The sequence below is a fragment of the Asticcacaulis taihuensis genome, assembly GCF_900100255.1.
Classification (GTDB): domain Bacteria; phylum Pseudomonadota; class Alphaproteobacteria; order Caulobacterales; family Caulobacteraceae; genus Asticcacaulis; species Asticcacaulis taihuensis.
Window position 1 is genome coordinate 966,096 of sequence record NZ_FMTS01000001.1, and the last position, 115,343, is coordinate 1,081,438.

The window sequence follows — 115,343 nt, forward strand, 5'->3', positions numbered from 1 at the left end:
CGACGCCGTGACGAAATACGATTCCGACCCGTTCAAGCGCCTGGCCCTGTTCAATGAAGAATTCGCGCAATGGGTCCATATCGTCGATCTCGACGGCGCCAAGGCCGGCTCCCCGCAACAACATGAACTGATCGGTCAACTGGCCAAGGCTTCGCGCGCTAAGATCCAGACTGGCGGCGGCGTACGTACCCGCGAACACGTCCAAACCCTGCTTGACCAGGGCGTTTCGGCCGTCGTGGTCGGCTCGGCGGCAGTAAAAAATCCGGAAGAGGTGCGCGGCTGGCTGCGCGATTTCGGCAAGGACCGCATTACGCTGGCGCTCGATGTGCTCCCAACGAAAGATGGCGATTTCGATGCCGCCCTGCATGGCTGGGTCGAAGGTTCCGGCATTTCGCTGTGGGACGTGCTCGACTATTATCCCTTCGGCGTGGCCCAGCGCATTCTGGTTACTGATGTATCGCGCGACGGGATGCTGATGGGCCCGAACATGGACCTGATGAAGGCCCTGCGCAAAAAGCGCCCCGATCTCGAAATACAGGCCTCCGGCGGCGTGAAATCCGTGGAAGACCTTTATGATTTGAAGGCCCTGGGTGTCCATGGCGCCATTGTCGGCAAAGCCATCTACGAAGGTATCATCGACTTAAAGGCTGCTCTAAATGTTGGCTAGACGCATTATCCCCTGCCTCGATGTCAAGGACGGCAAGGTCGTCAAGGGCGTGCAGTTTGTCGGCCATGAAATCCTCGGTGACGCCGTCGACATGGCCCTGCGTTATCGTGACGAAGGCGCCGATGAACTGGTGCTGTATGACATAACCGCCTCCGCTGAAGGCCGCACAGTTGATTACAACTGGGTGCGTGATATCGCCCGTGCGCTCGATATTCCGTTCTGCGTGGCGGGTGGCATCCGTTCAGCCGAACAGGCGGTGATGTGCCTGAACAGCGGCGCCGACAAGGTGTCGATCAATTCGCCCGCCCTGGAGCGTCCGGACCTGATCAACGAACTGGCCGAAATGGCCGGCTCGCAGTGCGTGGTCGTCGGCATCGACAGCCGCGAAATGGACAACGATTACTATGTCCACCAGTATTCCGGCGATCCGGACAAAATTCGTCAGGTGGGTCGCCGCACGCTTGACTGGGTCGTCGAAGCGAAGACCCGCGGTGCTGGCGAAATCGTTCTTAACTGCATGAATCAGGACGGCGTGCGTAAGGGCTATGATATCAAACAGTTACGGCTGGTTCGTGATCTGATAGATATACCGCTGGTGGCGTCCGGCGGCGCCGGTGCGCCCGAGCATTTCGAGGCCGTCTTCGAGCAGGCCGATGTGTCCGGAGCGCTTGCCGCCAGCGTGTTCCACAAGAAAATCATTGCCATACCGGACCTGAAGCGTGATCTTCGCGCCGCCGGAATTGCCGTACGGATCTGATATGCCCGAAGCCCACAAACTGCCCAATCCGCTCACCGTCGCCGATATCGACCAAATCGACTTCGCCAAGGGCGGCGGCCTCGTGCCTGCTGTAGTGCAGGACGCTGACACCCTCCAGGTGCTTCTGCTCGGCTATATGAACGTCGAAGCCCTGAAAGCCACCCTGCAGGGCGGGCTCGTCACCTTCTGGTCGCGCTCGAAGAACCGCCTGTGGAAGAAGGGCGAGACCTCCGGCGACACGCTAGAACTCGACCGCATCCTGACCGATTGCGACGAGGACGCCCTGCTCGTCTATGCCCGTCCGAACGGACCGACCTGCCACACGAAAACGACCTCCTGCTTCGGCCACGAAGACGCGCCCGGCATCGGCTTCATGGGCCACCTGGCGCATGTGGTGCAGGACCGCGCCAAGGCGCCGCCGGCCGACAGCTACACCGCCCGCCTGATGCACAAAGGCGTGGCCAAGATTGCCCAGAAGGTTGGCGAGGAAGGTCTGGAAACAGCACTTGCCGGACGCGCCGGCGATCTTGATGAACTGCACAATGAAGCCGCCGACCTGCTTTATCACCTGTCGGTGCTGCTGATGGCGCGCGACACCAAGCTTGAAAACGTTTTGGATATCCTGCGGGAGCGTCACAAAGGCTGATTTACAGATCACGCCTTTTGTGATCATTTACGGCGTGTAATCGGGGCTACGCCTTTATGGCCAAACATCATATTCTTGTCGGCGCCAACGCCATGTTCTCGCCGCGCGGCCGTATTAACCGCCTGCAATTCGTGCTGAACTTCTGGGCCTGCCAGGTATTGATCTTCGTCATCTGGTTCGGTATCGCCATTTTGCCGGATGCCCTGAGCGACGAATGGGCCGCCAGACTGGACCAGCCGCTGAACTGGCTGACCATGGTGCTGACGGTCCTTCTTTATTTTGCCCTTTTCTGTCTGTGCGCCACACGCCTGCATGATGTCGGCCTGTCGGCCTGGCTGGGCCTGATCCTGTTCGCCGGTTTTATCCCTGGCCTGATCAGCAGCATCGGCAGCGACGCCATCGAAGCCGCCGGCCTGACCGATATGGTCAACTTCATCGCCTTTCTCGGCAATCTGGCAGTCCTGATACTGGGCATTGCCCTGTCGGTCTGGCCTGGGCAGCCAGAGGAAAACATCTATGGTCCTTCGCCGGACCAAACCTAAAACCGCAATAATCAGGGGGGCTGACATGCAAAAACCAAAATTTTTTATACCCATCCAGCAATGGCTTTCGCCTAAGGGGCGGATCAGTCGTCTGCAATACTTCGTTTACGGCCTGATCCTGGCTGCCGTCTTCATGGGCGTTTTCCTCGGCCTTATCATCGGTGACGAACTTAAAATCGACGAGGAAGGGCATGTCGCCACTCTCTTTGATTTCGGTATTAATGCCGCTCTGCAACTGGCACTGATCTACACTCTTTTCTGTCTGGCCTCCAAAAGGCTTCATGACCTGAGTTGGCCGGCCTGGCTGGCCTTATTGCTCATCATCGACATCCCGGTCGATCTGGCGGCTGACCTGGCGCGGCTCTATATGACCCTGCCGGAAGGTGCGGAAACAACGGTCAAAATCATCGACGGCCTGGTTAAGATTGCCAGTCTGGGCATAGGCTTGAATTTGACGTTTCGTCCCGGTGACAAAGGGGCGAACAAGCATGGCCCTGATCCCCTTCGGCCGCCGCCTGCGCCGATCGATGTTTTTTAATCCTGCAAATTGCGGCCGATAGCGCGGCGGATCATCAGGCGCTGGTCCGGCGCCATATCGCCCAGAATGCCACGCATCTCCGGTGGCAGGTGCCCGCCTGCCTCCCCGCTGAAAACCAGATGATCGAACATCGCCTGCCATGCTTTGTTCTGGTCCGCCGGCAAGTCGCGCAGGCCCAGCATGGCCAGCATCAGCACCAGCATCGGCGCGCCCATTTCCGCGCCCGCCGTATTCCACCAGTAATTGACCTGAACATTCAGGTCCTCGCTGGAAGAGACATGATGCCACCACATATAGGGCACATAGAGACCATCCCCCGGCTCCAGGTTGGCGACCATAGCGTTGGCCAGCGCTTCGCGGAAACGCGGATGGGCGTCAAAATCCGGTTTTTCCAGCGACGCCATCGAGGTCGGCACGCCTGAAATCGTTGCTTCCAGTGGCCCCATATAGAGGTTCTTCGTCTGGTCAGGCGGAAACAGCACAAAGCGCTTACGTCCGGCCACCATGCAGACCAGGTTGTAGTTGATATCGAAATGGGTCTGGGTCACGGCGCGATTGCCAACCCAGATGCGCGGCTCCGCCCCCGGTATATTCAATGGATTCTCTGCCTTGAAACGCGGCATGTAATCCTTCAGCGGCGCCGACTGGATATAGATGCGCTCCGCGCCCGCCTGCCCCCTCAGCTCATTCAGGCGGTCAAGCGTCATTTTCAGGGGAATGGCCGCGCGCTGGAAATTGAAGCCGGCAGAACCCTCATCATAGAAATATTTGCCGTCGCCGCCCGGCGCCTGGCGAAAGGTTTCGGCGAGCCTGCCGGCATCGCACGCCTTCAGGTAGTCGATCATTTCTCCCGGCGATCGTCGTGCCCGTTCCACGGCCGGCCACGCACTGACCAATCCCTTGAGGATAACCGGCACATCACGCCCGGCCAGGTGTGCCGCCACCTCATCGGGACCAATATCGTGCCTGATTTCGACGGATGGAAAATCCATTAAGCCTCCGGAAGATGCGCAGGTGTAGAATAAACGCGGATCAGCGACAACCACTTTACAGGTCGTTCTGCCGGGCATAGCCTGCCCCGTACGCCGGGAATCCGCCATGATCCAATTCCTCCTTTCGCCAAAGGGCCGCATCAGCGGCACGCAATTCTTCTCTGGTATCGCCATCGCCATGCTGGTCATGGTGGTTATAGGCTTTGCGCTCGGCACTGTGCCTTCGCTTGACGGGCCGATAATCCTGAGCCTCTGCTGGCTCTTGCTCGCCTGGCCGCTCGTGTGCCTGCTGGTCAAGCGGCTGCATGATACCGGACGCGGGGCACGGTGGCTGTGGGGACTGGCACCGCAGGCCATCCTGGCCGTTCTTTCGCTCGCTATGGGCGGTTTCATCCCCGTCATCATGCTGTGGCTGATGACCCTGCTTGGCGTACTGGCCAATCTTGCCTGCTGGAGCCTGCTGTTCTTCCTGGCCCTGAAACCGGGCGATGAAGGCGAAAATGCCTATGGCCCTGATCCTCATCTCAAGGACCAGGCGGCGTGACCCGTTTACCGCAGGCGGGGATAATTGCCGCCGCCTGATTGCTCGCCTGATTGCCCTCTGGCGCGTTTCACGTCATGGTTACTGCCAATAATTTGTCTGCCCGCCGTCTAAAGGCATATGCGTTACCGGCTACTATAAATCCGAAGGTCTCCTCCCGTGTCCTGGTTGTTTAATCTGCTGAGCGGACTGGTCGCCGTACTGATATCGGCGGCGCTTCTGCACTTTGGCGGCTCGGCCGGAGCCCCGCCACATGACCCGCCTTCCGCGGCGGCGCCCAATAATACCGGACTGCCGGATAGCACGCCCGCAAAAGACGACGCTTCCCGTCAAAGCTGATTCGGCGCAAACGTGACAAAAAGCTTTGCGAAAAGCGTAAGTTGACGTAGCTTTCTCCTGCCGGGAGAACCCGCCTCTCTCCTGGAAATGCGCCGCATGGCTGAAGAAGATCGGTTCATGTAAAACTGGCCTCAGGATACTGTGAATGAAACCACCCCGCTCCCCGCTTCCCCCCTCCGAGCCGAAAACCATTTTCGGCCGTTCCAAATTGCGGCCGCTTTTCGATGAGCCGGAAGCCGTGGCCGGACCGGCGGAGCTTGTGGCGAAAAGCTCCGAGGCTGGAGAGGTGGGAGAGATGAACGATATTCTCGAAGCGCCCTTCGATAACCCGACGCATGTGGCGACCGATACCCGTCCTGAACCTATTCCGGAGGCCAGCCCGGAAGCCATGCCAGCGCCAGAGCCGGAATTAAGCGCCGAAGACAAACCCACGCCGGAACCGGCACCTATCAGAGCCATTCTGGATATTCCCGAACTCAGGGCCGAACTGAAACCGCCCCCCGAAACCACGCCGCCGGTCAGGATGCACAAGACACCCGCGCAATCCAGCCGTTCCGTCAGCGCACAGAAGGTCAAGCCGGAAAGCGTGGCCCGAAAAGCGGCGCCTTCGTCCATTCTGCTGTGGGGGCTGGCCACCTTCGCCAGCCTGCTGTGGGCCTGCGGCCTGGCCGCCTTCGCCCTGGGCGCCCAGACCGACCTGGCGGCCCTGGCCTATGAACCTTTCAAGATCGTTGTGCTGGTTTTCCTGGCCCTCTTCCCCACCGGCCTGATCTTCGCCACTGCCTTTGCCCTGCGCAATGCCGCCATCCTGTCGCGCCAGGCCGACCGCGCCGCGCAACTGGCCGATACCCTGATGGCGCCGGCTGCTTCCGCCGCCGCCCAAACCGGTGATCTGGTGGCCGCCCTGCGTGAACAGGTCGATCATGCCGTTCGCGCCGTCCGTCTCGCCCATGCCGATGTCACCGAACTGAGCGCGCAACTGAAGGCCGAAACCGACCGCCTGACCGAGGCCGCGACCAATGCCCGCGCGGCGGCACAAAACGTTACCCAATCCCTGGCCCATGAACGCGAATCCATGGGCGCGCTCAGCCAGTCGCTGAGCGTACAGTCGAGCGGCATTATCGAAGCCGTTGACCGTCAGGCGCGCATGGTGGCCGATGCCTCCGACCTGGCCCAGACGCAGTTGCGCGAAGCCGAGGCCAGCCTGGCCGCTTCCACCAGCGCCGTGGTCACGGCCTCGGCCGATGTGGCCGATATCGCCCGCACCGCCGCCGAAGACCTCGATCGCCAGACCGTGCGCCTGGAAACCGCCGGTTCAGGCGTCGTCGACCAGGTGCGCAGTGTCGAGGAGGGGCTGTCCCAGCAACGCGCCGAACTGGTTTCGGCTGCCCTTTCCCTGCGTGCCGATCAGGAGGATTTCGCCGTCCATATCGAAAACCAACGCGCCCAACTGACCGAGGCGCTTTCGATCACCCGTGTCGCCACGATCGATCTGGGCGAAACCTCGGCACGCGGCATCGACGTGCTGCGCGATATTGTTGTTTCGGCCCAGGAGCATTTCCAGGCCGTTCAGGGTGCCGCCGAGAACGAGCGCACGGCCTTCGAGACCCGCATCCACGCCACCCTCTCCAATATCTCGCTGATGGCGGCCGACGCCCGTGACGATCTGGTCGAGGAGACCCGCAAGGCGCTGGAACAGCTCAACACCTCGGCCGAAGACGCCAAACGCGCCGCCGATCAGGCGTCGCAAACTGCGCAGATGCGTGTGGATCGGCTCAATGAATCGATCTTCGAGGCCAGCAAGAAGGCCGACGAGGTCTTTGATACGCGCTTCGCCGCCGCTCGTCGCCTGATCGAGGAATCGGCTGACCTGATCGGTGAGGCCGGTGACCAGACGGCACAAAAACTGGATGCCAGCTTCGCCCACACCCGCCAGACCATTGCCGAGGTCAATGAGGCGCTGAACGACCTGGCCACCGGCGCCGACCAGTTGCCCACCATTGCCCAGGCGCGCATCGTCGAAATTCGTCAGAGTGTCGAAGACGGCATCAATGCCATGCTGGAAGCCGCCCGCAAGGCGTCACAGGAAACCGAGGCTGTCGACAATGCCTTCCAGGAACGGGTCAAGCGCAATTACGACATGCTGACCGAGGCCGTGCGTTTGATGGGCGTCATATCCGGCGATCAGTCCCAGAGCAACGAACCGGTCGCACGCGAACGCGATTTTGGTCGCCCGGCCGCGCCCCGCAGATCACCCGAACCACCTGCCCCGGCACCAGCGCCTGCCCCAGTGCAACCTTCCGTTACCCGCGCGCGTCTCCTGCCGTTGAGTGTGCCGGCGTCGGAACGGGCGGCGGCCGCGCCTGCGCCGCAACGTGAAGCCCGCCCGGCCCGCGCCGTTCAGGATGGCTGGTCCTGGCGTGAACTGCTCGGCGGTATGGAAGGCCGCGACAAGACGCCGGAGCCAGCGGCAACCGCACCCCAGGCAGCGGTAGAACCCCCGCCCGATCCGGAATTCGACAGCCTGGATGATGTGATGGTCGCCGAGGTCAGCGCCATGGGAATAGATGCCGCGGCACTGCTCGGCCGCGCCCGGATCGAAGAAGTCATCGGCGCCATTATGGCCGAGGACAATGAAGGGGCTCGCCTAGTCGTCCGCCGTGTCGCCCCCGCCGCTATCCGCCGCCTCAGTCGGCGGCTGCTGGCCGATGCGCCCCTGCGGCAACAGGCCAATGATTTCGCCACCGCCTATGACCAGCAGATCAATATGGGCTTGCTTGCCAAGGATGCGATCCGAGAACTGAACGAGGTTCTGGGCAGCGATTCCGGCCGTGCCTATCTGCTGCTTGATGCCGCGCTCAGCGATTTGATATGAGACTTGTTCTCCGCGAAGAGACCTTCCCGATCGCCGGGCGGTTCACCATTGCGCGCGGCTCGAAGACCGAAGCGCAAGTCCTCTATGTCGAACTGGAAGACCAGGGCTGTGTCGGCCGCGGCGAGGCCGTGCCCTATGCCCGTTATGGCGAAAGTATCGCGCAATCCGTGGCCGATATCGAGGCTGTGCGCAGTCGTATTGAGGCCGGTTTAAGTTTCAGCGACCTGCATGACCTTCTCCCGGCCGGCGCGGCGCGCAATGTCATAGATTGCGCCCTGTGGGATCTGAACGCCAAACTGACCGGCATTCCGGCCTGGCGCGCCGCCGGTCTGAAACGCCTCGATCCGCTGAAAACCGCCTATACCTTAAGCCTCGACACGCCCGAAGCCATGGGAGTGCAGGCCGCCGCCAATGCCCGCCGTCCCCTGCTCAAGCTCAAGATCGGCGGGCCGGACGATCTCGACCGCATCGAGGCGGTACGGGCCAACGCGCCGAAATCGCGCCTTATCGTCGATGGCAATGAGGGTTTGAATTTCGATGACCTTGTGCGCATGGCGCCGGAGATGCAGAAGCTAGATGTCAAACTGATCGAACAGCCACTGAAAGTTTCGGAAGACGAGCAGTTGCTGGGCTATTCATCTCCCGTGCCCTTGTGCGCCGATGAGAGCCTGCATACCCGCGCCGAACTGGACCGCTGCGCGCGGCTCTACAGCCATATCAATATCAAGCTCGACAAGACCGGCGGTCTGACCGAGGCCCTGGCGCTCAAAACCGCGGCCATCGAGGCCGGGCTTGGCCTCATGGTCGGCTGCATGGTGGCGACCTCACTTTCGATGGCCCCGGCCATGCTGGTGGCGCAAGGGGCCGAATTCGTCGATCTCGACGGCCCGCTTCTGCTGGCGCGCGACCGAGAGCACGGGCTGGAGATAACCGGCTCCATCCTGCATCCGCCCAGGCCGGAATTGTGGGGCTAATCCCTCACCGCCATCAGCCGCGCCCGCTGGCTGTAAAGCCACGCGGCGGCACATAATCCCAACCCGGCCACGCCCGCCATTACGCCGTAACCTTTAGCGGCAAAGGCCACGTAAATGGCACCGGAAACGATCGTGCCCAGCCCCATCATGACACCATTGGCATAGGCGGCATTGACCGTCTGGCCCAGGCTTTCATAGCCTTTCGGGCTCAGGCGCTGCACCAGTTCCAGACCGGCTAGATAGGTTGCGGCGAACGACAGGGCGTGCAGGCATTGCAACGGATAAAGCGCCCACAACGGCGGCGAAAAGGCCATCAGCCCCCAGCGCGCCACCGCGAAAATCCCGGCGACGACCAGCATCCGCCACGGACCAGCCTTTCGCCTGATCCCCTCGCCCCGCCACATGAAGACCACCTCAGCCACCACACCGACCGCCCACAGATAGCCGCAGGTGCTTGATGAGAAACCGCGTTCCTTCCAGATGATGGTCGAAAAGGCGTAGTAGAAACTGTGCGACGCCTGCAGGCAGCCGATAGCCGCCAGCAGCCACAGGAAGCCTTCATCGCGCATCAGGACTTTCAGACGCGCGAATCCGTCCCCAGCAGACTCCAGCGGCGCATGTCCGGGGCGTTCAAGACCGGCCAGCAGATAACGGCCGCCCAGCGCTGTCAGAATGGCCGCCACCACCAGCCAGACAAGGATCAGGTCTGTCGGCCAGATCACCAGCAGGAAACCCAGAACGATATTGGTGACGATAAATGAACTGGAGCCGACCGCGCGCGGAATGGCGTAGGCGAAATTTTCCAGCCGTGACAATTGCATGGTCATGGCATCATTGAGCGGTGCCAGGCTGGTCATGCAACTGAACGCCAGGGTGTAGAGCGCCAGATAAAGCGGAAAGCGCAGTCCCGGCAGCCATCCGCCCGTCGCCATCAGGGCGTAGAACAGCGCCCCCAAACAGGCCAGCCACACCAGCGGTGTGCGGTAGAGCCTGAAACCGTCGGCCCACAGGCCACTGACCGGCCCGGTCAGCGCTCGCAGCAGCAAAGGCGCGGCCAGTATGATGCCAATCTGCCCGGCCGTCATGCCATGAGTCTTCAGCCACAGCGGCATGAAAGGCAGGGACGCGCCAGTGCCGGCATAGGCCAGGGCGTAGAATATGGCCTGCCGGCGCAGTGTCGTCAGAGGGAAAGGGGTTGTGAGCGCGGGCATTTTACGTCTTAGTGATATCCAACAATTTGCCCATTTAAACTCAAGATTATGACTGACTCTGTGATTCCCAAGAAAAGCGCGCCGGTGCGCGGCCTTTATCCTGATATCGAGCCCTATGACAGCGGTCATATGCCGACCGGCGGCAAACACAAGATATATTATGAGCAGAGCGGCAATCCCCAGGGCCTGCCGGTCGTGGTGGTGCATGGCGGTCCCGGCGGCGGCACCTCGCCCAACCTGCGCGGCTACTTCAATCCGGACGGCTACCGCATTATCCTGTTCGATCAGCGCGGCTGCGGAAAATCGACGCCGCACGCTTCGGAAGACATTTCGCTCGAAGACAACACCACCTGGCATCTGGTCGCCGACATGGAAGCCCTGCGCCAGAAGCTGGGCATCGAGAAATGGGTCGTCTTCGGCGGTTCCTGGGGCTCAACCCTCTCTCTCGCCTATGCCCTCACCCATCCGGAACGTGTCAGCGGCCTGATCCTGCGCGGCATCTTCCTGGTGCGCAAATCGGAACTGGACTGGTTCTATCAGGAAGGCGCCAGCCATCTCTATCCGGATATATGGGAAAAATTCGTCGCGCCCATCCCCGAGGGCGAACGCGGTGACCTGCTCTCCGCCTATATCAAGCGGCTGAATGGCCCGGATCGCGCCGAAAGCGTGCGCTGCGCCCTGGCCTGGAGCGGCTGGGAAGGCGACACCCTCTCCATCGACGGGCCGTCCGAAGTGGCGTCGAAATTCTCCGATCCGGCCTTCGCGCTCGCCTTTGCGCGGATCGAAAGCTGGTATTTCAAAAATGGCGGTTTTTTCGAGAATGAGAACTGGGTGCTGGAGAATATCGGTCGCATCCGCCATATCCCCGGCTGGATCGTACAGGGCCGCTACGATGTGGTGACGCCTATGGCCACCGCCTGGGACCTGAAAAAAGCCTGGCCCGAAGCCCGCTTCAACCTGGTGAAAAAGGCCGGTCACTCGTCGAGTGACCCTGGTATCCTCGAAGGTCTGGTGGCGGCCGCCGATGAGGCTTTGGTCGCTTTAAGCTAAGGAACGACCGGCGTTGTCCGGCCGGTCATGGCGCCGTTGGCCGTGGGGTCGGCGGCGGCCGGTTTGTTGTTATTATCCGCGCCGGGTTTGTCATGCGATCCTGACGGCGCGATCAGGATAACGGCGATCACCAGACCGATAATCACGAACAGCACGATCGCCACCCACAGCGAGCGTCGGCTTTCCGTTTTCGTGACTGGAGGTTCGTTCGTCGTCATGAGTGCAGGATAGAGCGCACGGCATAAGAAATCAGCGTGGAGTGAAGTAAGACACCCCACCACCATCTTCGCTTCGCTTTATGGTCCCCCCTCCCCGACAAGCGGGGAGGAACAAGAACAAAGGCGCTTCACCTGCTCCTCCCCGCTTGTCGGGGAGGGGGACCGCACGAGCCCGCGCAGCGGCGAGATGTGGTAGTGGGGTTTCTGACTTGTTAAAGCGGTGCTTTGGTCAACGCCTATTCAAACCTTTGAAAAATAGACGCCTGCCTCGGCAGTTCCTGATAACGGTGGACCTTGACGCCCAGCACCAGGCCGAAGCCGGTCATCACCATCAGCATGGCAGAGCCGCCATAGGAGACCAGTGGCATGGGCACGCCGACCACCGGGAACAGGCCCATGACCATGGCGCCATTGATCAGCACATAGAGCGCGAAGGTGGCCGTGGCCCCTGCCGCCGCCAGCCGCCCGAAGTGCGAGTGCGACAGCGAGGCCATGCGCAGGGCCATCAGGATGATCAGGGCATAGAGCAGGAAGATAACGAAGCCACCCGCAAAGCCCAGTTCCTCGCAGACCGCCGCCATGATGAAGTCCGTGTGCTTTTCCGGCAAAAAGTTGAGCTGGCTTTGCGAGCCGAGGCCCAGCCCCTTGCCCAGCAGGCCGCCGGAGCCCATGGCGATTTTCGATTGCAGGATATGGTAACCGTCACCGGACGGATCGCCTTCGGGATTGAGGAAGGTCAGGATGCGTTTCTTCTGGTAATCATGCAGCACGTACTGGAAGGCCAGCGGTACGGTAATCACCGCGCCCACGGCCGCCGCCGCGATGATCTTCCAGTTCAGGCCGGCCAGGATCATCACCGACGCGCCGGTCAGTGAGATCAGCACGGCGGTGCCGAGATCGGGCTGGTGCATGACGAGCGTTGCCGGCACGCCGATCATGGCGGCGGGGATCAGCAGCTTCCAGGAGAGATTAGCGTCCTTGGCCGAGCATTCGTGATAAAAGCGCGCCAGGGCGAGCACAATGGCCAGTTTCATGAATTCGGACGGCTGGAAAGAAAGCGGCCCCAGGCTAAGCCAGCGCTGGGCCCCCATGCGCACATCACCCACCGCCTCGACCGCGATCAGCAGCAGCAGCGAGCCCCCGTAAAACCAGTAGGCCCCCATCAGCCAGATGCGCAGGTCGACCAGTGCCAAAGCGCACATCATCACCAGGCAGACGCAGAAGAAGATCAGTTGCTTATAGGCCCACGGATCCCACTTCATGCCGCCGACGCTATAAAGCAGCAGGATGCCGATGCCGGTCAGACAGCATAGAAGTCCGACGAACAGCCAGTCGATCTGGGCGATCTTGCTTTCATAACGATCGCGTTGTCCGGGACGTGAGAGGGCGGAATCGACCATGGAATGACCTAAGTGCTTGTCGGCAAGGTATCGGGTGGCGGGGGAGCTGCGCCAGCATCGTCTTCAGGCAGCGGCACATCGCTGAGGGGTTTGTCGACCAGGTCCGCCGGGTTGACCCCGATAATGCGTTTCTGGATTTCAGGGTCTTTCAGCAAGGCCATGCGCATGATTTCGCGCGCCTTGGGTGCGGCCGACGAAGACCCCCAGCCACCGTGCTGCACGATAACGCTCATCGCGTATTTGGGCGCATCGGCCGGGGCGAAGGCCACGAACCAGGCGTGGTCGCGCTTTTCCCATTCCAGATGCAGGGTCGCCCGCGAACCGGATTTGATGGTATGCGATTGCGCCGTGCCGGTCTTGCCCGCCATCATGATCGGCCCCAGGTCGAGCTTGGCAAAGCCCGCGGCCGTACCGCTGGTCACCACATCAGCCATGGCGGCCCGGACGAAGGCAATGTGATTCGGATCGGCGGCCAGGTCTTCAAATTCGGTTTCTTTATAGGGCTTCCCCCCCACGGACTTGACCAGGCGCGGCAGGACGGCCTTGCGCCCATTCGCCAGCCGTGACACCGCCACGCAGTTTTGCAGGGCATTCACATTGGTAAAGCCCTGCCCGATGCCCATGGAAGGTGTTTCGCCCGGCTGCCATTTAGGATCCTTGGGACGCCAGGGCTTGCTGCCATCGAAATAGGCCCGTTTCCAGGCCGTATCGGGAACAACCCCCGCCTTTTGCCCTTCTATGCCGATATCGAAAATCTGCCCCAGGCCGAATTTCCGCGCCAGGGCAGCGATCTTATCCGGCCCCACCGACAGGGCGCACTGATAGAAATAGACATCGCACGAGGTGACGATAGCGCCGTGCAGGTCCAGCGTGCCGTGATGCGAGTCACAGTGGAAAACGTGATTGCCGAACGGAAACACACCATTGCAGGTGTGGGTCGTCTTGGGATCGTAGCCGTTTTCGAGTGCCGCCAACGCCACCAGGGTCTTGAAGGTCGAACCCGGCGGATAGGTGCCGGACAGCGCCTTGTCGAGCAGGGGCACGCGATCATAATCGTGCAGAAGCTTGTAGGCGTCGCTGGAAATACCCGAAACGAACAGGTTGGGATCGAAACCGGGGCTTGAGGTCATGCACAGGACCTCGCCGGTATGGATATCCATCATGACGCAGGAACCGGAATCCTGGCCGAAGACCTCGATGGCGCGCTGCTGGATATCCGCATCGAGCGTCAGGACGATGTCCTTGCCGGGAACGGGTTCGATCGAGCCTTCGTCGTCCTGAGCCACCACCTTGCCGCGTGCATCGACCTCGACCTTTTTGCCGCCGGCCACGCCGCGCAGGTCCTTGTCGAAGGCCCGTTCGATGCCGGTCTTGCCGATGCGGAAACTGGGGTGGTGCAGGAGGTTAAAATCGGTTTCCGAGGCGTTCTTTTCGTTGTCGAGATCCTTCTGGTTCACCTTCGAGACATAGCCGACGACATGCGAGAAGGCACCGCCGTAATAATAGGCGCGCATTTCATCCATATCGGCCACGACGCCGGGAATATCGTTGGCGTAAAGACTGACCTTGGAGAAATCCTCCCAGCTCAGGTCGCCGGCGATAATGGTCGGCACCGAGCGCTGGTTCTGATTAATGTCGCGCAAAATACGGCGGCGGCTGGCAAGGGTCTGCGGCAGGACGTAGGAGACCTGATCGAGCGTGTCGTCAATGTTCTTGACCTCGTTGGTCTCGATCATGACACGGAAGGACGGCCGATTGCCGGCTATCAGCTTGCCGTTGCGGTCATAGATATTGCCGCGCGGTGGCGTTATCAACCGGAAATTGTACTGATTGGCGGCCGACAGCTTCTTGTACTTGCCGCCCTGTACGATCTGTAAGTGCGCCAGCCGACCGGTGAGCGCAAACATGCCGAACGCCACCAGCCCGCCCATCAGGAAGATGCGCCGGGTGAACATGCCCTGGCGTTCATTTACATCGGTAAAGACAAGTGAAGGTTCAGCCATCTTTCACCCCGCTCACATGAACCGGACGTCGGAATGGAGGTACTTTTCCAGCAGGATCAGTACGAACGGAAACATCAATGTGGTGGCGAATGCCTGCTCGACCACGCCCCACAGGCGGGCCACCGCACCGGTATCGATAAAGGTCAGCAGGACGCACAGGCTGAAAAAGATGAATTCCGTCAGGAGGAACAGACCGAACAGTACAATCCATTCCTGGCCGATCAGGTAGGTCCGCGCAAGGGCCAGCACGCCATAAACCAGCACGAGGCTGAACGTCCAGAAGCCGAGCGGCGCCCCCCAGAAGAAGTCGAGAAAGAAACCAAGCCCACCCAGGACAAAGGGGGCGATGTAAGAGGGCCGGATCAGCGGCCAGGCGAAGGCCAGGATGAAGGGCGACACCGGCTCAGGCAAATAGAAGCCAAAAGGCTGGAAGGCCGTGGCGAGGACAATGGTCAGGGCCACGCTCATCAGGGCCGGTGCCAGAATCCAGTCCCAGGGCGTAATAACCTTGGAAGCCATGCTGGCCCGGACGCCGCGATTGATCACCGTGCCGCCGAACGGACGCTTTCTGGGCCCCAACATGCCCGGCATCTTCATCAGTTTTGTCCTGAGGGATCGGCCGCCGGCGTCGAGGGCGGCACATAGGGTTTCAATTCCGGCGTTACTGGCGCGGCTGCGGAGGAAGCCGCCGGCCGGGAAGCGGCTGCAGACGACGAGGCGGTCGCTGCCGGCTTAGGAATGACCGGTTTCGGCTTCGGTTTCGCTACGACCGATGTAGCGGCAGCGCTGGTAGTCGCCCCGATCACCGGCTTTACAGTCGTGGCGCTGCTGGCTGCGGCGGAGGACGACGTGGCCGTTGCCGAAGAGGACGCGGACTGCACCGCCGGCAGGGCGGGCGGCGGCAGCACATCACTGACCGGCGGCGCGCGCAGGATGGTATCGGCATTGGGCAATTGCGAGAAGTCCTTGAACAGCAGCACCTTCACGAAATCGATCGCCGAGCGGTTGGAATAGAGCCGGACGCGCCAGACGTTATCGACGCCCTTGACCGCCTCGCCGACCGGCAGACCGCGCGGGAAGACCCCGCCATCGCCCGATGACAGGATCTGGTCACCGACCTTGACACTGTCCTTGCCGCGAACAAAATCGAGCTTGGGATAGCCGCCGCCGTCACCGCTCATCATGGCGCGGGCGTCGGACCGCAGGATCATCACCGGCACATGGCTTGTCACGTCGGTCACCATCAGGACGCGGCTGACATCGGGCGACACGCCGACTACACGGCCCACAAGCCCCTGATCGGTAATGACCGGATTGCCAAAGGAAATCTTCTTGTTGGAGCCGGCATCGATCAGGCGGTTATTGGCGAAAGGGCCGCGCGATACGGCGACCGAGCGCGCCGTCACCGTCTCGACCGGCGGCTCCGTGCGCAGGTTGAGCAGGCGTTCATAACGGGTATTGATGTCTTTTTCTTCGATATACAGGTCGCGGTACTGCGTCAGCTCGGCGACCTTCATCTTGAGCTTGCGGTTTTCGCGGATGGCGAAGAAATAATCATCGAACCAGTTGGTGCCGTCGCCGATCTTGTGAACCGGATAGGCCAGAACCTTATCTGGGAAGCCGGCCACGGTGTCGAAACCGGCGCGGTTGGCATAACCAGAGGAATCGACCTCTTCGCGGCGGTCTCCCAGGAACAGCAGGGCCGCTACGACGCACACCAGCGCGACCACACCCATGACTGCCCAGGTCATAGGCAGTTTCAGATGTTCGAAGTGTCCCGTCTTGTCCCCGTAGGCCACGCTACAAAATTCCTTAAAGCCGAAGCGGCAATATATTTATCAAGAGATCGCCGCCAAATTATGACGCTGTCCTCAAGACATGGTGGCGTCAAGGATGCCCTTCATCCAGCGCGGATGTTCAAGCACGCGGCCGCAGCCGATAGCCACGCAGGACAGCGGGTCTTCGGCGACGGAGACCGGCAGGCCGGTCTGGTCGCGGATTTCGATATCCAGGCCGCGCAGCAAAGCGCCGCCGCCGGTCAGCATGATGCCCTTGTCGGCGATATCGGCCGCCAGTTCCGGCGGGGTGGCTTCCAGGGCCACCTTCACGGCGTCGATGATCTGCGCCACCGGTTCGGCCAGGGCTTCCGCCGCCTGGCGCTCCGAGATACGCACTTCGCGCGGCACGCCCTGCATCAGGTCGCGGCCCTTGACATCGATCGCCAGGCCCTCGCCGTCATGCGGTACGCGGGCGGTACCGATGTCCTTCTTTATGCGCTCGGCGGTGGTTTCGCCGATCAGCAGGTTGTGATTTCGGCGCATGAAGTTGGTGATCGCCTCGTCCATCTTGTCGCCGCCGACGCGGACAGACTTGGAATAGACGATACCCGACAGGGAAAGCACGGCCACTTCCGTGGTGCCGCCGCCGATATCGACGACCATCGAACCGGTCGGCTCGTGGATCGGCAGGCCGGCGCCGATGGCGGCGGCCATGGGCTCATCGAGCAGGCCGACGCGGCGAGCCGAGGCATTGAGGCAGGAATCGTTGATCGCGCGGCGTTCCACCGCCGTGGCGCCCGAAGGCACGCAGACGATAACCTTGGGATTCACGAAACCCTTGCGATTATGCACCTTGCGGATGAAATACTTGATCATTTCCTCGGCGACTTCGAAGTCGGCGATGACGCCATCGCGCATCGGGCGAATGGCTTCCATGTGGCCCGGCGTACGGCCCAGCATCTGCTTGGCTTCGATCCCGACGGCGTGAACCAGCTTGCGACCACCGACATTACGCAGCGCCACGACCGACGGCTCGTTAAGCACGATCCCGCGGCCCTTCATGTAGATCAGCGTATTGGCCGTGCCAAGGTCGATGGCGATGTCGTTGGAAAATCCGCCGAAGAAGGACTTGAGCATTGAGATAAACTACCTTGGTTCTTTAAGTTGGCTCTTGGCGAGGCCGGTTTTTACAGTGGGGCGAACCCCGTAAGGTGTAAGGAAGGCATTTTGGGGGCAATCCGTGCAGCGGCTGTGGAACAAGGCCAGATTGCCTTGAATCATCAGGTTTTCACTCCCGGAAAATTCTCACTTGCCCTTATTGGAATCATATTTCAAGGGGGTTGAAAAAAAAGATAGTTTCACCCTACAAGCGAAATAGTTAACCATCTGTTTTCAATGAAAAACCTGTATGGAAACAGCCGCGCGATCACATAAAATGTCATCTGGTTCGCTTCAGGAATTTGCGCCCTGCCGGCCTGCGCCATTTTCCAGCGCATACGTATATAAAAACGACTCTTTCCCGCCATTCAGTCCGTGGCCTGCTGGCGGTTCTTGGCCGCCTCATACACCTTGCGCGCCACCAGCATGAGGCCGAGCCAGGCGATTGCAATAACAGCCATCAGAAGCGCCATCTTCCAGTCGCCGCCCTTCACAGATGCGAAGGACGATCCAAACATGGCCACCAAAGCGGTCTTCGGAATAATGCCGAGCGCGCACCCGGTAATAAAGGGCAGGAATGGTGCCCGCGAGGTGCCAAAGGCCATATTGACAACGATGAAGGGCGCCGAGGGAATATTGCGGACGATGAAGGAAGCCGAAAAGGCATTGCGGCCGATATATTCCGACAGGCGGCCGACATGGTTGCCGCCCAGCCGCTTCATGACGCCGGCGCCGGCGAACCGCCCCATGTAGAAGGTCATGACCGCCGAAAGCACCGTGGCAATCCAGCTATAAAACCCGCCCCACCAGGGGCCGAAGGCCACCACGCAGGCGGCGATCAGCACGAACTGCGGCGCGCCGAACAGGGCGGACACGCAGAAGACCACAATGACAATGACCACGGCCATCGGTGAATTGCGGTACTGCTCCATCCACATTTCGAGGCTCTTGAGAATTTCCTGGCCCCACGCCGATTTGCCGATCAGGAAAACCGCCACGACCAGGGCGAGCAGGACCAGGCTGCCCCACAGGGCGCGCACGGCCTTGGCGTCCATATGAAGGAACAGACCTGTAACGCGTCGCCATAAATGTTGTAGTCGAGTGTGCATTGCACGCTGTATGTCTGCAAAGCTATGCTTCGGGCAAGTAAATAAGCTGCAAAACCGCGTTTTTAGAAACAGTTGAAACCGGTTCGGCGGCCAAAGCCCTACAGTTCTCAAAATTCAGACAAAACCCGGAAAGAAATTCTCTAATGATGGATGATGACAGTTGGACAAATGAACGCGTGCGAGTAAAGAGGGGCCTGCATTTTTCCCTCGGTTCCGCTTCCGGGAACCGCCTTCCACCTGTGAGCACCCCCATGGCCGATTTCTCCGAATCCGATACGCTGAAGCGCGTGAAACCCTCCCCGACCCTCGCCGTCACCGCCAAGGCGCGTGAACTGGCCCGCCAGGGCAAGAAGGTGATTTCGCTGGGCGCCGGCGAACCGGACTTCGACACCCCTGAAAACATCTGCGACGCCGCCATCAAGGCGATCAAGCGTGGCGAAACCCGTTATACCGACGTCGACGGCATTCCGGAATTGAAGGCCGCCATCGTGGCCAAGTTCAAGCGTGAAAACGGCCTGGACTACAAGACCACCCAGGTTTCGGTGTCGCCCGGCGGCAAGCCGGTCATCTATAACGCCTTCATGGCCTCTCTGAATGCTGGCGACGAAGTGATCGTGCCCGCGCCCTACTGGGTCTCCTACCCCGACATGGTACTGCTGGCCGGCGGCACCCCCGTCTTCGCGGTGGCAGGCATGGAAACCGGTTTCAAGCTGACGCCGGAAACCCTGGAAGCCGCCATCACGCCGAAGACCAAGTGGCTGATCCTCAATTCGCCCTCCAACCCGACCGGCGCCGTCTATACCGCCGCTGACCTGAAGGCCCTGGGCGAGGTGCTGAAGCGTCATCCGCAGGTCTGGATTCTGACCGACGACATGTACGAGCACCTGCTGTTCGACGGTATGGAATATGCCACAATCGCTCAGGTCGTGCCGGAACTCTATGACCGCACCCTGACCATGAACGGCGTCTCGAAAGCCTATTCGATGACCGGCTGGCGCATCGGTTACTGCGCCGGCCCAGAGCCGCTGATCAAGGCGATGTCGAAGATCATCTCGCAATCGACCTCCAATCCGTGCTCGATCGCCCAGTGGGCGGCCGTCGAGGCGCTGAACGGGACGCAGGACTTTATCGCCCCGCGCGCGGCCGCCTTCCAGAAGCGCCGTGACCTCGTCGTCGCCATGCTGAACAATGCGAAGGGCATCACCTGCCCGAATCCGGAAGGCGCCTTCTACGTCTATCCGTCGATCGCCGGTTGTATCGGCAAGACCGCGCCTTCCGGCAAGGTCATCACCAGCGATGAAGATTTCGCCGGTGAACTGCTTCAAACCGAGGAAGTGGCCGTGGTTCATGGCGCCGCTTTCGGCCTGTCGCCCTTCTTCCGCATCTCCTACGCCACGTCGGAAGCCGTACTCACCGAAGCCTGCTCGCGGATTCAACGTTTCTGTGCCAGCCTGAAATAGGCTGGCCTGAATTGAAAACCCGAAGGCGCGGCTGGATATCCGGCCGCGCCTTTTCTGTTTATACCGTATAAGATGTGTGCAAGCCGGCGCAAAATAAACTTGCGCTTGCCCTGCCCAGAAAAACAAGGCAAGCAAGGCGCAAATGACGGGTTTCTGGCAGATAACATGGCTGATTCCGCCGGGACTGCTGCTGGGCGCCCTGGCCGCTTCGGCATTTGTCAGCGCCCTGCTCAGCATCCTGGTGATGAAGGGCGGTCCGGTCGATCTTCCGCGCGAACGCGGCGCCCATTCCGATCCCACCCCCACCAGCGGCGGCCTGGCTATTATGGCGGCCTCGGCCCTGGTCATCGGCCTCACCATCAGTTTTTATGGCCATGCCATTCCGGGAAGCTGGCGCGATGGTCTGATTCTCTTCGGTTTCGCCAGCCTGATGGGCATTTGCGGCGCGGTTGACGATGTCGCCGACCTGCCGGCGAGCTGGCGGCTGGCCTTCCAGATTGGCCTGTGCCTGGTTTTTGCGTACTTTTATCGGGTGACGGCGCTTGATTTCGGTCCCGGTGTGATTGTGCAGGTGCCGCCCGTGATCGGCCTTTTGGGTAGTGCCACCTGGCTGATCCTGACGCTCAACACGATCAATTTCATGGACGGCTCCAATGGTCTGGCGATCGGCGCCCAGACCATCGCCATGCTGGTCTTCGCCGGCCTGATCCTGCTGATGGCCCCTTTAAGCCTCTTCGGCGCCTATCTCGGTGTGGTGCTGCTGATCTGCGTATGCGTGGCCGGCGCGCATCTCGGCTTTGCCCCGTTCAACCTGCCGCCAGGTAAGCCGCAAAAGGCCAAAGCCTTCCAGGGCGACGCCGGTTCGATGTTTGCCGGCGCGCTGATCGGCGGGGCGACACTTGTTGTCAAGGCTTACGGCGTGGGATCGGTGTGGTTCGGCGGCTTCCTGCTGGCGCCCTTGCTGGTCGATGTGGTCCTGACCCTGATCGTACGGACACGCAAGGGGCAAAACGTCCTCAAGCCGCACAAGGAGCACCTGTACCAGATCTGGCTCCAACGCCGCGACAGTTCTCACTGGCGGCTGGCCCTTCGCGTCTGGGCGCTATGCCTGTTTTCCAGTCTGGTTGGTGTCGGCGCGCGTCTGATAGACCGCATCTATCACACCGACATCCGCTTTCTGGTGCTTGTGGCGCTGATCGCCGTCTATACAGTCGGCTGGCTGGTCCTGCGCAAACAATTACTTATGCGTCCGCTGTTAAATAAAGCGCCATAAGCAGGTCATCGAGATAGGGCCTGCCATCGCCCTGCCAGACCCTGCCCCTCAGCCGTCCTTCGAAGACAAAGCCCATCGACTGGTAAAGTTCGATCGCCCGCCGGTTATCCTCGCGGCAGTACAGCTCGATGATGCGGAATTTAGGATTGGCCTTCGCAGACGCGATCAGATGCACGAACAGAGCCCGCCCGATGCCGCGCCCCTGGGCAGCGGGGTCAACCGCCACGGTCAGGTTGGTCAGGCAGTGGCCCAGTTGGCGGGTTTCAGATGGCCAGGCGTGGATTTCCGCCAGTATGCGGCCATCATCGGCTTGCGCCACCAGCGAAAGGCCGATGCGCAGGCTGTTTTCGAGATTGTGCCGTATGTAGCCATTCGTAATCTCATCCTCGCGGCGCAGAAGCCCACCGCCCTGACGAGCCGCCGCGCGATAGACCGCGCGAATGCCCGCTTCATCGGCCAGGGTGGAGGCGCGAATGCTATAACTCATCGGTGTCTTCCGGCCGTTTGCGATTGGATTTGACGGTGGAGCGAATGGCCTTGCCCTCCAGGCGTCGCCGCACCGCCCCCTTGGTCGGTTTGGTGGCGATACGCGGCGGCGGTGGCGGCGCGGCGGCCTTCTGCACCAGTTCGACGAAGCGCGCCAGGGCCGCCTTGCGGTTCATCTCCTGGGTGCGGTGCGTCTGGACAAACAGCACCAGTTCGCCCTCCTGCGTCACCCGCCGGCCGCCAAGCTTTGTCAGCCTCTGCTTGACGTCATATGGCAGGGTCCAGTTATTGGTGATCGAGAAGCGCAGTTCGACGGCGGTGGCCACCTTGTTGACATTCTGCCCACCAGCGCCCGACGACCGCACGAAGCTTTCGTGCAGTTCCTCGTCAGGCACGGAAAGGCGGGGCGTGATAAAAACCATGCCGTCTTGTGGGCGAAAATACCGACAGCTTCAAGAGTTTCCCCGCCTGTTTCTTACAAGCATTCAATCAGCCGGATGAATACCGGCGCGCAACTTCAGGTCCAGGCCCAGCAAAATCGCGTTGCCATCCAGCAGGGGCGCAGTCGGCAGCCCCGCCGCCGCCAGTTGATCGGCGGTCCAGTTGTTGCACACACGGAGAATAGAGAAATGCTCCCGGCTGACAAAGAAGACGTCATCCGCCGACAAGGCGGCCACGACCGGGGCGCCATTTTCCACCACGAAAGATGCCTCCATATGGCGCACCATGGCTTCAAAGCCTTCAGGTGTCAGCACGGCACGCGAGGCGATGTTTTCAACGAAGGCCTGGTCGGGTCGCGCGGAGACGCCAAAAATACGAATGACAGACGGATTACCAGGCCTGAACAGGGCTCGCAGGCCGTCAAGCGCGCGACCGACAGACAGCCCCTGCGCAGTAAAGAAGCCGGCATCTCCCCATCCATAGACCAGCCATTTGCCTTCCCTGACATCCGCGCCCGATTGCCTGGCGGCATCGGCGAGGAGCCCGCCCCTGGACATGACCGCCCCGGCCGGCAGGGCGATATCCGTGTGGAAACCATTGTTGACGATATAGATGGGTACAGCATCTGTTCGCGCCGGATAAAGCGCGCCGTCTCCGCCCTTCAGGGTCAGGAGGGCCGCAAACAGATAGAGAAACACCAACAGGCATACGCTCTTACACCACGGATGTTTGATAGAAAAAGCCATGTCATTCCCCCTTTGAACGGAAGAACACCATGACTTTTGAACATTGTCCAATCAAATTATCACGAAACCGTGATCGATGATGCTAACCCTGAAGCGATGCCTTGATCATCCACAGGTGCTTTTCATGCGCCGTCAGCCGCGTGGTGCAGAGATCGGCGGTCGAAACATCGCCGGCATCCTCGGACGCTTTCACCGCCGCTTTCAGCGTGGCGACGACCGTGGCGTGATCCTTGGCGAGGTCTTTCAGCATGTCCTGAGCCGAAGCCGCCGGATCGCCATCCTTGATCGAGGTCAGGTTGCCGAAGGCGTCGGACCCCATCGGCGCGGTCTGCCCCAAGGCACGGATACGCTCGGCAATCTCGTCGATCGATGTCCAGATCTCGTTATATTGCTCTTCCAGCAGCAGGTGCAGGCCGCGGAAATTCGGACCGACCACATTCCAGTGATACCCGTGGGTCTTCTGGTAAATCGTGAAGGTATCAGCCAGAACCTTGGACAGTTCCAGACCCACTTTTTTGCTGTTATCAACGCCGGCTTCGCTCATGATTTATCTCCTCAGATAGGGCTTTGATGTGATGGCTCACATATGAGAATACCGCCATAAAGATACAATGAGGGAAAGGCGTCTAGTCGTATTTTCCCCAGAAAGCATATTTCACTGGCCTCTGGCAAAAGTGGAATTGTCATAAAACGTGATAGCCCGTATACGCAAACAGGTTGCAATATGCGGCGATCGGACTATTTTATGCATACCTTATGCTGAAAATGAGCATAAGTCATCTGGAGAGAAACGATGGCCGACACGGCTGCCCATCTGGAATTCACACCGGCGATCGAAGCCGAGACCGCGGATATCTATGCCCGTCTGAAGGATAAGGTCTCGCCGCTTGAGTGGCAGTTGCAGGCCCCGCTGATCCACGCGATCAACCGCCTCAAGGCTGAAATGAATGCGGTCATCCTGGCGCACAACTACATGACGCCGGATATTTTCCATGGCGTGGGTGATTATGTCGGTGACAGTCTCGGCCTTGCGCGCGAAGCCGCCAAATCCTCGGCCGATATCATCGTCCAGGGCGGTGTTCACTTCATGGCCGAGACTTCCAAGATCCTGGCGCCGCAAAAGACCGTGCTGATCCCCGACCTGCGGGCCGGCTGCTCACTGGCCTCTTCGATCACCGGCGAGCAGGTGCGCCTGATAAAGCAGAAATATCCCGGCCTGCCGGTCGTCACCTATGTCAACACCACGGCCGATGTGAAGGCCGAAACCGACATCTGCTGCACTTCGGCCAATGCCGTGCAGGTCGTCGAGCATATCGCCGCCGAGTGGGGCGTCGATACGGTCATCATGCTGCCGGACCAGTTCCTGGCGAGGAATGTGGCGCGCCAGACGCACATCAAGATCATCGCCTGGGCCGGCGCCTGTGAAGTCCATGAGCGCTTTGATGCGCAGGATATCGCCGATGTCCGCGCCGCCCATCCCGGCGTCGTCGTGCTGGCGCATCCGGAATGCCCGCCGGAGGTTATCGCCGCCTCGGATTTCACAGGCTCGACCACGGCCATGGCCGATTACGTTACGCACAACAAGCCGAAGCAGGTGGTGCTGATCACCGAATGCTCTATGGCCGATAATGTCACCGCCGAGGCGCCAGGCGTCGAATTCCTGCGCCCCTGCAACCTGTGCCCGCATATGAAGCGCATCACACTGCAGGGTATCTATGACAGCCTGCGCTATCACCAGTACGAGGTGACCGTCGATCCCGAATTGATCCCGCGCGCGGCGCTGGCCGTTCAGCGCATGATCGACATGCCGCCGCTGAAAACACCCGCCCGCTATGACATGGTCAAGGCCAGGCACCACGTCGATGTCGAGATGATCAGTTAGGGCGTAATGATATGAGTGCTGCTTTTCAGTTCCTCCCCTCTTGGAGGGGAGGTGCCGAGCAAGCGAAGCGCGTCAAGGCGGAGGGGTAAAGACCAAATACGCTAATGCCGGTATTTACCCCTCCACCGCTACGCGGTCCCCCTCCCCTCCAAGAGGGGAGGATTTAGATTTATCACCGACTTTACGCCCCATCATAAAGGCGCTTAAATGCCTACTGAAACCTATATCCATAACGGTCCGCTGGTCATCGGTGCCGGACTGGCCGGCCTGAGCGTGGCGCTAAATACCGCCCCCCGTAAGACACTGGTGCTGGCGCCCGTGGCGCTTGGTGTGGCCTGTTCGTCGGCCTGGGCGCAGGGCGGAATTGCCGCCGCCCTTTCTCCTGAAGACTCCCCAAAAGCCCACGCGCTCGACACCATCAATGCCGGCGCAGGCATCGTGGATGAACTGGCCGCCAAAACCCTGACCGAAGCCGGCCCGCAAACCGTACATCGCCTGAAAGCGATGGGCGCGCCCTTCGATCACAAGACGGACGGCTCCTTCGTACTCAACCGCGAAGCCGCCCACGGCCTGGCCCGCGTAGCCCGCGTCGGTGGCGATCTCGCTGGCAAGGCCATACTCGAGGCCGTCGTACACCGGGCGCTCAATGCCTCGCATATCGACATCTGGGAACGCGCCCACGCGCTCGGCCTGATCAAGTCAGCGAACGGCGTGGTGATCGGCGCCCTGGTGCAGCACACCGACAGGCTGGTTGAGGTCTTCGCACCGGTCGTGATCCTGGCCAGCGGCGGCTCCGGCGGCCTGTTCGCCGTCACCACCAATCCGGCCAACCTGCGCGGCGAAGGCATCGCCATGGCGGCACTGGCCGGCGCCGAAATCGCCGATCCGGAATTCGTCCAGTTCCACCCGACCGCCCTGAAATTCGGCCTCGACCCGGCGCCTTTGGCCACCGAAGCTCTACGCGGCGAAGGCGCCACCCTGATCGACCAGAACGGCCATCGTTTCGTTTTCGATGACCACCCGGACGGCGAACTGGCCCCGCGCGATATCGTCGCCCGCGCCGTTCACAAGGCAGACCAAAGCGGCGGCGCCTTCCTTGATGCGCGTACGGCTATCGGCGAACACTTCCCGGCCGAGTTCCCGACCGTATTTGCCTCGTGCATGAGCCAAGGCGTCGATCCGCGCATTCAGCCGATGCCGGTGGCCCCCGCCGCGCACTATCATATGGGCGGCATCAAAACCGATATCTTTGGCCAGACCACACTGCCCGGCCTTTTTGCTGTTGGCGAATGCGCCTGCACCGGCGTTCATGGCGCCAATCGCCTGGCCTCGAACAGCCTGCTCGAAGCCGCCGCCTTTGGTGAGCGTGTCGGCAAGGCAGCCATTGCCGGACTGGGCGGTGATTTCACGCCGGATACGGCTCATGCCCTTGTCCCTGTCCTGCCACCAAGTCTGACTGAATCCGATCTGAAAGCCTTGCGTGACGGTATGGCGCGGGATGCCGGCGTGGTACGCAATGAGGCTGGCCTAATCCGGTTGCTCGACCTGATCACTGACCTCGACAAACGCGCCCACGGCGCCCTGGCTCTGGTCAGCGCGCGCCTGATTGCAACTTGCGCCTTGCATCGGCGCGAGAGTCGCGGTTCTCATTACCGCAGCGACTATCCGCAAACCGAAGCGGTCGGCGCACGGACCTTCACAAACTGGGCCAAAGTCCAGAATAAGACACATGGGGAGTTGAGTACATGTACCTCACCGGATTGCCTGACCTCCTGATCGAGCCGATCATCCGCGACGCCCTGAAGGAAGACTTAGGATTAGCCGGCGATGTTACGGCCTCGGCGGTCATACCGCCCAAGGCACGCTTCAAGGCCGAATTCCGCGCGCGCGGCGCCGGCATTTCCGCCGGCATAGACTGCGCGCGCCTGGCCATGAGCCTGATGGACCCGCAGGTCCGCTTCGAGACCGTGTTACCTGATGGCAGCGCCGTGAAAAAAGGTGATGTCATCGCCCGCATCGAAGGCAATGCCCGCGCCATTCTGGCCGGTGAGCGGGTGGCACTCAACCTGCTTTGCCACCTTTCCGGCGTCGCCTCGCTGACCGCGAAATACGTTGCCGCCATAGACGGCCTGAAAAGCCGTATCGTCTGCACCCGCAAGACCACGCCTGGCCTGCGCGGCCTGCAAAAGCACGCGGTGAAATGTGGCGGCGGCTACAGCCATCGCTACGGCCTGGATGACGCCATCCTGATCAAGGACAACCATATCGCCATCTGCGGCGGCGTCGGCCCGGCCATGGAGCGCGCCAAGGCCAGTGTCGGCCACACCATGAAGATCGAGATCGAAGTCGACAGCATCGCCCAGCTCAAACAGGCCCTGCCCTATGGCCCGGATGTATTGCTGCTCGATAATTTCTCACTCGACATGTATGCCGAGGCGGTAAAGCTGGCGGGCGGCAAAGCCATCCTGGAAGCCTCCGGCGGCGTCAATATGGAAACGGTACGCCAGATCGCCGAAACCGGCGTGGATGTCATTTCGGTGGGCGCCCTCACCCATTCGGTGCCGAATTTCGACATCGGCCTGGATGCTGTGTAACATCAGCCGTATTGGCGTTTCAGCCAGCCTGCGATCTTGTCGGTAATCACCACAACCGGCCCGGTAATCAGAAACAGCACGACAATGCCGGTGATGCCGCTGATGAGTTCCTGCCGCGTCAGGGCCGGATCGAGGAACGGATACGGCACTTCATGCACGAAGGCCCAGCGGATATAGACAAAGACGAGATAGACCGCCGGCGGCAGCAGCCACCACAGCAGGGTCTTGAAGCGTGCCTTGCCATTGGCGCTGGCCAGCCACCAGGCGGCCATCAGGCCCGGCGTGATGTAGTGCAGGATCACGTCACAGGCCAGAAACAGCCCTTGCGGCGACCACAGCGGCGACAAGATGAAATGATAGACAATACCCACCACCACCATGAGCGTGGTGATCGCACCGCCCGTGCTGCGCCGGTGAAAATAGGCCATCATGCTTGCCGGCAGCAACTGCGCCGCATGGCTGATAACGGCGGCGATATTGGACAGAATGGTAAAAAACGAAAAATAGAACAGGATCGACAATCCGAAATTGCGGCCCGCCGCCATAGAGGCCGGAATTGTCAGGGCGAATTGCAGCAAAAGCCCGATGAGTCCAGCCAGCAGTCCACCACCTGCGATAATCCGCGCCAGTTTCTTCATGCCACCTCCGACCGGCCCACCTCCGACCGATATGAGTTTAGCGGTATTTTCTGCGTTTAGATACCGCCCTTGACGAAGGAAAGTTTTGACACCCACTGGCTGAGCGGCTTGTCCACCACGGCATCGAACAGGAAGGCTACGGTAACGGCCGCCAAAACGCCGGCTCCCCACAATACCCATTGCATCGGTGCATTCAGTGCGAAATGCGCGATCAGTTTCGGACTGATCCCAAACCACACGGCCCCGACCAGAGAATGGGTCAGGAAGAGCGCGAAAGAGGCGCGGCCCATCCGGTGAGTGACGATATTCTCGTGAAAGGTGACGCCACCCGAAACCGCCAGAACACTCCCAAGCAGGACAAGAATAAGACTGTCGATCGCAGCATTGCGCGGCAGGAGGCACAGGCCGCTGATGGCCGCGAATGCACCGGCAAGACTGATCCAGAAAACCGTTTTCGACACCCTGAACCCGGCCGTCATGCGCTCGATCAGATTGCCGAGCAGGAACAGCGGAATGGCGCGCAGAAGCGCCCAGCTAAAGGGTAAATCGACAAAAGCGTGGTGCGCAAGCGTTAATGCCAGGCCATGCGCGGCTAGGAGAACAACGACCGACAGGCCGATCATTACCGCCAGGCCGCGTTTGTAGAGATAGGGAATATAGAGGCTAAACAAGGCGTAGCACACCAGCAGGACCGACAGGGTCCAGGTCGGGGTGTTCCACGATTCCGCGTGCATCATGCCCCAGCCGTGAACCAAGAAGGCCTGGGCAAAGAAATCTGCGGCGCCATACTTTTCGGCATGGTTGGGAGCAAAACCGACCGCCGTGGAGGCCATGACAAAAGCGCCGAACGCCAGCAAGACCAGGATATGCGACGGCCATAAACGTGCGAAACGACGCAGAAAAAAGTGCGTGCGGCGCATGTGCGAGGTTACCAGCCTCTGACCATAGGCGCGCGACAGGATATAGCCGGAGAGGAACAGGAAAAAGTCCGTCGCCAGCCACCCCTGCTTAAAGATCGGGAACAGGGTGGCCAGATCGACCGGCGCCGTGCTGCCATAGTGGAACAGCAGGATAAAGCTGGCCGCCAGAAAACGCAGCACATCGAGGCTGGCGCCGCCGGCCCTGGGCTGGACATCGGACGCATAATGGCTGCGCGGAATGGCAAAAGAGAAGGGTTTCACCCCTTCTCTATACCGTCGAACTATTAAAATTTAGGTCTTGGCCGGCGTGGCGGGCTTCGGCTCTTCGCGCTTGATACCAGCCTTCTCGCCCGGCTTCATGAACTTGACCAGAACACGCTGGCCGATCAGGAAGGGCGTGTTGTCGGCCGAAACCACCACCTCGACCACGCGTTCATCGCTGGCCTCGTTGCCGCCGTCGGATTTCAGCTTGCGGGCGCCGAAGGTAGCGGCGATGCGCATGACTTTACCCGTATAGATTTTTGACGGATCGGCTTCCGGAATGATTTCAGCTTCCTGGCCCACCTTGACATCGGGGATCGAACTTTCGACGATTTCCGAGCGGATGATATGCGGGATGGCCGGCTCAAGGTCGAACATGGTCGACACGTTCAGGGTCGATGCGCCCGCGCCGGGGTTGGCATAACGGCGGATAATCTTGCCATCCATCGGCGCGCGGATAATGGTCAGGTCCTGCTGATATTCCGCCTGGGCCAGTTGCGAGCGCGCCACTGCCACAGCGGCCTGCTGGGCTTCCAGGGTTGCGCGGGCGCTGTCGATGGCATCACGCGCCTGATCCAGTTTCTGCTGGGCCACGAAATTGGTCGGAGCCAGTTTTTCCAGACGGTCATATTCGCGCTGGGCCGTGCGAATCTGGACCTGTGTCAGGGCCAGGGCCGACTGCGCCTGGTTGACCGAAGCACGGGCGTTATTAACCGCCAACAGCGTATCTTCATCTTCCTGACGGGCCAGAATCTGGCCCTTGGTGACGAGGTCGCCTTCCTGGACATAGACCTGCTCGACGATGCCGGCGCGGCGGGCGGCGACTTCGACCACGCCGCCATCGACATCGACCTTGCCGGCGGCGATGGCAGCGTAAGGGCTTGGTGGCGCCTTGACCTCGGCGGCCTTGCTGCCGCCGGGTGTCCCTGGTTTCTGACAGGCGGTGAGCGAAAGTCCGCCCAGCGTCATGACAATCAAGGTGATAGCGGTGGAGGCGGCGAATTTACGAGACATATGCATTTCTCTGTTTTTCATATTCTTAAACGATGACGGGCGGTCCGGAGATCATGGTGTCGCTCAGGATCTTGCCGTCTTCCATGTGAATGACGCGGTCGGCATAGGCTTCAAGGCGCGGATCGTGGGTCACAACCACCACGGCTGCGCCTCGCTCTTTGGCAGCCTGATGCAGCAGCTTGATAACCACCTGACCGCTGACCGAATCGAGCGCCGAGGTCGGTTCGTCGGCGAAGATCAGCGAAGGCATTTTGGAAAGCGCCCGGGCGATGGCGACGCGCTGCTTTTCCCCGCCGGAAAGCTCCGCCGGCTTTTGCTTCAGGCGATGCTTGAGCCCAACTGCGTCGAGGACCTCAACAGCGCGGCGATGTGCTTCGGACTTTTTCACCTTCTGGTACTTCAGCACCTGTTCGACCTGCTGGGTGGCGTTCAGCGACGGGAACAGGTTGAAGCCCTGGAAGATGAACCCGCAATGATCGAGGCGGAACCTGTCGATCTTGCCGCGCTTCTTCTTCCACAGATTTTCGCCCAAAGCCATAACCTCGCCTTCGTCAGGCTTCATCAGCCCCGAAAGCGCAGCAATGAGGGTCGATTTGCCGGAGCCCGATGGCCCCATCACCATGGTGACCTGGCCGTGATAGGCAGTGAAGTCAACGCCCTTCAGGACTTGCTGCTTCAGTTTGCCGATCTTGTAGCCCTTGGACAGGCCCTTGGCATTCAGTGCGAGTTTACCGGTCATCTTAGCAGGTCCGCGGGTTGGCTCTTTTTGAGGATGCCGAGCGAAAACAGGCCCGACAGTATGGCAATAACCATCAGCATAATGGCGACGGGAATATCGAGGAACAGCGGGAAATCCATCGGCACACCGCCCACCTTGGCCAGCATGGCTACGCCGCTGACCAGGATAACCGTCAGGATGAGACCCGCCACGCCAACCCAGAAGCTCAATTCAATAATGATAAGCCGCAGCTCTCCCATCGATACGCCCAGGGCGCGCAAGCTTGCAAACTCCTTGATATTGGCAAGGATCGCGCCCTGGAGGGTCTGCCAGGTGATGACGATGCCGATAAAGACCCCGACCAGCGCCATAAACCCAATCATAATGGCAATACCGCCTTCCTTCATCATCCCCATTTGCGAACTCTTGGATAATTCCTCACGCGTCCAGGCCTTGAACTGGCCGGCCCCCAGGACATTCAGTTCGGCCGCCACCTGTTTGGCCCGCGTCGGATCTTTCAGCTTGACCAACAACGGGCCGACGCGTGGACCATCATCGGCGACATAGATCAGCTTCGCCGTCTGATAAGAGGTGAACACCTGGGTATTGAACATATTGGGATACCCATCAACCACGCCGGCCACAGTTACGGTGCGGCCGTTCATCTTGGCCTTGTCACCCACCTGGACACCCAGCTTACCGAGGCTCGTGCGATCGAGAATGACGGCGAACGGTTCTTTCAGAGCCTCAATGGTCGCGTCAGAAAAATCGCTGGGCAAGGTAACCGCACCCTTGACCGGATCGACGACGACGACACGCACACCGTCGCCTTTAGCCGGTTGGCCATCCTTGGGAAAGTTCGACCACATGGCCCAGTTCATGATCATCGGCTGGACCTCGGCCACCCCCGGATGCTCATATACCATCGGAATCATGCGGCGCGGCTGGCCGGAATCGCCAAAAAGTCCTTCTGCCTGCGGCGGCAGGATCATTATCTGGGCCGGTGACTTGTCGACCGTAGCGGTGAAGGACAGGGCCATGCCCATGAACATACCCGTCATGGCAAGTACGAGCAGCCCGGCAACGGCCAAGGCGATTACGGCCGCCAAATACCGTCGCCATTCATAAATCAGAGTTGATAGAGCTAAGGACATATTACCACTTTTAGGTGCGCAATGCACGATGATGGCAACATCTATAAGTTTTTGATAAAGGTCTAATTAAATCGGCGTAACATAGGTTGCCGTTGCGATCTGTTGTGTTAAAGCCGCGCCTTGGAAATTGTCCGCTTCCGAACAGTGGCAAGGCTTACAGGTCTTTCCAGGCGGCAATGAAGTAGGCAATGCCCGTCCACAGCGAAATGATCGCTGCGATCCACACCAGCGCATAACCGGTCATCAACACGGCCGTCGAGCCGTCCGGTTGCAAACCGAAGGCCGACCAGGCATCGGCGAACAGCAAAACGCCCAACGCGATAAGCTGGATAGTCGTCTTGACCTTGCCGAGGAAGCTAACCGGCACCTTGACGCCCTTGGCCGCCGCTGTTTCGCGCAAGGCACTGACGGCGAATTCACGGAACAGAATGAAGGCCGCCGGCAGGGCGAACCACGGATCACCCGAATGGATGGCGAAAACGCCCAAGATAGTGCCGCACACCAGGATCTTGTCGGCGATCGGGTCGAGAATGGCCCCCAACTGGCTTTCGGCGTGCAGCTTGCGCGCCAGTATGCCATCGAACAAATCAGTCAGGGCGGCGATGATAAAGACATAAACGCTCCAGCGCTGCATCCCGAACAACATGTCCGACTGGGCGTTGAGGAACGGGATACCGCCCGCCATGCCGGCCAGCAACACGAAGATAACGACACCGAATACCAGGCGCACACCGGTCAGGAGATTGGGGATCGGGTTGACGTTTTCGCCGGTCATGCTGGTCCTGCCTTAAAGAAATGCGTAATTACGCCGCATACTAGACAAGAACCCCCGACGCGCCAAAGCCTTTTATCGGCTGTGGCGCGCTTTGTGCCCTACCAGTTCCACATCGTCCCGTCCTGAAGACGCGCCACGGGCAGTTGCATGGGCTGGTAGGGGTATTTCGCCGCAAGGGCTTCATCGATATCGACCCCATGGCCCGGCGTGTCGCCAACCTTGAGGTAGCCATCGTCGAAGCGGTAATCGTGCGGGAAGACCGCGTCCGTTTCCGGCGTATGGCGCATATATTCCTGAATGCCGAAATTGGGCACCCAGGTATCGAAATGCAGGGCCGCCCCCATGCACACCGGAGACAAATCAGTGGCCCCATGCGAACCGGTGCGCACCTGATACATAGACGCCAGGTCGGCAATGCGGCGCAGGTGCGTGATACCGCCGGCATGGACAACCGTCGTGCGGATATAGTCGATCAACTGGTTCTGGATCAGATCCTTGCAGTCCCAGATGGTATTGAATATCTCGCCGACAGCCAACGGCGTGGTGGTATGCTGACGGATCAGTTTGAACGCTTCCTGATTTTCGGCCGGCGTCGCATCTTCCATCCAGAACAAGCGGTAGGGTTCGAGATCCTTGCCGAGACGGCCGGCCTCGATCGGCGTCAGGCGGTGGTGAACATCGTGCAGCAGTTCGATGTCAAAGCCATGAACATCACGCAGTTTTTCAAACAGCTTCGGAGCGAAATTAAGATAGGAACTGGTGTTCCACAGGGTCTCGGTCGGCAAGGTGCCATCGGCGGGCTCGTAATACATGTCGCCACGTCCAACACCATAAGCCCCCTTGACGCCGGGAATGCCCGATTGCGCCCGGATCGCCTTGTAGCCAAGGCTCATATAGCGCCCCACCTCATCGACCGTATGTTCGATATCGGAGCCGTTGGCGTGACCATAGACCAGCACCCCATCACGTGAACGGCCGCCGAGCAGTTGATAAAGCGGCATCCCGGCCAGCTTGGCCTTGATGTCCCACAGCGCGGTATCGACTGCCGCGATCGCCGACATGGTCACCGGCCCCCGCCGCCAGTAGGCGCCACGATAAAGAAACTGCCAGATATCCTCGATGCGCTGAGCGTCCTTACCGATCAGGTTGGGGATGACGTGATCTTCGAGATAGGAGACGACCGACAGTTCACGGCCGTTCAGCGTGGCATCGCCAATGCCGTAGACGCCCTGGTCGGTCTCGATCTTCAGAGTGACGAAATTGCGCCCGGGTGAAGTAACGATAACGCGCGCCGCCCGGATAATCGCCGAACTGGAATGGACTGGCTCGCTGGTGATTTTATTCAATTGCATGGATATGGACTTGGCTAGTTTGGTCTGACAAAGTTATCTGATCAATATACACGGGGCGCAATAGCGAAACAAGCTGCAATTCTTGCAGAACGACAGTTTATCTCCCCAGGCCGGCCCGTCCGCGCAGACGAGCTGTTTCATCACGGACGCGATTGATCGCATCCGTTTCAGTCACAACCAGCAGGTTCTCGATAACCCGCCCCAGGTGATCGCGCATCGCGTTGCGTGCGGCGTCGGGATCGCGCGCGGCAATAGCATCGACAATGGCGCGATGATCATCGATCTGCGGCTTGACCCCGGCCGAACGCGAGCGCCGCAGCATTTCCATCGCCAATGGCGAGCGCTCGCGCACCTCCCAAAGGGTCTTGACCACTAAATACAGGGCATCGTTCTGCGTGGCGCTGGCGATACCAAGATGGAATTCGCGGTCTGCCGCTTCATCATGCGTCAGGGTCTCGCCGGCATTATTCTCGTCGATCATCCGATTGAGAATCGTCTCAAGTTCTGCGATTTCCTCATCCGTGGCCATGGTGGCCGCGATAGCCGCTGTTTCGCCCTCGACCACACGCCTGGCCGCCGTCAGTTCGAAGGCGCCGATGTCCAGTTCGCTGGTCTCCAGCCCATTTGCCGGCGGCGCCGTGACATAGACACCCGATCCGCGGCGGGCAGCAACCAGACCCAGGATTTCCATACCGATCATGGCTTCGCGGATGGTCAGGCGGCTGACCTGGAAACGCTCAACCAGAACCCGTTCCGGCGGCAGGCGGTCGCCTTCGCGGAATCGTCCCGCAGAAATGTCTGCCTGAAGGGCAGCAATGATATTCTGATAGAGCTTCTGATTATCCGCCGCCATAGGCACTGAGTTCCCGTTGTCCGCCACCTGTAAATTCAATTTCAAAAATATATCAGACTACTGAATCAGTCCAATTTATTTCAATTTGAATCCACATGGGCATCGGCGAAGGGTGTACTGTGCTCAGTCAACCATGATCCGGCACGTAATAATGACGGCGCCCTCGGCGATTACCTGAACGGCGACTTGTTTTAAGGAATGAACAGCAGGGCCGGTTTTTCGATCAGCCGCTTCAGGCGCTGGACGTAGGAGGCTGCATCGAAGCCGTCGATGATCCGATGATCGAAGGACGACGACAGGTTCATCAGGGTGCGGATTACCACTTGGCCATCCTTCACTACCGGCCGTTCCACCAGCTTGTTAGGCCCCAGGATCGCCACCTCCGGCGCATTGATCACCGGCGTCGCCGCTATGCCGCCAAGCGTGCCCAGGCTCGTCAGGGTAATGGTCGAACCGCTTAAGGTCTCGCGGCTGGCCGTGCCGTCACGCGCGGCCTGGGTCACGCGTGCCAGTTCGCGGGCACAGCCCCAGATATCCAAGCTTTCAATATGGCGGACCACAGGCACCACCAGGCCGTTCGCCGTCTGGGTGGCAATGCCGATGTGGACGGCATCATAGGTGCGCAGGATACCTGCCTCATCGTCGTAGCGCGCATTGACATTGGGGAATTCCGGCCGCAGCTTCACCACCGCCTGCATAAAGAAAGGCAGCAGGGTCAGCTTTGGCTGGTTGGCGCTCCGCGCCTCATTCAGTTCCTTGCGCAAGGCTTCCAGATTGGTCATGTCGAATTCCTCGACATAGGCGAAATGCGGGATATTGCGTTTGGATGCCTGCATTTTTTCGGCGATCTTGCGGCGCAGGCCGACAATGCGGACTTCGGTCACGCCATCGGATGTGACCGGGGCGATTTCCGGCTCGGCATAGGCGTCCAGATCTTCGGGCAGGACGCGCCCTTCCGGCCCCGTACCGATCACAGACGACAGGGGAACCCCCATCTCGTTGGCGCGGTGGCGTGTGGCTGGCGCCGCCAGAGGCGCAGGTTTCGAGGCGGTGGGGACAGGCTTTTCGGCCGGTTCCGGCAGCGCCTCCGGCTTTGCCGCCCCGGCAGATGCGGCTTCGCCATAGCCTGCCACGTCCAGTTCAACCAGCACAGAGCCGACCGGCGCGAAATCACCGGTCTCGCCATGGATAGCCAAAACCGTACCGGTGACCGGCGAGGTGATCTCGACCGACGCCTTGTCGGTCAGCATATCGACCAGCGGCGCATCTTCCTGTACGACATCGCCGGCCTTGACATACCAGGCGCCGATTTCAGCCTCGGCCACGCCTTCGCCGACATCGGGCAGACGGAAAAGATAGAGGCCCATACTTCAGTTCTCCATGGCAGAGTTGAGTGCCCTTATGATTCGGGCGGGTCCGGGGAAATAGTCCCATTCAAAAGCGTGAGGATATGGCGTGTCCCAACCGCAGACCCGGCCGATCGGCGCCTTCAGGTGATAGAAGCAGCGCTCCTGGATCAGGGCCGAAAGCTCGGCGCCAAAACCGCTGAAGCGCGAAGCTTCGTGGACAATAACACAGCGTCCGGTCTTCTTCACCGAGGCCACTATGGTGTCGATATCGAGCGGTACGATGGAGCGCAGGTCGATCAGTTCGGCGTCAAGGCCGCTTTCTTCTATGGCCGAGAGCGCCACATGCACCATGGTGCCGTAGGCGAGGACCGTTACCTCGCTGCCCGGTCGGGTTATCGCCGCCTTGCCGAGCGGCACCGTATAATGGCCTTCCGGCACCTCGGCATCCTTATGGCCCGCCCAGGTCTTCATCGCCTGATCGGGACGGCCATCGAAGGGGCCGTTATAGATGCGCTTCGGCTCCAGGAAAACGACCGGGTCGTCGCATTCTATGGCCGCGATCAAAAGTCCTTTGGCGTCGTACGGATTGGACGGAATGACCGTTTTGAGGCCGGTGATATGGGCGAAGATCGCTTCCGGCGACTGACTGTGCGTCTGGCCGCCGAAGATGCCGCCGCCATAGGGCGAACGCACGGTCAGCGGCGCCCAGAATTCGCCGCCCGACCGGTAACGCAGGCGCGCCGCCTCGGAAACGAGTTGATCATAGGCCGGCAGGATGTAGTCGGCGAACTGGATCTCCACCACCGGCCGCAGACCATAGGCGCCCATACCGATGGCGGCGGCAATGATGCCGCCTTCGCTGATCGGCGCATCGAAGCAGCGCGTCAGCCCGTGCTTTTCCTGGAGCTTGTCGGTGACACGGAATACCCCGCCAAAATAGCCGACATCCTCGCCGAAGATCAGGGTATCCGGATCGCTGGCGAGGGTGATATCGAGCGCATTATTGAGCGCCTGGATCATGTTCATGCTGGCCATGTTTTATATCCCCAGCTCTTTGCGTTGCTCGATCACGCGCCAGTCCGGTTCCTTGAAGACGCCCTCGAACATCTCGGCCACCGGCGGCTTGGATTTGCCAAGCGTGCCCACCGCCTCACCCTCGCGGACAGCGGCATTGATCTCTTCCGTCAGTTCGGCGGTCAGGGCGTCATGACGCGCTTCGTCCCATTCACCGATGGTGATCAGATGTGTCTTCAGTCGCACGATAGGATCGCCCAGCGGCCAGTGGACCGGTTCGTCGACCGGCCGGTACTTGGTCGGGTCGTCGCTGGTCGAATGGCCGGCCGCACGATAGGTGAAGAACTCGATCAGGGTCGAACCGAGGTTGGCATGGGCGCGTTCCGCCGCCCATTGGGTAGCGGCGCAGACGGCCAGGAAATCGTTGCCATCGACGCGCAGGCCCGGAATGCCGTAGCCTATGGCTTTGGCGGCGAAGGTGGTATCGCGCGGGTTGGCGATGCCGGCGAAGGTCGAGATCGCCCACTGGTTATTGGTGACACACAAAATCGCCGGCGCGTGGTAGACGCCGGCAAAGGTCAGGGCTTCGTGGAAATCGCCCTCAGCGGTCGTGCCTTCGCCAACATAGCCCAGCGCGATCTTGTCGTCATTCCTGTAGGCCGAGGCCATGGCCCAGCCGACGGCATGGCCGAAACGGCTGCCGAGATTGCCGGACAGCGAATAGAAGCCGTAATCCCGCGCCGAATAAAGCACCGGAAGCTGACGCCCCTTCAGCGGATCTTTTTCATTGGAAAAGAGCTGGTTGACCAGGTTTATCAGCGGATAGTCGCGCGCCATCAGCCAGCTCAGGACGCGGTAGGTCGGGAAACACATGTCCCCCTGCCCCAGCATCAGGGATTGCGCCGCGCCGATGGCCTCCTCGCCGGTCGATTTCATGTAGAAGCTCGTCTTGCCCTGGCGTTGCAGGCGGAACAGCTTGTCATCGAACAGGCGCGTCTGGAGCATGGCGCGCAGCCCCTTGCGCAGCAGATCTGGCGAAACATCCGGCGCCCAGGGCCCGACCGCGTGGCCACCTTCATCGAGCACCCGTACCAGCGAAAACGGCATGTCGCGCATGTCCGCCTCGCAGCCGAGCGGGTCAGGCCGGCGCACCGATCCGGCTTCGGGCACCACCAGGCCATCGAAATTGACGGGTTCCCCCGGCCGTGCCTGCGGCTTGGGTATATAAAGCTGAAGACGCGTTTTATCCGGCATCTGACCGCACTCCCTGTGTCGGCTTTTTTGTCAGCTTGCCACGACCCCTTAAGTAAAATCTTCCTTTCTTTGCTGAAAACAGGTCAAAAACGAAATTGTTATCCTGTGGAGTTGCCTGAAGTCAGAAAACTATCCTGCGTCCGATATTGATCGCTTTCAGAAATGGTTCGTCGTGGCTGACCACTAAGAGCGCACCATCGTAAGCCCGCAATCCGGCCTCTACCGCCTCTATCGAGTCGATATCGAGATGATTGGTCGGCTCATCAAGGATCAGCAGATCTGGTAGTACCGCTCCGCCCAGCACGCAGGCCAGTCCGGCGCGCAGCATTTGTCCACCGCTGAGGCTGGAAACGATCTGTAGCGCCGCATCAGCCCGGAACATGAACCGTGCCAGCGCCGCACGACAGGCATTTTCATCGACCTGCGGATGAAGACGATGGAAATTTTCACGGATCGACCGGGCGGGATCAAGCAGGCTCAGCGACTGATCCAGCAGGGCCAGACTGTCCGTCACACGCACAGATCCTGCCCACGGCTTGAGGCCGCCCGTGATCAACTTAAGCAGGGTCGTTTTGCCCGATCCGTTCGCCCCGATAATGGCCACACGTTCCGGTCCAATCAGGGTCAGGGAAAAATCCCGAAGAACCGGCTGATCCTCATACCCCACTATCACATCATTGATTTGCAATACCGTGCGACCAGCACGCAAGCCGGTAGACGGCATGGGAACCGACAACGGCTGGAGGATTTCGATTCGCTCTCGCGCTTTGGTTACCGCCATCATCGCTTCTGTGCGCTGACGTTCTGCCAGGCGGGCCTGCTCACCGCTTGTATTTTCACTGCGGCTCTTCAGGGCCCCGAGCAGTATACGCGGCGCATCCCCCTTGGCGGCCCTCTTCTTTCCTGTGCTATCCTTGCGTGCCTTGCGTTCTGTAGCGGCCTGCGCGGCACGGGCAGTATCGCTAATGCGCTTTTCGGCATCAGCGAGATTGGCCTCAACCGCTGCCAGTTCCAGTGCCTTGCGGGCGCGATAATGGCTCCAGTTGCCGCCATAACGCGTGGCGCCAAGCGAGGTCAGTTCGACAATGGCGTCCATGGCCTCCAGCAATTCGCGGTCGTGGCTGACGACAATCGCGCCCTTCCGCCAACCGACCAGCAGGTCGAGCACAGCGCGCCGCCCTTCCCGGTCGAGATTATTGGTCGGTTCATCGAGCAGCAAAAAGTCTGGCGCGGAAAAAACCAGCGCCGCCAGACCGGCGCGGGTTTGCTGGCCGCCGGAGAGCGTGGGCAGCCGGGTCTCCGGCAGGACATTGAGCCCGACACGGGCCAGCGCAACAGTCATCCGCGCTTCCAGGGTCCAGTCGGCGCTCTCAAAATCCGCGGCCGTGGCCTCGCCGGCTTCGGCGCGATGCAGGATCGCCAGCGCCTCGGTCACGCCGAACAGATCAGCCACGGTTTCCGCCGGGCTGGTCAGAACCTTCTGGCTCAGGACGCCCAACGAACCGGTGACAGAAATGTGCCCCGCCTGGAGCGGCAAGGCGCCGGAGATAAGATTGAGCAAGGTCGTCTTGCCGGTGCCATTGCGGCCGACAAGTCCGGTGCGCTCAATGCCAAAGCTCAGGTTGAGTTGGGAAAACAGATTGCGGCCGTCGATCGACCACGACAGGTCGGACAGGATAACAGACATGGATATGGATTTCCTCGGAGGTCAACAAAGGGCGTTTGTCTCTGAGCGGTGAAATCACATGTGTCGGTTTATCCTGTCGGGTGGCTGTCCGGTTGATTTAGGCGGTCAGGATCGGTTTGGCAAGACTGACCTCTATGGAGAGTTCCGCCGCCCTGCCCGGTTTGAAGGTGACTATATCGCCAGCCAGCTTCACCGTTTTGCCGCCGATCCTGATGCTTTTCACCTTCATGTCCTTCGGCAGGCGCAGGCTGAGTTCCACCTCATCCGGCCGCTCTTCACCATGGAATGTCACCTTGCCGGATACCTTTTCGCCACCGCCCTGCAGGGCCAGGTCAACCCTGCCCCAGCGGGTCGGCGCACCCTCAATACGGATCGGCTGGCCAGAGGCGAACCACTCGCGCGGAATGGCACGGCCGAGATAAAGCGTCTCGCTGTCCGACGCCTCGAAGACCAGCATCCAGCGAACCAGTTTCGGAATGGTGAGCTGTGCCGGAATGCAATAGAGCGGCAGATCGCCATCGATACCTGTCACTTCGCCCGCCACCCAGGTGCCAGGCGTATGCGAATGATAACGGTGCGAATGCAGGAACAGCAGATATTCTTCAATGCGACCAGAGCGTAATAACTGCTGGGCATAACCGTAAGAGATAAAACCCAACTGGTCGCGGTGCGTTTCGTTGGCCGGCGCGATATTGGCGACCACGCCGATGCAGGTGCCGCCATGGCCGCGCACACCGTCAATCACGGTCTGCGCCAAGTCGTCCGGCAAGACATCGGCGTGCAGCATTTCGGCATAGACGCGATGCGCCCAGCCTTGCTCCGTGCGCTGCTTTTTCTCTCGTGCCTCGGCATAGGCTTCGCGGTGGGTCAGTTTCGCACCCGGCAGGACGGCGACATAAGGCGGCGTCAGATCATTGCGGACATTGGCGCGCAGGGTTTTCACCAGTTGCGCCTGAAGCTGATCGGCCCGGCGGTTCCAGTCGGCCGCCAGCGCCACTTGCTCGGGCGCGATCACCGGCCAGACACGAGCAATGTCGCGCCAGCCACGCACGGCGAAGGCCGAGTTATTCCAGTACGGCTTCCACCACAGGGTCGGATCGGGATGCAGGCAGGCATCGGATTCGCTCCAGCCATCGATCAGGCCGAAACCGGCGTCGTCGGCCGGCTTCTTCAGGCTGAGATCGTGCATTTCGGTCAGGATGGCCGCGGTGTTGGCGATCTTGCCGGCGTGCTTGCGTAAGGTCTCCACATCGCCGGTATAGGCGAAATAACGCGCCAGCAGGCTAAGAGTCAGCCCGAACTGCGGGGTTTCCGGCCCGCGCATATTGATCATGCCATCGGGCGCGGTGAATTCGTTGAAATAGTTGTCGAGCACTGCCCTTGCCTGATTGAAGCGGCCCCATTCGAGATTGGCATAGAGCGACGACGTCAGGATATCCTGGAAGCCGTCATATTCCGGACCGAAATAGTCGCGGTCGACCACACCATATTTCGGATAGACGCCTTGCGGCCGCGTCATCAGTTCCTTGACGAAGGCGTGGCTGACCATATCGCCCAAAGCCTTGTCGGGGACGGTCAGGGCGCATTGGTCCCTGACCTCGTTCTGCCAGTAGGCGGCGAAATCAAACAGCGCCTGATAGAATTCGGCCGTCGTCGGCTCTTTCCGGCGCGGCGGATATGGCGCGTAGGAATAGCCAAAGGCCGTTTTCACCGGTTGGCCGTTATCATACTGGATAGTGCGGTGCCAGGTCTGGACCAGCAGGGCATCGGGCGCCTTAACATCGGCGAAGACCAGCAGGTCGTAATAACGCGTCGGTGATACCTCGATGATCTTGTGGATCGCCGGCAGCCAGCCGCCGAGTAGGCCCTCCCAGCGCTTTTTCGCCATATCATCGCCTTGCAATTTTGGAAAGGCGTGCTCCGGACGGTAACCGCGCGTGCGGCCGTTTGGGAAGACCGGCATGGTATCGCCCTGTTGGCGAGTGCCTACGAAATTGGTCCAGGCCAGACGGGTATAAAGCCCCTCCTGCGTATAGTTCCAGCCCGCCGGCGGGGCCGCGCGGCGCACAGCTTCGGGATCGGGATCGTCGCCAGCAGCCAGCAGCTTGTCGGCCAGCAGGTCGGCATCAGCGAGGCAGATATCCTTCAGGGAAAGCCCAAGATATTTAGGCTCGATATCGTCGAAACAGGCTTCCAGCCGCTTCGACAAAACCAATGCCTGATCGCCCCTGACGAAGGTGATGACGCCATCGCGCCGGCTCTGATCCTCATAGACCGTCCAGCCATCGAATTCGGCCAGTTTTGCGTGGCCGGTTACCGGTGCATCACCCGACGCTATCAGTTTTGGCCCGGCCTGCGCCTCTCCGGCAAAGGCAGGGGCGGCTATGGCGGCTACTGTAGAGCCCATGAGAAAGGCGCGACGGTCAAAACGGACAGGCATGGAGGGCTCCTTGTGGTCAAAAAAAGGGCGTCGCCGGCCTGAACCAACAACGCCCCCTGGGTACGCTCAGATAATTACCCTTTTAGAAAGAGGTCGACAGACCGAGGAAGAACATCCGGCCCAGCGGATCATAGGTGCTGGGGTAGGTATTGCCGTTGCCGTTCTGGACCAACAGGCCACCCATGATGGCCGGCGGATCCTTGTCGAACAGGTTGTTGACACCGGCACGCAGTACGAGGCCATGCGGCAGGTTCTTTGTCATGGCCAGATCGATATAGTTATAGGCTTCGATCTCGGCATTGCGGGTCGACTTTGTGCCGGTCAAGTACTGGTCGTCGGTATTGGTAGCCAGTTCGGCCTTGCCGAAGTAGCGCCAGTTGACCGAAACCGTGGTCGGCGCCCAGACGCGATCACCTGGAACCGCCCAGGTGGTGCGCAGATTGTGCCTCCACTTTGGCTTGGGCTGACCACAGGCGCCGCCGAACAGGCCGGTGCAGTCATAGGAGCCGAGGCCCGGAAGTACTTCGGTTTCCAGCGAGTTCAGGTAGGTGCCGACCAGCGAGAAGTTGAGGCTGCCGTAATCGTGGCCGAATACCTGTGCCGTTTCCAGGCTGTAGGTCGCACTGACGTCCACACCCGTGGTTTCCAGGAAACCGGTGTTGATGTTGGTGTTGATGACATAGCCACCCAGCGCCTTGTTGTAACCAAACAACGCGCCTGTGACCGGATTACGCACGATCAGGCCGCAGTAGAACGGATCGCCGGTATTGACGCACTGGCTGACGGCAACCTGAGGATCGACCGTGCCGATATAACCTTCGATACGAATCTTGTAGTAGTCCAGGCTGACAGCGAGCGGCAGGCCGCGCGGCGTGAAGACCAGGCCATAGGTCGTCGTCTTGGCTTCTTCCGGGTTGAGGTCAGGATTACCACCGCCGAGACCGGAACCAACATCGGCCGGCGTAGGTTCGATATGGCCATACCAGGCTGCGGTAACACCGGTGCGGGCACATTCTGCCTGGGACTTGGCCGGGGTCGGGCCGGCGCAGGGATCGATCAGGCCGACGTTACCGACCTGCTGTGACGCAAACAGTTCGCTGACATTGGCGGCGCGCATGGCCTTGTTGTAGCTGGCGCGGAACAGGATATCGCTCGTGGGGGCATAACGGCCTTCGATCTTATAGGTTTCGGTCTTCTTTTCCTCGCCCTTGGCCGTCGGGGATTCCGAATTATAGGTAGAGCTGCGGTAACCAAGCGAGGCATTCAGAGACTTGATGCCCGGTTTGTTGCTGACAATCGGCACTTCCACTTCGGTGAAGTATTCGTCGGCCCAGATCTTGCCATGTGCCTCGGGAATTTCGGCATCCAACTGTGTCTGGTCCCGCTTCTCGTCAATGGCTTCCTTGCGGCTTTCAACACCGAGGACGATAGCGACGCCATCATCCGCCCAAGGCGAGGTGATGCCGTACTTGCCCAGGTCTCCGCTGACGAAGGCGTTGAAGACATTGATGCTTTGTTCATTACGCGTGAAGGTCGGCGCATAGATGAATTCAAGACCTTCCGCCGAAGGGCCGTTGGCGCTGAAAACGTCGATCGGCTTACAGCCCTTCGACTGGTCGATACAGACCGGTGTACCGTTATCCATCACCGCCATCAGAGCCTGCGCCGCCAAGTCCTGATTGATGTCGTTCTGGTAGTTGAACTGACCGATTGTGGTGGCGTACATATAACTGGCGTCATAGCTCCAGGTATCGTTTATGGCGCCGCGGAAGCCGCCGGCCAGACGGTAGTCCGTGTGACGCATGTCGTTGCGACGACCAGGCCCAGTGGCGGCGCGATAGACGACCTGGGTCTGCGCGACCGCGTCCGTACCATAGGCGGCACCGCAGAGAATGGCGCCTTGTTGCGCGCTCAGGAAGGGGTTATCGCAGTTGACGTCAAAGGCGCGGCCGGCCCAGATGGCCGAAGGCGCAACCTGACTGACAGAGTGGTCGTCCATGAACATGAAGCTTCCATAGGCTTCAACATGCTCGTTGACCTTGTAGTTGGCGAAGAAGCCGGCATTGTAACGCTCGGAATTACGAAGGGTATAGTTGTCCGGCGCATAGTTGTAATTGAACGACGGATCGTTGGGAACCCAGGTCTTCGAGCCGTCCTTTGAGTTGGCATAGTCCGTATTCTTGCCCGGAGAATCGATGACCGTACCGTCATCCATTGTGATCGTCAGAGGACGGAAGCGGCCAAAAGCGTGTGAACTGGAGCCACCGCAGCGGAAAGTCGAACCATCTGGATCATCAAATTCGAGCGCGCAGTTCGAATAATCGCGTGCGTCTTGGCGTACAGCTTCCATTTTACGATAGCCGAAATAGCCTGTGACATTACCCTTGCCATCTTCGAGGTTGGAGCCGAACGAAATGTTGAAATCGTACTTCTGACCATCCCAGACATTTTTCTTGGCCGGGGTGATGCCCTTGGCTTCCTGGATGCCACGCAGATAATCGTCGTCGTTGGTGTGTTGATAAATGCTGTACTGCGAATCGAACTTGATACCATTCAGGCGCTTGCGCATGATGAAGTTGACGACGCCGGACATGGCGTCCGAACCGTAAACCGATGAGGCGCCACCGGTGAGAACATCCGTGCGCTCCACGAGCGATGACGGAATGAAATTGAGGTCGACACCGAGCGTCGGGAGGAAGCGCTGGCCGTCGATCAGGACCAGCGAACGGTTGCCGCCTAGGCTGCGCAGGTTGACGCCCGCCGTACCATCGGAATTGTTCGACTGGTTTTCATTGTTGCCGGCTTCGATCTGCGGCAGAGACTTCAGGAAGGAATCGACGGCGATAGCGCCCTGCAGCTTGACTTCCTTGGTGTCTACCGTGGTGATCGGTGAAGCGCTTTTCAGGTTGGGACGGCGGATACGCGTGCCGGTAACAACGACCGTTGTGGCCTGCGCGTCATCTGCCGCAGGTGCCGCATCCTGCGCGAATGCCGGCGTGATCGCCAGTGCGGAACCGAGGGCTGTCAGAGCGACCCCGGTCATAATCAGCGCTCTCTTGTTTATTTTCATTGTGAATCCCTTTTGCAAGCGCCAAACAAATTACCCGTTACACGAGCTGCATTCCGCAGAACCGCCGCATTTGACGCAGGAAGAAAACAATCACTACTTTTACAAAGCGTCAATTATAAATTATACGATTGCGTTACATAAAGTATACGAAATTGTCCGATTTTCGCCATGTGAGACTTTTTTGTCATGTTTGTGGCTGCGTTTACGCTTTGCGCCACAAAGGAAAGCACTATCATGAGCTGTCTCGCCCACCGTCTCGCCGATAGCGAATTCAGATGTCGCGTCTCCCTTTTCAGGTTACCATGTCCACCATCGCCATATTCGCATCCGTAACGCCGGAAGATTTCGTCACTGACATTCGCCCCCGCAATACGCCGGCCGTATTAAAAGGCGCGATCAGCGCATGGCCGGTGGTCAATTTGGGGCAGCAATCTGACGAAGCTCTGGTCGATTATCTGAAAAAACACGACAATGGCGAACTGGCCGGCGTTTATCTGGGGGCGCCGGAGATTCGCGGCAATTTCTTTTATGGCGCCAATACCCGCAGCGAGAATTTTCGTCATGGCCCGGCGCCGATCGCCATGGCGCTCGACCGGCTGATGGCGGCGCGCACCGATGAGAATCCGCAATCCATTTACGTGCAGTCCGTGCCAATCAAGACACATATGCCGGGCTTCGCCGATGAAAACCGGCTCGATCTGTTGCCTGAAGTCGAACCGCGCATCTGGATCGGCAACCAGACCGTTACGCGCGCCCATTACGACCTGAACCACAATATCGCCTGCGTGGTGGCGGGGCGACGCCGCTTTCATCTGTTCCCGCCGGAGCAACTGACCAACCTCTATCCCGGCCCGTTCGACCGCACCATTGGCGGCGTGCCGGTCAGCATGGTCGATGTCGAAAACCCTGACCTGGAGCGTTACCCGCAGTTTGCCGAAGCGCAAAAGACCATGCTGACCGCCGAACTGGAAGCCGGCGACGCCATCTACATCCCTTACGGCTGGTGGCACCAGGTCCATTCGCTGTCGCGCTTCAATGTGCTGGTCAATTACTGGTGGGACGACGCACCAAAGGCCGCGGCCGGCGGCTACGAGGCCCTGTTCCACGCCATACTGGCCCTCCGCGACATGCCCGAAGGCCATCAGGCGCTGTGGAAGACGCTTTTCGACTATTACGTCTTCACCGGCGGCGAGGATCCGCTGGCGCATCTGGCAGCCGGCGACAAGGGCTCGCTCGGTCCGCTGACGCCGGAACTGACGGCCCGCATCCGTGCCTTCCTGCGCAAGGGCTTAGCCTGACCGCCGTAATGGGGTTTCCCTACCGTCAAAAATGCGCTAGAGCGCAGAATAACAAAGGGAAACCTCAGAAAATGACAAACCATCCAAAGCCGCTTAATTCGCCGTTCAAGGTGCTGATCGCCAGCCTGGCCGGCACGACCATCGAGTTTTTCGACTTTTACGTCTATGCCACGGCGGCGGTACTGGTCTTCCCCACCCTGTTCTTCCCGTCCAGCGACCCGACCTCGGCGATGCTGCAATCCTTCGCCACCTTCTCGATCGCCTTTTTTGCCCGGCCGATCGGTGCCATGGTCTTTGGTCATTTCGGTGACCGTATCGGCCGTAAGGCGACACTTGTGGCGGCCCTGCTGACCATGGGTATTTCCACCATAGTGATCGGCCTCCTGCCTGGCTTCAAACAGATCGGTGTCTTCGCGCCCCTGCTGCTGTCGCTCTGCCGCTTCGGTCAGGGCTTCGGTCTCGGCGGTGAATGGGGTGGTGCGGTCCTGCTGGCCACCGAGAACGCGCCGGAGGGCAAGCGCTCGTGGTACGGCATGTTCCCGCAACTGGGCGCCCCGGTCGGGCTGTTCCTGTCTTCCGGCATATTCTGGGTACTGCTGCACTTTATCTCGCAGGACGATCTGCTGAGCTGGGGCTGGCGCATCCCCTTCATTTCCTCGATCCTGCTGATCGCGGTTGGTCTGTGGATGCGGCTTTCGATCACAGAAACGCCGGAATTCCAGAAGGCTGTCGAGACCGAGGAACGCGTCAAGGTGCCGCTGGCCGAAATTTTCCGCAGCCACAAGCGCAGCCTGTTTCTCGGCACCTTCGTCGCAATGGTGACCTTCGTGCTGTTCTATATCGCCACCGCTTACCTGATGTCCTATAATGTCAAGGTCCGGCATATTCCGTTCCTCGATGCGTTGGCGATCCAGATTTTCAGCTCGATCTCGTTCGGCATTTTCATTCCCCTGTCGGGCAAGCTGTCCGAGCGCTTCGGCCGTCGCGCCGTACTGATCGGCACCACCGTCCTGATCGGCGCCTTTTCCTTCCTCCTGCCGGTTCTGCTGGGCGGCAGCGAGACCGGCATCCTCCTGTTCGCGGTGATCGCCATGGCGCTGATGGGCATGACCTATGCCCCGATCGGCACGGCCCTGGCGGCCCCCTTCCCCACCAGCGTCCGCTATACCGGCGCGTCGATGACCTTCAACCTGGCGGGCATTGTCGGCGCATCGCTGGCGCCCTATGCCGCCACCTGGCTCCAGGGCCATTATGGCCTGGCCTATGTCGGTTACTACCTGCTGGCGGCGTCGGTCATCACACTGCTTTGCATTCTCGCCTCGCGGAAAGGTGAAGTCTGAAAAAAATCCCGCCATCTTCGGATGGCGGGATTTTTGTTTAAGCGGTAGTCCCGGCAGCGGCGGCAGTGAACAACTTCACCCCGAAGACAGGGCCAGCGGTCTTGCCTTCCTTCGGATCGAACTTGATCGTCACCTTCGCCTTGCCCTTGGTCAGTTCCAGCGGGATCGGGTAGTCGACATCGATCCAGGCGCCGGGCTGTCGTCCGGTCAGGCGTTCGTGGGCGATGGCCACGCCATCGACCAGGATGTCGAACACGCGGTTGTTTTCCGAACCCCAATAGGTCGCCTGCAGGATCAGCGGGCCCACATCCTTACCGTCACGCTGGGTATTCATCTCGAACGAGAAGAATCCGAGCGTGCGGGCGTCACGGCCCTGACGACCACGATAGATGACCGGATAGGAGATTTCCGATTTCAGATTGTGGTCGCGTTCGGGCTGCATCTCACCGAGGTGCATGACATCGACCGAACGCGCCGCTTCGTCCTTCAGGCGCGCCTGTTCGGCCTTGTAGGCCACCTGCGCCTCGGCCCATTCGGCGTCGTTATACTTGCTGAAATAGGTCGCGTTGCGGCGTTCCCACTGGGCATAGAACGGCTTGAAGGTCATGTCGCCCGGACGGCCGATGCCGTTAGTCTTGTACACTGCCTGCTCGACCGAGACCGGCGTGATGCCGGCCAGCAGGTCGGCGCCGACGAGCGCCGGCGCATCGCCTTCCCACTTGTCTTCGGCGGCGCCGAGATCGACAGTCAGCACCATCGGGCCGCGCAAGAGGGCCACGACCTTCTCATCGCCCGCCGTATGTTCAAAGCGCAGATCGAGCGGCAGGTCGAGCGTGACCACATCGCCGGCGCGCCACTTGCGGCGGACCAGGGCATAGCCCTTGGCTGATGTCGCCAGGGCCGGCTTGCCATTGACCAGGATCTTCGAATTTGCCGCCCAGGCGGGAATACGCAGAGCCAAGGTGAAAGTCTTCGCGCCCGCGAGCTGGGTCACCTTGAAGGCGATATGGCCGTCATAGGGATATTTGGTGTCGAGCTGGAACGCCGCCTTTTGCGCCGCCCAGTTCAGGGTTGAGGGGATATAGAGATTGACGAACAGCGTGTCATCCGACTGCCAGTAGATGCTGTCGCCGTGCTTGGAATGGCTCTCGATACCGGTCAGCACACAGCACCAGAAGTCATTTTCCGGCGAGGAAAACTCGCGTGCCGTACCCGACATCAGCGGCATCATATAGGCGAACATACCGGTCTTCGGATTCTGCTGCGCCAGGATGTGGTTGAGATGGGCGCGCTCATAATAATCGAAATAGCTGGCGTCCGGCGACCAGCTATAGAGATGGCGCGTCAGCTTCAGCATGTTGTAGCTGTTGCAGCTTTCGCAGGTCTGCTCGGTGATGTGGGTGGCAATGGTGTCCGGCTCGAAGAAGTACTCGCGGTCGGCATTGCCGCCGATGACGAAGCTGTGGTGCTGGGTCACGCGCTGCCAGAAGAAGCTGGCCGCCTTGGCATCCGAGGCATCGCCAGTAATTTCGTGCAAGCGCGCCAGCGCGATCAGCTTGGGGATCTGGGTATTGGCGTGGAAATTGGCCAGCTTGTCCTCGCCGGCCTTCAGCGGATCGAGCACCTTCTTGTCATAGATGCGCTGCGACAGCTTCAGCCAGCGCGGATCATTGGTGCGCATGTAAAGTTCGGCAAAGGATTCGTTGAGCCCGCCATATTCGCAGTTGAGCATCTTCTGCGTCTGCTCGTCATCGAGCGCGGCGAAGACCTTTTCAATATAACCGCCGAAGCCGACCGCCACGTCGATAGCTTTCTTGTTGCCGCAGTATTTGTCGGCATCCAGCAAGCCGGCGAACAGCTTGTGCAGGCTGTAATAAGGCGACCAGGCGCCATTGAGGTCGAAACCGGCCGAACGGATATCGCCCGCCATGATTTCCGGGAAAATTTCCTTGCCGTCAACCAGCGTACCGTCTTTGCGCTTACGCATGATGGCGCCGGTATAGCCGTCGCCCTGCGCCGCCTGCACCTTCGCCAGTTCATTGACAATATAGGTAACGCGGTTCAGGCATTCGACATTGCCGGTCTGGGCGTACATCAGCGACAGGGCGCTCAAATAGTGGCCCAGCCCCTCGCCGGCGATGGTGTCGGATTCCCAGCCACCATAGATCTCGCCCTTGACGGGAAGCCCGGCGAACTTGTGATAGTTGTGCAGGAAACGGTCCGGCGACAGGAACATCAGGTATTTGATATTGGCCTCGACCGCGTCATTGAAAGGCGACGATAAAAGACGCACATTTTCCATCGGCACCGGTTGCGCCACCGAAGGCACGGTTATGCCGGCTTCCCTGGCATTGGCCACACCACCGATTGAGGCCAGAAGGCTGCCGGCCGCGGCGCCTCTCAGCAGAAAACGGCGATCAAGGGTGGTCATATCTGGCAGTATCGGGCGGGTCATTTCATAGCCTCGTTATGTGAATCCGGTAGTTGCGCCCCAACGATTATACTGTATACAATTGTCTGGCAATACATATAAATGTGAGGTCATCGCCGATGAAAGCCCTGCTGCACGCCACCGCCCTTACCGTCATCCTGACCTCGCTTTCCGCCCTGCCGGCCCTGGCCGATACGGCGACGGACCAGAAGTTTGAGTCCATATATAAGAGCGAATGGGACTGGCGCAGCCAGCAGGAAGCCGCCAATGAGGACAGCCCATCCGGTGAAGTGGCGGCGCACCTGCCCGACGTTTCCGAAAAGGCTCAAACTGCCAAGTTGGCCCGCTGGCAGGACACGCTGAAGCAACTCGATGCTATCGACGTCAAGGCGCTTTCCCCGAAGGATGCCGAGGACTATCAGGTTTACCGCTTCCAGATCGAAACCCTGATCGCCGACCAGCAATTCAAGGTCTATCAGCGCCCCTTAAGCGGCGACACCTCCTTCTGGGGCGACCTGGCCGGTATGGCGCGCGGTACGTTCCACAGCGAAAGCGATTATCGCAACTATATCGCGCAGCTCAACGACATGCCGCGCTACTTCAAGGACAATACCGACAATATGCGCGCCGGCCTGAAGCGCGGCTTCACCCTGCCGCAGATTTCGCTCCAGGGCCGTGACGCCACCATCACCAGCGTGACCGACGCCAAGTCGGTTGAGGATAATATCTACTACACGCCGTTCAAGTCGCTGCCGGCCACCATTCCCGCCGACAAGCAGGCCGAACTGAAAAAGCTGGCCGCCGACGCCATCACCAAATCGGTCCTGCCGGCGCACAAGACCCTGCTGAAATTCATGCGCGAGGAATATATTCCCGGCGCCGCCAAGTCGATCGCCGCCTACGACCTGCCCAACGGCAAGGCTTTCTACCAGTCTCAGGTGCGCGAATATGCCACGGTCGACATGACGCCGGAACAGATCCACCAGATCGGCCTCGACGAAGTGGCCAAGATCAAGGCGGAAATGCTGGCGATCAAAGATCAGGTCGGCTTCAAGGGTGATTTGCCGGCCTTCAACGATTTCCTGCGCACCGATCCGCAGTTCTACGTGACCACGCCACAAGCCCTGCTCGACCGCGCCGCGTGGACCGCCAAGGAGTTCGACGGCAAGGCGTCGCAGTATTTCGGCCGGCTTCCCCGTTCGCGCTTCGGGATTATTCCCGTACCAGATGATATCGCGCCCTTCTATACCGGCGGTCGCGGCGGCCCCGGCGTCTATCTCGTCAATACCTGGAACCTGCCGTCGCGCCCGCTCTATTCGCTGCCGGCCCTGACCCTGCATGAATCGGCGCCGGGCCACGCCTTCCAGATGCCGCTGGCCGCCGAAAACACTGACCTGCCGCCGTTCCGCCAGTTCACCTATATCTCGGCCTATGGCGAAGGCTGGGCGCTCTATTCCGAACGTCTGGGCGTCGAGATGGGCATGTACCACACGCCTTATGAGACCTACGGCATGTTGAGCTACCAGATGTGGCGCGCCTGCCGCCTGGTGGTCGACACCGGCATCCACGCCAAGGGCTGGACCCGCGAACAGGCCCAGAACTACCTGTTGGAAAATACCGCCCTGTCCAAGCACGAAGTGACGACGGAAGTGGACCGCTATATCGCCTGGCCGGGCCAGGCGCTCAGCTACTATCTGGGCGAAATGGCCATCTGGAAAGCGCGCCATAAGGCCGAAGCCGCTTTGGGTGAAAAGTTCGATCTGCGCCAGTTCCACGACGCCGTCCTGCAACTGGGTTCGGTCCCGCTGCCCGTCCTTGAAGCCCGCGTCGATCGCTTTATCGCCGAAGGCGGCAAGGGCCCTTATGCAGACGAGAAGTAGCATGAAGCGGGGGATTTTTGCTGCTTCTGCAATCGCCTTGTCCTTGTCGTCTGGCTTTGCGTTGGCGACCGAGGCCGAGCGCGCCGTCATGGCGAAGGCGGAAATCCCGTCCTTCGACGCCCGCCTTATCACCCGCCCACCAGTCTGGCTGGACCTCGATCCGTTTTACCAGAAATATGCCGATGCCGGCGGCATACCGATCATCGGCTCGAAGAATGTCCCCGACGCCGGTATCCTGGTGGCGCGCGATATTGTGCTCTACATGCTTTCCGAACGCCCGGATATCCGTAACCAGTTGATCCGCAATGGTGCCCGCGTCGGCATTATGGCGATCGACGAAACGACGACTGATATTCCCGAACAAAGCGACTGGAAAAAGCCGGCCATCGATGATCCGCGCCTGTCGAAATGCGATGTGCGCGACTATGCCAAGACCATAGGTTTGCAAACGGACCGCGATTATTGGGCGCAGCGTGCCCGCGGCATGGGCGGCACCTATACCACAGGGGCGGCGGAAAACATCATGGGTGTGCCCGGCACCCGTTATTATGGCGAGAACATCCTCGTTCACGAGTTCTCGCACAGCATTTTCGAAGCTATCCGCACGGCCGATCCGGCGCTTGAGGCGCGCGTGGAAGCGGCCTATGCCCATGCCAGGGAAAAGCGCCTGTGGCAGGGCGCCTACATGGCCAATACGCTTGATGAATACTGGGCCGAGGGCACGCAGTTCTGGTTCAATTCCAACAAGGCGTACATCACCGACACCCTGACTGTGCTCAATGCAGATGACTTCAAGGCCCACGATCCGGAATTCTATGCCCTCCTGTCAGAGGTCTACCGCTGGGATCATCGCATTCCGGCCGATGTTTATTATATGCACCCCGCCCGCATGAACACCGCCCACATCAGTCTGGATGAAAGCGGCAAGGCAAAAGATGACTGTTTCTCGTAAGGTTGGAGCGTAGTACACTCGCTAGCGGCTGATGCCGGAGAGCGGGCGTAATCATGCGGGACTCAGACAAGGTATTCGCGGGCTCGGTGCCGGAAAACTACGACCGTCACATGGTGCCGCTGATCTTCCAGCTCTATGCCGACGATATGGCCCGGCGCGCGGCCGCCCTGAAACCGGATGCGGTTCTGGAAATCGCCGCCGGCACCGGGGCCGTCACGCGTGCCCTGGCGCCGCAATTGCCGCCCGACACCTCCTATATCGTCACCGACCTGAACCCGCCGATGCTCGATTACGCGGCTTCACGGCAACCGCCGGATAAGCGCATCCAATGGCAACAGGCCGACGCCATGGCGCTGCCGTTTGCAGACGAAAGCTTCGATCTCGCCTTCTGCCAGTTCGGCGCCATGTTCTTTCCGGATCGCACACAGGCTTACCGCGAAGCCCGGCGCGTGCTAAAACCCGGCGGGCATTTCCTGTTCAGCGTCTGGGATCGCATCGAGACGAATGTGTTTGCCGACGAGGTGACTAACGCCCTCGCGCGGCTCCTGCCGGCCGATCCGCCGCGTTTCCTGGTCCGCACGCCACATGGCTACCACGATACGGCACTGATACGCAGTGAACTTAAGGCTGCGGGCTTCTCTGGCGTGGCTATAGACACCCGGACCGAAATCAGCCGCGCGCCATCCCCGCGTCATGTGGCCACTGCCTATTGCCAAGGCACCCTTCTGTGTAATGAAATCGAGGCCGCCGACGGAAACCCTGAAGCCGCGACGGATTATGTCACCGCTGCGCTGGCCGAAAAACATGGTCATGGCGCGATCGCCGCAAAGATACAGGCCCATGTTATCGAGGCGTCAGTTTGACAAGATGTCTTTTCACGGTGTAAGCGCAATTGTCTGACATTTACTCCTTCCCAGTTTCCCAGAGTCCGCAATGCCCGTCTTTAGCCGTCGTCACTTTCTAACCACATCCGCAGGTGCCGGTCTGATGTCTCCTATTCTTGCGCAGGCCGCTGAGCGCCCCTCAAAGATCGTCAATCCACTGGTCCTGCAACGCGCCGACCCGCAAGTTTTCAAACATGATGACGGTTATTACTACATGATGGCCTCGGTGCCCGAATATGACCGGCTGGCCATCCGCCGCGCCCGTACCCTGGCCGGACTGTCAACAGCGGAAGAGGCTGTGGTCTGGCGTCGCCCCGAAAGCGGCCGGATGGCCGGCTATATCTGGGCGCCGGAACTGCATCATTTCGACGGCCAGTGGCACATCTATTTCGCTGCCGGAAATGGCGACGACAAGTTCCATATCCGTACCTATGTGCTTTCCTGCACGGATACCAACCCGCTAACCGGCAAATGGTCCCTGACCGGCCAGCTTGAAACGCCGTGGGATAGCTTCACCCTCGATTCCACGACCTTCGTCCATCGCGGCGTACGCTATCTGTGCTGGGCGCAGCATGAACCAGGGATCGACACCAACAGCAATCTTTACCTGGCGCCGCTGGCCACGCCGATTACCCTTGCCGCAAAACCGGCCCGCCTGACGGTCCCCACCTATGACTGGGAAACCATCGGCTTCAAGGTCAATGAAGGCCCCGCCCTTTTGGCACGCAACGGCCGTCTGTTCCTGACCTATTCGGCCGCCGCTACTGATTACCATTACTGCATGGGTCTGCTGACGGCGCACGACGACGCCGACATCATGGACCCGGCCTCGTGGGTAAAATCACCGGAGCCGGTATTCAAAAGTTCTCCAGCCCATAACGTCTGGGGTCCCGGCCACAACAGCTTCACGGTCGATGAAAACGGGCGCGACATGCTGGTCTATCACGCCCGCGACTATAAGGACATTCAGGGCGATCCCCTGTTCGATCCGAACCGCCACACCCGCGTCCAGCCGATCCATTATACGGCGGACGGTGTGCCGGATTTCGGAGAACCCGTGGCAAATGGCCCGCTTTAAACCCTATTGATGGCTTCCTGCGGTTCGGTGAACCACTTCGCGCCGTTTTCCGTGACGTACATGTGGTCTTCCAGGCGGACGCCGAAGGTATCGGGCACCACGATCATCGGCTCATTGGAGAAGCACATGCCCGGCGCCAGCGGCGTTGTGTCGCCACGTACGAGGAAGGCCGGTTCATGTATACTGAGGCCGATGCCGTGGCCCGTGCGGTGCGGCGTACCCGGCAGGTTGTAATCCGGCCCCAGGCCATGTTTTTCCAGAACGGCGCGGGCGGCATAATCGACCGCCTCGCACGGTAGACCAACCTCGACGCGCGCAAAGGCGGCGGCCTGGGCTTCCTTCTCGATGTCCCAGATGCGCTGATAGTCCGGTTTCGGCTGACCGAAGATATAGGTGCGGGTGATGTCCGAGGTATAACCCTGCACGTAGCAGCCGGTATCGACCAGCACCAGATCGCCCTCCTTCAGGCGCTGCTCGCCCGGCAGGCCATGCGGGAAGGCTGTGCCACGGCCGAACTGGGTAATGACGAAGGAGTTACCCGAAGCCCCCAGCTTGCGGTGCGCCGCCTCGATGAAATTATTGACCTCTTTCGTGGTGATGCCTTCGTAAAGCATCCGTGCCACGGCCTTATGCACAAGGATGGTCATGTCCTTGGCCTGCTGCATCAGGGCCAGTTCCGCCGCTGACTTGTACATGCGGCAGCCATTGATGACGGACGAGGCCTCCTTGATGTCCAGCCCGGTCTCGCGGCCCAGGCGGCTGACCATCTCGAACGACATGGCCGGATCGACAGCGATGACCGTGGCGCCCCAGTCGCTCATGGCCTGGCCGATCAGGGCGTGCGGACTTTCATGCTCCTGCCACAGGCGGAACTCAGCGGTGATCTTCATATCGGCTTCGAGTGAACCCAGCTCGAAGAACGGACAGATCATCAATGGGTCGCCCGTCACGGGGATCAGCATACTGACCAGGCGCTCCGAAGCGCCCCAGGGAACGCCGGCGAAATAGTTGAGGCTGGCCCCTGCCCCGACCAGAAGCGCATCGGCGCCCATGTTGCGGGTCAGCTTACGTGCCTTCTCGATGCGCGCCAGGCGTTCGGCGATAGTGATGGCCGGCGCCTGGTGAGCATAGACCGATAGTTTCGCCAGTTCGGCTTCGGGGGTGGATGAACCGATCATTGCAATCTTCCTTACTTAAAACGTTCCAGCCCGAAGGCCTCCGGCGCACGGCCGCTTTTGAGCATATCGGCGACGATTTCGCCGGTCACCGCCCCGAGCGTCAAGCCGAGATGCTGGTGCCCGAAGGCATAAAAGAGATTATCGGCCCGGTCCGAGCGGCCGATCGCCGGCAGGTAATCCGGCAGGGTCGGGCGAGTACCGATCCATTCTCCACCTTCACCTTTGAACGGCAAGCCAAGATCACCAACATGCTTGCGCAAGCGCGTCCACTTGCGCGGGTCCGGCGCGGCATCCACCTGGTTGAACTCGACAAAGCTGGCCGCGCGGAGGCCATGCTCAAAGCCCGTCACGATCATCGAGCGATCCTCGAAGACCACCGGCGGAAAGCCCTTCGGCCAGCCGTGATCCGGCGTCTGGATATGATAGCCGCGCTCGGCGATCATCGGCACGGATTCGCCAAGACCTTCCAGCAGGGGTTTGGAGCCGATACCCGCCGCAATCACAACCGTATCAGCGGTCAGTTGTTCGCCCCCGCTCAGCACCGCCCAGGCGCTGCCCTTGCGGATAATCATTTTCTCGACGCGTTCAAACAGATACCGGCCGCCGCGCTCGATGAACCGTTCGCCCAAAGTCTCCAGCATCCGGCGAGTGTCGGCGATCTGCGCCGTGCCGATAAAGCGAATCGCCCCGTGGATTTTCTTTTGCGTCAGCGCCGACAATTGCGACATCTCGTCATCGGTCACTGGTCGCAGAGTGGCCGTTCCGGTATCCGCGGCAGACCACGAGCTTAAGCCCCTGGCGGCGCTTTCCGGCGTTTCCCAGACGACAAAATGACCATCTTCGCAGAGCAGGTCCGGCACCCCGATATCCGCCACCCGCCGTTGCCAGGCGGGCATGGCTTGGGCCAGAAGACTTTTCAGGGCCACCTTGCCCTGCGCGAAACGCTTGGGTTGCGCCGCGGCCAACAGGCGCAGCGAAAACGGCAGCCAGGCAAAAAAACCTTGCGGCGGCAGGGACAGCGCGCCGCCACGCATGAACCAGCGCCGCCAGGCGGATTTTACCGTCGCCATCGAGGCGAGCGGCTCGGCCTGCTCGGTGGCGATATGACCGGCATTGCCGTAAGAGGCCGAGTCCCGGCTGCCGCTGTCACACAAGGTGACGTGAAATCCCTGTGCCTGAAGCGCCAGGGCGATATTCAAGCCGACCACGCCGCCACCAATGACCAAACTCTTCTTAAGTGCGTTATCTTGGGGCACCGTCATCGACCTTATTCATCCACATCACTACAGATCACCAAATATCGTATACGATATATAGTTTTCACAATCCATAGGTCACAAAAAGAAAACCTGACAGAAGACCCTGACGGCCGAACCCGCGCCTTCCGCCACCAGAGCTTACGCAAATGCCTCAAGATTACGAAAATGTCAGAATTTAATCCCTGACACCGGTTGCGCCCTTGTCATGGCGCCAGACTGGTGTCTAGTGTATACTATATAAAAACAGCGCAGGACTCACGTGAACCCTGTCGCCCTCCGGGAAACTTTCATGACCATTGTGGTTCAAACCCTCTCCGAACAGATCTTTTCCCTGGTCCGTGACCGCATCATTTCCGGCAAGCTGCCCACCGATACGGCCATCCGCCAGGACGCCCTGGCCGCCGAGCTGGGCGTCAGCAAGATTCCACTGCGCGAGGCCCTCGCCCGCCTGGAGCAGGAGGGCCTGCTTCTCTCCCACGCCAATCGCGGCTTCTTCGTCCGGCCACTGAACGCCGACGAGGTCGAAGAGGTCTTCGCCCTGCGCCTGAAACTCGAACCCGAAGCCGTGGGTGAAGCCGCAAAAGTGGCTACGGACGCCGACCGGAAAGCCGCCCGCGCCGCGCTCGATGCGCTTGATGTTGCCGCCAGTGGCGATAAGACCCAGGTGGGCAAGCTCAACCGTGCCTTCCATATGTCGCTCGTTTATCCGCTGCATCGCCAGATTACCGTCCAGATCATTGAGCGCCTGAATATCATCTCGGAACGCTATGTCGGCAAGCACCTGGAACCGGCGGGCCGCGACGACCGCGCCCACAATGAACACCTGGCCCTGTTTGAACTGTGGGCTACCGGCAAGTCGGAAGAGGTCTCGGCCCTGATGCGCCAGCATATCGCCATGACGCTGGAAGACCTGCGCAAGCAGTTCGAAACGGAAAAAACAGCGGCCAGCGCTTAAGATTTCTCAGTAATCAATTAAAAAGGCCCCGGATCGCTCCGGGGCCTTTTATTTTGCGGCGCCTGCCCTATTCGGCGGGCGTTGCCTTGGCTTCCTTGCGCAGGCGGCTGTTCCACCGGCCGAACGAGAAGTAGAAGACCAGACCGATGGCCATCCAGATCAACGTGAAAAGCTGACTCTGGATCGGCAGGCTGGAAAAGATAAAGATGCAGCCCCCAATGGTGATCAGGCCAACCAGCCAGTAGAGCGGCGTCTTGAAGGTTCGCTGCATGTCCGGCAGTTTCCGGCGCAGGATGATCATCGAAAGCGCCACAGCCACGAAGGCGATCAGGGTGCCGGCATTGGACAGCTCGGCGATCTGCTTCAAGGGGATAAAGCCGGCGAAGATGGCAACAAAGATACCGGTCAGGAGGGTGATCAGGGCCGGTGCGCCCTTGGCATTGACCTTGGCCACGGCTTGCGGCAGCAGACCGTCACGCGCCATGACGAAGAAGATGCGGCTCTGGCCGTACATCATGACAAGGATGACCGATGGAAGGGCTACGATAGCGGCGCCGCCAACCAGCGAGGCCACCAAGGGCTGGCCAAGTGTGCGCAGGACGTGCGGCAGCGGTTCGCCCGACGCGGCGATATCCTGATAACCGACAGCCCCAACGGCGACAGCGGCCACCAGCATGTAGATCAGCGTCGAGACACCCATGGAACCCAGGATGCCGATGGTCAGGTCGCGGCCAGGGTTCTTGGCTTCTTCGGCCGAGGTCGAAACGGCATCGAAGCCGAAGAAGGCGAAGAACACGATAGCCGCTGCAGCCATGACGCCGAGCTTTTCGCCGCCGACCTCATGCGCCAGGAAACCAAAGGGCATGAACGGATCGTAGTGACCGGCCTGGATGGCGGGAAAACCCAGAACGACAAAGGCGCCGAGTGCCACGATCTTGACAATGACGAGAATGATATTGAGCGTGGCGCTTTCACGGGCGCCGATCAGCAGCAGCCCCATGACGGCCAGGGACACGACGACGGCGGGCAGATTGACCAGTCCGCCGGCATAGGGGCCGCTAAGCAGGAAGGCCGGCAGGTGCAGACCAATGCCCTCCTCCAGCCAGCCGACCAAGTGGGCCGACCAGCCGACGGCCACCGTCGAACAGGCCAGCGAATATTCCAGGATCAGCGCCCAGCCAACGACCCAGGCCACAATCTCGCCCATACTGGAATAGCTGTAGGTATAGGCGGAACCGGCCGTCGGGATCAGGGTCGACATTTCGGTGTAACACAGGGCCGCGCAGGCGCAGACAATGCCGCACAGGGCAAACGAGACAATAACGCCCGGCCCGGCCAGACCCGCGCCGACGCCGGTCAGGGTATAGATGCCGGTGCCGATGATGCCGCCAATCCCCAGCGCCATCAGGTGCGGCCAGCTCAGCGTCTTGGCCAGCGTCTTGCCGTCTTCTTCCGCGCGCCTCAGCGGCTTCAGTGGTCCAAATAATCCCATTGTGTTTCCCAAAAATATAATTGGCCACGATCCGGACGGATCGTGGCCTGATGAGTGTTAGTTGGCTTTTGGCGTCAGTTCAATAGTCGTTGCATTTGCACCGAGTTGAATGACATAGGCACCGCGTTCGGTTTGAGCATTCGCCATGTAGGGTTTGCCGGTGGCGGTCGTGGTCTTGACGTTGAGATAGGCTTTCGGCGTATGTATGTCCGCCGGCGCCAGGCTGACCGTCACCGCGCCCGTCTTAGGGTAATAGGTGGCGGCGGTGAATTTGCCGGCATCGAGGGTGAGCCACAGGCCCGCCGGCGCGATGAAGAGGCGAGCACGGGCGCTGTCGGTCGGCGTGAGCGTTATAACGCCGCCCGTCTGGCTGACATTGCCACCGAAGCCCGCCCAGCCAAAGGTCGGGTGATCGACCAGATAGGCGGCGGCGCTGACGGCATGGCCATAGAAGCTCATACCGTAGTCGCCATTCATACCGTCCCAGTGCATGGCGTCCGGGAAGGAGTGGAAGGCCGCCGCGCCGAAGCCCTCGGAATCGATATTGGTCAGCGAGCCCATCAGGCCGCCATAGGCCACGCGCAGGAGCTGGAAGTCGGACGGATTAGCGCGATAGGCGTCAAACAGCGGCACGGCATTGAGCGACGAGCCATAGTGATGCAACTGACGCTCGATGCGCGACTGCTTGCCGGCATAGAGGAAGTCCCAGAAGCGGCGGGCCGAGCCATTATAGCCCCAGTGCGGGATCGTCGGGTCGTAGGCCAGAATGACCTCGCGCGTCACATCGGCCGCCTTTTCGTCACCGAAATAGCGCGACCACATATAGACCTCGGCCTGGCCGGTCGAATCCCACGGCATTTCCGAGCCAAACGGATATTTCAGCGTCTTCCAGATGTCGGCGCGGCCCTTCATCATCGTCTCGATCTCGGCGGCCTCGTCCGTATAGCCCTCGCGCTTGAGGTCCTGGAGGATATAGACGAAGACATCGCCCTCCATCTGGCCGAACTGGGTATAGTAAGGCGCCTTGGTCATCATCGCCTTGGTGGTTTCGGCAGCGCGCGTCAGGTAGGTCTGCCAGGTTTCCTTGGTCGTCAGGCCGTCATGATAGCGGCCAAGGCGATACAGCGTCCACCAGGCGGCGGCGACGTGCGGATAGTTGTAGGAGCGGCCGAGATCGGCGGCGCCCTCGCGGTCCCAGGCCGACCAGGTGTTCCAGTTCAGCTTCGGATCGTAGGTGCCTTCCGGCATGGTCTTCGGATCGTAGAACATGACCGACTTGCGCACGCCGTACTTGTCAGGCCCGTCCGGCGTCTGAATCTGGCCCCACAGGGTGGTGTCGGCAAACTGCTCGAACTTGGCGACCTCTTCGGGCACCGGATTGTCGAGTTGCTTCATGATGGTGGCCAGCCACGAACCCGCCCCGCCCTCGTCGCTCAGGCCCGCCACCCAGACACGGTTGTCCTGGGTGATGATGTGGCTCTCATCACGGTCATAGCCCATGATCGACGGGCTGCGTTTGAAGGGATCGGACGGATTTTCGTACCACTGCTTCGTTGTCAGGAAATGGCCCATATCGGCCACCACCTCAAGTTCCGGCTTGGTGACAAGATAATGCACGGTCTGCACCGAACCATCGGCATAGGTGATGGCCATACGGGCGCGGCCGTCGATTTTACCGGTGACGGCGTATTTAACCCAGCCGTCCTTGGCCCTCTGCGAAGCACCGACCTCAAGCGCGCCTTCCGGGAAGATGCTGACCGACTTCACCGCCTGCGCGGAATGGACGAACAGCTCGGCATCGGTATCGGCCGGCAGCACATAGCCTGGCAGCCCCACCACCACCGGACGACCGTTCTGCATCAGGGTGGTCTCGATTTCGCGGATGGACGGCGACAGGACGAAGCGCACACCGATGGTGCGGCTCTCGCCGGCTTTCAGCACAAGCGCGGTCGGTTCATTCCACTGCTGAATACCCTTCCAGTCGGTATCGGCGAAACCCTTCGAAGCGACCATCCAGTCGTAAAAGCCCTCGAAGGTCATGTTGCGCGGTTCGGGATCGTTGTAGATCTTCAGCGACTTGTCGGCGTTGCGCTGGTTGAGGATTGGCTTGTAGAGCTCGAACGGTGTGTTCTTTTCCGGCAGGACCAGGAGCGACGGCCCGGCGCCATTCAGGCGATTGACCTGGAGATAGCCGGCATCCCGGCCGACATAGGGGTCATAAAACGAGGCGGTTTCGTGAGCATCATCGAGGTGACGGCCGGTAATGATATTATCAAACACCATCGGCAGCCCCAGGGCGCCGATCTCGATCGCGGTCTTGCCCGGATTGGTCAGGGTATAACGCAAGACCAGCTTGCCAGCGACGACCGACCAGGTGCGCGTCACCTTGAGCGGAAAACCGGCACCCAGAGACGGTGTGATATCTGCGGCGGCCAAAGCCCCATTCACCTTCAGCGGCTTGACCTTGGCGCGCTTATAGGCGGTTGAATAGTCGCTCCATGCCTCGCTCCCCACGGCCCGCAGGCGCAGGTCGAGATCACCGATACGATAGGCGCCATCGCCCAGGCGCTGGGTAAAGCGATTGGCCGGGGCGAAATCGAAACCATCCTTCGCCGCCTTCGGCGCCAGAGAGACCAAGGTCTGCGAGGTTTCCTGCAGCGACAGCATGAAGTCCGGCGTCTCAAAAACCGAAATCTGCGCATCAGGGCTGTTCCACGACTGCACTGCCGGGGCAGTTTGCGCCATGACCGGCAGGGCGACACCACTCATTGTCAGGGCCGCAGCCAGAACCAGCAGGCTCGAACAGCGGCGGAAAGCGGAGATGGTGCGACGGGTCATAACAGGCCTTGGATGGAATGGGATCGATATCCATGTAAAACACCGATCCAATTGTCCGTCAAATATAAATTATACGATTTTGTGACGGATTAAGGTGCTTTCGGCGCCGTTTCCGGCAGCGCGTTCCAGTCGGGCGTCGGCTCGTCCCGCAGATAGCGCACGAAGTAATCATACTGGCGGCGCAGGCCGTAGCTGAAATCGCCGACATTGCGCAGGGCACCATGGCCCTGATTGGGCGCCACGATCAGATCGAAATCCTTGCGCGCCTTGATCAGGGCATTCGCCACCTGAAGCGTCGAGGACGGATCGACGTTCGTGTCCTGCTCGCCGACAATCATCAGGATATGGCCCTGCAGCCGCCAGGCATTATCGACGCCGGAGGATTTGCTGTATGCGTCGTCGACCGGCCAGCCCATCCATTCCTCGTTCCAGCTTATCTTGTCCATGCGGTTGTCATAGCAGCCGGCATAGGCGACCGCGGCCTTGTAGAAATCCGGATGGAATTCCAGCGCACCCAGCGAGCTTTGCCCGCCGGCCGAACCGCCATAGATGCCAATGCGGCTGATGTCGTACCACGGATATTTCGCCGCCACGGCCTTGTGCCACAGAATGCGGTCGGGAAAGCCGGAATCGCCGACATTCTTCCACGCCACGTCATGGAAGGCCTTGGAGCGGTTCATCGTGCCCATGCCATCGATCTGCACAACGATGAAGCCGAGATCGGCCTGGGCCTGCATCCCCACCACCTTGTCGCCACCCGAATGCAGGCCGAACGGCCAAAAGGTCTTGGGCACGAAATTGTCATGCGGCCCGGCATAGATGTTCTCGATCACCGGGTATTTTTTATTGGGGTCGAAGTTGCGCGGCCGCACGATGATGCCCCAGATATCGGTCTTGCCGTCGCGGCCCTTGGCAGTGAAAACCTCCGGCGCCTTGAAGCCGGCGGCGAGCAATTTAGTGATATCGCCGTGTTCGACCTCGGTGACCAGCGCGCCATCATTGCTGTGCAGTTCGGCGATATTGGGCAGGTCAATGCGGGAGTATGTATCGACATAATAGGCCATGTCGCTGGAGAAGCTGACATCGTGCCAGGCGTCGGTCGTGGTGATCGGCGTCAGGTGCCTGCCATCGAAATCGACGCGGAAGACGTGCTGGAAATACGGGTCCTTGCCGGGATAGATGCCACTGGCGGCAAACCAGATCTGACGCTTCTGGTCATCGACCTTCAGCACCTTGCGCACGATCCAGTCGCCCCTGGTGATCTGGGTCTTCACCTTCCCGGTGGTCTGGTCGTAGAGATAGAGGTGGTTCCAGCCATCGCGCTCCGACATCCAGATCAGTTCTTTGCCTAAGCCCCCGACATCGTGGCTGTAGCGCCGCTCGATATTGACGAAGGTATCGGCATGATCTTCGGCGACGATGCGCGCCACGCCTGTCTTGGCACTGGCCTCGATCAGGCGATAGGCCTGATGTCCGCGCTGGTCGTACTCAAAGGTAATGGCCGAGGAATCCGCCCGCCAGTTGATATTCGACATGGTGTAGGGATTGGGAAACAGATCGAACGGCACATTTATCTGCTTTTTAGCCACCACATCGAACAGCACCGGCCGGTCGATATCGACCGCATCGCCCGGCTTAGGGTATAGCTGGGTCGCCAGTTTCGGCTCGATCTCGCCTTCGGGCGAGGAGATGACGCGCGTGACGTGGCGGGCAAAACCGGGGCGTACGCGATAGGCGGCCAGCTTTTGCGAATCCGGCGACCAGACGATCGACTGCGGATCGTAGAACTCGCCCTCGGAGCCGTCAGTGCTCAGCACGGTCATCGCGCCGCCGGCCGCGGGTTTGACCACCACATTGAAGCCCTGCACGAAGGCTATCCACTTGCCATCCGGCGAGGGCTTCGGCGAATTGTCGGCGGGAATGGTCAGGTCGCGCACCACGCCAAAACCGCGCGGCTGGCCGGCGCTTTCCGGCACACGGGCGCACACATAGTCGGTCAGGGTGCAGGACCAGGCTTCGTCCTCATCGAGCCAGGTCACCAGTCCCTTGTCGCCATCGGTAAAGCTGACAGAGGTCATCGGCTCGGTAAAGGGCAGGTGCAGGCCGCTATAGGTCTCGCCCAGCGCCTTGCTTAAAGATGCCGCCAGACGGTCCTGATCAAAAGCCGGGGATTTCGCCTTCGTATCGGCGTCCATCATGACGAACTGGAAGCCGCCCGGAACGGTCTTGCGATAGATGAAGCGGTGCGTGCCTTCGATCCACTGCGCGGGCTCAGCGATATTCTCGGTCAGGCCCGACCAGTCATTGCGCAGGTTGAGCGAGCGCTGATAATCGGCCACGGTCGGCGCGGCAGAGGCGGATACCGAATAAACGGCCAGACCCAAAACTAAAAAGCCCGTTTGCACCCGCATTTTCATTCTGCCCTCTTGCCATTCTTGTGATACCCGTCATGATGTATACTATATACCGAAAGCCGGACAAGCCGTTAATTCAGGGATTCCCGTTATGCGCAAACTGTTGACGACAACCATTTTGAGCGGCCTGTTGCTGGCCTCCGGTGCAATCGCCGAAATCCCCAATGGCGGCTGGGTGTTCGATTCCTCGCCCGATTACCCCGGCTTTACACGCCTGGTGATCGAGGAAAAGAAGGGCAAGCTCTCCGGCAAGGTGACGTCGAAATGGTATGGCGACCTGCCGCTCACCGACCTGCATGCTGATGGCGATAATCTCGTCTTCAAGCTCTACAACGGCAATCCGCGCGTCACCATGACCGACATTGTCGTCAAGTCGGAGGGCAAATCGGTGCGCATGACCGGCAAGGTCTGGTACCAGGATTTCGACCTCACCGCCCACAAGGGCAAGCGTTCGGAACTGAAGGCGCTCGATTTCCCGACCTTTGCCCTGCCCGCTAAACGCGTGGTGACGCAGAAGCCCCTGGCCCCTACCCCGCCGATGGGCTGGAGTTCGTGGAACAAGTTCGCCACCGATATCAACGACCAGACGATCCGCGAGATCGCCAACGCCCTGGTCTCATCCGGCCTGCGTGACGCGGGCTACGTGTACGTCAATATCGATGACGGCTGGCAAGGCGAGCGCGACGCGCAAGGCGCGCTCCATCCGAACAAGAACTTCCCCGACATGAAGGCGTTGGCCGATTACGTTCATGCCCGCGGTCTTAAGCTCGGCATCTATTCCTCGCCGGGGCCGAAGACCTGTGCCGGCTATAACGGCTCTTACGGCCATATCAAGCAAGACGCCGACACCTTCGCCGCCTGGGGAATAGACTACCTGAAATACGATCTGTGTTCCGGCGAGGCCTTCTATTCGACAGCCGAGACCGTATACGCCACCTATCAGGAGATGGGCGAGGCGCTGAACGCCACGGACCGCGATATTGTCTACTCCCTGTGCGAATACGGCCGCTTCGATGTTGGTTCCTGGGCGCGCCAGGTCGGAGGCCACCTGTGGCGCACCACCGGCGATATCGAGGACAAATACGACGTCATGGCCAAGATCGGCTTCGACAAAAATGGTGTGGCCAATCATACCGGCCCGAACGGCTGGAACGATCCCGACATGCTGGAGATCGGCAATGGCGGCATGAGCCAGGACGAATACCGCACACACATGACCCTTTGGGCCATGCTGTCGGCGCCGCTGGTGCTGGGCAATGATGTCCGTCACATGACGCCGGAAACCCTGTCGCTGCTGACCAACAAGGAAGTCATCGCCATCGACCAGGATACACTGGGCGCCCAAGGCCTGCCGGCAAAAAAAGACGGCACGACCGAGGTGTGGACCAAGAAACTGGCCGATGGTTCGACCGCCGTGGCCCTGTTCAATCGTGGCGACGAAAACACCCTCATCAGCGGCAACTGGGCCGATATCAAGGTGAAAGGAACGACCGTCCGCGACCTGTGGGCCCACAGCGATCACCCTGCCGACGAAGGCTATGCCTATGCCGTACCGAAACATGGTGCAGTGCTATTGAGAGTAAAATAGACGATGACTGAACAAACCCTGTCGCTGGACGAAGCCCTGGCCTTAAGCCTCAATGTTCTGGAAAGAAACGGCTTCTCGCCCGAACACGCCGGCGCCATCGCCCGCAACATCTGGAAAGGGCAGCGCGACGAATGCCATTCGCATGGCCTCTACCGCCTGCTGGTCTGCACTCACACCCTGAAAAGCGGCAAGGTGTCGCCCGATGCCCTGCCCGAAGTGCACGACGCTGCGCCCGGTCTGGTGCGCGTCGACGCGAAGGGCGCCTATTCGCTGCTGTCGTTTGAAACCGGTCTGCCGATTTTGGCGGAAAAAGCCCGCAAACAAGGCATTGCCGCGCTGGCCATTAATCACTGCTACCACTTTTCGGCCCTGTGGCCTGAGGTCGAGGCTATCGCCGCACAGGGGCTGGTCGGTCTGGCGCTGACGCCAAGCCATTCCTGGGTCGCGCCTTTTGGCGGCACAAAGGGCGTCTTCGGCACCAATCCGCTGGCCTTTGCCTGGCCGCGTCCAGGGCAAAACCCGTTTGTTTTCGACTTTGCCACCAGCGCCGCCGCGCGCGGCGAGATCGAACTGCACCGCCGTGCCGGCAAAGTGATACCCGAAGGCTGGGCCGTCGATACCGAAGGTCACCCCACCACCGACCCGACCGAAGCCATGAATGGTGCCATGCTAACCTTCGGCGGCCACAAGGGCTCGGCGCTTTCGGCCATGATCGAACTGATGGCCGGCCCGCTGATCGGCGACCTGTTGAGCCTGGAGTCGCAGGCTTTCGACAAAGGCGCCGGCGCCACGCCCTATCACGGCGAACTGGTCATCGCCATCGATCCGCAGGTGTTCATGGGGCCGTCGGCGGACCTGCACAGCGCCCGCGCCGAAAAGCTGTTCGAAGCCATTGTCGACCAAGGCGCCCGCCTCCCCTCGCAACGCCGCTACGAGGCCCGTGCCCGCAGCGAGGCCAGCGGCACGGTCAGCATCCCCAAACAGCTCTACAGGGACATCATAGCCCTGCTGGATTAAACGACCTGGAAACCCGCCCAGAAGGCGTCTTCGCGGTCGATCCAGATGTTGTTGAAACCGGTCGAGATGGCGGAACCTTCGATCGACGGAATGATCGCCTTCTGGTCGCCCAGCATGACCTCGTCTTCGACACGGCCGATGAACTGGCTGCAAATGTAGCTTTCGTGGACGAAGCGATCGCCCTTTTTCAATTTACCCTTGGCATGAAGGTGCGCAAGGCGCGCGGAAGTGCCGGTGCCGCAGGGCGAACGGTCGATGGCGCGCTCGCCGTAGAAGACGGCATTACGGCCGTCGGCGTTTTCACTCTTGGGCTTGTCGGCCCACAGGATGTGACTGACGCCGCGGATCGTGGGATCGACCGGATGGACTGGCTCATACTTTTCGCGCACCAGTTGGCGGATGACGCGGCTAAGTTCGATAATACGGGCGGCGCCCAGGTCATCAAGGCCGGTATATGGGCCGTCGGCGGTTGGCTCGATGATGGCGTAATAGTTGCCACCATAGGAAACATCGAGGGTCAATTTACCCAAATCCGGCACGTCGATCTCGATACCTGTGGCGGCCAGATAGGCCGGCACATTGGTGATCTTCACCGAAGTCACCTTATTGCCGCTCGTTGTGTAGTCGATATTGATCACGCCCGCGGGCACTTCCAGCTTCAGCTTGCCCGGCGTGCGCGGGGTTACCAGGCCGTTTTCCAGCGCAAAGGTCACCATGCCGATGGTGCCGTGGCCGCACATCGGCAGGCAGCCGGAGGTTTCGATGAACAGGATGCCAGCATCGGTATCAGCTTGGGTCGGCGGATAGAGGAAGCCGCCGGACATCATGTCATGGCCACGCGGCTCAAAACACAGGCCGGTACGAATCCAGTCGAACCGTTCCAGGAAATCCTGCCGCCGCTCGGACATATTGCTGCCCTTGAGCAGAGGCGCGCCACCGGCGACGAGACGGACTGGGTTGCCGGCCGTGTGGCCATCGATGCAGAAAAAGGTGTGGCGCATGGGAAACCCTAACTCAAAAAAGCCCCCTCTCCCCGTATGCGGGGAGAGGGTTGGGGTGAGGGGCAACTACTGATAAGCCCCTCATCCGGCCTTATCAGGCCACCTTCTCCCCGTAAACGGGGAGAAGGGATATCACGCGGCCTTGGTGATCTTGAGGCTTGGGCGCGTAGCCGCAGCCTTTTCGACCATGGCGGTGACCTCAGCGCGACGAGCGCCGGTCAGCGGCATACGCGGCATACGCACGCGTTCCGAACCGCGGCCCATGATCTGTTCGGCCAGCTTGATCGATTGGACCAGATCGTGCTCGGCATCGAGGTGCAGCAGCGGCAGGAACCAGCGGTAGATTTCGCGGGCGGTAGCGATATCGCCCGCTTCCAGCGCCTTGACCAGCATGACAGATTCGTGCGGGAAGGCCGAGGTCAAGCCCGAGACCCAGCCTTGCGCGCCCAGCAGCAGACCTTCGAAAGCCACGTCATCGAGGCCGGCGAAGACGATATAACGGTCACCGAAGGCATTGATCATGTCGGTGAAGCGGCGGGTGTCGGCGGTCGATTCCTTAACAGCGACGATGTTCTTCACAGGACGAAGCGCCTCAAGGGCCTCGTTGGTGATGGCGACGCGATAGGCGGTCGGGTTATTATAGAGCATGATCGGCAGTGTCGTGGCATTGGCGACCTGGGTGAAATGCTCGACCAGTTCGGCGGTCTTGGGCACATAGACCATGGCCGGCAGCAGCATCAGGCCATTGGCGCCGAGCTTTTCAGCATCCTTGACCCAGGCGATGGCCAGGGGCGTGGTCAGTTCGGAGACACCGGTGACGACCGGAACGCGGCCGGCGACAACCTCGACAATGGCCTTGAGAAGCAGACGCTTTTCCTCGGCGGTGAGCGAGTTGTTCTCGCCGCAGGTGCCCATGGCGATGATTCCGGTGACGCCGTCCCGGATCAGATCATCGACGACGCGCTGCGTATCGGCATAATCGATTGAGAGGTCTTCTTTGAATTGCGTCGTTACGGCCGGAAACACACCCCGCCAATCGATTGTCATATCATTACTCCACGAATTTTCGCATCAAACATTATATCGTATACAATGTACAAAGTGGTCGTGCAATAGGATCATACGTTATCTGAACAAATATTATGTCCGTCGTCACGATGAATCTACCCGGCCTGTTACCGCTATCGTGATTTAAGTCTCTGACCGGCGGGATTGTCAAAATAAATTATACCGTATACCGTAAAACTTTATAATCTGAGGGAGACGGTAATATGCGGCATTTGCTGAAGGCGGCCATGCTTGGCACCATTCTGTCAGGGGTAATGAGCACGCTGCCGATCATGCCCGCCTTCGCTGCTGCGCCGGCCATGACGTCTTCTGGTGATGCCGCCTTCGAGACGCTCTGGCAGACAGAGTGGAAATGGCGCAAAGCCCTGACCGGCGATAATGACGACGACAGTGGCGAGGACGCCATCCGGTCGCATTTTCCGGATGTGTCGAAAACCGCACAGGACGCCAAGCTGACCTACTGGACGAATGTTCTGGCGCAACTGGACAGAATCGATCCCAAGACACTCTCGCCCGACCAGCAGGTCAATTACACGGTCTACCGCAACCAGATCGAAACCCTGGCCTCACGGCAGAAATTCCGCGGCTATGAAATGAGCTTCGGTTTCTGGAGCGGCCTGAGCTATGCCGCGCGCAAACCGATGCGCACCGAGCAGGACTATCGCAACTATATCGCCTATCTCAATGACGTGCCGCGTTATTTCGGCCAGAACATCGACAATATGCGCGCCGGCCTGAAGCGTGGTTTCACGCCCTCGCAGGTCTCGCTGCAGGGCCGCGATTCCTCGGTTGCCATTGCTTTTGAGAACAAGACGCCGGAACAGACCGTCTTCTATACGCCGTTTCTCGACATGCCGGCCTCGATCCCGGCGGAAAAGCAGGCGGAACTGAAAAAATTGGCTGTGGACGCCATATCCGACAGCGTCATCCCGGCACACAAGACCCTGCTCACCTTCCTGCGCGCAGAATATATCCCCGGCGCGCGCAAGACCATCGCCGCCTATGACCTGCCCGACGGCAAGGCCTATTACCAGTCGCTGATCCGCGAATATGTCACCCTGGATATGACGCCCGACCAGATCCACCAGATCGGCCTTGATGAAGTGGCCAAGATCCGTGTCGAAATGCAGGCCGTCATGGACAAGGTCGGTTTCAAGGGCACGCTCCAGGACTTCAACCAGTTCCTGCGCACCGATCCGCAGTTCTATGTCACCTCGCCACAGGCATTTCTGGATCGCGGCGCCTGGATATCGAAAGAGTTCGATGGCAAGGCAGCGCAGTATTTCGGCCGGATGCCGCGGATGCGCTTCGCCGTGGTGCCGACGCCCGACGCCATTGCGCCCTATAATACCGGCGGCAATGGCGGCCCCGGCGTACTGATCCTCAATACCTTTGACCTGAAATCACGCCCGCTCTACACCCTGCCGGCACTGGTGCTGCATGAAGGCGCGCCCGGCCATGCCTGGCAGATGCCGCTGGCCCTTGAAAACAAGAACCTGCCGGAATTTCGCCAGTCGACCTATATCTCGGCCTATGGCGAAGGCTGGGCGCTTTATGCCGAGCGTCTGGGCGTCGAGATGGGCATGTACCATACCCCCTATGACCGCTTCGGTATGCTGACCTACCAGATGTGGCGCGCCTGCCGGCTGGTGGTCGATACCGGCATGCACGCCAAGGGCTGGACCCGCGACCAGGCCCTGGCCTTCCTGCGCGATAATACGGCCCTGTCCGAACACGAGATCACCACCGAGACCGACCGCTATATCAATACGCCGGGCCAGGCGCTTTCCTACTATATCGGCGAGATGACCATCTGGAAGGCGCGCCACAAGGCCGAGGCAGCGCTGGGCGACAAGTTCGATATCCGCCAGTTCCACGACACCGTGCTCGATTTGGGCTCCGTGCCCCTGCCGGTGCTCGAAGCCCGCATCGACCGTTTCATCACCGAGGGCGGCAAGGGCCCTTATTACGGCCAGTAGGAGATTTATATGATCCGCCCTGTTTCGCTGACATTAGCCATGCTTCTTCTTAATGGCGGCCTCGCGCACGCCGCCCCCACCACGCCTGTGGCGGCCTGTGCCAGCGCATCCGACCAAAAGATGATCACCCTCGTGGCTGATTTTGAAGCCCTGTCGGCGTCGCGCGATCCGATCCGCGAAAGCGGCAGCGGCAATCTGGCGGCATTGGCGCAATGGCCGGATGACAGCGTTTCGACCCTGAAAGCCTATGGCAAGGCACTGAATGGCCTGATGACTCGCCTGACCGCCATCCCGGCCAACAGCTTTTGCCCGGATCAGGCGCTGAACCAGGCCCTAATCAGGGATCGCCTCCAGCTTGAACTCGACGGTCTGCGCTTCGATGAGGCTCGCCTGCCTTTCAATACCGGCGACGGCTTCTATACCGTGCCCGACTATGCCGCCGCCGGTGTGGTCCTGCGCACCGAACCCGAGGCCCGCGCCTGGATCGCCAAGCTGAAGGCCCTGCCCGCCTATTACGCCACCGAAACCGACAATATGAAGCGCGGCATCGCCACCGGCTTCATGCGGCCGAAACTGGTGGCCGGCAAGGCGCTGGCGGTGATGGAAAAGCACGCGGCCCAGCCCGTGGCCGAGCACAGCCTGCTGAACCCGCTGAAAAACCTGCCGGACACCATTCCGACCGAGATCCGTGCTGAACTGGTCGCCGAGGGTATGCAGATCATTGCCACCCAGGTGCGCCCGGCGGAAGACGCGCTCGTCGCCTTCTTCAAAACCGAATATGTGCCGAAGGCACCGGACAGCATCGCCATCGGCGACCTGCCCGATGGCAAGGCCTATTACCAGTACCTGATCCACCGCAACGCTTCGACCGACATGACGCCGGAGGCCATCCACGCACTGGGCCTCAGCGAAATGAAGCGCATCCGCGCCGAGATGGATGCCGATATCAAGGCCAGCGGTTTCAAGGGCAGCTTCGCCAAATTCCAGACCTTTATCCGCACCGATCCGCAGTTCATCGCCGAAAGCCCGGAAGACTATTACGCTAAAGTCAGCGCTGTGCTGATCCGCGTCCAGGGCCTGCTGCCGATCTATTTCCACCACCTGCCGCGTCAGCCGGTCACGGTGCATGAGGTCGATCCGCAGCTCAAAAGCTCGTCTTCCGGCTATAACCCCGCCAGCCTGGCGCAGGGCCTGCCCGGCACGGTGGTCATCAATACCGATCACCTCGACCAGAGCCCGACCTCGGGCCTGACCGCCTGGACCCTGCATGAGGGCCTGCCCGGCCATCACCTGCAAATCGCTTTGGCGCAGGAAAACGATGCCCTGCCGAAGTTCCGCCGCCGCGACGACATCAATGCCTTTGTCGAGGGCTGGGCGCTTTATTCCGAACATCTCGGCGTCGAGATGGGCATGTACCGCAACCCTTACGAGGACTTCGGCCGCCTGTCGCTGGAGATGTGGCGCGCCTGCCGGCTGGTCATTGATACCGGTATGCACACCATGGGCTGGAGCCGTGACCAGGCCGTCGCCTGCCTGCGTGACAATACCGGACTGAGCGATCGCGCCATTCAGAATGAGGTCGATCGCTATATTGGCTGGCCCGGCCAGGCCCTGGGCTACAAGATCGGCGAAATCCGCATCCGGCAATTGCGCGCGAAAGCCGAGGCCGGTTTGGGTCCGAAATTCGACCTGCGCGACTTCCACGACGAAATCCTGAAAAACGGCCCCTTGCCGCTCGACATCCTGTCGCAGCAGGTCGATGACTGGATCAGGCGCGGCGGGAGGTAGTGTCCGCCGCCGCATCCAGCCGGCCGCTGCGTTCCAGCTTGCCCCAGCCGACATACAAACCACGCCCGGCCGACATCAGCGCCTTGAGCACGACATAGTACATGATCTGGCGATAGACGAAGCGCTGCGACAACAGCCAAAAGACGGGATAGCGTTTTTCGCGCGGTTCCAGCCAGTAGGCGATACCGCCGCAGAGCGCATCGATGGCCAGGAAGGTCAGCCAGTAGGCAAGCATTCGCCAAAGATCGCCGCTGGTTTGCGCCCAGCCGTGCTGCGACACCTGCACGATGGTGGCAATGATATTGACGACCAGGGCGAAGTCGATCAGCGGTGAAATTACTGAAAAGACAATCTGGAACAGCCAGGCTTGCGGCAAACCGATCCAGGCCAGACCTTTCGGTTGGCCGGTCCGATAAATGCCGCGGTGCTTCCACAGGCATTGCAGGGTGCCGAAGGCCCAGCGGAAGCGCTGCTTCATCAGAGCGCCGAAGCTTTCCGGCGCCTCGGTCCAGGCCACGGCGTCCTGATCATAGGCTACTTTCCAGCCTTTCCTCTGAATAGCGATAGTCAGATCCTGGTCCTCTGCCAGGGTATTGTGTGGATAGTTGCCGACGTCCGCTAATGCAGAGCGCCGCCACGCCCCGACCGCACCCGGCACCACCATCATGGCGCCGAACATGGCGAGCGCGCTGCGTTCGAGGTTTTGCGAGGTGACATATTCCACCGCCTGCCAGCGCGTCACCCAATTGAAGCGGTTGCCGACCTTGGCATTGCCGGCCACGGCGCCGATCTCCGGCCGCGTAAACCAGCGCACCAGCCGCGCGATGGTTTCGGGCTCGAACTGGGTATCGGCATCCAGCGCGATGATGATGTCCCCCCTGGAGGCGGCAATGCCGTTATTGACTGCATTCGCCTTGCCGGCATTGGCCTGGGTGATCAGACGCACACGCCTGTCATCCGCGAAAGCCTGGCTCACAATGGCGCTTGTCTCGTCCCTGGAACCATCATCGATGACGATGACCTCCAGGGCCACCCCAACGCTGGCCAGCACACGCCGCACAGAATTTTCGATCACCCGCGCCTCGTTATAGGCGGGGATCAGCACACTGACGAAACTGTTATTCACAAAGGCCGCCACCGCCCCCGCCTCTTCCGGCTTGTCGTCACCCGGCGGCTGCATGTGATTGCTGAACTCGGCATAAATAGCCAGCCCGGAAAGAATGAGCGCCCGGCCGATCCCCAGCACGATGGCGATGACGAAAAGCCATTTCAGCGCCGCCGCCATCCAGGCCATGAACATGAATATGCCAACATCAAAACGCACTTCCAGCAGGTCCTGGCCGCTCAGTTGCGGCATGACCTGATCGCGTGACAGACCGACCAGATCACCGACCGGGACGAACTGGTAGCCCTCCGCCTTCAGCTTGCGGATAATGACCGGCAGGGCCTTGAGGGTCTGGCTGCGTTCGCCGCCGGAATCGTGCATCAGGATGATCTGGCCGGAGCGGCAATCGTCCGGAGAGGTCTTGCAGGTGGCCGATTGTTCGCTGGCCACGCCATCATGCACGCCATCCAGGGTGTTCTGAATGATTTTGTCGACGCCGGGCCTCGTCCAGTCCTCGGAATCGACGTGCAGGCCGATATCGGTATAGCCCAGTTTCTGCGCCACCAGGGCCGGCACCAGTTCGTCATTGGTCGTCGGTTCGGCGTCGCCAAAGTAAGGCGCGCGCAGCAGCCGCATCGAGCGGCCGGTATAGGCTTCGACCACGCGCTGGGTCGAGTTCAACTCGAAACGGATCTGCCATTCGGCAATCTTCGACATGTCCGGATGGGTATAGGAGTGATTGCCGATATCGTCGCCATCACGCACCATCTGGCGCAGCAGGGCCGGATGAGCGATCGCCTTTTCCCCGATGACGAAGAAGGTGGCGGGCACCTTCTCCTGCTCCAGGATTTTCAGGATCTGCGGCGTCCAGTTGCCGTCCGGACCATCATCGAAGGTCAGGGCCAGCTTGCCGGGCCTATAACCAGTGCGGCGGACCACGAACGGTGTCGGCAGCGACTGGTAGGCTTCATTCTGCGCCACGCGCGCCTTGTCATAGGTCACAACACGGCGGCCGGTCTGGGGTGTATCCTCGATATGGACCACCTCGCCATTGCCATAGACCTGGTTGTCGCCCAGGGCGGTCAGCCTGTTGAGTTCAGGCAGGGCATTGGTCTGGTAGGTGCTGAAAGCCTGCCAGATGGCCGGGTCTTCCGAACCAAGCCGCCACAATCCAACGCCCGACACATTGGAATCGGCGATGGTGAGCAACTGGTTCCATGCGCTAACGCCATCCAGCAGCCAGACCTCGTGGTGCAGCCCTTCCTCATCATAAAAGAAATAGGCATTTCCGGTCGCCGGGTCGAACTGGATCGGCGCATCGGATTCGCGGGCGATGCGCCAGGCCTCGGCAACGGTCGTCGGATCGGCCTTTAACTGGCCGTTGGGCTGTTTGTACCAGTCGTAGCCATAATTGCCGATACAGACGATGGCCTTGTCGGTCCGCACGCTTTTCAGCGCCTGGTTCAGGCGATCATTGAACCAGCCCTGCGCGGCGATGGCACCAGCCGGGTCGACCATGGAATGCTGGTCGTAGATCATCAGGAACAGCTTGTCGGCGGCGCCGGAAAAAGCCTTCAGGTTCCATACGGGATTGTCGACCGGCGCCGTCAGGGTCAGCAGGTAGCCCTTTGTCGCAAAGGCGGCCCGGGCCTGCCTGACAAAGGTCAGGTAATTGCGCAGGGACGTATCCGGCAGGGTTTCAAAATCAAGCACCACGCCCTGGGCCTTTTCGCGGCGGACCATGTCGAGCATCTGGCCGATCAGTTTCAGCCGCGCGGAAGGATTGGCCAGAAGCCGCGCCGTATTGGCGCCCTGCCACTGGCCGCCGGTGATGTTCTGAACCATGATCAGCACGGACGGACGATGCTGGGCGTTCTGGATTGTCTGGGTGAACCTGTCGTCCGCCAGATAGATGAAGCGGTTGTCCGCGCCGCCGACATAGGCGAGGCCGGGAATAACCATATCCAGATTATTGACGTGTTTTTGCAGGGAAACCAGCGAGGCATCATCCCCCGTGACATAAAAACTGGCAAGGGTCTGCTGTACCCTGGCCGCCCCACCGCGCACACTGAGCGGCCGGTGACGCGGCGCGGCGCGGTTCAGCACCATTTTCGATGCCGAGGGTCTCGGATATTCCATATGCAGGTCGAGCCCTTCCGGCACCGGCACCATCAGGATCGACGCCACAAGGCCGACGAACAGGATCACCGCCATGACGATCAGGCTGATAACCCCAAAGAAGGACGCCTTCTTGCGGCGCCCGGTGGGATCATAAAAAATCGGCTTTTGCGCGGGCATCAGACTTATCCGGTATGGCTTGGGAAGAGAACCTGCCGGCTTTGCGGCCGGTCAAGTATGGCGCGACAGGGAATCAGGCGCCCCGGCTGGAAAACAGCGGCGAGCCAGGTACGCATGTGCGGTTCAAGATCGGAACGTTCGACAGCCTGCCAGGATCCCTTTATCAGCCGACGGTCGATCAGGGTCGAACTGTCGAGATAGGTCTGGAAATCCGCTGCCGTGGCGAAGGGTGTGAAATCGAAATAGCAGCGCTGATCCGCCAGGCCGTCCAGTTGATGCAGCAAGGCGGCGGGGGTTTCCGGCAAACCGTCTTCGCCCTGCGCCGGCGTCAGAAGGGTAACATCCGGCCCGTAATAGATCTCGCCGATATTGTCGACATTGGCGGAATCCATCCCCGGCACGGGCAGTTGAAAATACACGACCGTATCGGCCGGAGGGCCGGCGCTTTTGAGCATCGCAAGTGAAGTCGCGGGGAACTGGAAGTCATCTAAGCAATCCGTGATCGACTGAATCAGCGCCCCGTTATCGGCATAGGCCAGGGAAAACAGGGCGGCGGCACACATGGCCAGAACCGGCCACAGGATAACCGGCCGCGCCATGCCTGCCTGTTTACGGACGTGAACAATCAGCCCGACCAGACCGGCCACGACCAGCACAATGCCATAACCGATGGTACGTGTGTTATAGGGGTCAAACTGAGTGCGCAGGCGCAAAGTAAAGGCGAGAACCAGAAAGCTCAGCCCCGCCAGGGTCATAAACAACGCCGCCGGCCGTGCGCCCTCACCGCCCTGCACCCGCGAAAGCTGGCGAACGGAAATACCCGTCAGCAGAAGGGCCGCAATCACCACGCCCAGCCCATTGACGCCGAGCGCGATCAGGAATTGCCGCACCAGCAGCAGGGGGGCTTCCGGCGCCGGCACACGCGGCATACCGGTCGCAAAGCCGGTCAGTTCGTGATTGAAAACCTGCCAGATGATAAAAACCAGGCCGGCAATGCAGAAAGAAGGAAATACCCGCAGCGCCAACTGCCGACCGAATGCCGGCCACACACACAGGAACAGCAGGAAGGCGAACGGTCCGAAGATATAGCGCGCCGAACAGCCAAGGATCAGGAAACCCGTCAGCAGGAGGTAAGGCCCCCATTTGCGGTGATCGGCGTGAATCCATGACAGGGCGAAAACCACCCCGCAAAAACAGAACAGCCACAGGTTTTCCGACCAGGTATACATGCCGATGATCAGGGTAACCGGATTGAGCACGATCAGTGCCGCCATGAAGACATGACGCGAGGCTTTCAGGATAAACCAGAAACTGGCCGCAAGCAGGATAAGATTGGTCACCTTGCTGCTGATCATCATCACAGCCGGGGAAGCTACGGGCGCGGTCAGGGCCAGGAGCGCCGGATAACCGCACGGATAGACGGCGCTGTATTCACCGTGCAGGCTGCATCCCTGGCCATGGCGCAAAGCCTGGGCCAACAACATATAGTACCAGGAATCGACGCTGATATAGCCGAAAAGCGCGGCCAGGACGGCAAAACCGGCCAGCAGGACGGTGACCGTGATCAGATATATGAAGGAGCTGTTGCGCGGCATGGCCAGGAAGCGGTGTGAACGTAAACCCTATACGCAAAAGCCGGCTGAAACCCTGCGGCGGGCATTAAAAATTCGCCCGGCTTCCATCTGACAAATCCGTCGCCAAGGGCCGCCGCAATATCCGCAGATTATGCGCAAATACCGCCAAACCTATCGAATCCTTACTTTAATTGCCCTCTTACATACCTATCGAACGCAGAAAGTCGAAATCGGGGCATGTTGTGAGATCAGGGCAATCTGTCATGAATAGGCGCATTGTAATGGTATGCGCGGCGCTTTTAATAGGCGCGGTAACAAATCAGGCAGATGCCCAACCCTTTGACCCAGGCAGTAATCCGTCTGTTGAAGACCTTCAGCGATTGTCTATCGACGAACTCGCGAATATCCAGATTACGTCGGCCGCCAAGCATCCCCAGGCCCTGGGTTCGGTCGCAGCTTCCATATTCATTATCACCGCCGACGATATCCGGCGATCGGGGGCCGTCAGCCTGCCAGAGGTGCTGCGCCTGGCGCCAAACCTGGAAGTGGCGCGGCTCAACGCCTATAGCTGGACCGTTACGGCCCGCGGCTTCAATTCGCCGGAAACGGCTAACAAGCTTCTGATCATGATCAATGGCCGCAGCGTCTATGAACCGATCGGCGGCGGCAATCTGTGGCAGCAGATTGACGTCAACCTGGCCAATATCGACCGGGTCGAGGTCATAGCTGGCCCCGGCGGCACCATGTGGGGCGCCAATGCCGTCAATGGCGTCGTCAATGTCATTACGAAGCCGGGCGCGCAGACACAGGGGTTTTACGCTGATGTCTCGACCGGCAGCTTCCAGCGCGCCGCCAGCCTGCGATACGGCGGCAGAGTTTCCGACCATATCGGCTTTAAAGTGCTGGCCGACAGCTTTGACATCGACCGCACGAAGCCGTTTGACCCGAACGACACGACCGACGACGCCTTCCACGGCGCCTTTGGATCGCTGAGCCTGACCGGCGACTGGGAAAAGGACAAACTGACTGCTGCCGTGATGACCTACAACAATCAGGTGGCCGGCAATACAGCCACCTTCAAGGGCACATTGGGCCGGCTGATCTGGAGCCACGATCTTAGCGACGGCGGCGGTGTGAATGTCAATGCGGTGATCAGCCGCGATGTCCGCGACGAGGCCACGCTTTACGAAAGCCGGGACAGTATTGTCGTCTCAGCTCAGCATAATTTCCGCGCCGGCCCGCATCACAATATCATCTGGGGCGGTGAATTCCGGTACTGGTGGGAAAATTTTAAATCATTCAATGATTTCAAATTCCTGCACCCGAAGACGACCATTTCGCTGGGCTCTCTCTTTGCCCAGGATGAGATGGCCCTGCGCCCCGACCTGACGCTGACCATGGGCCTGAAGGCGGAATATAACAGCTATTCCGGCACAGAATGGCTGCCGAATGTGAGACTGGCCTGGCAGCGCGATGACGGATCATTGATCTGGGGCGCAGTTTCCCGAGCGGCGCGAACGCCGAACCGCATCGAGCGAGAATTGACCCATCCAATTTTCCTGCAGCCTTCCCCGGACTTTTCCTCGGAAAAGGTCACGGCCTGGGAGCTTGGCTGGCGCGCCCAGCCACTGGACCGGCTGTCAGTCTCGCTCTCGGCCTTCTATAATCAGTATGACGACCTGCGCACCGACACCTATCCGGCCACCATCTTCCCGCTTATGCTGGAAAATGGCGGCGAAGGCGAGACCTACGGGATCGAGGGATGGGGCAAGTATGATGTCATGCCCGGCTGGCGGCTCAGCGCCAGTTTCAACCTGCTGCACAAACACTTCCGGCTCAAACCCGGCTTCAACGACCTAACCGGTCTGGCCGTCCAAGGCCAGGACCCCGCCTATCAGGCGCAGATCGGTTCGCAATGGGCCATATCCCCGGCGATGGACCTCAATATCGTCCTGCGCACGGTCGGCGAGGTGGATAATGCACCGGTTCCCGCCTATACCGAGGCCGATGCGACCATGAGTTGGCGATTGACCGACCGGCTGGCCCTGTCGCTTGAAGGACTGAACCTCTTGCATGAACAGCATCTTGAGGCTTACGATCCGTCTACCGCGCCGGTACGTTATGTTCCGCGCTCCGTTTCTGTCAGACTGCGCTACGGTCTCTAGGATGAGATGCGTGCCTAAAACGCTTCAGAATCTTTTCACGGCGATAATCGCCCTGTTGCTGACAGGCGGCGCGGCCGCCAGCCAGCCCACGGCCGACCTGGAAACAGCGGTCAAGGCGACATACCTGTATAAATTCGCCCCCTTCGTTACCTGGCCTGATCCCCCCGGTGATAATCTGACTCTTTGCATCGTCGGAGCCGACCCGTTTGGCGATGTACTCGACAGGGCCATAGCCGGCCAGGGTTATAACGGCCGTCCGTTTCGCATTCTGCGCCTGCCGGTGGTGAGCACGGACTCTGGTTGCGCGGTGGCCTATCTTGGCGGCTCAGGGGATCAAAGCGTCGCCTCCGCCCTGAAAGCCCTGAAAGGCGCGCCGGTCCTGACGGTCTCGCAAAACAGCCAGGCGCAAGGCATGATCGACTTTGTCAACCAGCAGGGCCATGTCCGCTTCCGTGTCGATCTGGCAGCAGCCAGCGAAAGCCATCTGAAGATCAGCTCGAAACTGCTCGCCATGGCCGTGTCGGTCAGGGATGTCTCCGGAGGTCCGCAATGAAGCGCGTTTCCAACCGGATGATGCAGGTTATCGACCACCACCGGACCGCCTTCGTGGGCCTGGGACTGACGGTACTGGTTCTGGCCAGCGTGGCCGCCGGGCTCTACTCTGAGAATCTGCACCAAAGACAGGTTATTCAGGCCGCGCGCGTTCAGGCCAGTATAGTCGCGGATTCGCTATCAGGCGCCCTGGCCTTCGGCGATCAGGCGACCGTCTCGCAGATCACGACGGCCATTCGTGCCAATCCGGAAATCGAGGCTCTGATCGTTCTCGACGACAAGGGGATACCAGTCGCCCATTACGGCGAGACCATCGCGCTCCTGAATGGCCGCAATGAGCTGCGGACCAGCGATGGCTTTACCGTGCGCGTGCCCGTGGCGGAAAAGGGTGTCGTGCTGGGCACGGTCATCCTGAAGCAACGCAGCGAACCCCTGGAACTGCGGCTCGCGCGGTATGCCGGTGCCGCCCTGCTCCTGGTCGCCGGCCTGTCGATGCTGACCATCATGGCCTTCGATACCCGTGCCCTGGCCCGCGGCAACCGGCGCCTGCGCGAGGTCATGGAGGAACGCGAACGTGCAGAAGCCGCCCTGCGTCAAAGCCAGAAAATGGAGGCGCTGGGCCGCCTGACGGGCGGCATTGCCCACGATTTCAACAACATGCTCGCCGTGATCATCGGCAATCTGGACCTGTTCATCCGCCGCTATCCCGACGCCGACCCCAAAATGCTGCGCTTTGTCAGCGGCTCACAGGAAGCCGCCAGGCGGGCGGCCGCCCTGACCCAGCGGCTGCTGGCCTTCTCCCGCCGCCAGCCGCTCGACCCCAAGGCGACGGATATCGGCCGGTCGATCGCAGATCTGTCAGATATCCTGCGCCGCACACTGGGTGACGCCATCAGTATTGAAACCCTTCGCGCGCCCGGACTGTGGCGCGCGAACGTGGACACCAGCCAATTTGAAACCGCTGTCATCAATCTAACGGTCAATGCACGCGATGCCATGCCTGAGGGGGGTAAACTGCTGATCGAGTGCGCCAATGCCCGGCTCGATCAAAGCCATGCGGAGGCCGGAGACGATGTGACGCCCGGCGACTATGTCATGGTCTCGGTCACCGATACCGGAACCGGTATGTCGCCGGAAATCCTGTCACAGGTTTTCGAGCCCTTTTTTACGACAAAACCTGTGGGCCTCGGCACCGGCCTCGGGCTCAGCCAGGTTCATGGCTTCGTCAAGCAGTCCGGCGGGCATGTCAGCCTGTCCAGCGAGGTCGGCCGCGGCACCACGGTGAGCCTCTATCTGCCGCGATCACTGGAAGTCTCGGATGTACCGGTGGCCGATCGCATCGTCCGTGCAGAACATGGGCGGCGTGACAAGATCGTGCTCGTCGTCGATGACGAGGCCGGCGTGCGTGACTTCGTTTGCGAGGCCCTGACCGACCTGGGCTATGACGTTTTAAGCGCCGAAAACGCCGATCAGGCGCTCGATATCTTCGAGGAAGGCACGCGGATCGATATACTCCTGACGGATGTCCTTATGCCCGGACGCAGTGGCCGGGAACTGGCGGATGAAGCCCTGGCGCACCAAAAAGACCTGCATGTCCTGTTCATGACGGGCTATGCGCAGGACGCCATTGTCCATAACGGCAAGCTGGATGCCGGCACGCGGCTGGTCAAGAAGCCCTTCACCATCGAGCAGATCGGCGCGGAACTGGAACGACTGGAAAGGACTGGCGACTCCTGAGGGACTCGAACCCCCGACCTCTGCTTTAGGAAAGCCTTGCTCTATCCGGCTGAGCTAAGGAGCCACGCTTCGCCTCTTTACACGCCCCGCCCCGTGAGGCGCAAGGCCAAGATACTTTTGTCGCCTTTTTATCCACGGCGCACCGCATATGGTTAAATGGATTTACGGATACCATATCTGGTAGGGAACAGAACGGGTATCGGCCAATGTCAGTGATTCGGACACGGTTTGTTTCCAGGTCGTTCAGCAATCCGGTAACACCTCGTTCAGATTTGTGATTAGCGCTTTCCAAATGACGGCTGCGCGCCTATTTATGCACCGTGTCAGAGATCGCCCCCCACCACCCCCGCTCCCTCATTCACGCCGTCAGCGACGCCAAGCTGATGGCCGTGCTCGGTCCCACCAATACCGGCAAGACCCACTACGCCATCGAGCGCATGTGCGGCTATGCCTCCGGCATGATGGGCCTGCCCCTGCGCCTGCTGGCGCGCGAAATCTACGAGCGCGTGGTGGCGATCAAGGGCGTCAATGCCGTGGCCCTGATCACCGGCGAGGAAAAGATCATTCCGCGTCTGCCCGCCTATTTCATCTGCACGGTCGAGGCCATGCCACTGGAGCGTCAGGTCGACTTCCTGTGCGTCGATGAAATCCAGCTCTGCGGCGATACCGAGCGCGGCTACGTCTTCACCGATCGCCTGCTGCACGCCCGCGGCCGCTTCGAGACGCTGTTCCTCGGCGCCAAGACCTTCGCGCCGCTGTTCCATCGCCTCTTTCCCGGCGCCGAGATCATGATGCGCGAGCGTCTGTCTTCGCTGACCTATTCCGGCCCGAAGAAGCTGACCCGCCTGCCCAAGCGCACGGCCATTGTCGCGTTCTCGACCGAGAAGGTCTACGCCATTGCCGAACTGATCCGCCGCCAGCGCGGCGGCGCGGCGGTGGTGATGGGCAGCCTGAGCCCCAAGACCCGCAATGCGCAGGTCGAATTATTTCAAAAAGGCGAGGTCGACTTCCTGGTGGCCACCGACGCCATCGGTATGGGCCTGAACATGGACATCCAGCATGTCGCCTTTTCGGGTCTTTCCAAGTTTGACGGCAAGCACACCCGCCACCTGACGGCGCAGGAGATCGGTCAGATCGCCGGCCGCGCCGGCCGCCATATGAATGACGGAACGTTTGGCGTGACCGGCGAGTGCCACGAACTGGACGAAGACCTGGTCCATGCGGTCGAGAATCATATCTTCACACCGCTCGATGCCGCCCAGTGGCGCAACCACAAGCTTGATTTCTCGACGCTAGAAAATCTGCTGAAAAGCCTGACCGAGCCCTCGCACGTCATCGGCCTGCATCTGGCCAAGGAGGCGCTGGACGAAAAGTCGCTGCGCGCCCTGGCGCAGGATGAAGAGATCGCCGCCAAGATCAAAAATCCGGTATCCCTGCGCGTATTGTGGGAAGCCTGCCAGTTGCCCGATTTCCGCAAAATCGGTTTCGACGAGCACCTGAAATTGGTATCGCACCTGTTCTGGTCACGCCTCAGCCCCGGCGGCTTCATCGCCGAAGAGTGGTTCGAAGGCGCCCGGCGCGATCTCGACCACATGGAGGGCGATATCGATACCCTGTCGTCACGCCTCTCCGGTGTGCGCACCCTCTCCTACATTGCCAACCGCGGCGTGTGGCTGGCGCGCACCGAACACTGGCGCGACGCCACGCGCGATCTCGAAGAACGGCTATCAGATAAGTTGCACGAAGCCCTGATGCAGCGCTTTATCGATGCCCGCACCAGCGCGCTTTTGAAGGCGCTCGATGCCGAAGAAGCCCCGCGTCCGGAAGTCACGCCCGAAGGCCAGGTGATCATCGAAGGCCACGTCGTTGGCGAGGTCAAGGGCCTGAGTTTCCAGCCTTCCAGCAGCGAAAGCGTGGTTGCTGACAAGGCTCTGCGTCAGGCCGCCAACCGTGCCGTCAAGCCCCTGCTGCTTGATCGCCTGCGCGATCTGGCGCAAAGCGCCTCTAAGACCTTCCATATCCGCAACCACGATGTGCTGTGGCAAAAGGAACCCGTGGCTCGCATCGAGCCTTCGGACTGGTTCAATCCACGCCTGAAGCTGATCGACGCGCCGGATCATCCGGTTCTAGCCGAACGCGCGCTTAAGCGTCTGACCGATTATGTCCGCCAGAGCGCGCAATCGGGCCTCAAGAGCCTCTACAAGATGAAGCAGATTGCCGACGACGAAAGCGCCTCGGCCAATGTCCGCGCCATCGCCTTCCGCCTCTATGAAAATGGCGGCGTCATGTTCCGTGACGAGAGCCTGAAGCTGACGCCGGAAGATAAGACAGCCCTTAAAGCGCTTGGCATTGCCGGCCACCGCTACGCCTGGTTCCTGCCGGATATCCAGAGCCCGAAGCTGCGTCCACTTTTGCAAGCCTTCGGCAAGGGAGAAAATCCCGCCGACCATCCCCAGCGTAAGCACAGCCTGCGCGGCCAGTTGCTGTTGGAAGATTATGGCGCGGTGGCGCTCAAGACCCTGTCGCAGCTCGACAAGATCATGAACCACGGTCAGTGGCAGAAGGGCGCCACCTATGTGCGGGAAGATGCCTTCGCCGTGCTGGCTTTGGGAGACAAGCAGCGCGACAAGCTGATGCAGGCCCTGGGCCTGGTAAAGGTCGAGCCGATGACCGTCACCGAAACGGTCGCGGTTGCGCCGATTGCAGGTGAAGCCGCGACCGAAGGCAAGAAGCGCCGCCGGCGCCGCAAGGGTAAGGCCACGGCGGAAACACCTGCTGTAGCGTCCGAAGCGGTCGAAATCACTGACGTCGCGGAGGCTGAAGGGGTGGTTGAGGCTACCGTTGAACCGGCTGTTGAATCCCTGCCTGTAGCGCCCGAAGTCGCAGCCGAAATGCCGCCCGTGACCGAAACGCGTGAAGTCCATTTGCTCGGCTGGCGGCAGAAGTCTTTCGAGCCCCGTCCGCCGCGCGAAAAACCGCACAGACCACGTTCGGACCGCAAGCCGCAAGGTGATCAAGCCACCGGACAAAAGCCGCCGCGCAAGGGCAAGCCGCAAGGCGGGCTACGTCCGGAACGGCCGCACATGGATCAGTCTCGCAAGGAACCAGCGGTTAATCCCTACTCGCCCTTCGCCGACCTGCGCGCCCGGCTGGCCGAAAAGGTCGGACAGGACTGATCATGCTGCATCCCGATGTAGCTGAATTGCTGGAGGCTTTACGCGGTCTGGAAAGATTGCTTTTTGAACAGGGCATAAACACTTGGGCAGCACGCCTGAAACAGGCGGCTGATAATATCGAAAAGTCGGACGCTTATGGCCTCCAACAATTTCTGAGCATGTTTGGCGGAATGGGATCGTTAAATGATCTTATCCTGAGCCAGGATGGAAAATTGCCAATTGAAGAAAACGAGCAACTCAATAGTCTGAGATCAAAAGCCTGGTCTCTTGCCAACAATCTGAGACGTGAAATTCTTTAGCCTTACGCAGATTTAGCTACCTCGCCAGAACTTGCGGCACGTAGCCCGGCAGGTCGGCATCGCTGAAGCCGAACACATAGACACTGTTCGGATTGGGCTTGCCATCGATCGTGCTCAGGAAGTCGTTGTCACTGGCGATCCAAAGCGTATGGATAGCCACGCCATTCAGGGTTACGTCCGGGCCAAAACTGACATCCTCGATCTTTTCCGGAATGGTATCGCCGGCCACGCCGCTGGCTTTCAGACCGGCGACCATATCGAGGAAAACGGTCTTGGTTACCGCCTTACCGGCCAGTGCCTCCGCGCCGCTCAAACCGCTGACATCGGATGCCCCGTCGAGATCGATCAGGAACAAATTCTTGAAACTCGGCTCACCGACGCCTCCGCGGCCCTTGCCGTCGCGCTCATCGACCAGGAACTGGTGGTCATTGACCGCCACGATCTCGCTGATGCCTGCATACTTCGGCTTTTCCACCGTGCCGATATTGCTCAGGCCATAGGCGTATTCATGCGTGACGCCGGTGACGATATCGACCGTGACAAGGCGCACATAGGATGCCTTGGTACCGCCATCCTGTGCCAGCGGGCTTTGCATGATACCGACCAGGGTCCGACCGTCCGGGGTGATCGCCAGGCCTTCCATGCCCTTGTTGGCGACCCGGCCGCTGGCATTGCCGGCGATTTCCTCGTCACCTTTCAAGGACAGATGCGCGGCAGCGAATTTGGCCGGCAGGGCAAAGCTCTTCAGGCGCTGGCCCGTAGCGCGGTCGAACTGGTACAGATAGGGGCCGTATTCGTCGGAAATGAAGACGCTCTTGCCATCGGCCGAGACGCGGATGCCTTCCGGATCGAAACGGGCATTATCCGGATTGGTCGAGCCCTTTGCCGCATCGAACTGGTCAGAGCGGCCATTGAAGTAGAAACGGTCAGCGGCATTAAGCGCCGGCGCCTCGCCCTTATAGGCAAGCGACTTAGGGCTCCACAGCAGGGTCGTGGCCTCCAGCGTTGCCCTGATCGTAAACGGCAGGTCGGTACTCGCTGGCTCACGCTGGAAACGGAAGCTATGGAAACGATTATAATAGCGCGTGGTGTTATCGACGGAAGCGTCATAGGGCGTGGCGTTCGGCCCGCGATCCGGGAGCATCAGGAAGGTATCCTCACCGGCCCAGGCCAGACCGGAACCAAGCCCGCCGAGAATATTGCCCGACACGCCGTCTTCCAGTGTACCAGCCGTTTGAACCGCGAGGTCATGCCGCGAGGCATCAATATCCAGCGCCGCGATCAGACGTGGTTCGGCAACGGCAGAAGTGGCGGCAAACAGGGCAAGCAAGGCGATCAGCGGGCGCATAGGCAGGTCTCCATTTGGGAGTCCGCTTATGCGCATACCGCGTGACAAGCCTGTGACAGTTAATGCTTCTGCGCTGCCGCCAAAACCAGGAACATATAATTGGTCTCACCACCGCCCATGACATATTCCGTCTGCTGCCAGAAATAGGGCCATTTTTTCAGTTCCGGCAGGTCTGGCCGGATCAGGGCCGTGCCGGAAATGACGCCGCCAGGGATGTAAGACCAGTCGGCGCGGTTAGCGCCATAGGCGGTAGTGGCCGATTTTGCCCCGACGCCTGAAGCAAAAGACTCGGTATTTTCACCCGGATGGACGCCCAGCACGAAGTTCAACGCCTCCATCTGTAAGGTGTCCGGCGTGTATTGCGGCCAGGCCTTGTGAACGAAATACTGGTCGACGCCGAACCTCTGGATATCCCAGCCGGCGCCCCAGATATAGGGCACATAGGGCACACCATAGGGCGTCTTCGTGGCTTCGTCGGTGAGCTTGGCCTGCCAGGTTTTCACCGCCTCCCCGACGTCATGTTTGAACGCCTTGTCCCTGATCAGCGGCATGGCCGAAGCCAGCACAGTGCCGGTCTGGTCGATATGGGCGACGATTTCCGGCTTTAGCCCGATCAGCCGCTTCATAACCGCGGAATCATGCGTCGTCTGCGCCAGTTCGGACAGGACAAAGACCTTCGCCTGCAAATCCGTGGCGCGATCATAGGCTTTATCATAAAGATCCCGCGCCGCCGCCAAAGCATCGGCGGCCATTTTCGGATTGGTCGGTGTCAGCACTCGTGCCGCCGTCGCCAGTTGCGCCGCCGTCGTCAGTTCGCGGTTGGGGTTATCCTCGGTGAAGACATAACGGTCGTCGGGAATGGATGAAGTCCTGGCCGTGCGCTCACCCGGTTTCAGCGCCGGATCGTAGTCGAGATTGTCGGTTTGGGTCGAGATATCGCCGAGCAGGGTATATTGCTCAAGCGTCGGCTCGATAATACCGCGATAGGTGCGGCCCAGCGCCTTGTAGCCGCCCAGGACTGACAGCAGGCCATGTTCTATCTGCTGGAGGGCGTCGTTCTGACCATCCGGTTGATGGATTTCAGTAACCTTTTTCGCCTCGTCGATCGTGGTGGCGTCGTAATTCAGGCCGAATTCCTCGACCATCTTCGCCAGCAGCCACACCGTCCCCATCTGGCTTTCGACGCGCAGGTCGTAATCGCCGGCATCGTGCCAACCGCCGGCATTGAGCCCCGGCACATGCTCGCCCGGCTGGTATTTCGTCAGTGTCGAGCCGCCCTGCAAATAGCCATCAAAGTGATTGAAATTGATCGGCGCCATGCGGACATCGTCCTCGTGATCGAGGCCGTGCCAGGTGCGGTACTTCTCCTTCACCAGCATATGGCACATCTGGACCGGCAGGAAGTATTCCAGGGTCGGCTGCCAGACATGCCGGTCATACACATCATCGGAGATACGGAACACACCGGTCGCGTCGCCGCGATATTCCAGTTCGTACATGCCAGGGTCTTTCACAGCGCTCAGATCGGCGGTCAGGTAATTGTAGCGCAGGAACTGCCCCCAGGGCTTCGGCGTATAGCGCGCCACCTCCTCGCGTCCGTTCGCGGTCATACGATAAAGAACCAGCGGATCGGCCTGAGTATCGCGCTTGTCCTGCTCGATGACAATGGTCTTGGCCTGTTCCGGCCGGTAGCCGACCTGGCTGACCTGCACCACGGGCGTATAACGCCAGTCTGGATCGACATTCGGCGTGATCGTCCAGGTGATGGCGTCCTTTGTGGCGCCCGGCTTGGTGATTTCGCGGACAATGTACCAGCCATTGTTGAAATTGCCACGGCCATCGATCAGTTCCAGTTCGCCGGTCTGGCTCCGGATCGTCATACGCTGGAGTGGGCTTTCGGGCGCCACGGTCAGGCTCTTGCCCTCAGCGAGGGGCGCGGTGATAGTCTGGCCGTGATCATTTTCCATGCCACCATTGGCCTGGCGCGGGAAAATACCACTCTGCTGATCCATCAGCCACGACTTGCCGAAAAGATCGGTCGGGAACAGCTCAAAATTGAAACCGACCTTGCCTTCCCAAGTGGACGGCAGCGGCTTGTCGAGATCGACCGACACTCGGAAGGCGTTACCTTCCAGCGGCGTGACACGGACATGATAGCTGAAATTCAGGTCCGGATAGTCGATCGGATTGAAGCCTTTGCGGTTCTTCGTCTCGTCCGGATAATGAAGCACCTGAGAAACGCTGTTTGTCGCGGCATCGACCACCGGCTTGCCATCCCCCGCCGGCATGGGTGACCACTGGCCGGGAGAGGGCTCCAACCGCAGGTCGCCATTGGCCGCCACGCGCACGCCATGCTGAATAACGGTGACGCCGGTCTGGTGCCCATCCGGGTAGATGTCGGCAAAGACCGTGACGTTAAGCCCCGGCGCCTCGAAATATCCCTTGTCATTAAGCTTCAGGTTTGGCTCAGCCAGCGCCGCCCCCGCCACCAGGGACAGGCACGATACGGCCATCATTAGTCTGCTGATCTTCATGGTCTTCTCCCAATCTGCTCTCTCGCACGGAGCATTGATATCGATTACAGGACTATAACGGAGGATCGCCTGATCACAAGAGCCCGTTTGACATGCAGGCACCGCACCCCAATATTCAGGTCATGCAGATAGAAACTTCTTCAGTCCGGCTTGACGTATGGCTGTGGCGCGCGCGCTTCTTCAAGACCCGCGCCCTCTCGGCCAGGGCCTGCGAAAGCGGCCATATCCGGCTGGAGCGTTTCGGCAAGATGACGCGTATCGAAAAAGCTTCCGCCTCCGTCAGGCCCGGCGACCGCCTCATCTTCGCCATCGGCACCCGCTTGTTCGACATTATCGTGCAGGATGCCGGCGAGCGCCGCGGCCCGGCAACGGAGGCCCAAAGCCTTTACCGACAAGCCTCCGCGGCGGCTGACACGGATACTAATGCCTCGAATTAGAACAAATCGGGTTTCGCATCGCCCCTGACTCTTGACACAGCGGCCTTATCTGAGCATGACGCACACATTCCTAGTTTGTAATCGAGGCTTTTGACTATGACCTACATCGTTATGGACCCTTGCGTGAAGTGCAAGTTCATGGACTGCGTGGAAGTCTGTCCGGTCGATTGCTTCTACGAAGGCGAGAACTTCCTGGTCATCAATCCGGACGAATGCATCGATTGCGGCGTCTGCGAGCCCGAATGCCCCGTCGATGCCATCAAGCCCGACACCGAGGACGAAGGCACCAAGTGGCTGGAGATCAATACCAAGTACGCCGCCGTCTGGCCCAATATCTCGGAAAAGGGCACCCCGCCGGCCGACCGCGAAGACTATGAGCGCGAAACGGGCAAGTTCGAGAAGTACTTCTCGGAAAAGCCCGGAGATGGCAAGTAAGCCGCTTGCCATTTTGGCCGGCGCTTCTGCTTTATGGCGCGCTTATCAATCTTGTGACATGGCACGCTTGGCGGCTTGATAAAAGAAACGCCGTTACGCGAGAAAAACGCAGTTCCGAACGCACGCTTTTGACCCTCTGCTGGCTCGGCGGGTGGCCGGGCGCCGTAATTGGCACACAGGTTTTTCGCCACAAGAGCAGCAAAAAAGCCTTTATTCACAAGGTTTATCTTGCCGCGGGCTTTCAAGCGACGCTTCTCTGCGCTACGCTGCTGCTCCTGTGGCGGCCTGTGTGAGCGCTAACGCACCCGCCCTTTATTTCGCCGTAAATTTGTGATATAGATGTCATATTGCAAGAGTCGCACGGCCTTCTTCTGTCCCTGATGGGATAAACCCAGACCACACGATCCGCGCAAATCTTCGTTTGTTTTAGGCGTTCAAACCTGCGCTCAGCGTGGGTTTTTAATGCACCATCGACGCAGGTCGGATGACAACCTTGTCTTAGTTGAGAAATAGCGCACATCCATCATCCCCATGAGGGCTCTCCTGAGGATGATTTTGTGCGCTCGCGTACCACCTTCAGCCCCTCCCCGGTTTGCTGGAGCGAGACGCCTTGACGCCTATGAGACCCGATTGTCCGCCGGTTTGCCCCAACCTCTCGAAAGGTTCGCCATGTCCGACACCCTCACCCTTTCCCGTCATGATTTTACCGTAGGCGACAAGGTCGTCTATCCTGCCCACGGCGTGGGCCAGGTTGCGGCGATCGAGACCCAGGAAGTGGCTGGCTACACTCTGGAAGTGTACGTGGTTACCTTCGACCATGAAAAGATGACCCTGCGCGTCCCCACCAAGAAGGCCAAGGTTGCCGGTCTGCGTCACCTCGCCCATGAAGCCATCATGTCGCAGGCCCTGGTCACTCTCAAGGGCCGCGCCCGCATCAAGCGCACCATGTGGTCGCGCCGCGCCCAGGAATATGAAGCCAAGATCAATTCCGGCTGCCTGGTCTCGCTGGCCGAGGTCGTCCGCGATCTCTATCGTTCCGACAGCCAGCCTGAACAATCCTACTCCGAGCGCCAGCTCTATGAATCGGCCCTCGACCGCATGGCCCGCGAAGTGGCGGCCATCGAAAAGATCGACCGCGACTCGGCCGTGGCCATCCTCAACAAGAACCTGACCAAGGCTGCCTAAGCCTTTTAGGGTTTTAAAATGAAAAAGCCTCCCGGTTCCCACCGGGAGGCTTTTTTACAAGCCTCACAAGGAATGCAGAACGGCAAAAAATGCCGTTTTACCCTTGACCTGCCCGCCTCATTTGCCTATAGAACCGCCTCTCGCGCGATGGACAGGCGTCCGGACGTGCTCACATATTCGTTTTAATCGAAGGTAAATACCATGTCGCGTCGTTGCGAACTGACCGGTGTCGGTCCTATGGTCGGCCACAGCGTCAGCCACTCGAACATCAAGACCAAGCGCCGCTTCCTGCCCAGCTTGCGCCAGATCAACCTGCAATCCGACGCGCTCGGCGCTTCGTTCCGCCTGAAGATCTCGAACGCTGCCCTGCGCACGCTCGACTTCAAGGGCGGCCTGGACGCCTTCATCGTCAAGGCCGACGACGCCAACCTGTCGATCCGCGCCCGTCGCCTGAAGAAGCAGATCAAGGACAAGCTGGCCGAAACCGCCGCTTAATCCCTGCGGATAGCGAACACACGAAAGACCCGGCCGCTGCGCCGGGTTTTTTGTTGCCTGCAAGACGGCGTAAGACCGACCAATTTCAGAAATCAACCGGAATCCCGGCCTCAATCCGCGTCATGACACCTGCCTCAACAGGAGGTCTCATGCCCGATTTTCATACACTCAATATCATCGCCCATATCACTACAGGCTCGCTCGCCATTTTGGCCGGCCTGCTTATACTGTCCCGCCCGAAAGGGGATAAAGTTCACAGGATGACAGGACGAATAACCCTGACCCTGGCCATTCTGTGCGTCTCCACTGCCCTGATCGGTGCCTTTATTTTCCGCGGCAAGCTGGACCTCATGGGCGCCAGCCTTATCATCAGCTACAACCTCTGGGCCGGGATGCGCGCCTTAAAGCTCAGGGACAATGGACGACGGACGGCCGATCTGGTACCCGCCATTGGGGTCTTTATTCTGGGCGTCGGTCTGGTCGCCCTGTCGCAGTTCACCGAACGGCTTAACTGGCCGCTCACCCTCGTCTATTCGATCGCCGGCAGCCTGCTGACCTTCGGGGCATGGGACATGGTCCGCACCTTGCTCCCCTCGCGCTGGCGCCTGTGGCTGAATCCCGCCGAACACGCCTTCCGCATGACCGGTCTGATCGGCGCCCTGGCTTCGGTTGCGGCAGCCACCCTTGCGCCCTCGCCCTATGTCGCGCTTGGCGTCTCTGGCGTCGGCACCCTCATCGCCTTCGTGTTTGCTTTCCGCGCCGCCCGGAAGGCGCTCGGCGTCACGCCTTCAACCGCCTTGAATGCGCGATTGAAAGCCGACAGCGAATTGTAGCCGACCGCCAGGGCAAGGGCCAATATGGTGTCATCCTCATCGATCCGTGCCTTAAACGCGTCGATACGATAGCCATTCAGCCAGGTGCTGAAATTGCGCTGGCCTTCGCCCAGATGGATAACCCGGCGCAGGCGGTGCTCAGGCACATCCAGCCGGCGGGCCAGGCTCGACAAGGTCAGGGCCGGATCAGTATAGACCTCGCCTATGACCTGACGCAGACGGCGCAGCACCTGTTGTTCACGGTTGTCGAGCGGTGACTGCCGGGCAAGAGTTGTAACCGTCAGGTCGCCACCAAAGGCGACGGCCGCAAAGATCAGCAGGCAGGTCAGGGCCGCGGCAGCCGGCACAGCCCATATGGCGCCACCCAGGGTCGAGGCCAGGGCCACGGCGGCGCCTGTCAGGGCGGAGAACCCCAGAGCCCAGAAGCGGACATTCCGCCGAGCCACGACCAGATCATCCGGCAGACCACGCCATACAATGATCGGCAATTCCAGAAATAGCCCCAAACTGAGCAGGTTCGACACAGCGCCTGTCCAGGCTGGGGAGCCCGCCCGCACCGCGAGTCCTGACGCCAGCAACAGGACCAGCAACGCTATCTCCATCCAGGGATGGCGCCGCGGCGCTTCAAATCCGGCACGAATGGCGCGATTGCACGCCAAAGGTGCCGCCAGAACGACGGGCAGCAGAAAACGCAGGGCCTCCGGAAAGGCGGCATGAAGGAAATAGGCCGCACCTGACAGGAGGCTGAGGGCTAGTTCGCCTCGTCCGGGCAATTGCGTCCGCCGCCAGATGAGCAGCCCCATCAGCAACTGGCATGAAGCCGCGGCTGGCGCCAGAATAGTCAGCATCAGGGCATCCAGTCGAAGATCAGCAGTTTGGACATGCCATCTGCCTTCACGCTGTCGCTGACCAGAAAGATGCGGTAGCCGGTCGCGGTCTTGATCGCTGAAACACCTTCGAAATTATCGACCGGCAGGGGCGGCGTGATCTTGACCAGATTACTGACGACGGTGAGCGTGTCGCCTTCCAGATGCAGCAGGCGCAGCACATTGCGCGGGCCGGTGATGGGGTCATAATAGCGATAGAGGCCAAGTATATCGTGATCGCGGCGTGGATCGCCGTAATCGACGACGGCCAGCGAGGTCATCATATAGAGAAAGCCAGGCGTAGCGGGACCGTGGATTTCCATGCAGGTATTCAGGGCCAGACCACAGCGCCAGAAGCCTCCCGCTTCGACACCGATCAAAAGGGCATCCCCTTTCGGGTCCTGGATATAGGTGACGGCCTCCATGCCCTGGTTAAACGGAAAAACCGGCAGTCCGCCGAGCGGCACCACCTCGCCTGGCCGGTACAATAGGTCGTGCGCGAATATCATTACCCTTTGATGGCCTTCGAACGAAACATAGCGGTTCCCGCTCACCGGATCGGTCGTTAGCCCTTCTGCATCAGCTTCATTCTTGTCGGTCAGGCGCCGGCCTTGCGGATCGAGTAGAGGATCGATTTCCAAAGGACTGTCGAAATAACCGCCCTTGCCATCCGGCGTCAGTTCGAACCGCGCCATGATGCCAAAATCGCTGACCGCCTCGACCTTTAACCTGTCACCATCGGGCGTGACATGCAGGTCGGACAGGCCCACCAGTTCGGAGGTGCCTTTTGCAACCAGTTCATAACCACCGACATAGCGGACCTTCGGATTGACCGGCTTTGGGTCGCTGCCTTTCAGTGCGCGGAAGCTGACCGTCGGTTTTTGCAGATAGGGCAAGGGCTCGGCATGAGCCGAGGTAGCAAGAAGGGCAATCAGGAAAATGGCGCGCATAAACCACTCATACAGGAAAGTAAGAAGCCCCACCACCATCCGGCTTCGCTGAAGAAGCTTCGCCGGATGGTCCCCCTCCCCAACAAGCGGGGAGGTACAAACTCTGGCGGTCAAATGGCCGGGATTTTGGATGCAGTACTAGCCGGCAAGCGCCGCTGGCACACCTCGTACCAGCAAGCGCAGACTGCGACGTAATGCGCCAAAAGCACGATTCATTTGGTCTCTTCGAACAGTTCGGTCAGCTTGTCCATCAGCCCGCCCGCCAGATGCTCGACATCGATCAGGGTCAGGGCGCGCTTGTAGTAGCGCGTCACGTCATGGCCGATGCCTATGGCCACCAGTTCGACATGTCTTCCAGACGTTTTGGGAGCCGTCTCGATATCGTTGATGACCTTGCGCAGATGATTTTCGAGATAGTGCCCACTGTTGACGCTCAGGGTCGAGTCATCGACTGGCGCGCCATCGGAAATAACCATCAGGATCTTGCGTTGCTCCGGCCGGTTGACCAGGCGCGAATAGGCCCATTGCAGGGCCTCGCCATCGATATTTTCCTTAAGCAGCCCTTCACGCATCATCAAACCGAGGTTCTTGTGGGTCCGGCGCCAGGGATTATCCGCCGCCTTATAGATAATGTGGCGCAGGTCATTTAGCCGCCCCGGATTGGCCGGCTTGCCCGCCCGCACCCAGGCCTCGCGTGACAGGCCGCCCTTCCAGGCCTTAGTGGTGAAGCCCAGAATCTCGACCTTGACGCCACAGCGCTCAAGCGTCCGCGCCAGCACATCGGCGCAGATGGCGGCCACCATGATCGGCCGGCCGCGCATCGAGCCGGAATTATCGAGCAGGAGGGTGACGACCGTGTCGCGGAACTCGGTGTCCTTTTCCTGCTTGAAGCTGAGCGGCGCGGACGGATCGGTAATCACGCGCGTCAGCTTGGAAGCATCGAGCACGCCTTCTTCGAGATCGAATGACCAGGAACGGCTCTGCTGGGCCAGCAGCTTCCTTTGCAGGCGGTTGGCGAGGCGCGACACGACCGACGCCATATTAGCCAGTTGTGCGTTCAGGAAGCCGCGCAGACGCTCCAGTTCTTCCGGATCGCACAACTCCTCGGCCGTGATGATCTCGTCGAACTGCCTGGTATAGACCTCGTAGTCCTTTTTGACATTGGTCTCAGGCTGATCATTTTCGCGGCGCTCAGCCTCGCCGGCTTCTCCGTCGGGAGTCTCGTCGGTCGAAGATTCCGAAGCCATCTGCGGGTCGCCCTGCATCTGGGTGTAGTCGTCCTCGCCCTCCTGCGGCTGGTCCTGGCCGGTCTGTTCCTCCGGCTGATCCGGCTGCGACTGGCTGTCGTCCTGATCGTCCTTTTCGGGGGCGTCTTCCTTGGGGCTGTCGCCTTCGCTCTCGCCCTCCTCGCCTTCGTCCTTCTCGTCCTCGGCGTCCTGGCTGTCATCCTTCAGGTCGAGCGCGGTCAGGATATGACGCGCCTGTTTATTGAACGCCTTCTGGTCATGAATCAGAGCGGCCAACTTTTCCAGCCCGTCGCCGGTCTTTTCCTCGATCTCGGCACGCAGCAGATTGACCACGCGCTGCACGGATTGCGGGATCGGATCGCCAGTGACGGCTTCACGCGCCATCAGGCCAAGGATTTCCGGCAGGCCGATCTCGGCCTTGTCTTCCTTGCGATAGAGGCCGGAGCGTTCAAGGTCACCTTCCTGCGCGGCCAGCAGATTGCTGCGCACTCCCATCATGGCCCGGGCGCCGATCGCTTCCAGCCGGGCTTCTTCTAGGGCGTCAAAAGCATCAGCGCTCAAATCATCGCGCGGCCGGGCGCGAGCATGGAGGGCCTCGTCGTGATGCGCGCGCTTCAGGGCCAGCCGGTCAGCCTGGCCGCGCACACGCTGGGCCAGTTTCGGCGCCAGATCGCGCGGCGGATGCGGCAGGATCAGCTTATTGCCATCGATGCGCGGGCCGTCCGAACCGAAGACCACCTCCAGTTCGGAATCCTCCGCAAGCGCTCGGGTGGAATGCACCAGCGCCTTCTTGAACGGTTCGGACAGGATGGTCGGCTTTTGGGCCATGGAGGCGTTTACTCTTCATCCTCCCCTGCTTGCGGGGGAGGTGTCACGGCTTGTCCGTGACGGAGGGGGCGACAGACGGCAGGGGAAGCACCCCCTCCGGCTCGACAAGCTCGCCACCCCCCCCGCAACGGCGTTGCCGCAAGCAGGGGAGGATAAGGTTAGATCACTTTCACCTTCAGGGCGCTTTCCTTCACATCGGTGCCAAAGGCGCGCTGGTAGAATTCCGCCAGAGTATGACGCTCCAGTTCGTCGCTCTTGTTGAGGAAGGACAGGCGGAAGGCCAGTTCCGGATCATTGTTGAAGATCAGGGTGTTTTGCGCCCAGGTAATGACCGTCCGCGGCGACATGACCGTGGAGATATCGCCATTGGCGAAGGCAGAGCGCGACATATCCGCCACGCGCACCATGGCGTCGATCACGCCCTTCTTCTCCGGCGTATTGAATTCCGGCACCTTGGCCAGCACGATCTCGACCTCGGCCTCGTGGCTGAGATAGTTGAGCGTAGTGACCAGCGACCAGCGGTCCATCTGGCCCTGGTTGATCTGCTGGGTGCCGTGATAAAGGCCGGTGGTATCCCCCAGACCAATCGTATTGGTGGTGGCGAACAGGCGGAAGAACGGGTTCGGCTTGATGACCTTGTTCTGGTCGAGCAGGGTCAGGCGCCCTTGCGCTTCCAGCACGCGCTGGATGACGAACATCACGTCCGGGCGGCCGGCGTCATATTCATCGAACACCAGCGCGACCGGACGCTGCAGGGCCCACGGCAGGGTGCCTTCCTTGAACTCGGTGACCTGCTGGCCGTCCTTCAGCACGATGGCGTCCTTGCCGATCAAATCGATCCGCGAAACGTGGCTGTCGAGGTTGACGCGGACCAGCGGCCAGTTCAGGCGCGCGGCGATCTGCTCGATATGTGTCGATTTACCGGTGCCGTGAAAACCCTGCACCATGACGCGGCGATCGAAGGCGAAACCGGCGCAGATGGCCTGGGTCGTCTGCGGATCGAACCGGTAGGCTGTGTCTATATCCGGCACATGCGGATCGCGGTGCGTGAAGGCCGGCACCTGCATGTCGATATCAATGCCGAACACGTCACGGACATTGACCTTTTTATCGGGGACATGGGACAGCAGCGGATCGGGATATTCAAGCTCGGCGGACATATAATCAGGCTTTCGGCGGCAAGGGTGTACGGGTTTCAGCTAAGACTTTAGAGATCAGGAAACAACCCGTAATTTCGCGCCATGCGAAGTTTTTTACTTATGGCTCATCCGGATACTGACGGCTGACCAGCTTGTCGAGAAACGGCGCGGCTTCGATATCTTCCATCGTCGTCTTGCCCGGCCAGTCATTGACATGATCGAGCCAGCCGATCCGCCCCTCCATGCCATACTGGATATGCGGTTCCAGCGTTTCCGGATGATCGAAGGCGCCGATGGACACCGCCATGCCGTCGGGTGCCTCATAGGTCAGAGGCGTACCGCACTGCGGGCAGAAACCGCGATTGACCAGGTTGGACGAGGCAAAGCGCTTCGGCTCGGCTTTCGTCCAGCGGAAATCGGTGCCGCGCACCGAAACCAACGGCGCGAAGACATTGCCGAACGCCTTCTGACACATCCGGCAGTGACAGATGGAGGCATCCGGCAACGGTCCGGTCACTTCAAAACGGATGGCGCCACACTGGCAGCCGCCTTTCAGAATTGTGTTCATGAGCGTCTTCATACGCATTTATAGCGCAAGATTCCGGCAGCAGCCGCATCTCTTTTCTGCTAGATGCCCTCCATGAAAATCACTGAACTCGACAATCCCGCCTGGTCAGCCCTCACCGGCCGCCATTCCCATCTGGCCATCGGCGATGGTCCTGTGCGGCGCTATCCGGCGGATATTTCCCCTTTCGCCGCCGTTGAGACGCCCGACGCCCTGCCCGTGCTCGCCGACCGGATGGCTGAGGGTGACACGGCTGTGCTATGGGCGCCGGAAGAACTGGAAACACTGGAGGGCCTGGACCTGCTGGTGCATTTCCCTATCCTGCAAATGGCCGCCTTCAATTTCAAACCGATGGATACGGCGGATGATGCCCAGCCATTGACGCCTGAAAATGTCGATGAAATGATCGCCCTGACCACCCTGACGAAACCGGGGCCATTCGGCACGCGCACCATCGAGATGGGCAGCTATATCGGCGTATTTGAAGACGGTCGGCTGGCGGCCATGGCCGGTGAACGCATGAAGCCGGCGGATTTCACCGAGATCAGTGCCATCTGCGTCCATCCGGATTTCCAGGGGCGTGGCCATGCCCGACGGCTGACATCGATTCTGGGCAAGCGCATCGTCGCCGATGGTCGCGTGCCATTTCTGAATGTCCTGCCGGAAAATACGGTGGCCATCGGGCTATATGAAAGCCTGGGCTTTACCCTGCGTCGTCGGCTGCACGTTCATCTGTTCCGCAAACCGGGCGGGGATATGGCGGACGATCCGTTTTTCAGCAGTTTGTAAGTCCCTAACAGAGAAAACCGGTAGATTTGAGTCGAGTAGCAGGCGGCAAGCGACGGCTGTATGCTTATACAGCCTAGCGCAGCCAACGCACTACACGGCCAAAGACCCCGGTTTTCAGGCCAGGGACATTTTTTTCAGGATCTTGTACGCCTTGATCACGCGTTGCAGCTTGTCCTCGGCCGAGCGATCGCCACCATTGTTATCCGGGTGGCAGCGCTTGAGCATTTCGGTGTAGCGGACACGAATTTGTTCAGCCGTGGCGCCGACTTCGAGATCGAGATCGGCAAAAGCACCGCGTTCGATCTTGCCGTACTGGCGTTCGGACTGCACACCCTTTTCCTTCATCGGGGCTGCGCCTGCGCCAAAAACACTGTGCGGATCGTAGAAACCACCGGCCTTGGTGCCCTTGGTGGCAAAGTTCGCCGCTTCCCGGCTGACGCGCGAGGCGCGGAAAGCCCACGTCGGGCGGTCACCGGTGGCGATGGCTTCGCGGTGGCGGCGGGCCTCGCCTTCACTCATGCCGGCGAAGAAGTTCCAGTTCTTGTTGTATTCGGCCGCATGAGCCATGCAGAAATTATAGTGCTCGTTCATCATTTCGCGCGACTTCGGCGCCTTGGCCGTGGCAGCCTTATGGCACTCCGGCCATTCGCACGGTTTTTCACCCGGCTTGAGGTGCAGCACGTCGTCTTCGGCACGACGTGTTTTTTCTTCGCCTTCCTTCGGCGGGCGAATACGCATATCCATGCCGAGACGCGGCTTGTACTTAAATCCTTCGCTCATATCTTGAAATATGATCCTTAAATCTTAAAAGACGCTGACATCCGTTCCATACCCAAGAAGTGAGGCAGAATATGGGAATCATAGCCGACCGCCTGAAGGCGAAGCTCAACCAGGCTCTCGCCCCGCAGCAATTGGAGATTCATGACGACAGCGCCAAACATAGTGGACATGCGGGCGCGCGTGAAGGGGGCGAGAGTCATTTTTCCGTGCTTGTGGTCTCGGCGCACTTTGAGGGACTGAACCGGGTGGCCCGCCAACGCCTGATCAATACCACCCTGGCGGAGGAACTGGCCGGCCCTGTTCACGCGCTTTCGCTGCAAACCCTGACGCCTGACGAATATGCGGCAAAGAAATGACCTCGCCGACGAATAACTTGACGCGCCGCAGCAAACGCCCTAGTGCGACCCTGTGCCAATGGTGCCCGCGCGTCAAACCCGCGGGATAATAGGGAATTGGGTGCGAACCCCAGACTGTCCCCGCAACTGTAAGCGCCGAGCGAGCGACATATGTCACTGGTCATGACCGGGAAGACGTCGTCCGCGTTCGAGGCGCAAGTCAGGAGACCTGCCTTGGCTGTCGTCCTTTGCGTGGCCGGGAAGTGCAGCGCGAGCGGAAATTCAAAGCCTCATGCCGAAAAGTGGATTACTACTTTTCAGATAAGCGTGATGGCGTCTGAAAAGACCGAGAGACGATACCTTGTGAGCCGTAACCGGCGCGGGCTTCGTCATGCGCGTTTATGGCTTTCGTTTCTGACCGAAAGACCGCTACATGCGTCATCGCAAAACCGCCCTCATCCTCTCCACCGCCCTGTTGGCCCTGCCTGGCTTCGCCCATGCCGACGAAGCCCCGACCGAGGTGATCGTCTCCATCACCCGCGAAACCCTGCCTGTCTCGAAAGTCGGCCAGAGCGTCGATGTCCTGACCGATGTCGACATCAAGTCGTACCAGTCACTGTTCGTCGCCGACCTTATGACGCGCACCACCGACCTCAGCCTCGCCCGCAATGGCGGCCCCGGTTCGGCAACCACCGCCTCGATTCGTGGTGCCGGCGCCGATCACACCCTCTATATGCTGGATGGCGTGCGCCTGAACGATCCGTCGCAGGTCGGCGGCGGCACCAATCTCGGCCTGGTCAGCACGGACGACGCGTCGCGTATCGAAGTCCTGCGCGGGCCGCTCTCCACCCTGTGGGGCTCCGGCGCCATGGGCGGCGTGGTCAGCCTCACCTCACGCACCCCGACCCGACCGCTGGAAGGCGATCTGCGCGTCGAAGGCTTTGATCAATATGGCTCGGCCCGCGCCGGCATCGGCGGCAAAATGGGCGGCCTGACCTGGCGTCTGTCGGGCAGCACCTACAACGATCGCGGCGTATCGGCTTTCGCCGGCGGCACGGAAAAGGATGGCTTCACCCAGACCACGCTAAATGGCAAGCTCCGCTATGATTTCAACGAAGCCCTAAGTCTTCAGGCTTTCTCGACCACCAGCCACAGCCGCACCGATTTCGATGGCTACAACCCTCAGCCGCCCTATGATTTCACCGATACCGGCGATTTCGGCAAAAACGACACCACCCTGTCGGTTATAGCTCTAACCCATCGCTTCACGAGAGGCGAACAGGTCCTTTCGGTCAGCGTCACCGATAATGACAGCGACAATTACAATCCCGATCATACGCCGAATTTCGTCGCCAATGGCCATATCGAAGCGGCCGATTATCACATCAGCTACCGCCTCAGCGAGGCCACCCGCCTGCTCGGCGGCCTGAGCTATGAACGCGACACCATGCGCGTGGCCTATCCGGCGAGTTGGGACCCCAACCCCGTGCCGCTCAGGGCGGCTTCAACGCTTGCCAGCGTCTATGGCCAGGTGACGCACGATTTCGGCCCGCTCGACGTGGCCCTGAGTGCCCGCCATGACGATGCCTCGTCCTTCGGTGCCAATGACATCGCCCAGGTGACCGTCAATGCGCCGCTGGGTAATCATCTGCGCTTCCATGCCAGCGCCGGCCAGGGCGTCAAGGTGCCCAGCCTTTATCAGCTCTACAGCGATTACGGCACGGCCTCGCTGATCGAGGAAAAATCCATCACGCTCGATGGTGGTGTCGATTACGGCTTCGACGGCGGCCTGTTGAGTGTCAGTCTGTTTACCCGTTCGGTGCGCGATCAGATCGACTTCGTCTATGACGGCTGCCGTTCCGATCAGCCCTACGGTTGCTATGGCAATATCGGACGCACTGAAACCCGCGGCGTCGAACTGGAACTATCAAAAGACCTCACGGACACCCTGCGCCTGCGCGGCAATTACAGCTTCCTGCACGCCCGTGACGGCAATGGTGGCTTGTTGCCGCGCCGCCCGGACCAGATGGGCAGTATCGATCTGACCTGGACAGCCACAGACAAGCTGAATTTGGGCCTCGGTCTGCGCCATGTGGGTGAAGGTCTCGACACGGCCTTTACGGGGATGCTGAAAGCCTATGACCTGGCTGACCTGCGCGCTGATTACGCCCTGAATGATGCCTTAAGTCTCTATGGCCGCATCGAAAATGCCGGTGATACCCGCTACCAGACCGCGGGCGGCTATGGCCAGACCGGACGCAGGCTTTGGATCGGTTTGCAAGCCAGGCTGTTCTAAAAGGACGTGGCGCGGCACATAAATGCCGCGCCATTTTCACGTTATGACCGTCTGCGGCCAGTCCGACTTGCCGCCGCTCTTGGCGGTGACTTCGATGCCTTCGATCCGCATGGCCTTATCCACCGCCTTGAGCATGTCGTAAAGCGTAAGCGCGGCTATGCTGGCGGCTGTCAGCGCCTCCATCTCCACACCGGTCTGGCCTGTGGTGCGGACCTCGGCCTCGATATCGAAACCCGGCAGGTCATCATTGATGGCAATCCGCACGGCCGCCTTGCTGAGCGGTAACGGATGACAGAGCGGGATCAGGTTCGCGGTCTGCTTGGCGGCCATGATCCCGGCCAGTTCGGCAGTGGAGATCACCGCCCCTTTCGGCGTCCGGTTCTCCCTTACCAGCGCCACGGTTTCCGCCGCGCAGACCAGACGCCCGCGCGCCACGGCCGTCCGCGCTGTGACCGCCTTGTCGGAGACATCGACCATGCGGGCGCGGCCCTCTTGGTCCAGATGGGACAGGTCACTCATTTATCACTCCAGCGTTTCAGATCATCGGCATCGCCCGTTGTCGGCTCCACCCAGCGGTCGGTCTGTGGCCCGACCTCGCGCTTCCACAAGGCCGCTTCGGATTTCAGCCGGTCCATCATGTAGTCCACCGCTTCAAAAGCCGCCCGCCGGTGCACGCTGGCCGCGGCCACGAAAACCACCGGTTCGCCGGCCCGTACTTCACCGCAGCGATGATGAATGCTGAGGGCGCGAATGTCGAACCGCTCGGCCGCCGCATCGGCGATGGCCTGGATCGACGTCTCGGTCATACCGGGATACCAGTCGAGATAGAGATAATCGACCGCCGCTCCTTTTGCCGCTTCGCGCACCACGCCGGTAAAGGCCGTAACCGCTCCGAGCGTACCGAATCGCGCCAGAAAATCGCCGTGAACCGCCGCCGGATCAAATCCCGCCGGCAACAGGCGAACCTCCATTTCCATGATCAGCCTCCGGAAAATACCGAGAAAAAGGCCACCTCATCGCCATCATGCAGGGGCCGGTCGTCCGTCACCACTACCTGATTGACGCTCATGCGCAACCGTCCATCGCCTTCGCCGTCAAAAAGCCGCAGGCGCAGGGCAAACAGGCTCAAGCCTTCCGGCGGCAAGGCCATCGCCAGACGGCGCTTGCCCAGGCTGTCCGCCACACGGCCAAAAAAGAGAATATCGATCATAGCCTATCTTTACACCATAGATGGCGTCGGGTTGCAAAAAATAGCGTTACACGGGTGCTTCGCCCTTGCTAAAAGCCCCATAACACGCTCAATACGTTCTTCTATTATCGCCAGCCTGCCGGAATACCCATGAGTCTGTCCAATTATCGACTGCTACGTTTTCTGGCACGCGTGGCGGCTTTCGGAAAGAAGAACGGCGCCCTGCCGCTGCCGGAACCGAGCGATCCCGCCTCTTTCAAGGTGCTTTTGCACCGGCCGCAGGTCAAACTGGATACGGACGGCCTGAAAAATTTCTACGCCGGTAAACGCATACTGGTGACCGGTGCGGGCGGCTCCATCGGTTCGGAAATCTGCAAGCAGGTGCTGGCTCTGGGCGCCGCCCATGTCAGCCTGATCGATCACTCCGAACTGGCGCTTTACGAAATCGACCGCGCCATCAAGCTGGAATTTCCCGGCAGCGAACGCGCCCGCCCCTTCCTGTGCAGCGTCCGGCGCAAGGAACGGATCGCCGCCGTGGTGGCGCAGCAGAAGCCCGATGTCATCTTCCATGCCGCCGCGCTCAAGCATGTGCCGATGGTGGAGTTGAACCCCAGCGAAAGCGTGCTGACCAATGTGCTGGGCACGCAATATGTCATCGACGCCGCCAAGGCCGCCGGCGTCAAGCAACTGGTATTGATCTCGTCGGACAAGGCCGTGGCGCCATCTTCGCTGATGGGCGCCACCAAGCGGCTGGCCGAGCACCTGATCCGCACGCAGATTTCAGATACCCATCAGGCGTGCGTCGTACGCTTCGGCAATGTGCTGGGCTCGACTGGTTCGGTCGTGCCGCTGTTCAAGTCGCAGATCGAGCGCGGGGGGCCGATCACCCTCACCGACCGCGACGTCGAACGCTATTTCATGACCATTTTCGAGGCGGTGCAACTGGTGCTGACCGCTGCCATGACCAATGCCGGAACGCCGGAACATTCCGGGCTTTATATACTGGAAATGGGTACGCCGGTAAAGATTCATGATCTCGCCACCCGCATGATCAAGCTTTACGGCCTGCGTCCGGAGAAGGACATCAGGATCACCTTCACCGGCCTTCGTGAGGGCGAGAAGATCACCGAAGCGCTGGTCGATGACAATGAAGTGCGCCGCCTGCTGCTGCCGGGTATTTTCGAGGTCGTCAACCAGGCGCATGTCGCCCCGGTCGCCGAAGAAGTGATGCAGACGCTTTACGGCCTGGCCCAGGGCGGCCACGACGACGAGGCCAAGACCATGGTGTTTAATCTGGTCAATTCGCTTCGGGAATAAAAAAGCCGACCTGACGGATCAGGTCGGCTCCGGGTCAGGTGCGGCAGGGGAAAACCGCGCCTGAAATGCGTTATTCGATGTACGGATCTTCGGCGTCCGGGTCGTCTGTCGTATGAAATTCATACCAGATGCCGTTGAGAATACCGACGGCGACGGCCAGGCCGACACCCAATATCCATGAAAAATACCACATAGCTGTGTCCTTCTGAGGGGCCTGGGGAGGCGCGCCTCCCCAGCCTTGCTTAATACAAATCCGGGTTGGTCTTCAGGTGCTCCGTGCTGATCCGGCCGAACAGCACCTTGTAAACCCAGGCGGTGTACAGCAGCACGATCGGCAGAAATACCAGCGTCACCAGCAGCATGATGAACAGGGTCAGGTGCGAGCTGGAGGCGGTCCAGACCAGCAGGCTGGAATGCTTATCCACCGTGCTCGGCAGGATGATCGGGAACATCGAGCAACCAACCGTGCCAATGATGCCGACTATCGCCAGGGACGAGCCGCCAAAGGCCAGCCAGTCGCTGCGCAGGCGCTGGCCGAAGATGGCGACCACCGGACCGACAAAGCCGAGCGCAGGCGCTGCCCACATCCAGGGATACTTGCTGTAATTGGCCAGCCAGGCGCCGGCCATCGGCACCACTTCCGCACGGGTCGGGTTGGAGGCGCCGGCCGGATTGACGGCATCAACGACGCTGAAGCCGAGGCCGGAGAAGCGAACAAAGACGTAGCCGGCAGCAAACAGCACGATCACGGCCAGGGCGGCGAAAAAGCCGAAGCGCAGGGCCCGGTCACGGACAATGCCTTTTTCCAGCTTGAGGCCGAGCCAGGTCGAACCCTGCAGGACAAGCATGGCCGCGGAGACAAGGCCGCACAGCAGGGTGAAGGGCGTGAACAGGCCGAGCAGACCGCCCAGGAACATATCGTGGTAGGTGGCGCGCAGGTCGCTGTCGAAGCTGAAGGGCGCCCCTTGCAGAACATTGCCCATCGCCACGCCGAAGACCAGCGCCGGGATAAAGCCACCGGCAAACAGCGCCCAGTCCCAGTTGCGGCGCCACGCCTTGCCCGGACGCTTGGAGCGGTATTTGAAGCCGACCGGCCGCAGGATCAGTGCGGTCAGCACCAGGAACATGGCAAGGTAAAAGCCGGAGAAGCTGACAGCATAAACAAAGGGCCATGCCGCGAAGACGGCGCCGCCGCCGAGGATGAACCACACCTGGTTGCCTTCCCAGGTAGCGCCCACCGTATTGATGACGGCGCGGCGTTCGGAGTCGTTTTTGGCGACGAAGGGCAACAGGGCCGCCACCCCCATGTCGAAGCCGTCCATGATGGCGAAGCCGATCAGCAGCACGCCGACAAGGCCCCACCAGATAACCCTCAGGGTCATATAGTCGATAGGAAGTTCCATTAGTTTATTCCTTTAGATCGGGCGGGGATTATTCAGCGGGACCGACAACCGGCAGGGCCGGATCGTCCGTGGTGCTGACTTCAGGATCGTCGTGCATCCGGCCAAGCTTGCTTTCATACGGGCCTTTGTTGATGGCGCGGATCATCAGCCTGACCTCGATCACAGCCATGATGGCATAGACCAGGGTGAAGCCTATGATGGTCGCCCATATCTGCCCCTTGCTGAGCGACGAGGCGCCCATGAAGGTCGGCAGCACGCCATCCACCGCCCAGGGTTGGCGGCCGATTTCCGCCAGTACCCACCCCGCTTCAATGGCGATCCACGGGAAGGGAATGGCAATCATGCAGACCAGCAGAAACAGGCGGTTATTGTGCTTCTCGAAGGTCACCATCAGGAAGGCGATGGCGAACAGGGCGATGAAGGCGAAACCCAGTCCGGCCATCAGGCGGAAGGTCCAGAACATCACCGGCACATTGGGAATGGTGTCGAGCGAGGCCTTGACGATCATCTCATTGGTCGCCATGCGCGGATCGGGCACATACTTCTTGAGCAGGAGCGCGTAACCCAGGTCAGCCTTGTGCGCCTCAAACAGCGCGCGGGCGTCCATATCGTCGGCATTGACCTTCAGTTTTTCGACGCCGTCATAGGCGATGATGCCGGAACGGATGCGCATTTCCGCCTTGTCGGTCAGGTCGAGGATACCCACGACCGGCGTATCGACGCTGCGCGTGGCGATAAGGCCCAGCACGTAGGGGATCTTGATATCGAAATCGGTGCGCTGTTCTTTCACATTGGGAATACCGAAGACTGAAATCCCGGCGGGCGCCTTTTCCGTGTGCCACATCGATTCCAGAGCGGCCAACTTCATCTTCTGGTTATCGGTGAGCGCGTAGCCCGACTCATCCCCCAGCACGACGACCGACAGCGACGAGGCTAGGCCGAAGGCCGCAGCCACCGCCATGGAACGCTTGGCGATGCTGGTCCATTTGTTATTCCACAGATAGATGGCCGAAACCCCCATCACGAAAACCGCCGCCAGCACATAGCCGGCGCTGACCGTATGGACAAACTTGGCCTGCGCCACCGGATTGAACAGCACATCGATAAAGTTGGTGACTTCCATGCGCATGGTGGCTGGATTGAACTCGGCGCCAGTGGGGTGCTGCATCCAGCCATTGGCAATCAGAATCCACAGCGCCGACAGGTTGGTCCCGAGCGCCACGAGAAACGTCACCATCAGATGCGCCGGCCGGGAGAGCTTTTCCCAGCCGAAGAACATCAGCCCGACGAAGGTGGCTTCGAGGAAGAAGGCCATCAGCCCCTCTATCGCCAGCGGCGCGCCGAAAATGTCGCCGACATAGTGCGAGTAATAGGACCAGTTCATGCCGAACTCGAATTCCATGGTGAGACCCGTTGCCACACCCAGGACAAAGTTGATGCCGAACAAAAGCCCCCAGAAGCGGGTGATGGTGCGCCAAACCTCCTTGCGCGTAAGGACATAGACGCTTTCCATGATCACCAGCATGAAGCTGAGACCCAAGGTCAGCGGAACGAACAGAAAGTGGTACATAGCGGTCAAGGCGAATTGCAGCCTTGAGAGTTCTACGGTACTGAGGTCCATTAAGACTTCTCCCCAAAAAACTTCGCGTCTCCGGTGAGAAGACACTCAAAAACAGCCCTTAGCAACGCTTAATTTCAACCTTCGGGAGAAGAAGCATTGCTAAACCCATATAAACTTTAAGGCTTATTCTTGCGCCGCACAATAACCAAGATGTCGCACCCGGATGCCGCACCTCCTGCGGAAGGCTCTGCGAAGCTTTTCCGTCACCAATTGCGGATTTGGGGGAAAACGGACGCCGGATCCTTGCGCCTCATGCACGGTCTGGGCCTGCTGGAAGGCGCCTGCATCGCCGGTTTCGCCTGGGGCCTGAGCCACATGGTCAGCGGACTGTTCGGCAGGTCGGTCAGCCTCGGCAACCTCGCCCTCCCCACGGCCGTGACTATTTTCTCCCTTGCCACACGCGCCGTGTTAAATGTTGTAAATCAAAAACTTGCCATGCAATCGGCCCGGCGGATCATCAGCGCTATTCGGCTCGATATCATGGCGAAGGCGCTTGGCGGTCATATCGATTCCGGCCGCCATCAGACCCGGCTGAATGCCCTGTTCGAAGATACCGAAGCCCTTGAAGGCTATTATGCCCGTTTTCGCCAGAGCGATTTCCAGGCGCGTATCCTGCCGCTGGTTTTCATCGCCCTGATGGCTTTAGCCAGTCCCATAAGCGCCGGCATCCTGCTGCTCACCCTGCTACCGTTTGTCGCAATGATGGCCGTTCTCGGCCTGACCAGCGCCGGAGAATCAAAGCGCCAGCTCGACGCCCTGTCGCGCCTGTCCAATCTGTTTGTCGATCGCATCCGCGCCCTGCCGCTGATCCTGAGCTTCGAGGCCGGCCCCAGGCAGGTACACACCGTCGGCCGCGCCGCCCATGAGGTCGCCGAACGAACGCTCAGCGTCCTCAAGATTGCCTTCGTCACCTCGGCCGTGCTGGAATTTTTCAGCGCCCTCAGCGTGGCCCTGATCGCCATCTATTGCGGCTTCTACCTGCTGGGTGAACTGCCTTTCAGGGTGCCGGAAACCCTGACCTTCGCCGCCGCCTTCTTCGTGCTCGCCCTGGCACCGGAAGTCTATGCCCCCATGCGCCGCCTGGCTGCCGCCTATCACGACCAGCAGACCGCGATGGCGGCGACTGAGAGGCTGATGGCGATCGAGGTCCAGCCGGAAAGCACACCCGCCGCACGGCTGACCGCCGCCGCGGAAATCCGCTATCATGCGGTCGTCTGCGGCTTTGCCGATGATCCCGGCTTTCGGATCGGTCCCGTCAGCTTCACCGCCGCACCGGGGCAGATCATTGCTCTCAAAGGACCGACCGGTTCGGGGAAAACCACGCTTTTGCGTCTGCTGCTGGGGCAAGGTCATCTGGTCGCCGGTACCGTCACGATCGACGGCCAGCCGCTGACCGATATCGGCGAGAGCATCGCCTGGGTCTCCCAGGCGCCGCCAATCCTGGCCGGCACCCTGGCCGATAATCTCCGCGTCGCCAACCGCGCCGCCGACGATAACGAACTGCGGCAGGCGATTGAATCGTTCGGACTTGAATCTGTGTCCGAAGCGCGCACCGGCCTTCTCAATGAACGCGGTTCCGGCCTTTCGGGTGGCGAACGGCGGCGCATCGGCCTGGCGCGGGCCTGGCTGAAAGATTCGCCGATCCTGCTGCTTGACGAGCCGACCGCCGATCTGGATGCAGGAGCCGAAGCCGATCTGATCGCGCAACTGCCTGTCCTCTTCAGAGGGCGGACCGTGATCCTTTCCAGCCATTCGCCGAAACTGTGCGCCCTGGCCGATCAGGTGGTGGAACTGACATGAGCTTCGATGATTATTTCAAAAAGCTGATCGAGCGGTTCAGCACACGCCTCTTGCTGACAACTCTTTTCGCCGCCGGGGTCAGCGTCTCGGCCGTCATGCTGCTGGGGATTTCCGGCTGGTTCCTGACCGGCGCGGCCGTGGCGGGCGCCGCCGGCGTCTTGGCGGCGCAGGGTTTCAACTATCTGCTGCCGAGCGCGGCGATCCGTTTCTTCGCCATAGCCCGCACGGTGCTGCGTTATGGCGAACGCTACACCGGCCACTCGGCGGCCCTGCGCGCCATGGCCGAGTTGCGACCGGCTTTGCTCGGCCGCGTCCTGGCCGGCGATCCGCAAACCACCCTGCGCCTGAGCCGTGGCGAGGCTTCCAGTCGCTTTATCCAGGATGTGACCACGCTCGAAAACGCGCTGGTCATGCGCAGCGCGCCCTGGGCCGGGGGCGCCGGCATCCTCACGGCGCTCGTATTGACGGCCATCGCCTCGCCTTGGGCCGCGCTGGTCCTGCTGGTTTTCCTGGCCGGCACCGTAGCCGCCAGTCTGCGCATCCACCGCCGTCCGGCCGATGACCTGTCCGAGGCGGCCGCCATGGGCGATCTAAAGGCGCGTTTTTTCTCTCTGATGACGCTGCTGCCGGATATCCGGGCCTATGACATGCGCAGGTCTCTTCTGACGGAATTGCAGGATCTGGAAGCAAGACTGTTCACAGCCAAAACCCACACGATTGGCAAGGAAGCCGTAAGCAGTGCCGTTACCACCGCCCTGACCGGCCTGTGCCTGGCTGGCATCGCCATGGCCAGCCTGAGGCAGCCCCTCGCCCATATGGCCCTGGCCCTGCTGGCCGGCAGCATGGGCTTTGAATCGGCCACAATCCTGACGCGCGCTCTGAGCCAGAAATCGGGCGTCGACCAGGCATACGGCCGGCTGGCGGAAATCCACGATCAGCCGCAGGTGGAAAAAACCGACACGCAGGTAACTGTGTCCATAGGCGGCCAGACCTTTGCACCTGACCGTAGCTTGCGCCTGCGTATAGATGGCCCTTCGGGCAGCGGCAAGACGCGCGCCATTGAGACCCTGATCGGCCTCAGAGGCGCAGGCGGCGCGCCTGGCCTGTTCGCTCACTGCCCGCAGGACGCTGCGCTTCTGACCGGCACGATCCGTGAAAACCTGCTGATGGCGGTCAGTGACGCCTCATTGAAAGCCCTGAGTCGCACCGATCAGGAGAAGCTGATGCTGGAGGCCCTCGATACCGCCTGCCTGACAGACCGCATAACGGTCCTGCCGAAAGGACTCGATACCTGGATCGGTGATGGCGGGATCACGCTTTCCGGCGGCGAACGCAAGCGCCTGGCCCTGGCGCGCGCCCTGCTGCGGGACGCGCCAATTCTGATTCTGGATGAACCGACCGAAGGGCTTGATCTCGCCACCGAAGCCCGGGTGGTCAAAAAACTGTCGCGTCGGCTGGCGGAGCGGCCACAGGGCCTGATCCTGATCAGTCACCGCGAAGGCCCGCGCGTCCTGGCCGATCAGGTGGTCAGTCTTTAGGCCCGTAAGCGGCGAAAAAGACGAACATCGCGGCCTCGACCTCGGCGGCTATCTCTTCATCGCTTGGCGCCGGAATATAGTTGAGCAGGCGCGCCTTGATCATGCGGCCGTGAATCAACGAGGTAAAATGGTGCGCGGCCACCATAATATCGGGTACGACCAGGGCCCCGCGCGCCACGGCCTTTTCGATATAGGCCGCCAGGATGCGCGCACCGGCGAGCGGGCCGCTTTCATAGAACAGCCGGCCGATTTCGGGCGACTTGTGGCTTTCGGCGGAGATGACACGCCAATTCTGCAGGGCCGGTTCCGCCGTGAAGGCGCGTAAGTATCCCCTGGCGAAGGCAGTCAGTACCGTGCGGGCATCGCCATCTTCCAGCAGCAGGTCAGCGATCTCACCGCGGTGGAAAATGCAACTGCGCTGCACATAGGCCGCGAACAGCTCTTCCTTGCTCTTGAAATAGTTATAGAGCGTGCCCTTCGAACCGCCCAGTTTCGCCGCGATGGTCGACATCGACGCGCTGGCATAGCCTTCTGACAGGAAGATATCCGTCGCCACATCGAGAATGGCTTCACGGCGGTCTTCGCTGCTCATGCGCCCTTTGGATTCGCAGGTTTTCAACTCTTGCACTTTTTCGTTCTGCATCGCAAAATAATTCCTAAACCGTACGGTATGGTCAGTTGACAGATACATCTTGCCGGACTATATGTCCAGCGCAAATGACCATACCGTACGGTTGTTTCAAGAGTCCGCCCTTATGAGACTTAATATAATGACACATAACACGCCCTCCGCCCAAATGCCGCGCCGCCGCCTTTTAGTGGCGGCCCTTCTGGCCGCTACGACCTTAAGCGCCTGCACCACAATTCCGCAAAGCGCGCCTTTCGCATCTGAGCCCAGTCAGGCCAAGAAGGTCAACCCCATCAATACGATAAGCGAGCAGGTGTGGTGGAAGAGCCTCGGCGATCCGCAGCTCCAGCGCCTGATGAACCAGGCATTCAACAACTCGCCTTCCCTCGCTATCGCAGAAGCCCGCCTCAACCAGGCCCAGGCCGCCGTTTCACAATACAGGGCGTCGAATCGCCCGCAGGTCGGCCTTGATGCCACGGCTTACGAGGCGAAGCAGAGCTATAACTACCTCTTCCCGAAAGCCTATATCCCGCAAGGCTATACCGATTACGGCCAGACGACCCTGAGCTTCAACTGGGAACTTGATTTCTGGGGCCGCAACCGCGCCGCCATCGCCGCCGCCAGTTCCAACGAACAAGCCGCTGAAGCCGACGCCGCCCAGGCCCGTCTGGTGCTTTCGACAGCCATCGCCACCGCCTATGTCGATCTCGACCGCCTCTACCAGGAACGCGACCTGGCCGAGCGCGCCGTCGGCATCCGCAGCGACAGCGCCAGACTGGTGCAGGACAAGCTCAATAACGGCGTCAGCAACAAGGCGCAGGATGCCCAGGCTCAGGCCGGCGTCTTTGCCGCCCGTGCTGATCTGGCCGCGCTTGACGAGCAGATCGACCTGAACAGGCACCTGATCGCCATGCTGACCGGCGCCTCGCCCGACTTCGCCAATACGCTGGAGCGCCCCGCCCTGTCGCTCGATACCCAGGCTTTCGGCAATGTGCCCACGCAGATCAATCTCGATCTGATCGGCCGCCGTCCGGATATCATCGCCGCCCGCTGGCGTGCCGAAGCCGCTTCGGCCCACATCAAGCAGGCCCACGCCGCCTTCTACCCCAATATCAATATCGCTGCGTTTGCCGGCTTCCAGTCTCTGGGGCTCGACAAGCTGTTCTCATCCGGCTCCGATATTGGCCAGGTCGGCCCGGCCCTCAGCCTGCCGCTGTTCGACGGCGGCGCGCTGAAAGCCAACCTGAAATCGGCCGAAAG

Annotated in this window: 95 protein-coding genes, 1 tRNA gene and 1 riboswitch (2 of these 97 cut by a window edge); of the genes, 43 read left to right on the forward strand and 53 right to left on the reverse strand. The window is 60.3% G+C overall.

What is annotated here, in order from left to right; translation table 11 throughout:
* The 5 genes in view from hisA to BLO49_RS04660 are tightly spaced (at most 56 nt apart) and all read left to right on the forward strand, a layout consistent with a single transcriptional unit that may run on beyond the window.
* Window positions 1-667, forward strand: partial view of a 1-(5-phosphoribosyl)-5-[(5-phosphoribosylamino)methylideneamino]imidazole-4-carboxamide isomerase gene (gene hisA / locus BLO49_RS04640; RefSeq protein ID WP_090644759.1) — the 3' portion only. It extends 65 nt beyond the left edge of the window; 667 of the gene's 732 nt are visible here — the last part of the coding sequence; its start codon lies beyond the left edge, outside the window; it ends in the stop codon at window positions 665-667.
* Window positions 657-1,424: an imidazole glycerol phosphate synthase subunit HisF gene (hisF, locus tag BLO49_RS04645; protein ID WP_090644761.1), complete on the forward strand. Its 768-nt coding sequence runs from the start codon at window positions 657-659 to the stop codon at window positions 1,422-1,424. Before hisA ends, hisF begins: the two co-directional genes overlap by 11 nt.
* A gap of 1 nt (window position 1,425) precedes the next feature.
* The gene (gene hisIE / locus BLO49_RS04650) at window positions 1,426-2,070 is read left to right on the forward strand and encodes a bifunctional phosphoribosyl-AMP cyclohydrolase/phosphoribosyl-ATP diphosphatase HisIE (RefSeq protein ID WP_090644764.1); all 645 of its coding nucleotides are present in this window, start codon (window positions 1,426-1,428) and stop codon (window positions 2,068-2,070) included.
* Between the two features lie 56 nt (window positions 2,071-2,126).
* Window positions 2,127-2,612, forward strand: a complete 486-nt coding sequence (locus BLO49_RS04655) for a DUF805 domain-containing protein (RefSeq protein WP_090644766.1) — start codon at window positions 2,127-2,129, stop codon at window positions 2,610-2,612.
* Between the two features lie 25 nt (window positions 2,613-2,637).
* The gene (locus tag BLO49_RS04660) at window positions 2,638-3,150 is read left to right on the forward strand and encodes a DUF805 domain-containing protein (protein ID WP_170828206.1); all 513 of its coding nucleotides are present in this window, start codon (window positions 2,638-2,640) and stop codon (window positions 3,148-3,150) included.
* On the opposite strand, the gene BLO49_RS04665 is transcribed toward BLO49_RS04660, so the two are convergent.
* Entirely contained in the window at window positions 3,147-4,142 is a 996-nt protein-coding gene (locus BLO49_RS04665; protein ID WP_170828207.1) for a cupin-like domain-containing protein, read from the reverse strand. The two genes, BLO49_RS04660 and BLO49_RS04665, sit on opposite strands and share 4 nt — an antisense overlap.
* A gap of 106 nt (window positions 4,143-4,248) precedes the next feature.
* Here BLO49_RS04665 and BLO49_RS04670 point away from each other — a divergent pair, with 106 nt between their 5' ends.
* The 4 genes from BLO49_RS04670 (at window position 4,249) to dgcA (ending at window position 8,871) form a co-directional block, all read left to right on the forward strand.
* On the forward strand, window positions 4,249-4,686 hold the full coding sequence (locus tag BLO49_RS04670) for a DUF805 domain-containing protein (RefSeq protein WP_090646133.1): 438 nt from the start codon (window positions 4,249-4,251) through the stop codon (window positions 4,684-4,686).
* 156 nt (window positions 4,687-4,842) lie between these two features.
* The gene (locus tag BLO49_RS04675) at window positions 4,843-5,022 is read left to right on the forward strand and encodes a hypothetical protein (RefSeq protein ID WP_090644774.1); all 180 of its coding nucleotides are present in this window, start codon (window positions 4,843-4,845) and stop codon (window positions 5,020-5,022) included.
* Window positions 5,023-5,167: 145 nt separating this feature from the next.
* Entirely contained in the window at window positions 5,168-7,897 is a 2,730-nt protein-coding gene (locus BLO49_RS04680; protein ID WP_090644777.1) for a tipN, read from the forward strand.
* Complete coding sequence (dgcA, locus tag BLO49_RS04685; RefSeq protein ID WP_090644780.1) at window positions 7,894-8,871, forward strand: N-acetyl-D-Glu racemase DgcA; 978 nt, start codon at window positions 7,894-7,896, stop codon at window positions 8,869-8,871. Before BLO49_RS04680 ends, dgcA begins: the two co-directional genes overlap by 4 nt.
* Here dgcA and BLO49_RS04690 read toward each other — a convergent pair.
* Window positions 8,868-10,082 (reverse strand): MFS transporter, encoded by a 1,215-nt coding sequence (locus tag BLO49_RS04690; protein ID WP_170828208.1) that lies wholly within the window; start codon window positions 10,080-10,082, stop codon window positions 8,868-8,870. The two genes, dgcA and BLO49_RS04690, sit on opposite strands and share 4 nt — an antisense overlap.
* Before the next feature lie 48 nt (window positions 10,083-10,130).
* On the opposite strand from BLO49_RS04690, the gene pip reads away from it, so the two are divergent.
* Window positions 10,131-11,132, forward strand: a complete 1,002-nt coding sequence (pip, locus tag BLO49_RS04695) for a prolyl aminopeptidase (RefSeq protein WP_090644785.1) — start codon at window positions 10,131-10,133, stop codon at window positions 11,130-11,132.
* Here the strand turns inward: pip and BLO49_RS18130 are convergent.
* The 7 genes from BLO49_RS18130 to BLO49_RS04725 form a co-directional block, all read right to left on the reverse strand.
* Window positions 11,129-11,350 (reverse strand): hypothetical protein, encoded by a 222-nt coding sequence (locus BLO49_RS18130; RefSeq protein WP_139159619.1) that lies wholly within the window; start codon window positions 11,348-11,350, stop codon window positions 11,129-11,131. The genes pip and BLO49_RS18130 overlap by 4 nt on opposite strands.
* A 236-nt stretch (window positions 11,351-11,586) precedes the next feature.
* Window positions 11,587-12,750 (reverse strand): rod shape-determining protein RodA, encoded by a 1,164-nt coding sequence (rodA, locus tag BLO49_RS04700; protein WP_090644788.1) that lies wholly within the window; start codon window positions 12,748-12,750, stop codon window positions 11,587-11,589.
* 8 nt (window positions 12,751-12,758) lie between these two features.
* Window positions 12,759-14,753: a penicillin-binding protein 2 gene (gene mrdA / locus BLO49_RS04705; RefSeq protein WP_090644791.1), complete on the reverse strand. Its 1,995-nt coding sequence runs from the start codon at window positions 14,751-14,753 to the stop codon at window positions 12,759-12,761.
* 12 nt (window positions 14,754-14,765) lie between these two features.
* Window positions 14,766-15,335: a hypothetical protein gene (locus tag BLO49_RS04710; RefSeq protein ID WP_245678856.1), complete on the reverse strand. Its 570-nt coding sequence runs from the start codon at window positions 15,333-15,335 to the stop codon at window positions 14,766-14,768.
* A 14-nt stretch (window positions 15,336-15,349) separates the two neighbouring features.
* Window positions 15,350-16,504, reverse strand: coding sequence for a rod shape-determining protein MreC (mreC, locus tag BLO49_RS04715; protein ID WP_245678857.1), 1,155 nt, complete (start codon window positions 16,502-16,504; stop codon window positions 15,350-15,352).
* A 120-nt stretch (window positions 16,505-16,624) separates the two neighbouring features.
* Window positions 16,625-17,668 carry a rod shape-determining protein gene (locus BLO49_RS04720; protein ID WP_090644799.1) on the reverse strand — a complete coding sequence of 348 codons (1,044 nt, stop codon included), beginning with the start codon at window positions 17,666-17,668 and terminating at the stop codon, window positions 16,625-16,627.
* Between the two features lie 389 nt (window positions 17,669-18,057).
* Complete coding sequence (locus BLO49_RS04725) at window positions 18,058-18,744, reverse strand: TVP38/TMEM64 family protein (RefSeq protein WP_090644801.1); 687 nt, start codon at window positions 18,742-18,744, stop codon at window positions 18,058-18,060.
* A 305-nt stretch (window positions 18,745-19,049) separates the two neighbouring features.
* Between BLO49_RS04725 and BLO49_RS04730 the strand changes: the two genes are divergently transcribed.
* Together BLO49_RS04730 and BLO49_RS04735 are read left to right on the forward strand one after the other, a co-directional pair.
* On the forward strand, window positions 19,050-20,258 hold the full coding sequence (locus BLO49_RS04730) for a pyridoxal phosphate-dependent aminotransferase (RefSeq protein ID WP_090644804.1): 1,209 nt from the start codon (window positions 19,050-19,052) through the stop codon (window positions 20,256-20,258).
* A 142-nt stretch (window positions 20,259-20,400) separates the two neighbouring features.
* Entirely contained in the window at window positions 20,401-21,531 is a 1,131-nt protein-coding gene (locus BLO49_RS04735; RefSeq protein WP_090644807.1) for a glycosyltransferase family 4 protein, read from the forward strand.
* On the opposite strand, the gene BLO49_RS04740 is transcribed toward BLO49_RS04735, so the two are convergent.
* The 4 genes from BLO49_RS04740 to BLO49_RS04755 all read right to left on the reverse strand — a co-directional run bounded on the left by BLO49_RS04740 (window position 21,500) and on the right by BLO49_RS04755 (window position 23,748).
* Window positions 21,500-22,018, reverse strand: coding sequence for a GNAT family N-acetyltransferase (locus BLO49_RS04740; protein WP_090644809.1), 519 nt, complete (start codon window positions 22,016-22,018; stop codon window positions 21,500-21,502). The two genes, BLO49_RS04735 and BLO49_RS04740, sit on opposite strands and share 32 nt — an antisense overlap.
* Window positions 22,008-22,439: an alternative ribosome rescue aminoacyl-tRNA hydrolase ArfB gene (gene arfB, locus BLO49_RS04745; RefSeq protein ID WP_090644813.1), complete on the reverse strand. Its 432-nt coding sequence runs from the start codon at window positions 22,437-22,439 to the stop codon at window positions 22,008-22,010. Before arfB ends, BLO49_RS04740 begins: the two co-directional genes overlap by 11 nt.
* Before the next feature lie 63 nt (window positions 22,440-22,502).
* Complete coding sequence (locus tag BLO49_RS04750; protein ID WP_090644816.1) at window positions 22,503-23,204, reverse strand: DUF2459 domain-containing protein; 702 nt, start codon at window positions 23,202-23,204, stop codon at window positions 22,503-22,505.
* 82 nt (window positions 23,205-23,286) lie between these two features.
* Window positions 23,287-23,748 (reverse strand): Dps family protein, encoded by a 462-nt coding sequence (locus tag BLO49_RS04755; protein ID WP_090644819.1) that lies wholly within the window; start codon window positions 23,746-23,748, stop codon window positions 23,287-23,289.
* A gap of 249 nt (window positions 23,749-23,997) precedes the next feature.
* Between BLO49_RS04755 and nadA the strand changes: the two genes are divergently transcribed.
* The 3 genes from nadA to nadC all read left to right on the forward strand — a co-directional run bounded on the left by nadA (window position 23,998) and on the right by nadC (window position 27,680).
* On the forward strand, window positions 23,998-25,086 hold the full coding sequence (gene nadA, locus BLO49_RS04760) for a quinolinate synthase NadA (RefSeq protein ID WP_090644821.1): 1,089 nt from the start codon (window positions 23,998-24,000) through the stop codon (window positions 25,084-25,086).
* 207 nt (window positions 25,087-25,293) lie between these two features.
* Complete coding sequence (locus BLO49_RS04765) at window positions 25,294-26,862, forward strand: L-aspartate oxidase (RefSeq protein ID WP_090644823.1); 1,569 nt, start codon at window positions 25,294-25,296, stop codon at window positions 26,860-26,862.
* Window positions 26,832-27,680: a carboxylating nicotinate-nucleotide diphosphorylase gene (gene nadC / locus BLO49_RS04770; RefSeq protein WP_090644826.1), complete on the forward strand. Its 849-nt coding sequence runs from the start codon at window positions 26,832-26,834 to the stop codon at window positions 27,678-27,680. Before BLO49_RS04765 ends, nadC begins: the two co-directional genes overlap by 31 nt.
* 2 nt (window positions 27,681-27,682) lie before the next feature.
* On the opposite strand, the gene BLO49_RS04775 is transcribed toward nadC, so the two are convergent.
* The 14 genes from BLO49_RS04775 to BLO49_RS04840 form a co-directional block, all read right to left on the reverse strand.
* A complete protein-coding gene (locus BLO49_RS04775) occupies window positions 27,683-28,318 on the reverse strand; it encodes a Pr6Pr family membrane protein (protein ID WP_090644829.1) in 636 nt (211 codons plus the stop codon).
* 56 nt (window positions 28,319-28,374) lie between these two features.
* A complete protein-coding gene (locus BLO49_RS04780; protein ID WP_090644832.1) occupies window positions 28,375-29,499 on the reverse strand; it encodes an acyltransferase family protein in 1,125 nt (374 codons plus the stop codon).
* 30 nt (window positions 29,500-29,529) lie between these two features.
* Window positions 29,530-30,513 carry an efflux RND transporter periplasmic adaptor subunit gene (locus BLO49_RS04785; RefSeq protein WP_090646135.1) on the reverse strand — a complete coding sequence of 328 codons (984 nt, stop codon included), beginning with the start codon at window positions 30,511-30,513 and terminating at the stop codon, window positions 29,530-29,532.
* Between the two features lie 25 nt (window positions 30,514-30,538).
* Window positions 30,539-31,252: an ABC transporter ATP-binding protein gene (locus BLO49_RS04790; protein WP_090644834.1), complete on the reverse strand. Its 714-nt coding sequence runs from the start codon at window positions 31,250-31,252 to the stop codon at window positions 30,539-30,541.
* Window positions 31,249-32,385 carry an ABC transporter permease gene (locus BLO49_RS04795; protein ID WP_090644837.1) on the reverse strand — a complete coding sequence of 379 codons (1,137 nt, stop codon included), beginning with the start codon at window positions 32,383-32,385 and terminating at the stop codon, window positions 31,249-31,251. The genes BLO49_RS04790 and BLO49_RS04795 overlap by 4 nt, the downstream gene beginning before the upstream one ends.
* Before the next feature lie 154 nt (window positions 32,386-32,539).
* Entirely contained in the window at window positions 32,540-33,160 is a 621-nt protein-coding gene (pgsA, locus tag BLO49_RS04800) for a CDP-diacylglycerol--glycerol-3-phosphate 3-phosphatidyltransferase (RefSeq protein ID WP_090644840.1), read from the reverse strand.
* A 98-nt stretch (window positions 33,161-33,258) separates the two neighbouring features.
* The gene (gene manD / locus BLO49_RS04805) at window positions 33,259-34,512 is read right to left on the reverse strand and encodes a D-mannonate dehydratase ManD (protein ID WP_090644842.1); all 1,254 of its coding nucleotides are present in this window, start codon (window positions 34,510-34,512) and stop codon (window positions 33,259-33,261) included.
* A 97-nt stretch (window positions 34,513-34,609) separates the two neighbouring features.
* Window positions 34,610-35,365: a FadR/GntR family transcriptional regulator gene (locus tag BLO49_RS04810; protein WP_090644845.1), complete on the reverse strand. Its 756-nt coding sequence runs from the start codon at window positions 35,363-35,365 to the stop codon at window positions 34,610-34,612.
* 191 nt (window positions 35,366-35,556) lie between these two features.
* On the reverse strand, window positions 35,557-36,732 hold the full coding sequence (locus tag BLO49_RS04815) for a dihydrolipoamide acetyltransferase family protein (RefSeq protein WP_090644848.1): 1,176 nt from the start codon (window positions 36,730-36,732) through the stop codon (window positions 35,557-35,559).
* Window positions 36,733-36,735: 3 nt separating this feature from the next.
* On the reverse strand, window positions 36,736-37,749 hold the full coding sequence (locus BLO49_RS04820) for an alpha-ketoacid dehydrogenase subunit beta (RefSeq protein ID WP_090644851.1): 1,014 nt from the start codon (window positions 37,747-37,749) through the stop codon (window positions 36,736-36,738).
* Window positions 37,750-37,752: 3 nt separating this feature from the next.
* Entirely contained in the window at window positions 37,753-38,982 is a 1,230-nt protein-coding gene (locus BLO49_RS04825) for a thiamine pyrophosphate-dependent enzyme (protein ID WP_090644854.1), read from the reverse strand.
* Between the two features lie 121 nt (window positions 38,983-39,103).
* On the reverse strand, window positions 39,104-40,669 hold the full coding sequence (locus BLO49_RS04830; protein ID WP_220083694.1) for an ABC-F family ATP-binding cassette domain-containing protein: 1,566 nt from the start codon (window positions 40,667-40,669) through the stop codon (window positions 39,104-39,106).
* Window positions 40,670-40,766: 97 nt separating this feature from the next.
* Complete coding sequence (locus BLO49_RS04835; RefSeq protein ID WP_245678858.1) at window positions 40,767-43,109, reverse strand: Tat pathway signal protein; 2,343 nt, start codon at window positions 43,107-43,109, stop codon at window positions 40,767-40,769.
* Between the two features lie 82 nt (window positions 43,110-43,191).
* On the reverse strand, window positions 43,192-46,152 hold the full coding sequence (locus BLO49_RS04840; RefSeq protein ID WP_090646138.1) for a TonB-dependent receptor domain-containing protein: 2,961 nt from the start codon (window positions 46,150-46,152) through the stop codon (window positions 43,192-43,194).
* A gap of 302 nt (window positions 46,153-46,454) precedes the next feature.
* Here BLO49_RS04840 and BLO49_RS04845 point away from each other — a divergent pair, with 302 nt between their 5' ends.
* Together BLO49_RS04845 and BLO49_RS04850 are read left to right on the forward strand one after the other, a co-directional pair.
* The gene (locus BLO49_RS04845) at window positions 46,455-47,477 is read left to right on the forward strand and encodes a cupin-like domain-containing protein (protein WP_245678859.1); all 1,023 of its coding nucleotides are present in this window, start codon (window positions 46,455-46,457) and stop codon (window positions 47,475-47,477) included.
* Window positions 47,478-47,548: 71 nt separating this feature from the next.
* Complete coding sequence (locus tag BLO49_RS04850; RefSeq protein ID WP_090644862.1) at window positions 47,549-48,817, forward strand: MFS transporter; 1,269 nt, start codon at window positions 47,549-47,551, stop codon at window positions 48,815-48,817.
* A gap of 37 nt (window positions 48,818-48,854) precedes the next feature.
* Here BLO49_RS04850 and BLO49_RS04855 read toward each other — a convergent pair whose 3' ends face one another.
* Window positions 48,855-51,272 carry a glycoside hydrolase family 127 protein gene (locus BLO49_RS04855; protein ID WP_245678860.1) on the reverse strand — a complete coding sequence of 806 codons (2,418 nt, stop codon included), beginning with the start codon at window positions 51,270-51,272 and terminating at the stop codon, window positions 48,855-48,857.
* Between the two features lie 95 nt (window positions 51,273-51,367).
* On the opposite strand from BLO49_RS04855, the gene BLO49_RS04860 reads away from it, so the two are divergent.
* From BLO49_RS04860 to BLO49_RS04875, 4 genes are all read left to right on the forward strand, one after another.
* Window positions 51,368-53,128 (forward strand): DUF885 domain-containing protein, encoded by a 1,761-nt coding sequence (locus BLO49_RS04860; RefSeq protein ID WP_090644865.1) that lies wholly within the window; start codon window positions 51,368-51,370, stop codon window positions 53,126-53,128.
* 1 nt (window position 53,129) lies between these two features.
* Entirely contained in the window at window positions 53,130-54,080 is a 951-nt protein-coding gene (locus BLO49_RS04865) for a glycoside hydrolase (protein WP_245678861.1), read from the forward strand.
* Window positions 54,081-54,133: 53 nt separating this feature from the next.
* On the forward strand, window positions 54,134-54,943 hold the full coding sequence (locus BLO49_RS04870; protein WP_090644871.1) for a class I SAM-dependent methyltransferase: 810 nt from the start codon (window positions 54,134-54,136) through the stop codon (window positions 54,941-54,943).
* A 124-nt stretch (window positions 54,944-55,067) separates the two neighbouring features.
* Window positions 55,068-56,042: a glycoside hydrolase family 43 protein gene (locus BLO49_RS04875; RefSeq protein ID WP_090644874.1), complete on the forward strand. Its 975-nt coding sequence runs from the start codon at window positions 55,068-55,070 to the stop codon at window positions 56,040-56,042.
* Here BLO49_RS04875 and BLO49_RS04880 read toward each other — a convergent pair.
* Both BLO49_RS04880 and BLO49_RS04885 read right to left on the reverse strand, forming a co-directional pair.
* Entirely contained in the window at window positions 56,039-57,220 is a 1,182-nt protein-coding gene (locus tag BLO49_RS04880) for a M24 family metallopeptidase (RefSeq protein WP_090644878.1), read from the reverse strand. The genes BLO49_RS04875 and BLO49_RS04880 overlap by 4 nt on opposite strands.
* Before the next feature lie 11 nt (window positions 57,221-57,231).
* Window positions 57,232-58,482 (reverse strand): NAD(P)/FAD-dependent oxidoreductase, encoded by a 1,251-nt coding sequence (locus tag BLO49_RS04885; protein ID WP_090644881.1) that lies wholly within the window; start codon window positions 58,480-58,482, stop codon window positions 57,232-57,234.
* A 286-nt stretch (window positions 58,483-58,768) separates the two neighbouring features.
* Between BLO49_RS04885 and BLO49_RS04890 the strand changes: the two genes are divergently transcribed.
* Complete coding sequence (locus tag BLO49_RS04890; RefSeq protein WP_090644883.1) at window positions 58,769-59,434, forward strand: GntR family transcriptional regulator; 666 nt, start codon at window positions 58,769-58,771, stop codon at window positions 59,432-59,434.
* A 67-nt stretch (window positions 59,435-59,501) separates the two neighbouring features.
* On the opposite strand, the gene BLO49_RS04895 is transcribed toward BLO49_RS04890, so the two are convergent.
* The 3 genes from BLO49_RS04895 to BLO49_RS04905 all read right to left on the reverse strand — a co-directional run bounded on the left by BLO49_RS04895 (window position 59,502) and on the right by BLO49_RS04905 (window position 66,181).
* Window positions 59,502-60,926, reverse strand: a complete 1,425-nt coding sequence (locus BLO49_RS04895) for an amino acid permease (RefSeq protein ID WP_090644886.1) — start codon at window positions 60,924-60,926, stop codon at window positions 59,502-59,504.
* Window positions 60,927-60,983: 57 nt separating this feature from the next.
* The gene (locus BLO49_RS04900) at window positions 60,984-63,764 is read right to left on the reverse strand and encodes a DUF5695 domain-containing protein (RefSeq protein ID WP_090644889.1); all 2,781 of its coding nucleotides are present in this window, start codon (window positions 63,762-63,764) and stop codon (window positions 60,984-60,986) included.
* A gap of 89 nt (window positions 63,765-63,853) precedes the next feature.
* Window positions 63,854-66,181: a S9 family peptidase gene (locus BLO49_RS04905; RefSeq protein WP_090644891.1), complete on the reverse strand. Its 2,328-nt coding sequence runs from the start codon at window positions 66,179-66,181 to the stop codon at window positions 63,854-63,856.
* A gap of 88 nt (window positions 66,182-66,269) precedes the next feature.
* Between BLO49_RS04905 and BLO49_RS04910 the strand changes: the two genes are divergently transcribed.
* Entirely contained in the window at window positions 66,270-67,766 is a 1,497-nt protein-coding gene (locus tag BLO49_RS04910) for a glycoside hydrolase family 27 protein (RefSeq protein ID WP_090644894.1), read from the forward strand.
* Window positions 67,767-67,769: 3 nt separating this feature from the next.
* Complete coding sequence (locus tag BLO49_RS04915) at window positions 67,770-68,783, forward strand: Ldh family oxidoreductase (protein ID WP_090644897.1); 1,014 nt, start codon at window positions 67,770-67,772, stop codon at window positions 68,781-68,783.
* Here the strand turns inward: BLO49_RS04915 and BLO49_RS04920 are convergent.
* Window positions 68,780-69,784 carry a 4-hydroxyproline epimerase gene (locus BLO49_RS04920; protein ID WP_090644900.1) on the reverse strand — a complete coding sequence of 335 codons (1,005 nt, stop codon included), beginning with the start codon at window positions 69,782-69,784 and terminating at the stop codon, window positions 68,780-68,782. The genes BLO49_RS04915 and BLO49_RS04920 overlap by 4 nt on opposite strands.
* A 132-nt stretch (window positions 69,785-69,916) precedes the next feature.
* Window positions 69,917-70,831: a dihydrodipicolinate synthase family protein gene (locus BLO49_RS04925; protein ID WP_090644905.1), complete on the reverse strand. Its 915-nt coding sequence runs from the start codon at window positions 70,829-70,831 to the stop codon at window positions 69,917-69,919.
* A 224-nt stretch (window positions 70,832-71,055) separates the two neighbouring features.
* On the opposite strand from BLO49_RS04925, the gene BLO49_RS04930 reads away from it, so the two are divergent.
* A complete protein-coding gene (locus tag BLO49_RS04930; protein WP_090644908.1) occupies window positions 71,056-72,831 on the forward strand; it encodes a DUF885 domain-containing protein in 1,776 nt (591 codons plus the stop codon).
* 9 nt (window positions 72,832-72,840) lie between these two features.
* Window positions 72,841-74,619 (forward strand): DUF885 domain-containing protein, encoded by a 1,779-nt coding sequence (locus BLO49_RS04935; protein WP_090644911.1) that lies wholly within the window; start codon window positions 72,841-72,843, stop codon window positions 74,617-74,619.
* Here BLO49_RS04935 and BLO49_RS04940 read toward each other — a convergent pair.
* Together BLO49_RS04940 and BLO49_RS04945 are read right to left on the reverse strand one after the other, a co-directional pair.
* Window positions 74,600-78,022 carry a trifunctional glycoside hydrolase family 18/polysaccharide deacetylase/glycosyltransferase family 2 protein gene (locus BLO49_RS04940; protein WP_090644914.1) on the reverse strand — a complete coding sequence of 1,141 codons (3,423 nt, stop codon included), beginning with the start codon at window positions 78,020-78,022 and terminating at the stop codon, window positions 74,600-74,602. The genes BLO49_RS04935 and BLO49_RS04940 overlap by 20 nt on opposite strands.
* Window positions 78,023-78,027: 5 nt before the next feature.
* The gene (locus BLO49_RS04945) at window positions 78,028-79,617 is read right to left on the reverse strand and encodes a hypothetical protein (RefSeq protein ID WP_090644917.1); all 1,590 of its coding nucleotides are present in this window, start codon (window positions 79,615-79,617) and stop codon (window positions 78,028-78,030) included.
* A 359-nt stretch (window positions 79,618-79,976) separates the two neighbouring features.
* On the opposite strand from BLO49_RS04945, the gene BLO49_RS04950 reads away from it, so the two are divergent.
* The 3 genes from BLO49_RS04950 to BLO49_RS04960 are packed head-to-tail and all read left to right on the forward strand — an operon-like array spanning window position 79,977 to window position 84,050.
* A complete protein-coding gene (locus tag BLO49_RS04950; RefSeq protein WP_170828209.1) occupies window positions 79,977-81,761 on the forward strand; it encodes a TonB-dependent receptor plug domain-containing protein in 1,785 nt (594 codons plus the stop codon).
* 10 nt (window positions 81,762-81,771) lie between these two features.
* On the forward strand, window positions 81,772-82,314 hold the full coding sequence (locus tag BLO49_RS04955; protein ID WP_170828210.1) for a YfiR family protein: 543 nt from the start codon (window positions 81,772-81,774) through the stop codon (window positions 82,312-82,314).
* On the forward strand, window positions 82,311-84,050 hold the full coding sequence (locus tag BLO49_RS04960; RefSeq protein WP_090644926.1) for an ATP-binding protein: 1,740 nt from the start codon (window positions 82,311-82,313) through the stop codon (window positions 84,048-84,050). The genes BLO49_RS04955 and BLO49_RS04960 overlap by 4 nt, the downstream gene beginning before the upstream one ends.
* Here the strand turns inward: BLO49_RS04960 and BLO49_RS04965 are convergent.
* Window positions 84,038-84,114: transfer RNA gene (locus tag BLO49_RS04965), tRNA-Arg, on the reverse strand. The genes BLO49_RS04960 and BLO49_RS04965 overlap by 13 nt on opposite strands.
* A gap of 256 nt (window positions 84,115-84,370) precedes the next feature.
* Between BLO49_RS04965 and BLO49_RS04970 the strand changes: the two genes are divergently transcribed.
* Together BLO49_RS04970 and BLO49_RS04975 are read left to right on the forward strand one after the other, a co-directional pair.
* Window positions 84,371-87,226 (forward strand): helicase-related protein, encoded by a 2,856-nt coding sequence (locus tag BLO49_RS04970; protein WP_245678862.1) that lies wholly within the window; start codon window positions 84,371-84,373, stop codon window positions 87,224-87,226.
* Between the two features lie 2 nt (window positions 87,227-87,228).
* On the forward strand, window positions 87,229-87,525 hold the full coding sequence (locus BLO49_RS04975) for a DUF6966 domain-containing protein (protein ID WP_090644933.1): 297 nt from the start codon (window positions 87,229-87,231) through the stop codon (window positions 87,523-87,525).
* Window positions 87,526-87,541: 16 nt separating this feature from the next.
* Here the strand turns inward: BLO49_RS04975 and BLO49_RS04980 are convergent, their stop codons facing one another.
* Both BLO49_RS04980 and BLO49_RS04985 read right to left on the reverse strand, forming a co-directional pair.
* A complete protein-coding gene (locus BLO49_RS04980; protein ID WP_090644936.1) occupies window positions 87,542-88,873 on the reverse strand; it encodes an esterase-like activity of phytase family protein in 1,332 nt (443 codons plus the stop codon).
* A gap of 59 nt (window positions 88,874-88,932) precedes the next feature.
* Window positions 88,933-91,407: a glycoside hydrolase family 9 protein gene (locus BLO49_RS04985; protein WP_090644939.1), complete on the reverse strand. Its 2,475-nt coding sequence runs from the start codon at window positions 91,405-91,407 to the stop codon at window positions 88,933-88,935.
* Between the two features lie 92 nt (window positions 91,408-91,499).
* Here BLO49_RS04985 and BLO49_RS04990 point away from each other — a divergent pair, with 92 nt between their 5' ends.
* The 5 genes from BLO49_RS04990 (at window position 91,500) to rpmB (ending at window position 93,959) form a co-directional block, all read left to right on the forward strand.
* On the forward strand, window positions 91,500-91,844 hold the full coding sequence (locus BLO49_RS04990; RefSeq protein ID WP_245678863.1) for an RNA-binding S4 domain-containing protein: 345 nt from the start codon (window positions 91,500-91,502) through the stop codon (window positions 91,842-91,844).
* Between the two features lie 96 nt (window positions 91,845-91,940).
* Window positions 91,941-92,279, forward strand: a complete 339-nt coding sequence (fdxA, locus tag BLO49_RS04995) for a ferredoxin FdxA (protein ID WP_090644942.1) — start codon at window positions 91,941-91,943, stop codon at window positions 92,277-92,279.
* Between the two features lie 53 nt (window positions 92,280-92,332).
* Window positions 92,333-92,572, forward strand: a complete 240-nt coding sequence (locus BLO49_RS18710; protein ID WP_415500083.1) for a DUF1294 domain-containing protein — start codon at window positions 92,333-92,335, stop codon at window positions 92,570-92,572.
* A 376-nt stretch (window positions 92,573-92,948) separates the two neighbouring features.
* Window positions 92,949-93,464, forward strand: a complete 516-nt coding sequence (locus BLO49_RS05005; RefSeq protein WP_090644948.1) for a CarD family transcriptional regulator — start codon at window positions 92,949-92,951, stop codon at window positions 93,462-93,464.
* A gap of 201 nt (window positions 93,465-93,665) precedes the next feature.
* Window positions 93,666-93,959 carry a 50S ribosomal protein L28 gene (gene rpmB / locus BLO49_RS05010; RefSeq protein WP_090644950.1) on the forward strand — a complete coding sequence of 98 codons (294 nt, stop codon included), beginning with the start codon at window positions 93,666-93,668 and terminating at the stop codon, window positions 93,957-93,959.
* Window positions 93,960-94,656: 697 nt separating this feature from the next.
* Here rpmB and BLO49_RS05015 read toward each other — a convergent pair.
* The 5 genes from BLO49_RS05015 to BLO49_RS05035 all read right to left on the reverse strand — a co-directional run bounded on the left by BLO49_RS05015 (window position 94,657) and on the right by BLO49_RS05035 (window position 100,390).
* Window positions 94,657-95,640 carry a helix-turn-helix domain-containing protein gene (locus BLO49_RS05015; protein ID WP_090644953.1) on the reverse strand — a complete coding sequence of 328 codons (984 nt, stop codon included), beginning with the start codon at window positions 95,638-95,640 and terminating at the stop codon, window positions 94,657-94,659.
* Entirely contained in the window at window positions 95,640-96,608 is a 969-nt protein-coding gene (locus BLO49_RS05020) for an esterase-like activity of phytase family protein (RefSeq protein WP_170828211.1), read from the reverse strand. Before BLO49_RS05020 ends, BLO49_RS05015 begins: the two co-directional genes overlap by 1 nt.
* A 212-nt stretch (window positions 96,609-96,820) precedes the next feature.
* A complete protein-coding gene (gene cobT / locus BLO49_RS05025) occupies window positions 96,821-98,683 on the reverse strand; it encodes a cobaltochelatase subunit CobT (RefSeq protein WP_090644958.1) in 1,863 nt (620 codons plus the stop codon).
* A gap of 158 nt (window positions 98,684-98,841) precedes the next feature.
* The gene (gene cobS / locus BLO49_RS05030) at window positions 98,842-99,843 is read right to left on the reverse strand and encodes a cobaltochelatase subunit CobS (RefSeq protein WP_090644961.1); all 1,002 of its coding nucleotides are present in this window, start codon (window positions 99,841-99,843) and stop codon (window positions 98,842-98,844) included.
* 97 nt (window positions 99,844-99,940) lie between these two features.
* Window positions 99,941-100,390 (reverse strand): GFA family protein, encoded by a 450-nt coding sequence (locus BLO49_RS05035; RefSeq protein WP_090646146.1) that lies wholly within the window; start codon window positions 100,388-100,390, stop codon window positions 99,941-99,943.
* A gap of 72 nt (window positions 100,391-100,462) precedes the next feature.
* On the opposite strand from BLO49_RS05035, the gene BLO49_RS05040 reads away from it, so the two are divergent.
* A complete protein-coding gene (locus tag BLO49_RS05040) occupies window positions 100,463-101,176 on the forward strand; it encodes a GNAT family N-acetyltransferase (protein ID WP_170828212.1) in 714 nt (237 codons plus the stop codon).
* 114 nt (window positions 101,177-101,290) lie between these two features.
* Here the strand turns inward: BLO49_RS05040 and BLO49_RS05045 are convergent, their stop codons facing one another.
* Complete coding sequence (locus BLO49_RS05045; protein ID WP_090644967.1) at window positions 101,291-101,956, reverse strand: J domain-containing protein; 666 nt, start codon at window positions 101,954-101,956, stop codon at window positions 101,291-101,293.
* Between the two features lie 71 nt (window positions 101,957-102,027).
* Here BLO49_RS05045 and BLO49_RS05050 point away from each other — a divergent pair, with 71 nt between their 5' ends.
* Both BLO49_RS05050 and BLO49_RS05055 read left to right on the forward strand, forming a co-directional pair.
* The gene (locus BLO49_RS05050; protein ID WP_090644970.1) at window positions 102,028-102,312 is read left to right on the forward strand and encodes a BolA family protein; all 285 of its coding nucleotides are present in this window, start codon (window positions 102,028-102,030) and stop codon (window positions 102,310-102,312) included.
* 42 nt (window positions 102,313-102,354) lie between these two features.
* Window positions 102,355-102,542: riboswitch (cobalamin riboswitch) on the forward strand.
* A 182-nt stretch (window positions 102,543-102,724) separates the two neighbouring features.
* Window positions 102,725-104,587: a TonB-dependent receptor plug domain-containing protein gene (locus BLO49_RS05055; RefSeq protein ID WP_090644973.1), complete on the forward strand. Its 1,863-nt coding sequence runs from the start codon at window positions 102,725-102,727 to the stop codon at window positions 104,585-104,587.
* A 36-nt stretch (window positions 104,588-104,623) separates the two neighbouring features.
* Here BLO49_RS05055 and moaC read toward each other — a convergent pair whose 3' ends face one another.
* The 3 genes from moaC to BLO49_RS05070 are packed head-to-tail and all read right to left on the reverse strand — an operon-like array spanning window position 104,624 to window position 105,797.
* Window positions 104,624-105,106 carry a cyclic pyranopterin monophosphate synthase MoaC gene (moaC, locus tag BLO49_RS05060; protein WP_090644976.1) on the reverse strand — a complete coding sequence of 161 codons (483 nt, stop codon included), beginning with the start codon at window positions 105,104-105,106 and terminating at the stop codon, window positions 104,624-104,626.
* The gene (locus tag BLO49_RS05065; protein WP_245678864.1) at window positions 105,103-105,564 is read right to left on the reverse strand and encodes a molybdenum cofactor biosynthesis protein MoaE; all 462 of its coding nucleotides are present in this window, start codon (window positions 105,562-105,564) and stop codon (window positions 105,103-105,105) included. Before BLO49_RS05065 ends, moaC begins: the two co-directional genes overlap by 4 nt.
* Window positions 105,565-105,566: 2 nt before the next feature.
* Entirely contained in the window at window positions 105,567-105,797 is a 231-nt protein-coding gene (locus BLO49_RS05070; RefSeq protein WP_090644980.1) for a MoaD/ThiS family protein, read from the reverse strand.
* 129 nt (window positions 105,798-105,926) lie between these two features.
* Between BLO49_RS05070 and BLO49_RS05075 the strand changes: the two genes are divergently transcribed.
* Entirely contained in the window at window positions 105,927-107,093 is a 1,167-nt protein-coding gene (locus BLO49_RS05075) for an SDR family NAD(P)-dependent oxidoreductase (RefSeq protein ID WP_090644983.1), read from the forward strand.
* A gap of 70 nt (window positions 107,094-107,163) precedes the next feature.
* On the opposite strand, the gene cydX is transcribed toward BLO49_RS05075, so the two are convergent.
* The 3 genes from cydX to BLO49_RS05090 are packed head-to-tail and all read right to left on the reverse strand — an operon-like array spanning window position 107,164 to window position 110,117.
* Window positions 107,164-107,286, reverse strand: coding sequence for a cytochrome bd-I oxidase subunit CydX (cydX, locus tag BLO49_RS05080; RefSeq protein WP_090644987.1), 123 nt, complete (start codon window positions 107,284-107,286; stop codon window positions 107,164-107,166).
* 49 nt (window positions 107,287-107,335) lie between these two features.
* A complete protein-coding gene (gene cydB, locus BLO49_RS05085) occupies window positions 107,336-108,496 on the reverse strand; it encodes a cytochrome d ubiquinol oxidase subunit II (protein WP_090644990.1) in 1,161 nt (386 codons plus the stop codon).
* Window positions 108,497-108,524: 28 nt separating this feature from the next.
* Entirely contained in the window at window positions 108,525-110,117 is a 1,593-nt protein-coding gene (locus tag BLO49_RS05090) for a cytochrome ubiquinol oxidase subunit I (protein ID WP_090644992.1), read from the reverse strand.
* 252 nt (window positions 110,118-110,369) lie between these two features.
* Here BLO49_RS05090 and BLO49_RS05095 point away from each other — a divergent pair, with 252 nt between their 5' ends.
* Complete coding sequence (locus tag BLO49_RS05095; protein ID WP_245678909.1) at window positions 110,370-111,917, forward strand: ABC transporter ATP-binding protein/permease; 1,548 nt, start codon at window positions 110,370-110,372, stop codon at window positions 111,915-111,917.
* Window positions 111,914-113,455, forward strand: coding sequence for an ATP-binding cassette domain-containing protein (locus BLO49_RS05100; protein ID WP_090644999.1), 1,542 nt, complete (start codon window positions 111,914-111,916; stop codon window positions 113,453-113,455). Before BLO49_RS05095 ends, BLO49_RS05100 begins: the two co-directional genes overlap by 4 nt.
* Here the strand turns inward: BLO49_RS05100 and BLO49_RS05105 are convergent.
* Entirely contained in the window at window positions 113,445-114,047 is a 603-nt protein-coding gene (locus tag BLO49_RS05105) for a TetR/AcrR family transcriptional regulator (protein ID WP_245678865.1), read from the reverse strand. The genes BLO49_RS05100 and BLO49_RS05105 overlap by 11 nt on opposite strands.
* Window positions 114,048-114,225: 178 nt before the next feature.
* On the opposite strand from BLO49_RS05105, the gene BLO49_RS05110 reads away from it, so the two are divergent.
* On the forward strand, window positions 114,226-115,343 hold the 5' portion of the coding sequence (locus BLO49_RS05110; RefSeq protein ID WP_090645006.1) for an efflux transporter outer membrane subunit. It continues 331 nt past the right edge of the window; 1,118 of the gene's 1,449 nt are visible here — the first part of the coding sequence; it begins with the start codon at window positions 114,226-114,228; the stop codon falls past the right edge of the window.

What these genes read in the sequence shown, in the direction of transcription:
- BLO49_RS05035 (WP_090646146.1), bottom strand. Translation starts at nt 100,390, where the DNA reads ATGAACACAATTCTGAAAGGCGGCTGCCAGTGTGGCGCCATCCGTTTT.
- BLO49_RS05090 (WP_090644992.1), bottom strand. Translation starts at nt 110,117, where the DNA reads ATGGACCTCAGTACCGTAGAACTCTCAAGGCTGCAATTCGCCTTGACC.
- dgcA (WP_090644780.1), top strand. Translation starts at nt 7,894, where the DNA reads ATGAGACTTGTTCTCCGCGAAGAGACCTTCCCGATCGCCGGGCGGTTC.
- BLO49_RS04850 (WP_090644862.1), top strand. Translation starts at nt 47,549, where the DNA reads ATGACAAACCATCCAAAGCCGCTTAATTCGCCGTTCAAGGTGCTGATC.
- BLO49_RS04905 (WP_090644891.1), bottom strand. Translation starts at nt 66,181, where the DNA reads ATGAAAATGCGGGTGCAAACGGGCTTTTTAGTTTTGGGTCTGGCCGTT.
- BLO49_RS04860 (WP_090644865.1), top strand. Translation starts at nt 51,368, where the DNA reads ATGAAAGCCCTGCTGCACGCCACCGCCCTTACCGTCATCCTGACCTCG.
- BLO49_RS04690 (WP_170828208.1), bottom strand. Translation starts at nt 10,082, where the DNA reads ATGCCCGCGCTCACAACCCCTTTCCCTCTGACGACACTGCGCCGGCAG.
- BLO49_RS04755 (WP_090644819.1), bottom strand. Translation starts at nt 23,748, where the DNA reads ATGAGCGAAGCCGGCGTTGATAACAGCAAAAAAGTGGGTCTGGAACTG.
- BLO49_RS04935 (WP_090644911.1), top strand. Translation starts at nt 72,841, where the DNA reads ATGATCCGCCCTGTTTCGCTGACATTAGCCATGCTTCTTCTTAATGGC.
- cydX (WP_090644987.1), bottom strand. Translation starts at nt 107,286, where the DNA reads ATGTGGTATTTTTCATGGATATTGGGTGTCGGCCTGGCCGTCGCCGTC.
- moaC (WP_090644976.1), bottom strand. Translation starts at nt 105,106, where the DNA reads ATGAGTGACCTGTCCCATCTGGACCAAGAGGGCCGCGCCCGCATGGTC.
- BLO49_RS04740 (WP_090644809.1), bottom strand. Translation starts at nt 22,018, where the DNA reads ATGAGTTATAGCATTCGCGCCTCCACCCTGGCCGATGAAGCGGGCATT.
- BLO49_RS04785 (WP_090646135.1), bottom strand. Translation starts at nt 30,513, where the DNA reads ATGTCTCGTAAATTCGCCGCCTCCACCGCTATCACCTTGATTGTCATG.
- BLO49_RS04865 (WP_245678861.1), top strand. Translation starts at nt 53,130, where the DNA reads ATGAAGCGGGGGATTTTTGCTGCTTCTGCAATCGCCTTGTCCTTGTCG.
- BLO49_RS05045 (WP_090644967.1), bottom strand. Translation starts at nt 101,956, where the DNA reads ATGAGCGAAGGATTTAAGTACAAGCCGCGTCTCGGCATGGATATGCGT.
- BLO49_RS05055 (WP_090644973.1), top strand. Translation starts at nt 102,725, where the DNA reads ATGCGTCATCGCAAAACCGCCCTCATCCTCTCCACCGCCCTGTTGGCC.
- BLO49_RS05040 (WP_170828212.1), top strand. Translation starts at nt 100,463, where the DNA reads ATGAAAATCACTGAACTCGACAATCCCGCCTGGTCAGCCCTCACCGGC.
- BLO49_RS04790 (WP_090644834.1), bottom strand. Translation starts at nt 31,252, where the DNA reads ATGACCGGTAAACTCGCACTGAATGCCAAGGGCCTGTCCAAGGGCTAC.
- manD (WP_090644842.1), bottom strand. Translation starts at nt 34,512, where the DNA reads ATGCAATTGAATAAAATCACCAGCGAGCCAGTCCATTCCAGTTCGGCG.
- pgsA (WP_090644840.1), bottom strand. Translation starts at nt 33,160, where the DNA reads ATGACCGGCGAAAACGTCAACCCGATCCCCAATCTCCTGACCGGTGTG.
- nadC (WP_090644826.1), top strand. Translation starts at nt 26,832, where the DNA reads ATGTACCTCACCGGATTGCCTGACCTCCTGATCGAGCCGATCATCCGC.
- BLO49_RS04925 (WP_090644905.1), bottom strand. Translation starts at nt 70,831, where the DNA reads ATGACAATCGATTGGCGGGGTGTGTTTCCGGCCGTAACGACGCAATTC.
- BLO49_RS04710 (WP_245678856.1), bottom strand. Translation starts at nt 15,335, where the DNA reads ATGTTGGGGCCCAGAAAGCGTCCGTTCGGCGGCACGGTGATCAATCGC.
- BLO49_RS04870 (WP_090644871.1), top strand. Translation starts at nt 54,134, where the DNA reads ATGCGGGACTCAGACAAGGTATTCGCGGGCTCGGTGCCGGAAAACTAC.
- pip (WP_090644785.1), top strand. Translation starts at nt 10,131, where the DNA reads ATGACTGACTCTGTGATTCCCAAGAAAAGCGCGCCGGTGCGCGGCCTT.
- BLO49_RS04890 (WP_090644883.1), top strand. Translation starts at nt 58,769, where the DNA reads ATGACCATTGTGGTTCAAACCCTCTCCGAACAGATCTTTTCCCTGGTC.
- BLO49_RS04895 (WP_090644886.1), bottom strand. Translation starts at nt 60,926, where the DNA reads ATGGGATTATTTGGACCACTGAAGCCGCTGAGGCGCGCGGAAGAAGAC.
- nadA (WP_090644821.1), top strand. Translation starts at nt 23,998, where the DNA reads ATGGCCGACACGGCTGCCCATCTGGAATTCACACCGGCGATCGAAGCC.
- BLO49_RS04960 (WP_090644926.1), top strand. Translation starts at nt 82,311, where the DNA reads ATGAAGCGCGTTTCCAACCGGATGATGCAGGTTATCGACCACCACCGG.
- BLO49_RS04920 (WP_090644900.1), bottom strand. Translation starts at nt 69,784, where the DNA reads ATGCGCCACACCTTTTTCTGCATCGATGGCCACACGGCCGGCAACCCA.
- BLO49_RS04795 (WP_090644837.1), bottom strand. Translation starts at nt 32,385, where the DNA reads ATGTCCTTAGCTCTATCAACTCTGATTTATGAATGGCGACGGTATTTG.
- BLO49_RS04815 (WP_090644848.1), bottom strand. Translation starts at nt 36,732, where the DNA reads ATGGGCCTCTATCTTTTCCGTCTGCCCGATGTCGGCGAAGGCGTGGCC.
- BLO49_RS05020 (WP_170828211.1), bottom strand. Translation starts at nt 96,608, where the DNA reads ATGCGCGCCATTTTCCTGATTGCCCTTCTTGCTACCTCGGCTCATGCC.
- BLO49_RS04930 (WP_090644908.1), top strand. Translation starts at nt 71,056, where the DNA reads ATGCGGCATTTGCTGAAGGCGGCCATGCTTGGCACCATTCTGTCAGGG.
- rpmB (WP_090644950.1), top strand. Translation starts at nt 93,666, where the DNA reads ATGTCGCGTCGTTGCGAACTGACCGGTGTCGGTCCTATGGTCGGCCAC.
- BLO49_RS04875 (WP_090644874.1), top strand. Translation starts at nt 55,068, where the DNA reads ATGTCTCCTATTCTTGCGCAGGCCGCTGAGCGCCCCTCAAAGATCGTC.
- BLO49_RS04835 (WP_245678858.1), bottom strand. Translation starts at nt 43,109, where the DNA reads ATGCCTGTCCGTTTTGACCGTCGCGCCTTTCTCATGGGCTCTACAGTA.
- BLO49_RS04655 (WP_090644766.1), top strand. Translation starts at nt 2,127, where the DNA reads ATGGCCAAACATCATATTCTTGTCGGCGCCAACGCCATGTTCTCGCCG.
- BLO49_RS04900 (WP_090644889.1), bottom strand. Translation starts at nt 63,764, where the DNA reads ATGACCCGTCGCACCATCTCCGCTTTCCGCCGCTGTTCGAGCCTGCTG.
- BLO49_RS04990 (WP_245678863.1), top strand. Translation starts at nt 91,500, where the DNA reads ATGCAGGCACCGCACCCCAATATTCAGGTCATGCAGATAGAAACTTCT.
- BLO49_RS04665 (WP_170828207.1), bottom strand. Translation starts at nt 4,142, where the DNA reads ATGGATTTTCCATCCGTCGAAATCAGGCACGATATTGGTCCCGATGAG.
- cydB (WP_090644990.1), bottom strand. Translation starts at nt 108,496, where the DNA reads ATGGAACTTCCTATCGACTATATGACCCTGAGGGTTATCTGGTGGGGC.
- BLO49_RS04985 (WP_090644939.1), bottom strand. Translation starts at nt 91,407, where the DNA reads ATGAAGATCAGCAGACTAATGATGGCCGTATCGTGCCTGTCCCTGGTG.
- mreC (WP_245678857.1), bottom strand. Translation starts at nt 16,504, where the DNA reads ATGACCTGGGCAGTCATGGGTGTGGTCGCGCTGGTGTGCGTCGTAGCG.
- cobS (WP_090644961.1), bottom strand. Translation starts at nt 99,843, where the DNA reads ATGTCCGCCGAGCTTGAATATCCCGATCCGCTGCTGTCCCATGTCCCC.
- hisIE (WP_090644764.1), top strand. Translation starts at nt 1,426, where the DNA reads ATGCCCGAAGCCCACAAACTGCCCAATCCGCTCACCGTCGCCGATATC.
- BLO49_RS05070 (WP_090644980.1), bottom strand. Translation starts at nt 105,797, where the DNA reads ATGATCGATATTCTCTTTTTTGGCCGTGTGGCGGACAGCCTGGGCAAG.
- BLO49_RS04975 (WP_090644933.1), top strand. Translation starts at nt 87,229, where the DNA reads ATGCTGCATCCCGATGTAGCTGAATTGCTGGAGGCTTTACGCGGTCTG.
- mrdA (WP_090644791.1), bottom strand. Translation starts at nt 14,753, where the DNA reads ATGGCTGAACCTTCACTTGTCTTTACCGATGTAAATGAACGCCAGGGC.
- BLO49_RS05075 (WP_090644983.1), top strand. Translation starts at nt 105,927, where the DNA reads ATGAGTCTGTCCAATTATCGACTGCTACGTTTTCTGGCACGCGTGGCG.
- BLO49_RS04915 (WP_090644897.1), top strand. Translation starts at nt 67,770, where the DNA reads ATGACTGAACAAACCCTGTCGCTGGACGAAGCCCTGGCCTTAAGCCTC.
- BLO49_RS04880 (WP_090644878.1), bottom strand. Translation starts at nt 57,220, where the DNA reads ATGATCGGTTCATCCACCCCCGAAGCCGAACTGGCGAAACTATCGGTC.
- BLO49_RS04885 (WP_090644881.1), bottom strand. Translation starts at nt 58,482, where the DNA reads ATGACGGTGCCCCAAGATAACGCACTTAAGAAGAGTTTGGTCATTGGT.
- BLO49_RS04720 (WP_090644799.1), bottom strand. Translation starts at nt 17,668, where the DNA reads ATGCTCAAGTCCTTCTTCGGCGGATTTTCCAACGACATCGCCATCGAC.
- BLO49_RS04735 (WP_090644807.1), top strand. Translation starts at nt 20,401, where the DNA reads ATGACGGGTTTCTGGCAGATAACATGGCTGATTCCGCCGGGACTGCTG.
- BLO49_RS04855 (WP_245678860.1), bottom strand. Translation starts at nt 51,272, where the DNA reads ATGACCCGCCCGATACTGCCAGATATGACCACCCTTGATCGCCGTTTT.
- BLO49_RS04730 (WP_090644804.1), top strand. Translation starts at nt 19,050, where the DNA reads ATGGCCGATTTCTCCGAATCCGATACGCTGAAGCGCGTGAAACCCTCC.
- BLO49_RS05105 (WP_245678865.1), bottom strand. Translation starts at nt 114,047, where the DNA reads ATGAGCAGCGAAGACCGCCGTGAAGCCATTCTCGATGTGGCGACGGAT.
- BLO49_RS04830 (WP_220083694.1), bottom strand. Translation starts at nt 40,669, where the DNA reads ATGTCTGTTATCCTGTCCGACCTGTCGTGGTCGATCGACGGCCGCAAT.
- BLO49_RS04680 (WP_090644777.1), top strand. Translation starts at nt 5,168, where the DNA reads ATGAAACCACCCCGCTCCCCGCTTCCCCCCTCCGAGCCGAAAACCATT.
- BLO49_RS04725 (WP_090644801.1), bottom strand. Translation starts at nt 18,744, where the DNA reads ATGGACGCCAAGGCCGTGCGCGCCCTGTGGGGCAGCCTGGTCCTGCTC.
- BLO49_RS04840 (WP_090646138.1), bottom strand. Translation starts at nt 46,152, where the DNA reads ATGACCGGGGTCGCTCTGACAGCCCTCGGTTCCGCACTGGCGATCACG.
- BLO49_RS04775 (WP_090644829.1), bottom strand. Translation starts at nt 28,318, where the DNA reads ATGAAGAAACTGGCGCGGATTATCGCAGGTGGTGGACTGCTGGCTGGA.
- arfB (WP_090644813.1), bottom strand. Translation starts at nt 22,439, where the DNA reads ATGGTTTTTATCACGCCCCGCCTTTCCGTGCCTGACGAGGAACTGCAC.
- BLO49_RS05050 (WP_090644970.1), top strand. Translation starts at nt 102,028, where the DNA reads ATGGGAATCATAGCCGACCGCCTGAAGGCGAAGCTCAACCAGGCTCTC.
- BLO49_RS04980 (WP_090644936.1), bottom strand. Translation starts at nt 88,873, where the DNA reads ATGCGCCCGCTGATCGCCTTGCTTGCCCTGTTTGCCGCCACTTCTGCC.
- BLO49_RS04945 (WP_090644917.1), bottom strand. Translation starts at nt 79,617, where the DNA reads ATGCCGCGCAACAGCTCCTTCATATATCTGATCACGGTCACCGTCCTG.
- BLO49_RS05095 (WP_245678909.1), top strand. Translation starts at nt 110,370, where the DNA reads ATGCACGGTCTGGGCCTGCTGGAAGGCGCCTGCATCGCCGGTTTCGCC.
- BLO49_RS04845 (WP_245678859.1), top strand. Translation starts at nt 46,455, where the DNA reads ATGTCGCGTCTCCCTTTTCAGGTTACCATGTCCACCATCGCCATATTC.
- BLO49_RS04765 (WP_090644823.1), top strand. Translation starts at nt 25,294, where the DNA reads ATGCCTACTGAAACCTATATCCATAACGGTCCGCTGGTCATCGGTGCC.
- BLO49_RS04670 (WP_090646133.1), top strand. Translation starts at nt 4,249, where the DNA reads ATGATCCAATTCCTCCTTTCGCCAAAGGGCCGCATCAGCGGCACGCAA.
- hisF (WP_090644761.1), top strand. Translation starts at nt 657, where the DNA reads ATGTTGGCTAGACGCATTATCCCCTGCCTCGATGTCAAGGACGGCAAG.
- BLO49_RS04820 (WP_090644851.1), bottom strand. Translation starts at nt 37,749, where the DNA reads ATGGCCAGCATGAACATGATCCAGGCGCTCAATAATGCGCTCGATATC.
- fdxA (WP_090644942.1), top strand. Translation starts at nt 91,941, where the DNA reads ATGACCTACATCGTTATGGACCCTTGCGTGAAGTGCAAGTTCATGGAC.
- BLO49_RS04910 (WP_090644894.1), top strand. Translation starts at nt 66,270, where the DNA reads ATGCGCAAACTGTTGACGACAACCATTTTGAGCGGCCTGTTGCTGGCC.
- cobT (WP_090644958.1), bottom strand. Translation starts at nt 98,683, where the DNA reads ATGGCCCAAAAGCCGACCATCCTGTCCGAACCGTTCAAGAAGGCGCTG.
- BLO49_RS04825 (WP_090644854.1), bottom strand. Translation starts at nt 38,982, where the DNA reads ATGCCGGATAAAACGCGTCTTCAGCTTTATATACCCAAGCCGCAGGCA.
- BLO49_RS04750 (WP_090644816.1), bottom strand. Translation starts at nt 23,204, where the DNA reads ATGGCTTTTTCTATCAAACATCCGTGGTGTAAGAGCGTATGCCTGTTG.
- BLO49_RS05015 (WP_090644953.1), bottom strand. Translation starts at nt 95,640, where the DNA reads ATGCTGACTATTCTGGCGCCAGCCGCGGCTTCATGCCAGTTGCTGATG.
- BLO49_RS04810 (WP_090644845.1), bottom strand. Translation starts at nt 35,365, where the DNA reads ATGGCGGCGGATAATCAGAAGCTCTATCAGAATATCATTGCTGCCCTT.
- BLO49_RS05100 (WP_090644999.1), top strand. Translation starts at nt 111,914, where the DNA reads ATGAGCTTCGATGATTATTTCAAAAAGCTGATCGAGCGGTTCAGCACA.
- BLO49_RS05065 (WP_245678864.1), bottom strand. Translation starts at nt 105,564, where the DNA reads ATGGAAATGGAGGTTCGCCTGTTGCCGGCGGGATTTGATCCGGCGGCG.
- BLO49_RS05005 (WP_090644948.1), top strand. Translation starts at nt 92,949, where the DNA reads ATGTCCGACACCCTCACCCTTTCCCGTCATGATTTTACCGTAGGCGAC.
- BLO49_RS18130 (WP_139159619.1), bottom strand. Translation starts at nt 11,350, where the DNA reads ATGACGACGAACGAACCTCCAGTCACGAAAACGGAAAGCCGACGCTCG.
- BLO49_RS04940 (WP_090644914.1), bottom strand. Translation starts at nt 78,022, where the DNA reads ATGCCCGCGCAAAAGCCGATTTTTTATGATCCCACCGGGCGCCGCAAG.
- rodA (WP_090644788.1), bottom strand. Translation starts at nt 12,750, where the DNA reads ATGGTCGATTCCGCCCTCTCACGTCCCGGACAACGCGATCGTTATGAA.
- BLO49_RS04660 (WP_170828206.1), top strand. Translation starts at nt 2,638, where the DNA reads ATGCAAAAACCAAAATTTTTTATACCCATCCAGCAATGGCTTTCGCCT.